The organism is Bradyrhizobium cedriense (assembly GCF_054602315.1).
The window spans coordinates 400,462-515,804 of record NZ_JBTSWB010000007.1; the positions used below are offsets into that span (position 1 = coordinate 400,462).

Genomic DNA, 115,343 nt, shown 5'->3' on the forward strand with positions numbered 1-115,343 from the left:
TCTATGCGCGGATCTCCGCCGATGCCGACCAGTTCCTGACCATGGCCAAATTCCGCGCGCTGAGGCTGCTGTGGGCACGCATCGAGCAGGCGTGCGGGCTCACGCCAAAGCCGCTGTTCATTGCCGCCGATACCGCCTGGCGCATGCTGACGCAGCGCGACCCTTACGTGAACATGCTGCGAGCAACCATCGCGACATTCGCCGCCGGGCTCGCCGGCGCGAACGCGATCACCGTGCTGCCGCACACGCTGGCGCTCGGCCTGCCCGATCCGTTCGCGCGGCGCGTGGCGCGCAACACCCAGCTTCTCTTGCTGGAAGAAAGCAACCTCGCCAAGGTCAGCGATCCCGCTGCCGGCGCTGGCGGCATCGAGACGCTGACGGCGCAGCTTTGCGACGCCGCCTGGGCGCTGTTCCAGGAGAGCGAGACATCCGGCGGCGCCTTCGCCGCGCTTCAGCAGGGCGTGTTCCAGAGCAAGGTCGCGGCCGCGCGAAAGGCGCGTGAGGCCAACATCGCAAGACGCCGCGACGTGCTGACCGGCGCCAGCGAGTTTCCGAACCTGCATGAAAGCGCAGCCACCGTCCTGGAAGCGACGCCGATCGCACTCGCTCCCTACGGTGAACCAAAATACAAGTTCGAGGCGCTGCCGCCGATCCGGCTGGCGGAACCGTTCGAGGCGCTGCGCGACAAATCCGATGCCGTGTTGAAGGCGCGCGGCGCCCGTCCAAAGGTGTTCCTGGCCAACCTCGGCACGCCCGCGGATTTCACGGCGCGCGCGACCTTTGCCAAGAGCTTTTTCGAGGCCGGCGGCATCCAGGCCATCGACAGCGAGGGCTTTGCTGATCCAGCCAAGCTCAGTGCCGCCTACCAGGACTCCGGCGCGGAGTTCGCCTGTCTTTGTTCCAGCGACAAGGTCTATGCGGAACATGCCGAAGCCGCGGCGCAGGCCCTGCAAACCGCAGGCGCGCGACATATCTATCTGGCAGGCCGCCCGACCGATGCCGAGGCGGCCCTGCGCGCGGCCGGCGTTACCGGTTTCATCTTCGCCGGAGGCGATGCGCTTGCGACGCTGCAAGACGCCTATCGACGGATGGAGCAGGCATGACCGAAACCAGCAAACCCGTTCTCACCGGCGGCTGCCAATGCGGCGCCGTGCGCTTTGCGGTAACGACCGCACCCACCCGCGTCTCGATCTGCCACTGCCGGATGTGCCAGAAGGCCGCCGGCGCGCCGTTTGCCTCCTTTGCCGACATCAACAAGACGGATTTTAGCTGGACCAAGGGCCAGCCATCCTTCTTTCGCTCCTCCACGATCGCCGAGCGCGGCTTCTGCGCCGCCTGCGGCACGCCGCTAAGCTTCGGCCGCATCGACGGCGACCGGATCGAGATCATGACCGGCACCTTCGACCGGCCCGACCGCATCGTGCCGACGCGGCAGTTCGGCACCGAGTCCCGCCTCGGCTGGGTGGTCGGCATCTCCAACCTGCCGAGCCAGACCACGCAACAGAATTACGGACCGGAGAAGATGGCGACCATCGTCAGCCATCAGCATCCGGATCACGATTGAGCGCCTATGATATGGTTGAAACCATGAGCCGCATTCCCAATTTCGCCGATGTTGCCTTCGAGCGCGTCGCCACCGCCGCACCAGCCCAGAGCGCCGAGCCGTGGCTGACGCCCGAGGGCATCCTGGTGAAGCCCGCCTATGGCGAGGCCGATCTCGCGGGGCTCGATTTCCTCGATACCTATCCGGGCATCGCGCCCTATCTGCGCGGCCCCTACCCGACCATGTATGTCAACCAGCCCTGGACGGTCAGGCAATATGCCGGCTTCTCCACGGCGGAGGATTCCAACGCGTTCTACCGCCGCAACCTGGCAGCGGGACAGAAGGGCCTCTCGGTCGCCTTCGATCTCGCCACCCACCGCGGCTATGACTCAGACCATCCGCGCGTCGGCGGCGACGTCGGCATGGCGGGCGTCGCCATCGATTCCATCTACGACATGCGCACGCTGTTCGCAGGGATCCCGCTCGACCAGATGAGCGTGTCCATGACCATGAACGGCGCGGTGCTGCCGATCCTCGCGCTCTACGTCGCCGCCGCCGAGGAACAGGGCGTGCCGCCGGAAAAGCTCTCAGGCACCATTCAGAACGACATTCTGAAAGAGTTCATGGTGCGCAACACCTACATCTATCCCCCCGCGCCCTCGATGCGGATCATCTCGGACATCTTCGCCTACACCTCGCAGAAGATGCCGAAATACAACTCCATTTCCATCTCCGGCTATCACATGCAGGAGGCCGGAGCGACGCAGGACCTCGAGCTCGCCTACACCCTCGCCGACGGCGTCGAATATTTGCGCGCAGGCCTTGCCGCCGGCCTCGATGTCGACCGCTTCGCGCCGCGGCTGTCGTTCTTCTGGGCGATCGGCATGAACTTCTTCATGGAGGTCGCCAAGCTGCGCGCCGCGCGCCTGCTCTGGGCGAAGCTGCTGAAGCCTTTCAATCCGAAGGACCCGCGCTCGCTGTCGCTGCGCACGCATAGCCAGACCTCGGGCTGGTCGCTGACCGCGCAGGACGTCTTCAACAACGTGATGCGCACCACGGTGGAGGCCATGGCGGCGACGCAAGGCCACACCCAGTCGCTGCACACTAACGCGCTCGACGAGGCGTTGGCGCTGCCGACCGATTTCTCGGCGCGGATCGCCCGCAACACCCAGCTCTTCCTGCAGCAGGAGAGCGGCACGACCCGCATCATCGATCCCTGGGGCGGCTCCTATTACGTCGAGCGTCTCACCCGTGATCTCGCGGCCAAGGCATGGAGCCACATCCAGGAGGTCGAGGAGCTCGGCGGCATGGCGAAGGCGATCGAGGCCGGCGTGCCGAAATTGCGCATCGAGGAGGCCTCGGCCAAGACGCAGGCCCGCATCGACGCCGGCAGGCAGGCGGTGATCGGGGTCAACAAGTACAAGCCGACGGACGAGGCGCCGATCGACATCCTCAAGGTCGACAACACCAATGTCCGGCGCTTGCAGATCGACAAGCTGAAGCGGCTGAAATCCGAGCGAAACCAGAAGGACGTCGACGCCGCGCTCGCCGCGCTGACGCGCTCGGCCGGCGAAGGCAACGGCAATCTGCTCGCGCTCGCCATCGAGGCGGCACGCGCGAAGGCAACCGTCGGCGAAATCTCTGACGCATTGGAGAAAGTGTTCGGCCGCCACCGCGCCGAAATCAAATCCATCACCGGCGTCTACAAGCGGGAGGCGTCCAGCATGGGCAACCAGGTCGAGAAGGTTCAGGCGCTGATCGACGCGTTCGAGGAGGCGGAAGGCCGCCGCCCGCGCATCCTGGTCGCCAAGATCGGCCAGGACGGCCACGATCGCGGCCAGAAGGTGATCGCGTCCGCGTTCGCCGACATCGGCTTCGACGTCGACATCGGCCCGCTGTTCGCCACAGCAGACGAAGCCGCGCGGCAGGCGGTCGAGAACGACGTACACATCCTCGGCGTCTCCTCCCTTGCCGCCGCCCATCTCACCGCCGTGCCCGATCTCAAGGCCGCGCTGAAGAAGCAGGGCCGCGACGACATCATGATCATCGTCGGCGGCGTGGTGCCGCCGCAGGATTACGACGCGCTCTACGCCGCCGGCGCTGAGGCCATCTTCCCTCCGGGCACCGTGATCGCAGACGCGGCGGAGGAGCTGATCCGCAAGCTGAACGCCCGGCTCGGGCATAGCGAGGCGGCGGAATAGCCGTCGCCTCGATCTTCCGACAACAAGGATCCTTGCGTCATGTTTCCCGCGCCAACATTCATGCGCGCGCTCGCTGCTTCCATCGTTTGCGGCGCCGTGTTCAGTCAGGCCTTTGCCGCCGACCCCAGGCCCGACGCCGTCATCAAGACCAAGAGCATCGAGGCGCGCTTGTTCCTCGATGACGGGATCAAAGCCAGTCCGGCACTGGCGGCGGATTGCCTGGCCGAGGGCAAGAAGTGGCTCGACAAGAACGCCGCCGAAGCTGCCGCCGCGCGCAAGCAGGACCCGGAGATCTTCAAGGAAGGGGGCTGGGATTTCGAGCGGAAATATGAAATCCGCTCCATCGTTGCCGATCGCTACATCAGCATCCTGCGCAACGACTACATCAACACAAGGGGCGCGCATCCCAATTCGGACGTGAACACGATCCTGTGGGACAAGGCCGGGAACAAGCGCATCTCCATCCGCCCGTTCTTCACCGAGACCGCCGACAACGGGGCCACCATGAAAGCGATGGTGAAGGCCGTGATTGCCTCGCTCAGGAGCGAAAAGAAGAAGCGCGGCGCCGGCGAGACCGCGACCGATGAATGGTTCAAGGAGCTGAAACCGAGCCTGCTCGGGATCGGCGCGGTAACGCTCGCGCCCTCAACCGAGGCCGGCAAGAGCTCCGGCCTCACCTTCCACTATCCGCCCTATGCTGTCGGCCCTTACGCTGAAGGCGAATATGTCGCCTTCGTGCCGTGGGAAACGCTGAAGCCCTATCTCACCGTGGAGGGCACCCGCATCTTCGGCGGCGCGCGGCCGAAGGACGACGCGGACGGGCAGTGAGCGACCGCTAACTGGATCGCGGGCGGATTCGAGCCAGCGTCCGAGCGAGCGACCCCGTCCAATCGGGAATCCAGGAGGCAAACAGGGCCCGCCAGCGGTCGGCGTCCGCAGGCTCCGTGTCGAGGGCGACCGACCATTCGATGAGGGTGCGGTCGCCTTCGATGATCGGGCGCAGATGCATCGTGCCTCGGTAGCGCGTCGGTGCTGGGCCCTGATCGGCGTCATCTTCCGGATATGGCAGCGCTTCGAGACCGGCATAGGTCAAGCTGTGCTGCCGGTCCGAGTGGTCGACCAGGCGCTGACGAATCCAGTTTCCGAAATAGCAGAAGCGCCTGATGGCGCCGACTTCATCGCCGGGCTTGTCGTCCTCGATCACGCTCTCGCTCACCCCGTCGATATAGGCGGGATAGTTGTTGAAATCGCGGATCAGCGACCAGACTTCGTCCAGAGGATGGTCCAGCACGGCGCTGTAATAGGCTTGGGTCATCGGAGGCTTGCCCTTTGGCTTTCGTTACGCGCGGAGGTTGGCGGCTTGCGCGGGCAAAACCCACCCGATTTCCGACTGTCCATCCGACGGCATCCAACTTTTCACGCAAGCCGCGGCAATCTCGTTGGTAGCGCTACCTTGCGGCGGCGCTGCAAAGCCGACTAGAATGCCGCCATTGACAAGAGCGCCCGACGTCACGGGCGCCGCTGGGAGGATTCATGTCCAAGATTACGCGCCGCACCTTTGCGGCCTCAACCGCCGCAGTCGCCGCATCCGCAGCCTTCGGCTTCAAGCCCGCGCTCGCACAAGCCTATCCGGCCCGGCCGGTCACGGTGATCGTGCCCTGGGGCGCCGGCGGCGGCACCGACGCGACCGCGCGCATCGTTGCGGCGCTGCTGGAGAAGGATCTCGGCCAGCCCTTCAACGTGGTCAACCGCACCGGCGGCTCCGGCGTGGTGGGCCATAGCACGATCGCGACCGCCCAGCCCGACGGCTACACCATCGGCATGCTCACGGTCGAAATCTCGATGATGCACTGGCAGGGCCTGACCGAGCTGACGCCGAAGAGCTACACGCCGCTGGCTCTGATGAATGAGGATCCGCCCGGCATCCAGGTCTCCTCCTCCTCGCCCTACAAAACGGTCAAGGAACTCGCCGACGCGATCAAGGCGGCGCCTCCCGGCAAGTTCAAGGCGTCGGGCACCGGCCAGGGCGGCATCTGGCACCTGGCGCTGGTCGGCTGGATGCAGGCCATGGGCCTGCCCGCCAACCAGGTCGCGTGGGTGCCGTCGAACGGCGCGGCCCCCGCGATGCAGGATCTCGCCGCCGGCGGCCTCGACCTCACCACCTGCTCGGTTCCGGAGGCGCGCGCCATCATCGAGGCGGGCAAGGCCAGGAGCCTCGCCATCATGGCGCCGGCCCGCAATCCGATCTTCAAGGACGTGCCGACGCTGAAGGAGGCGATGGGCATCGACTACGCGACGGGCGCCTGGCGCGGCATTGCCGGGCCAAAGAACCTTCCGCCGGAGATCGCAACGAAGCTCACCGCAGCCCTGAAGAAGGTTTACGATTCCGCCGAGTACAAGGACTTCATGAGCAATCGCGGCTTCGGCACCGTGTGGGGCGATGCCGCTCATTTCGCCAGCTTCATGGACAAGGGCGACGCCCAGATGGGCGAGGCGATGAAGGCGGCGGGCCTGTCGAAGGCGTGACGTTTCCCCTCTCCCCGCTTGCGGGGAGAGGGAGCGCACCTCCCGGAATTCTGACAGGACTCCCCATGCGTCTTCCCGACTCCGTCACGGGATCGTTTCTCGTCGCACTTGGCGCTGCGGCCGCCTATGGCGGCTGGATCTTGCCTCCGGTGCCCGGGCAGCCGGTCGGCCCCAACGTGTTTCCACTGGTGATCGGCTGCGGCCTTGCGCTATGCGGGCTGGCGATCGTGTTCGGCATCGGCCATTCCTTCGAGGAGGAGGAAGCGCTGGTCCCGCTGGAGGACGGCCAGGCAGCTGCTCCGCCACCGCAGGGCAAGCTCTACGGCCTACGTGCGCTGCTGCCGCCCGCACTGCTGCTGTTCTACGTCGTCGCGGCCGACCGCCTCGGCTTCATCATCACCGCGGCGATCATGGTCTACGTCACCTCGACGGCGCTGGGGGCCAAGTGGAAGCTGGCGCTGCCGCTCGCGGCGCTCTCGCCCTTCGCCATCCACCTCATCTTCGGCAAGCTATTGCGGGTGCCGCTGCCCGCCGGCCTGCTGCCGACGCCCTGGTAATCCCCCCATGCTCAAGACCCTGATCGATGCTTTCGCGCTGATCTCCACCTGGGAAGTCATCATCGCGATGTTCGCAGCGTCCGTGTACGGGCTCGTGATCGGCTCGCTGCCGGGCCTGTCGGCAACGATGGCAACCGCCCTGCTCGTCCCCGTGACCTTCTATCTCTCCCCGATCGCGGCAATCGCGACCATCGTCGCGGCCTCTTCGATGGCGATCTTCTCCGGCGACATTCCGGGCGCATTGCTGCGCATCCCCGGCACACCCGCCTCCGCGGCCTATGCGGACGAAGCCTACGCCATGACGCGCAAGGGCGAGGCCGAGCTCGCGTTAGGTGCCGGCGTCTGGTTTTCTGCCGTCGGCGGCATCGCCGGCGTGCTGTCGCTGATGATCCTGGCGCCGCCGCTCGCCGAGATCGCGCTGTCGTTCTCGACCTTCGAATATTTCTGGCTGGCCCTGCTCGGCCTGATGTGCGCCACGCTGGTCGCGCGTTCCTCGCCTGTGAAGGCGATCGCCGGCATGTTCATCGGCCTCCTGGTCGCCTGTATCGGCATCGAGAATCCCGGCGGGGTGCCGCGCTTCACCTTCGGCCTCACCGATCTGTTCGGCGGCATCGAGCCGATCCCGGCGCTGGTCGGCGTCTTCGCGGTGGCCCAGGTGATGCGCGCGATGCTGACGCCCGAGCCCCCGCCGCTGCCGCGCCGAAAATTCGGAAGCATCCTGGCCGGCCAATGGAAGCTGACGAAGCTGTATCGCTGGCAGATGACGCGTGGGAACATCGTTGGCATCATCATCGGCGTGCTGCCCGGTGCCGGCGCCGACATGGCCGCCTGGGTCTCCTACGCGATGTCGAAGCGCTTCTCGAAGGAGCCGGAGAAATTCGGCACCGGCCATGTCGAGGGGCTGGTCGAGGCCGGCGCCAGCAACAACGCCAGCATCGCCTCCGGCTGGGTGCCCTCGCTGCTGTTCGGCATCCCCGGCGACACCATCGCCGCGATCGCGATCGGCGTGCTCTACATGAAGGGTCTCAATCCCGGCCCGACGCTGTTCACCGAGAAGGCGTCGAGCATGTACGCCATCTATCTGATGTTCATCATCGCGAACATCATGATGATCCCGCTCGGCATCGTCATGATCCGGGTCGCGGCCTACATCCTGCTGGCGCCGCGCTCGGCCATCATGCCGGTCATCATGCTGTGCTGCGCGGTCGGCTCGTTCGCGATCGGCAACAACATGTTCGGCGTCGTCACCGTCGCCTGCTTCGGCGTGATCGGCTACGTGATGGAAACGAACGGCTATCCCGTCGCGGCCATGGTGCTCGGCATCGTGATGGGCACCATGGTCGAGCAGGCCTTCGTCACCTCGCTGATCAAGTCCGACGGCAGCATCCTGCCGTTCTTCGAGCGGCCGGTGGCGGCGATCCTCGCCGCCATGGCGATCGGCGCCCTGCTCTGGCCGGTGATGGTGTGGGTGTGGCGCAAGGTGAAACTGCCGCAAACGGCGGCGGCAACGGGCCGGTGATATCGGGCGGGCAGCTCTCGCCTGCCCAGGCCGGGCGTTGTAAAGCAGGGCATGACCGAGAAAAAGGCCTTCGACATCACATCCCTCGCCCGCGACTTGCGCGCCGGCAGTCGCGCGGCACTGGCGCGCGCGATCACGCTGGTGGAGAGCCGGCGCGCCGACCATCAGGCGCTTGCGCGCGAGCTGGTGCAGATGCTGCTGCCCGACACCGGCAAGGCGGTTCGTGTCGGCATCACGGGATCGCCGGGCGTCGGCAAATCCACCACGATCGACGCGCTCGGAACCCATCTGATCGAGCAGGGCCACAAGGTCGCGGTGCTCGCGGTCGACCCATCCTCGGCGCGCAGCGGCGGCTCGATCCTCGGCGACAAGACGCGGATGGCGCGACTCTCTGCATCGGACAATGCCTTCATCCGCCCCTCGCCGTCGTCAGGCACGCTCGGCGGCGTCGCGGCGAAAACGCGCGAGGCGATGCTGCTCTGCGAAGCCGCCGGCTTCGACGTCGTGCTGGTCGAGACCGTCGGCATCGGCCAGTCAGAGACTGCGGTGTGCGACATGACCGACTTCTTCCTCGCCCTCATGCTGCCGGGGGGGGGCGACGAGCTCCAAGGCATCAAGAAGGGCCTCGTCGAGCTGGCCGACATGATCGCGATCAACAAGGCGGACGGCGACAATCTCAAGCGCGCCAACATCACCGCCGCGGATTATCGCGGCGCGCTGCACATTCTCGCGCCGCGGTCCGAACATTGGCATCCGCCCGTCGTCACCTATTCGGCACTGGCGGGCACCGGCATCGCCGAGCTCTGGCAGAAGATCCTCGATCACCGCAAGGCGATGAATGCATCCGGCGACTTCGCGGCGCGGCGGCGCGACCAGCAGGTGAAGTGGATGTGGTCGATGCTGGAGCAGCGCATGCTGGCAAGGCTGCGCAGCGAAGCATCGGTGCGAACCAAGGTCCGGAAGATCGAAGTCGAAGTCGCCGACGGCCACCTCACGCCGGCGCTCGCCGCCGAGCGGATTCTGGAGTTGCTGCAATGAGCGGGCTCCGCATTCTCCTCACCGGCTTCGGGCCATTTCCCGGCGCGCCCTTTAATCCGACCCAGCCGCTGGTGGCCCGGCTGATGCAATTGCGCCGGCCGGCGCTCGACGATGTCGAGCTATCGAGCCACATCTTCCCGGTCACTTATGCTGCGGTCGACCGGCAATTGCCGGATGTGCTTGCGAAGGTGAAGCCCGATGCGCTCCTGATGTTCGGCCTCGCGGCGCGCACGCCCTATTTGCGGATCGAGACCCGCGCCCGCAACGCAGTCACCATGCTGTGGCCGGATGCCGCCAACACCCGCTCGAGCAAGCGCGGCATCGCCGGCGATGCTGACGCGATGACGTTCGGCCCGCACACGGCAAAACTGCTGCGCGCCGCGCGCATCACCGGCATTGACGCCCGTGCCTCGCGCGATGCCGGCGCCTATCTTTGCAATTATCTGAGCTGGCGCGCGATCGAGAAGGTCAGGTCGGGCGAGCCGAAGCTTGCGGCCTTCATCCACATTCCGCTGCTTGCGCGCGGCGGCGCCGTGCGGCGCAAGGGCGCAGCCCGGATCACGCTGGAGGAACTGGTCGATGCGGGCGAGGCCATGCTGATGGAGATGGTGGCGCTGGCAAGGAAGGCACGCGTTTCGTAAGTGCCGCGCGGTCGCATTTCCCACCCTTCGGCACCGTCTTGGCGTAAACATTTAACCCTACTGCCAACAATCCCGGCGTCACCGGCTGCCCTGCGCTACCTAATCTCCGCGGACATCCCCGCGTCCGCCGGAGGACGCGTCATGGACCTCAATCGCCGTCATCTCATCGGAGCTTCGACCGTAGGCATCGCCGGCGCGCTCGCCATGCCGGCCGACGCTGCGCGCGCGGCACCGCTGACGTCCCTGCTCGGGCGCGATGCCACGCAATACGGCGTGCGGCCAGGCAGCAGCGAGGATCAAACGCGAGCGCTGCAGCGCGCGATCGACGAGGCTGCGCGTGCGCAAATGCCGCTGGCGCTGCCGCCGGGCGTGTATCGCAGCGGATTGCTGCGGCTGCCGAACGGCTCGCAACTGATCGGCGTTCGCGGTGCGACCAAGCTCGTCTTCAGCGGCGGAGCCTCGGCGATCCAGAGCGACGGTTCCGATTCCGTCGGCCTCACCGGCATCACCTTCGACGGCGGCAACATTCCCTTGCCGACACGGCGCGGCCTGATCCACGTGCTCGGCGGCCGCGACGTCCGCATCGCCGATTGCGCGATCACCGGATCGGGGGGCAGCGGCATCTGGCTCGAGCAGGTCGCCGGCGACATCTCCGGCAACATCTTCACCAACATCGCCTTGACTGCGGTGGTCTCGTTCGACGCCACCGGGCTCAGCGTCTCGCGCAACACGATCATCGGCACCAACGACAACGGCATCGAGATCCTGCGCACTGCGCTCGGCGACGACGGCACGCTGGTCGCCGACAACCGCATCGAGGACATCAAGGCCGGCCCCGGCGGCTCGGGCCAGTACGGCAACGCCATCAACGCGTTTCGCGCGGGCAACGTGATCGTGCGCGGCAACCGCATCAGGAATTGCGATTATTCGGCGGTGCGCGGCAACTCCGCATCGAACATCCACATCACCGGCAACAGCGTCAGCGACGTGCGAGAGGTCGCGCTCTATTCGGAGTTTGCGTTCGAAGCCGCGGTGATCGCCAACAACACGGTGGATGGCGCAGCCGTCGGCGTCTCCGTCTGCAATTTCAACGAGGGCGGCCGCCTCGCGGTGGTCCAGGGCAACATCATTCGCAATCTGATCCCGAAGCGGCCGATCGGCACCGCGCCGGACGACGATGCCGGCGTCGGCATCTACATCGAGGCGGACTCATCGGTCACCGGCAATGTGATCGAGAACGCGCCGTCCTACGGCATCGTCGCCGGCTGGGGTAAATATCTGCGCGATGTTGCGATCACGGGGAACGTGATCCGCAAGGCGCTGGCCGGCGTCGGGGTCTCCGTGGTGCCGGGTGCCGGCACCGCGCTCGTCAACAACAACATGATCTCGGAGACCCCGCGCGGTGCCGTGGTCGGCCTCGATCACGCCCGTGCGGTGACGTCCGACCTGTCGGCCGAAGGGGCCCAACGGTTCGCTCAGGTGATGGTTGGCGGGAATGCGGTGCGGCGCTAGCCACGCGGCAGGCAGCCGGGCTGTGAATCCTTCGAGGCTCCCCACGCGAAGCGTCGCGCCACCTGTCTCGCGCGCCCCTCAGGATGATGGGTTGGAGGGACGCAAAACCCTTCCTAAACGTCCCTAGAAGGCGTTCCGCAGCAGCGGGTACTTCGCTTCCAGGCCGTCCAGGCTGAAGGTGAATTCGACGACGCGTTCGGGAGCTGCAACGATTTCGGCGGCGGGCGGAGCGAACTGCGGCAGAAGCGTTGCCATGGCGGCAGGCGTGGGGACCGGCGATCTCACGGCAGGCGGGCTTAGCGGCGCCCTCGCAGCGGGAGCCTTGAGCGGCGGCATCTCGGCGGGGGCGGTAAACGAAGCCACCGCGGCGGATGCCGTAGGCGGCGCCATTGCGACGGGCGGCAACACCGGTGCAATCGGTGCTTCCGTGATTTCGGCGAGCAGGTCCGGCTGGGGGTCGAGCCTGACCGCCACCGCGGTCTCTGGCGCGATGTGAACGGCCTTGGGTTGCACGGTCTGCGGCTTTCGGTCCGGCGATGCCGTGCGGGGCATCGCCGCCGGCGACCAGCCGAATGCGGGCGACACACTCGCAGCCGCCTCGGCGACGTCCCCCCCGGTTGCGAGCGCGCGCCAGGTCTGGACGGCTCGCTTGGCCTCCTGGATGTTTTCGAGGAATGCGATCTCGGAATGATAACGGCGCCAGCGGCCGGTCTCGAACATCTCGGAGAGATGTTGCAGGCGTTGCTCGGCGAGGGCGCACCAGCGCGCCGCGATCTCGCGGCTACCAGCCGCGCCGCGAACGAACTCTTGGCGATGTGTCATGAATCAGCCCGTCAGGAGAAGGTACGGACGCGACGCAACACACACGAATCAGTTTAGGCGCGATGTGAATATTTTGTGGAAAAGTTTTGACTTGTCCAGCAACGACGCGGCGTTCGTCGTCAAACACCGTAGTCGTGCGGAGATTTGCCGGGTTTTCGAGTCAAGCTTCGCACAAGCATGGCGGCGTTGCGGCACCTCGCGCGAGCGGGCCAGGAACGACCCGGCGGCCCTCGACCGCAAGCTGAATGAATGCGGAGCTTCAGAAGATCATACGCCCAAAAGAAAAGACCCGTCCGGGGGGACAACCGGACGGGTCGAGCCATATGGGCGCTTGGGGTGGATGGGCGCTCGCGCCTGATATGACTGATGGGGAGGGATGACCGCTCCCACATTATTTGGTCGTGGCAGCTGGCTGAACGTTCAATGCGGGGTTGGCCTTTTTGAGCCGGGACCTGCGCGCATCTTTGTCGCAGCCGTTTATCGCGTCGCCGGCCTATCCGCCTGAGAAATCGTGGAATTATCGTCCGCACTCGAGAGCGAGGGTTGCTCGATCGCGCGGCTGCCGGGCGCGTCGCGACGCTTGTCCGCATCTTCACGTTTTGTTGTACCGGAGGCAGCTGCGACCGGCGTCGCGCTGTCGGCGGGAACGGCCATGACTGCGGCAAACGCATCGGTCTGACCGTCGCCAAAAAGGTCGTCACGCCCGGGCGAGCCGAGGTCGCGCGCAGTCTTGGTCAGCGCCGTGCGCAGCGCTTCCGGCTTCAAGGTATGGTTGCGCTCGAGGAGCAGCGCCGCGACGCCGGAGACATAGGCAGCCGAAAACGAGGTGCCCGACGTGATCTGGTATTTGCCATCGGGCGCCGGCAGGAAGATGTCGACGCCGGGGGCCGCGACCGCGATGTAGTTGCCGCGGTTCGAGGCCGTGAACAGCCTGTCCTGCTGATCCGTCGCGCTGACCGCGATCACATTGGGATTGGCAGCCGGATAGAGCGGCGGCGATTTCGCACCGGCATTGCCGGCCGCCGCGATCAGTACGAGGCCACGCGCGGCGGTTGCCGCGATCGCACGCTCGATCACCGGGTCCTTCGGACCGGCAAAGCTCATATTGACGATCTGCGCGCCATGCTCGGCGGCGTAATTCAGCGACCGCAGGATAATATAGGACGAGCTCTCCGCGCCGCCGTTGGCGCCGCCGAAGGCGCGGATGGCGATGATGCGCGCCTCGGGCGCGCTGCCCATCAGACGGGCGTGCGCCACGATGGCACCGGCGATGCCGGTGCCATGGACGTGCGGCCCCTCTGCACTGCCGAGCGCGTCGAAATTATCGGCGACGGAATTGGCGAGTTCGGGATGCCTGGCGTCGATGCCGGAGTCGATCACGGCAACCGTAACGTTGGTTCCATGCGCCAGCGCATGCGCCTGCGGCAGGCGGAGTTTCGTCAGCGCATATTGCGCAGGATCGCCCTCCGTCTTTCCCGACGACCGCTGGTCCTGGAGCACGTATCGGAAGTTCGGCTGGAGCGAGCGCACGCTGCCGTCCGCAGCGAATTCGCGCCGCACCGTCTCGTATGGCCGGCCGTCAGTGATGCGGAACAGGCCAAAAGTGGCTCCGATCAGCGGAAAATTCTCGGAAGCGACGCGGGTCAGGCCGTGACGACGCGCCAGCTGGTCGGCCTCGGCCGACGACAGATTGCCGTCGATCTCGGCGACGAACTCGTTTGCGAAGCTGCGCAGGTTCACCGCGACCGGCGCGGTGTTGCCATTCCCCTTGCCCGCGCTTTTCTTGCCCGATTTTCCACCGCCCTGGCCGCCTGCGTTCGGCTGCGCCAGACATTCGCCGTCGGCACCGCGATAGGGCGCGGTGCAGGATGGATAAAGGTTCGGCGAATAGCGGGCATGGGGCAGCACCGGCGTCGGTCGTACGCGCGCCGTCGTAGTGTGGGGGATGGTCGCCGTCGTCCGCGCGCCGCGGTCGACGCTGACCGCGCGCGCAGCGATGTTGGGGCTGATCCGCGGGGCAATGTTCGGAGATATGGTCGGCGTGCGCGAGGGAACGCTGATCGTCGGCGTACGCATGATCGCCTGCGCCTGCGCAACCTCGAGGCCGAGACAGGAGGCAACCAGAAGCGCGGCCCCGATGGATGAAACGTAGGCCCCGGCGCGCACCCTGCTCTCGGACTTGCCCGTCATCGGCTCAGCGGCGCGCCTAGGGCGCCGCGACGGCGAGGTTGACGAACTTCTCGCGCTGCATCCTGCCGAGCAGCGAGGCGAGCTCGTCCTGGCTCATCGCCTTGTCGAACTGGAGGCGGAACATCCCACCCTTGGCGTCGCCGATGATCGAAGCCTGATAGCTGTCGAGCAGCGCGGTGATGTCGGCGACGCGAGCCTCGGGCGTGAATCGCACCAGCGCGCGTGCCGGCGCGGCCGTGCCACCAAGGTCGCGCGTGATGGGCGCGCCGGTCGAGAGCGAAGCCGTCTGGAAGGTCGCCGGCTGGTTCTTCATCAGCACGGCACCGATGATTCCGGCTTGCAGCACGAGCGCGATGGCGCCGAGGCTCGCCGACCACGCCAGCGTGCGCGGCGACAGGCTCGCGAAGAAGGTCGAGATGCGTGCCGACAGCGGCAGCGAGCCACTGGCCCTTGCCGGCTCGGCGTCGATCGCGGCGAACAGCTTCTGCATCGCGCGCGACGACGGAGCACCCAGGCTCTCGTTCAGATGGATGGTCCCTTCGTACTCGCCGCGGATCGCGGCGTATTGCCTGGCAAGCTCGGGATCGCGCGCCAGCGCTTCCTCGACGCGGCGCGCATCGCGCGCGTTCAGCGTGCCGGCCGCGTGCCAGGGCAGCAGCAGTTCAATCTCACTGGGCTCTTGCTCCAGCATCTTCTTGCTCAATGCCATCATGGCCAGCCTCGCTCAACGCCGGCTGCCTTCAGCAGTTCGGCCAGTTTCTTGCGCGCATAGAACAAGCGCGTCTTCACAGTGTTCTCCGGTATCCCGACGATTTCGGCCACCTCTTCCACGGACTTCTCGTGGTAGTAGACGAGATCGACGATTTCCCGGTGATCCGGCGAGAGGCCCGTCAGACACTCCCGCAACGCTGCACTGGTATCCTTCTTCTGCACCACCGTTTCCGGATCGTCGGACGTATCCTCGATCGCGTTCGCGGCTTCTTCGTCCAGTTCGAAATCCTTCCTGCGCCGAAGCGCAGACAGGGCCTTGAATCGGGTAATTGCCAGCAGCCAGGTAGAAACGGCGGATCGTCCTTCGAACTTGCCGGCTTGACGCCAGACGTCGAGAAACACCTCGCTGATGAGGTCTTCCGCCGCCTGCTCGTCCCGAACGAGCCTCAGTCCGAACCTGTAAACCCTGACATGGTGCCGCCCGTACAGCACCTGCATGGCGAGCCGGTCACCTTGAGCGATCCTGGCGATCAGGATCTCGTCCGAAGCCGCCTGTGTCGCGCTCAATGGCCGTCTCGCAAAGTTTGTCGGATCGATTCAGCGGCCGGTTCGACCGGGGGCGCAAAATTGTTCAACCTACCGCAGTCATACGGGGGCTGATGTGACCTACCCCACATAGAGGCCCTTTTCTTGTCCCACCCGCGGCGGTCAGCGGAATCAGTCCATATCGGTAACATAATACTGAGATATTCCCTGCGGAATGCCTGTCCGGCACAGACGACCCGGCCTAACCCGGTTCCATAGCAGCCCTGCACCACGTTTGTCGCGCCAAGCCCTGCTTTGGATCGACCGCATCGCACACGATAGCTGATCGCAGGTAAATCCTCGCGCGGGCCGATCACCTGTTCCGTGCTGCACGGGCCGGATTCGATTTCAAAGGATACCAAACCTAAAGGCTTGCCACGTAGCTTTTTGCGCTGACATCGACCATTGGCGGGACCATGAGCACGGCCGCGACGTCCTTTCCCGAGAGGAATGCCGCAGAGGTCGCGGATCTCGTCCTCGCGCCCGAGACGATGGCCCCCGAAGTGAGGGCGCGCCGGGCCCGGCAGCGCCGCCAGATGTATATGGGCCAGGTCGCGAGCTATTCGCTGGGCGCCTCGGTCCTGCTGCTCTATGCCTATGACGGCACGATCTCGATGGGCGTTCCGTCCCTGTTCTGGCTCGGCGGCGTCCTGATTATCGGTACGTTCACGGTGCTGTCCGAGGCCGGGTTCGGCGACCGGTTCGAGGACCATTACCTCACCGTCTTTCAGATCTCGGCGCATATGGCGCTGCAGCTGGTGTTCCTGCTCGCAGTGCCGACCGTCGGGGTCGCGTTCCTGGCCGTATTGTTTCTGATCTTCGCGTTCGGCACGCTGCGCATGACGTCGAGCCAGGCGATACTCACCTGGGGCCTCGCCACCTGCGGGCTCGCCATGGTGTTCCTGGGATCAGACCTGCCGATCGGACTGCCGGTCACGACGCGGCTGCAGCGAACCGCCTCGATGCTCTGCTTCGTGCTGGTGATCGGGCAGTGCGCCTTCCTCGGCCTGTTCGGCGCCACGCTGCGCAAGATCCTGTACCGGCGCAGCATCGAGCTGAAGGCCGCCTACCAGCGTATCGAGGAACTCGCCGAGCTCGACGAACTCACCGGTGCCTACAACCGCCGCTGCATCATGCGGCTTCTGGATGCCGAGATTGAAAAGTCGCGTCAGGCACCCTCGTCTTGCGCGATCGCGCTGATCGATATCGACTGGTTCAAGCGCATCAACGACGCCTATGGCCACCCCGTTGGCGACGAAGTGCTGCGCACCTTTGCCATCACCATTTTCGCCAACATCCGCCCGGCCGACAGTTTCGGCCGATACGGCGGCGAGGAATTCCTGCTACTGCTGCCGGGCATGTCGGGCGACGCTGCGCGGCGCATGCTCGAGCGGTTGCGCGGCATCGTTGCCGATCTCGACTGGAGCGCATTCTCTCCGGGCATGCGGGTGACCATTTCCGCGGGCGTCGCGACGCTGCGCGACATTGATACTGCCGACACGATTCTCGCGCGCGCCGACCGCGCGCTCTATTCCGCCAAGGCGCAAGGGCGCAACTCGATTGTAACGAGCTGACCAATCCATTTTCTTCCGGTGCGACAGAAGTCGTTGCCGGGAACGCTCCAGGACAGGGCCATGAGATCCAGAACCCCAAGATCATCCGAAAACCTGCTCGAGGAATTGCAGGCCTCCCTCGCGCACGGCACCGTTGCGCGCCGGGTCGAGACGCTGCGCCGCGTCACCGATCTCTTCGTGGGCAACGCGGTAGACTATTCCGACGACCACATCCGCGTGTTCGACGACGTGTTCCAGTGCCTGATCGGGCAGATCGAAACGTCGGCCCGGGCGCTGCTCGCCGAACGCCTCGCCCCGATCGCGGCTGCGCCGCCGAAGATCATCCGCACGCTCGCGCTCGACGAGACCATCGAGATCTCCGGCCCGGTGCTGTCGAAATCGGAACGGCTGGACGAGGCGACACTGATCGAGATCGCGCGCACCAGAAGCCAGGCGCATCTCAAGGCGATCTCGGTGCGGCGGGTGCTTTCGGAAGCTCTGAGCGACGTGCTGGTGACGCGCGGCAACGAGGACGTGGTGCAGTCGACGGTCAGCAATCCGGGCGCTCGGCTCTCAGAGGGAAGTCTCACCGACCTCGTCACCCGCGCCGAACGCGACGACGACCTCGCCAGCTGCATCGGCCTGCGGCCCGACCTGCCGCGCCATCACTATTTGAGGCTGGTCGCCAAGGCATCCTCGAGCGTGCGCAGGAAGCTTGCGGCCGCGCATCCCGGGTTCGCCGACGACGTTTCGAGCGTAATCGAGCAAGCGGCCCAACGGGTTCGCGCGGCCGCCATGACGAAGCAGACCGAGATGGCCCGCGCACTGGTGAAATCGCTGCACGACGACGGCCGCCTCAACGAGCTCCAGGTCGCCACCTTCGCCGAGCAGAGCAAGTTCGACGAGACCAATGCGGGGCTGGCTGCACTCGCGGGCGTCGCAGTCGAGACCGCCGAGACCATGATGATCGAGAGCCGCACCGAGGGCGTGATGATCCTCGCCAAGGTCGCTGGCATGCAATGGTCGAGCGTGCGCGCCATCATCGCCATGCGCGAGAAGCTCTCAGGTGGGTCGCAGATCGACATTCTGACGCTGCGCGACACCTACGAGGCCCTGCGGGCCTCGACTGCTCAGCAGGTGTTGCGCTTCCACCGCATGCAGCTGCACGCGACGCCGGCGGCGTGAAGCCGGCCGGGCTAGTAGCGCAGAACTTTGGATCCCGCCAGCGCGCCGATTGCGGTCACGACCGCGGTCGCGAGCGTGTACCAGGTCGCGACGAACAGCGGCGAGTCGTCGGTGCAGTGCGAGGCGTAGAGGGTCGCGGCGAGCCCGGCCGACACCAGGCCGGCGAGCGCTCCGGCGAGCGCGGGACGCGAGGGCGCGCCGTGGCGCAAGCCGAACAGCGCCCCCGCCAGCAGCGGCAGCGACATTGCAGGGATCGCGACCAGGCACACCCTGGAGTTCTTGCCCATCAGGCGCATCGTCATCGGCATGGCCGGCGCCATCATCGCCTCACCGCCGATCGCCACTGCGAGCAGCCCGACGGGCAGCAGCAGCAGCCAGCCCCAGCCGCGCAGCAGGGCTTCGGGACGCGATAGATGCAGGCTGACGATGATCGCGGGGATCGCGAGCGACAGGGTCACCGCGAACTTCATGTCGAAGAACGGGTTGCGCATGGCGCTCATCACGTCGGCACGCATGCCGAGGAACGTTGCAAAAATCAGGATCGACAAGGGTGCAGCCACCAGCAGCGCCATCGTCAGCACGGCGCCGACGCGCGGCGCGCGATGCGCGTTGTCGGCTGCGAGCGTGCGAATGAGTTGGTCGGTGTCCATGACTAATGGTCCCGCAGTTTGGCCGTCAGTGCCGCAAGTCCGCGATGCAGCGCGACCCGCACCGCGCCCTCGCTCATCGAAAACTTTGCCGCCGTATCCTTGATCGAGGCGGCCTCGACCGCGATCGACTGCAACACGTCGCGCTGGCGCTGCGGCAGCATGCCCAGTTGTGCGGCGACCTCGCCAGCCGAGGCGGTCTCCTGCGGCGCCTCGCCCGGCAGCGTCTCGGCGAAATCGTCGATGTTGACGAAGACGCGCCTGCCGCGGCGGCGGAGCGCGTCGATCAGCTTGTTCCGGCCGATCGCAAACAGCCAGGGCGCGAAGGGGGCTTCGCTGTCCCAAGTGTGCCGTTTCAGATGCACCGCCAATAGAATCTCCTGCACGATATCCTCGGCCTGGTCGGGAGGCTGGCCTGCCCGCGCCAGGCCGCGCCTCGCGGCGGCGCGCAGCACCGGCGTGACCTCCTTCAACAAGCGATGATACGCCGCGTCATCGCCAGCCATGGCCGACCGCATCAGGCCGGTCCATTCGTCCTCACGTCCGCGCACCCGCGCCCCTCACCATGCAATTCGGCCGCTCTTTCAATTTGTTACGCGAGCAGCCCCAAGATCACGAATTCGTGATCAACGGCCAAGCCGCGCGATCAATGCGGCCGCAAAGATATCCGACGGCTCATAACACCGATCGGCCCGTACCGCATCCGGCGGCAACAACGCAAAGCAATTTGCCCCGTTTTTGCCGGGTCTAGCCCGAAGATTCCCATTTTCTGCCCCGCTGTCGTCACGTCCCGGGGTCTCTGTTCGCTGCCGGGACGGGCGGAATTGGGGAGATCGTCAACATGATGCAAGCCAGCGCGCGCGCGGCCCTGATTGTCTTGGCCGGGCTTTTCTTGGTGTTCGGCAGCGTTGCACAGGCGGCGCCGATTTCGGCCGCCAGCAATAAGTCTGACAGTGCGGACAAGCAGGCCGACACGGCCAAGCAGCGGCGCCATGACTCGCGCCGCAACAGCAACGGCAAGTCCGCGCAGAAGTCCGACAAGAAGGACGCCGCGGCGAAGGCCGGCGAGGCCAAGAACGAGAACAAGGCCGACAACGAGGTGCCGGCGTCGAGCCAGATGCCGCCGGAGGTCGCCAACGCCAACGCGCAGCTCGCCGCCGATACGCCGCCTGCCGCTGCCGCCTCCGCCATGACGAATCGCGCCAGCGACAATGTCCAGGCAGCAGCAGACAATACCAGCGCGGCGCCCCCCGAAAGCCAGGTCGTCGCGCCCGATCAGCTCAACGACATCGATCGCGCCCTGCAGCAGGAGAGCCCGCCGGCGCAGAAGGCGGTGATTGCCGCAACCGAGGCGCAGCCACGTCCGGCGCCCGTGATGGCGAGCAGCCAGCAGAGCTCGGCCTGGGACCAGAGCTCCCTGGTCGGGAAGATCTTCATCGGCGTCGGCACGCTTCTGACCCTGGCGTCCGCCGCGCGGATGTTCATGGCGTGATTGCTGACCTGGCCTGACGGACCTCGTCCGGAACGCGCCTCTCGTCGCGTTCCGGCGGCCTTTAGCCCCTTGAAGCCCACCGCGCCAGCGGGCACATTGCCCGCTCAATCAAAAGCGTGGGTGGAGCATGAGCACGTTCGAACACATCATCGTCGAAAGCATCGGCGCTGTCGGCATCATCAAGCTGAACCGGCCGAAGATGCTCAACGCGCTCTCCTTCGGAGTCTTTCGCGAGATCGCCGCGGCCATCGACGATCTCGAGGCCGATGATGCCATCGGCTGCATCGTCGTGACCGGCAACGAGAAGGCCTTTGCCGCCGGCGCCGACATCAAGGAGATGCAGCCCAAGGCCTTCATCGACATGTTCTCCGAGGATTTTGCCGCGATCGGCGGCGACCGTGTCGCGCGTTGCCGCAAGCCAACAATCGCGGCGGTTGCCGGCTATGCGCTGGGTGGCGGCTGCGAGCTCGCCATGATGTGCGATTTCATCATCGCCGCCGACACCGCGAAGTTCGGCCAGCCCGAGATCACGCTCGGCACAATTCCCGGCATCGGCGGTACCCAGCGCCTGACGCGCGCGATCGGCAAGTCCAAGGCAATGGACCTCTGCCTCACCGGCCGGATGATGGATGCGGCGGAAGCCGAGCGCTCCGGCCTCGTCAGCCGCATCGTCCCCGCTGACAAGCTGATGGACGAAGTGATGGCGGCAGCCGAGAAGATCGCCGCGATGTCGCGCCCCGCAGCCGCGATGGCCAAGGAAGCGGTGAACCGCGCCTTCGAGACCACGCTTGCCGAGGGCATGAGCGTCGAGCGCAACCTGTTCCATGCGACCTTTGCGCTGGAAGACCGCTCCGAGGGCATGGCGGCATTCATCGAGAAGCGCAAGCCGGTGAACAAGAACCGGTAGCGCCAGCGACCGGTCAGGCGGATGTAAGGCTCTGGCGTTTCCCCCAAAGCGGCTGTGACGCCTCTGCAACAAGCACGGAATACATGGGGGTTTCCCCCGCGGCAGTTTGCCTGCGCGACCCCGGCTGGTTAAACAGTTAAGAGGCCATCGTCGGCGGGGGCAGACAGCCAGGGTTTTGCGGGATTACATGATAGGGCGTACCGCCAGAGCTGGTCGCGTGATGACGCGACGTCGATCGGGCGTGGGTCGCGTGCTTGCGACATGGACCATGCTGGTGCTTTCGTGCGCCCTGCCCTCCGCTGCATGGGCCGAAGCCCTGCCAGAGGCGCTCGCCAAGGCGTACCAGACCAATCCGCAGCTCAATGCCGAGCGCGCGCGCCAGCGCGCCACCGACGAGAACGTGCCGCAGGCGCTGGCCGGCTACCGGCCGCAGATCGTGGCGAGCCTCAGCGCCGGTCTGCAATCGGTCCGGAACCTTTTGCCGGACAACACCATTCAGACCGCAAACCTGAAGCCCTGGATCATCGGCGTCACCGTGACGCAGACACTGTTCAACGGCTTCCGTACCGCCAACAGCGTGCGCGCCGCCGAACTCCAGGTGCAGTCGGGCCGCGAGGCGCTGCGTAATGTCGGCCAGGGCGTGCTGCTCGATGCGGTCACCGCCTACACCAACGTGCTCGCCAACCAGTCGCTGGTCGAGGCACAGCGCTCCAACGTCGCCTTCCTGCGCGAGACACTCGCGGTCACCCAGCGCCGCCTCAACGCCGGCGACGTCACACCCACCGACTCTGCCCAGGCCGAGGCGCGTCTCAACCGCGGCCTTGCCGATCTCAATGCGGCGGAGGTCGCGCTCGCCGTCAGCCAGGCGACCTATGCGCAAGTAATCGGCAATGCGCCGTCGCAGCTTCGCGCGGCCGAGGCTGTCGACCGTTATCTGCCGAAGAGCCGCGAGGACGCCATGACGATGGCGATCCGCCAGCACCCGGCGGTGATGGCCGCCAGCTTCGACGTCGACGTTGCCTCCACCAACATCCGCATCGTGGAAGGCACGCTGCTGCCGAGCGCAACCATCCAGGGCAGCGCCAGCAAGAGTCGCAACAACGACCCGACGCTCGGCACCTTCGCCGAGGACCAGGCCTCGATCGTCGCCAATGTCACCGCGCCGATCTACGACGGCGGTCAGGCCGCGGCGCAGACCCGTCAGGCCAAGGAGATCACGGCGCAGAGCCGGCTCGTGCTCGACCAGGTGCGGAACCAGGCGCGCACGGCGGCCGTGAGTGCCTGGACTGCCAATGAAGGCGCGAAGATTGCGGTCTCGGCCTCGGAGTCCGAGGTGAAGGCCGCAACCGTGGCGCTCCAGGGCGTGCAGCGCGAAGCCGCCGGCGGACAACGCACCACGGTGGACGTGTTGAACTCGCAAGCCGATTTGATCCAGGCGAAGGCCCGCCTGATCGGCGCGCAACGCGACCGTGTCATCGCCTCCTACACGCTGCTCAGCGCCATCGGCCATCTCGACGTCAAGACGCTGAACCTGAACACGCCGGACTATCTGCCTGAGGTGCATTACCACCAGGTCCGCGACGCCTGGCACGGCCTGCGCACGCCGTCAGGGCAGTAAAGGGCGGAACTCTTCCTAGCTGGCCTGCAAGAGATCGCATTACCGGGTTGATGGTGGGCTTGCCAAAAGCCCCACCGAGCTTGCCAATGTGATATTCTCGGTTCGATAAAAACAACGAAGCAGAAGCAGGGAGAGAAACCATGCTCAGCCGTCGCGGCGTCCTGTTCGCCTCCCTTGCCGCCGGAGCAGCCATGACCAGCAAAGCCAACGCCCGCGCGGCACAGCCTGCGACGCCGGTCAATTTCGACGTCCCGGCCCATGCCTGCGACTGTCACACCCACATTCATGGCGATCCTGAAAAATTTCCGTTCTTCGCGGGGCGCGTCTATACGCCGGAGCCGGCGAGCCCCGAAGAAATGGCGGCGCTGCACAAGGCGCTGCATGTCGAGCGCGTGGTGATCGTGACGCCGAGCGTCTACGGCACCGACAATTCCTCGACCTTGTTCGGCATGAAGGCGCGCGGCGGGACCGCCCGCGGGGTCGCCGTGATCGACGACAAGACGACGGAGGGCGCACTCGATGCGATGCATCAAGACGGCTTCCGCGGCATCCGTCTCAATCTCGCGACCGGCGGCGTCAATGACCCCAATGTCGGGCGGCCGCGCTTCACCGCCGCTGTCGAGCGTATGAAAGCGCGCGGCTGGCACGTGCAGCTCTACACCTCGCTCGCGATGATCTCGGCGATCAAGGACCTCGTCGAGACTGCACCGGTACCCGTCGTGTTCGACCATTTCGGGGGTCTCGAGTCTTCGCTCGGCCTGGAGCAACCCGGATTTGCCGACCTGATCGCACTCGTCAAGTCCGGCAAGGCCTATGTGAAGATCTCCGGCGCCTATCGTTCGTCGAAGCTCGCGCCCGACTATCAGGACATGGCGCCCTATGCCCGCGCGCTGATCACGGCGAATCCGGACCGCATCATCTGGGGAACCGACTGGCCGCATCCGGATGCCAGCCGCGTCGAGGGACGCAAGCCCACCGACATCGCGCCACTCTACCAGATCGACGACGGCCGCCTGCTCAACCAGCTTCCGGTGTGGGCACCCCAAGCAGATGTGCGCAAGAAGATCCTAGTCGACAATCCGGCGCGGCTGTACGGATTCTGACGCTCAGCGCGCGCGGCGCGAGAAGAACGAGATCAGGACCGGCAGGGTCACGAGAATCACGACCGGCGCCAGCATCATGCCGGTAACGACGACGACGGCGAGCGGCTTCTGCACCTGCGAGCCGATGCCCTCCGACAGCGCCGCCGGCAACAGGCCGACGCCGGCGACGACGCAGGTCATCAGCACGGGGCGGAGCTGTAGCTCGCCGGTGCGGACCACCGCGCTCATGCGGTCCATGCCCTTCTCGATGAGCTGATTGAACTGCGACAGGATGATGATGCCGTCCATCACGGCGATGCCGAACAGCGCGATGAAGCCGATCGCCGCGGAGACGCTGAACGCCGTTCCGGAAATCAAGAGGCCCAGCACGCCGCCGAAGATCGCCATCGGAATCACGCTCATCGCGAGCAGCGTGTCGGTCATCGAGCCGAAATTGAACCAGAGCAGCAGGCCGATCAGCCCCAGCGAGATCGGCACCACGATCGACAGCCGCCGGATCGCGTTCTGGAGGTTGCCGAACTCGCCGACCCATTCCATGTGCGAGCCCGGCGGCAGCTGCACCTGCTCGGCGATCTTGTCCTGGGCCTCGCGGATCGCGCTACCGAGGTCGCGCTCGCGCACCGAGAACTTGATTGGCAGATAGCGCTCCTGCTGCTCGCGATAGATATAGGCCGCGCCCGAGACGAGGCTGACGGTGGCGACCTCGCTCAAGGGGATCTGCGTGACGGCACCGTTCGGCCCGGGCGCGCCGATCCGCAAGTTCTGGATCGCCTCCGCGCTCCTGCGGTATTCCGGCGCGAGGCGCACGATGATCGGGAAGTGACGGTCGCTGCCGGGCTCGTAGAGGTCGCCTGCGGTGTCGCCGCCGATCGCGACCTTGATCGTGGCATTGATGTCGCCCGGCGCCAGGCCGTAGCGCGCGGCCTTGGCGCGGTCGATGTCGATCTGGACGGTCGGTTGCCCGAGCGAGGTGAACACCGCCAGGTCGGTGACGCCCTGCACGGTCGCCAGCACCGACTTGATCTTGTTGGCGGTGTCGGTCAGCGCCTGAAGATCGCTGCCGAACAGCTTGATCGAGTTTTCGCCCTTCACGCCGGAGACCGCTTCGGAGACGTTGTCCTGGAGGTATTGCGAGAAGTTGAACTCGACGCCGGGAAAGCGGTCGTCGAGCTGCTTGAGCAGCTCGGCGGTCAGCTCTTCCTTGTCACGCGTCCCCGGCCACTGGCTCACGGGCTTGAGCGGCGCGAAGAACTCCGCGTTGAAGAAGCCGGCGGCATCGGTTCCGTCGTCGGGACGGCCGTGCTGCGACACGACGGATTCGACCTCGGGCCGGGCGCGGATCACCTTGCGCATCTCGTTGACGTAGCTGTTGCCTTCCTGGAGCGAGATGGTCGGCGGCAGCGTGGCGCGAATCCAGAGATTGCCCTCCTCCAGCTTCGGCAGGAATTCGAGGCCGAGCAGCCGGCTGAGCGCCACCGTCATCACCACGAGGCCGATCGCACCGCCGAGCACCATCTTTCGATTGGCGACCGCCCATTGCAGCAGCGGCGAGTACAACCGATGCAGGATCAGCATCACCTTCGTTTCGGTTTCCTCGACATGCGCGGGCAGGATGATCGCGGACAACGCCGGCGTGACGGTGAACGTCGCAAGAAGTCCGCCGGCCAGCGCGTAGGCGTAGGTGCGGGCCATCGGCCCGAAGATGTTGCCCTCGACGCCGGACAACGTGAACAGCGGCAGGAACGCCGCGATGATGATCGCCGCGGCGAAGAAGATCGAGCGCGAGACGTCGGCGGCTGCGCTGAGGATAGCGTGGCTCTTCATGCCGAACAGCGTCTCGGGCGACATATGCCCGGATTCCGAAATCGGCGTCGTCTGCGTCAGGCGGCGGAAGATCGCCTCCACCATGATGACGGTGGCATCGACGATCAGGCCGAAATCGATCGCGCCGACGGACAACAGGTTCGCCGATTCCCCGCGCAGCACCAGGATGATCACGGCGAAGAACAGCGCGAACGGAATCGTCGCGCCGACGATCAGCGCGCTTCGGAGATTACCGAGGAATATCCACTGCAAGAGCACGATCAGCAAGATGCCGACCACCATGTTGTGCAGCACGGTATGGGTCGTGAGCTCGATCAGGTCCCCGCGGTCGTAGATGCGCTCGATGCGCACGCCGGGCGGCAGGATACTGGAGTTGTTGATGGTCTGAACGAGTTGATGGACGCGCTTGATCGTCGGCGAGCTCTGTTCTCCGCGGCGCATCAGGACGATTCCCTGCACGATGTCGTCGGTGTCGTCGAGACCGGCGATGCCGAGACGCGGCTTCTGACCGATTGTGACGGTTGCGACGTCCTTGACCAGCACCGGATTGCCGCCGGTCTGGGCCACCATGGTGTTGGCGAGGTCGTCGATCGAGCGGATCAGGCCGACGCCGCGGACCACGGCCGATTGCTGGCCGATATCGACGGTGTTGCCGCCGACGTTGACGTTGGAATTTCCGACGGCCTGGAGCAGTTGCGGCAGCGTCAGGCCGTTGGCGACGAGCTTGTTGAAGTCGACCTGGAGCTCGTAGGTCTTGCTCTTGCCGCCCCAGCCGGTGACGTCGATGACGCCGGGTACGGCTCGGAAGCGGCGCTGAAGGATCCAGTCCTGGGTGGTCTTGAGGTCGAGCACGCTGTAGTTCGGCGGGCCGACCAGGCGATAGCGGAAGATCTCGCCGATCGGGCTGAGCGGGGAGATTTGCGGCTGCACGTTGCCTGGCAGCGGCGCGAGCTGCGCCAGCCGGTTCAAGACCTGCTGCAAGGCCTCGTCATAGGTGTAGGCGAAGGAGAACTGGAGCTTGACGTCGGAGAGGCCGTAGAGCGAGATGGTACGGATGGACGTGAGGTTCTTCAGACCCGCGACCTGCGTCTCGATCGGGATCGTGATGTAGCGCTCGATCTCCTCCGCCGACAGGCCCGGGCTTTGCGTGACGATGTCGACCATCGGCGGGGTCGGATCGGGATAGGCCTCGATGTTGAGCTGGTTGAACGCGATCAGGCCGCCGATCAGCACGGCGACGAACATGCCGACCATCAGGAAGCGCCGGTTGACGGCAAGGGCAACGAGACGATCCATTCAGGTCTTCAATTTTCCTGGGTCGTCGATCAACTGCCGGACGCCGCGCGGTCGATGAACAGGCTGCCCTTGGTGACGATCTGCTCGCCGGGCTTCAGATTGCTGGTGACCTCGACGAGGTTGCCGTTGATGAGGCCGGTCTTGATCTGGCGCAGTTCGACCGACTTGTCCTCCCGCGCGACCCAGAGTCGGACCTTGTCGGCTTCATAGATCAACGCCTGCTTCGGCACCGCCGGCGCGGCCCGGTCGCCCGCCGAATAAATCGTGACGTTCGCGAACATCTCCGGCTTGAGCAGGCCGTCCTTGTTGTCGATGGTCGCGCGGACCAGGAGGCGGCGGGTGTTGGGATCGATCGCGGCGGCGACGTAATTGATCCTGGCGGTGAACGGCCGGCCCGGCAGCGCCATCACGTTGACGGTGATGTCCTGCCCAATGCACACCGCGGCCGCATCGCTCTCGCGCACGAAGGCGGTGAGCCAGACCGTGGAGAGGTCGCCGACCACGAAGACCGGCTCGCTGGCGCCGGAACTGACGTATTGGCCGGGGCCGATCTTGCGTTGCACGACGGTGCCCGCGATCGGCGAGTAGATCGTGATTTCCGGATTGATGGCGCCCTTGTCCTGGAACGCCTTGATGGTCTCCTCGGTGAAGCCGAGGATGCGCAGCTTGTTGCGCGCGGCCTCCAGCGCCGTGCCCGAGGAGCGCATGTCGTTCTGCGCCTGGACCTGGCTCGCTTCCGCCTGCTGGTAATCCTTCAGCGGAATGGCATGGCCCTCATAAAGGTCCTTGGCGCGCTTGAACTGGATGTCGGAGAGTTCGAGCGCGGACTTCGCCTTGTTCTGGGAGGTCATCGCCGCGATGAAATCGTTCTGGGCCTGCACGGTGTCGGCGGCCTCGATCGTGAATAGCGGTTGACCCTGCTTCAGCCTCTCACCAGGCTTGGCGAGCAGCTTGGTGACCCGGCCCGCATAGGGCGAGAACACCGGCGTCGATCGGTCCTCGTCGACCGCGACCTTGCCCTCGGTGACGTATTCGGCCCTGAAGCTCCTGGCCTTGACCGGCTCGATCGTCAGCGTCGCCCATTCGGACGGTGTCGGCGTGAAGGTCTGCACATTCTTGCGCGACTGGCTCGAGATCTCGGAGTGCTTCTTTTCCTTGGCTCGCGAAGGCATCGAGCCGTAGGCTGCGGCACCGGCAACAGCCAGCAAAACCACGGAGGCGATCATCCGTCGTTTTGTAAACACCTGCGATCGCTTGGTCTTTTCAATCACCGCTGAGCCCAGTCGTGTCTGCGACGATCTCGGCAAATGACTGCCGCATCGGTCGCGCTAATAGTGCCGAATTGGGATTTCAAACAACCTAAAAAACGCCGGGTCCCTTGCGGTTTGCGTTAAAGTTTTGCGACGTGTCAGCTTCATGTCAGCTTCGCTCCGGCCACCGCGCCGGATGACTGCCGAGCGGCGTCGCCGGACGACTCCATCGCGCCGGCGTGGCCGACAGCAGCGCCGAATGGCGCACCGCTTTCAACATACCGAAGCCAGATGGCATGCTTTCGATGAACGTAGTATGTACGGCCTCACTCGTAAGATCCGGGGTATTCAGCCCGCCGTCCAGTCGGCCGAGATTCCACAGCCATCGCCCGGTCTGCGCCAGCGACACGCGCACGTGCCAGCTGCCGCCTTCGCGGGCCTGGCGCGCCTTGGCGATCATGGCGCCGAATGCCATCAGATAACCGGTGGCGTGGTCGAGCATCTGCGCCGGCAATTCCTTGGAACCGTCGATGCCGGCGGCCTTCCCTTCCGCATCGTTGAAGCCCGTCGTGGTCTGCACAAGCGAGTCGAAGCCACGCCGCTCCGCCCAAGGGCCGTCGTGGCCATAGGCTGACAGCGTCACATAGACGATGCCCGGATTGATTTTCGCGGCGTCCTCGGGCGCGAAGCCGAGAGCCGCGAGGGCGCGCGGACGATAGCCTTGCGAGAAGATGTCGGCATCGTTCAACAACGCGCGCAGCTGCGCCCTGCCCGCCGCGCTCTTCAGTTCGATGAAAGTGGCGAGCTTGCCGCGGCCGGTGTCGATAGTGAGCCAGTCAATCGCGGGCAGCTCCGGTCCTGACACCAGCAGCACATCGGCGCCATGCGCGGCGAGCGTGCGGCCGGCGACGGGCCCCGCGATGACGCGGGAGAGATCGAGCACGCGAAGGCCCGCGAGCGGACGATCGCCTGCTGGCCACGACTTCGGTGGCGCCTCACCGATCTTCTCGATCGAGATCAGCGGCAATTGCGCGAGCGCACGCGCTTGGGGCAATGCCGACCATTCGTCGTAAGAGCGCATCAGGGCAGCGACGCCGCCGGCCGCGTAAGCCGCAGTCTCGAAATCCTCGCCCTTCCATTGCATCAGCGCGGTCTGGACCTTCTCCCGCTCCGCCTCGCAGCCGAGCACCTTGCAGACGGCCTCACGGTGATGCGGAAAGTTGGTGTGGCAGCGCACGAAGCGGCCATCGCCGGTCCTGTAGACGCCGGCGATGGCGTCCCAGGCCGGCGGTGGCGGCTTGTCGTCGAGGCGCAAATAGCGCTCCGAGCGGCATTCGGCGACGGCATGGCGCATGTCGACCGAGACGTCCTGCGGCTCGCCGCTGCGCAGCCGCCAGATTTCAGCGGCCGCGAGGCCGGCGGCAGCGATCGTCGTCTGCCCGGCGACCGCGACGCGAAACGAGGAGGGGATCTGCGGCTCCTCGCCCGTCAGCCGGACGCGATCGAGGGCGGCCGGATCACCGCCGGCGGACGTCCAGATGTCCCTGAGAATGCCGGCGGGGCTTTGCATGGCCGCTTCTCTCCCTTTCGGATGAGCACGATACTCGGAAAACCCACACCAGACTTTTCCGGATCATGCTCTAATTTCAACATCCCACGATCGCAGAAAGGATTGCAATGGCCACCATCGATCCCCTCACCGCGGGCGCCGTGTTCGTCGCAACGGCGGCCACCGACGCGGTCTATGTGATGTTCACGTCGGCCGTGGTCGCGCGCAAGCGCGTGCCGGCCGCGACCTGGAGCGCGATCTGGTACACGCTCTCTTCTTACGCAGTGATCAGCTACACCGAGAACGGGTTCTACGTCGCCTTCGCCGCGATCGGCTCATGGGTCGGTGCCTACGCCTCGCTGACCTTCCTGCACCGTCCGCCCGGCGGCCCGCCGGTCGGTGCGGCGCCGGAGTGAGGCGCGCGCCAATTGCTCTGCGCGTCATTGCGAGGATCCTTGCGACGAGGCCATCCAGACCATTCCGGGGATGCATTTCTGGATGCTTCGCTGCGCTCGCAATTACGATGAGGAGGCTTCTGTGTTTCTCCTCAAGCGGATACACTCGCTGCGCTCAACAACAAGGAAACCCGGACAATGGATCTCGGTCTCAAAGGAAAGAACGCCATCGTGCTCGGCGGCACGCGCGGCATCGGGCGCGCGATTGCGGCGACGCTGGCCGGTGAAGGCGCCAATGTCGCGGTCTGCGCGCGCAACGCCGATCAGGTTGCGGCCACGGTCGCTGAATTGAAGGCGAGCGGCATCAAGGCCACCGGCAGCCCAACCGACGTGACCGACGGCGCGGCGCTGAAATCCTGGATCGAAACCGCTGCGAAGGAGCTCGGCGGCATCGACTTGCTGTTCTCCAATGCCGGCGCGATGGCACAGGGCGGCGATCCCGGATCGTGGGAGCAGAATTTTCGGCTCGACGTGCTCGGTGCCGTGCATGCCTTCGATGCCGCCCGGCCGTTTCTCGAAACCAGCGGCGCGAACCGCGGCGATGCGGCCTTCGTGATCATCTCGTCGATCTCCGCGGCGCAGGCGGATACGGCGAGCTCCTACGGCCCGATCAAGGCGGCGCTGATCCACATGGCCAAGGGACTGGCGCGGCAATATGCGAGGAAGAAGATCCGCGTCAACGTGGTCTCGCCCGGCACGGTCTATTTCAAGGGCGGCGTCTGGGAGATGATCGAGCAGAACATGCCCGAGCGCTACAAGGATGCGATGAGCCGCAACCCCACGGGACGCATGGCAACGCCCCAGGAAATCGCAAGCGCGGCAGTGTTTCTGGCAAGCCCGGTGTCGGGATTCACGACGGGATCCAATCTCGTCGTGGACGGGGCGATCTCGAACCGGGTGAATTTTTGAAGAGCGAACCTGGTTTGCGAGATTGTCCTCGCCGTCATGGCCGGGCTTGACCCGGCCATCCACGCGCACCGTTCTGCCGAAGGGCGTGGATGCCCGGGTCAAGCCCGGGCATGACGACCGCGATTACTTCGGTGACCTCTCGTTACGCTACACCTTCAATGAAAATCCCGGGACGGCGGCAGGATGCGGACGTTGCGGGGATGGCGGACTTTTTGCGCCGGCATGTCCGCAAGCGCGCGAGGGTCTTCGTTGAGCGGCTCGACGACGGTGGCGCCTGCCGGTACCGGATGCTTGCGGCTCAAGGCATCGTTGGCGAGGCCGATCAGATCGTGCGAGCGGTCGACCATGCGCTGGGCGATGAGATGCGTCACCTTCTCGGGGCTGCTCTGGATGTAGCCTTCGACCAGGATGAGACGTGCGCCCATCACCTCCTTGCGATACTGCTCCATGATCTTGGGCCAGACCACGACATTGGCGATGCCGGTCTCATCCTCCAGCGTCATGAACACGACGCCGCTGGCGCTGCCCGGCCGCTGCCGCACCAAGACCACGCCGGCGCAGCGGACGCGGCGCCGCTCGTTCTCGTGATTGATATCCCTGCAAGCCACCACGCGCTCGCGCGAAAACATCTCGCGCAAAAATTCCATCGGGTGGCCCTTCAGCGATAGCCGGATGGTCTGGTAGTCCGCAACCACCTGCTCGGCGCGCGGCATCACCGGCAATGGCTTTGCGCCTTCGTCCGGCTGCTCGCGGGCGGTCGCCGCCTCGAACAGCGGCAGCGGCACGTCGTCGGGCAGCCGCCGCACCTGCCACAGCGCTTCGCGGCGGTCGAGCCCGAGCGAGCGGAAAGCGTCGGCATCCGCCAGCAGGATCAGCGCCCGCTTGGGCAGGCCGGTGTCGCGGGCGAAGTCTTCTAGCGAGGTGAAGGGACGGCGGTTGCGCGCGGCAATGATGCGGTCGGCCCAGTCCTGGACTTTCTCCACGTCGTCATTCCGGGGCGATGCGTCAGCATCGAGCCCGGAATCCATTCCTCCAGGCGCGTGCGGCCCGATGGATTCCGGGCTCGCGCTACGCGCGCCGCGGAATGACAGCTGAGAGCATTTCAGCCTTTCCTCATCCTCATCGAGCCAATGAAAGCCGTCGATCTGACGAAAACCGAGGCGCACGGCGCAATATTTGCCACTCCCCTGCTCCAGCGTGTTCTGCGCGAAGCTGTAGGACACGTCGATGTCACGCACCTCGACACCGTTCTTGCGGGCATCGCCGACGATCTGCGCCGGCGCATAAAAGCCCATCGGCTGCGAATTCAAGAGGCCGCAGCAGAAGGCGTCGGGATGATAGTGCTTCAGCCACGACGAAATGTAGACCAGTTGCGCAAAGCTCGCGGCATGACTCTCAGGAAAACCGTAGGAGCCAAATCCCTTGATCTGGTCAAAGCAGCTTCTGGCGAAATTGGGGTCGTAGCCGCGCGCCACCATGTTGCCGATCAGCTTCTCCTCGTACTGGCCGATGGTGCCGACATTGCGGAAGGTCGCCATCGAGCGGCGCAGGCCGTTGGCTTCCTCGGACGTAAAATGTGCAGCCTCGATCGCAATGCGCATCGCCTGCTCCTGGAACAGCGGGACGCCGAGCGTCTTGTGCAGCACCTTGTAGAGTTCGTCCTTGTCGCCATGCTCGGGCGATGGCGAGGGATAGCTCACCTTCTCGAGCCCGTTCCGCCGCCGCAAATAGGGATGCACCATGTCGCCCTGGATCGGCCCCGGCCGCACGATCGCGACTTCGATGACGAGGTCGTAGAAGGTCCGCGGCTTCAGGCGCGGCAGCATGTTCATCTGGGCGCGGCTCTCGACCTGAAACACGCCGAGCGACTCTCCATCACACAGCATGTCGTAAACCCTGGGATCGTCCTGCGGGACACTCGCCAGCACCCAGCGCTCGCCCTTGTGGTCCGCAATCAGGTCAAAACATTTGCGGATGCAGGTCAGCATGCCGAGCGCCAGCACGTCGACCTTCATCATGCTGAGCGCATCGACGTCATCCTTGTCCCATTCGATGAAGGTGCGGTCGTCCATCGCAGCGTTGCCGATCGGCACATAGGTGTCGAGCCGGTCCTGCGTCAGCACGTAGCCGCCGACATGCTGGGAGAGATGGCGCGGGAATTCGATCAGCTCGGTCGCAAGCTCGACCGCGAGATTGATCATGGGATTTTTGGGATCGAGCCCGGCCTGCCTGACCTGCATGTCGTTGAGGCCCTTGCCCCAGCTGCCCCAGACGGTATCGGCGAGCGCGGCGGTGACATCCTCGGTCAGGCCCAGCGCCTTGCCGACGTCGCGGATGGCGCTGCGCGGACGGTAATGGATCACGGTGGCAATGATCGCGGCGCGGTGGCGGCCGTAGCGGCGATAGACATATTGCATCACCTCCTCACGCCGCGAATGCTCGAAATCGACGTCGATGTCCGGAGGCTCCAGCCGCTCCTTGGAGATGAAGCGCTCGAACAGGAGATCAACCTTGGTCGGATCGACCGAGGTGATGCCGAGCACGTAACACACGGCCGAATTCGCCGCCGAGCCACGGCCCTGGCACAGGATGTTCTGGCTGCGCGCGTAATGCACGATGTCGTGCACGGTGAGGAAATAGTGCGCGTATTTCAGCTCGGCGATCAGGGCGAGCTCCTTCTTCAGCGTCGCGCGCAGCTTGTCGTCGATCTTGCCGCCGAAATATTTGTCGACGCCGGCCCAGGTCAGATCCTCCAGATGTCCTTGCGCGGTCTTGCCCGGCGGCACCGGCTCGTCGGGATATTGGTATTTGAGCTGATCGAGCGAGAAGTCGATCCTGTCCGCAAAGCGCATGGTCTCCGCGATCGCTTCGGGGAAATCACGAAACAGCCGCGCCATTTCCCGCGAGGGCTTCAGGAACCGCTCGGCATTGGCCTCCAGCTTCCGTCCGATTGCATCGATCGTGGTCTTCTCCCGGATGCAGGTCAGCACGTCCTGGAGAGGACGGCGCGCGGGATGGTGATAGAGCACCTCGTTGGTCGCAAGCAGCGGCACTTGGACTTTTGTCGCGAGATCATCGAGTCGCGCCAGACGACGCCTGTCGTCGCCGCGATAGATCAGGCTCGCCGCCAGCCACACGCCTGCGGCGCGACTGTCCTTCAGCTTTGAAAGAACATTCAGCGCCTGCTCAGGCTCGAAGCGATGCGGCAACGTCAGGACCAGCAGCTGGCCTTCCGAGAACTCCAGGAGATCGGCGAAGGTGAGACGACAGTCACCCTTTTCGACCCGCATGCTGTCGTCGCCGCGCTTGCCCCGGGTGAGAAGCTGGCACAGCCGACCATAGGCGGCGCGGTCGCTCGGATAGACCAGGATGTCGGGCGTGCCGTCGACGAAGACGATGCGCGCGCCGATCAGCAGTTTCGGCTTGTGCAGCACTTCGGCATTGTCGAGCTCCTTGTAGGCGCGCACCACGCCGGCGAGCGTGTTGTGGTCGGCAATGCCGATCGCGGGGATCCCGAGGATGCTGGCCTGATGCACATAGGCGCGCGGATCCGAGCCACCGCGCAGGAAGGAGAAATTGGTGGTGATGCCGATCTCGGCATAGGCGGGCGCGCTCATGCGAAGAGACCGTGCACATACCAGTTGGGGGAAACAGGCTTGCCTTCGCCGTCGAACGTCTCCCCCTCGTAAAGACCGTCGCGAAAGATCCAGAAGCGCAGGCCTTCGGCATCCTCGATGCGGAAATAGTCCCGTGTCAATTGCTTGCCGTCCTGCCGCCACCATTCCATCGCGATGCGCTCGGGCCCCTCCACCCGCACCACCGCATGCAGCGCGCGGCGCCATGTGAATTGATGCGGCGGACCATCCGGCACGGTCGCGAACGGCACCTTGATCGGCTCCGGCTTGTCGAACAGCCGTAAGGGGCGCCGCGGCGGCTCGCTCTCGGTGCGCGCCGGCCATTCGGCCTGCATGGCGGCGGCGAGTTGATGTTGAGCGGGGACGGACAAAACCGCGCGTTCGGGGATATGGGTGTCCTGCGGCAGATGCACGACGACGCGCTTTCCTCCGATGCGCGCGGCGATGCGGTCGATCAGCGCAGCAATCTCGTCATTGTCGTGGACATGCGCATCGAGATCGCGCTGCTCCTGCACCACGATCTCGGTGCGGCTCGCCGACAGCCGCACCATGTCGAACCCGAAGCCGGGATCCAGCGGATCTGCGAGCGCATCGAGGCGTTCGCGGAACAGGCGGTCGATCACGGCGCTTCGCGTCACGGGGCGTCCGGTCTCGACCGCGATTGCGCGCACCACGCCGTCGGTACGGAAGAAGGCTGCATCGAGACGCCGCGCGCCTTTGCCCTGCTTCTCCATGGACGTAACAAGCGTCTCAGCCAGCCGCGACAGCGTCATCGCGATCATGGTGTCGGTCGCGACCGGCTCGGCAAAACGCTTCTCCACGATGTAATCCGGCAGCGGTTTGCGCGGATTGATCGGCGCATCGCCCTGTCCCAGCGCATGCGCGAGAAGCGTGGAGAACCGCGCGCCGAACCGTGCCGTGATTTCGCTCGGCGAGCGCGAGGCGACATCACCGATGGTCTTCAGACCGGCACGACGCAAGCCGGTGGTGATCACCTCGCCCGCCCCGAGCGCGGACACCGGAAGCCGGCTGATCGCCTCCGCCTCCCTGCCATCGGCCACGATGGTGCCCGTGGCCTGCCGCGTCAGCGTGCGGGCGCAGACCGAGGTGCTCGCGATCGCAGCGCTGACGGCAAAGCCCTGCCGGCCGAGCGCCCGAACCAGCATCTTCAGCAGCGCCGCCTCGCCGCCGAACAGATGCGCGCAGCCGGTGATGTCGAGGAACAGCCCGTACGGCGGATCGAGCGCCACCAGCGGCGTGAAGCGGTCGCACCAATCGGCGATATCGCTGAGCGTCTTGGCATCGGCAACAGTATCGGCATCGAACACCTTCAGGTCAGGACACATCGCCCGCGCATTGGCCAAGGGTTGGCCGATGTACAGGCCAAGGCGCTCGGCGGCCTCGTCCAGCGCATGGATCACCAGCGCATTGTTGTCCTTGATGACGACGATGCTCGGCTCATGATTGGCTTTACCCAGCCCGGCGCTGCTGAAAAACCGCTGGATCCTGTCGATGGGCAGGCGCGGCAGCCAGAGGCTGAGAATACGTCGACGGCTCACTGAACTGGCACTCATCACAATTCCATTCCATGATCCACCGGCCGCATGGGCCATGACGATTGCGCAAGAGCTCGGCATCGAACACCGGCGCGCCCCAGGCACTCCATACTGAACTCGGCGGCGAATGCGCTGCGCGCAGCATCCACCTGGTCTCCGCGGTCGACGGCAAAGGTTGCGCGCCCATGCGCAGCAGAAGCCCGGTGACACCGGAGCCTTGCGCGGCCAACGTCAGCTTGCGGCTCGCCACGAGATCGAACTGCCTGGTTTCGCCCCAGAGTTCGAGCACGACGGCGCCCAGCGCATCGCAGGCGAGCGCATCGGCCGAGGTGCGCAGCGCGCTCTCGACATCGGCGGCGCGCACCATCACCACGCGGCGCGGATCGAGGCCGAGCTCGGATAGCCCGCTCATCGACAGCGCGCCCGTCTCCATCTCCGAAAAATCCTGCCGCACCCACAGCAGCGGCCGACGCGCGCTCACGCGTCCGGCAAGACCCATGACAAACCCCGTTGCGGCAGCGCCCTGACGCCCTTCGCAAAACACCTCGTGGATCGCCGCGCGCGCGAGCCCGCCCTTCAGCGCGCAATCGGCCTCGCCGTGGCCGAGCGCGACGCGATCGCGCTGATGCACGACCTCCGCCGTCTCGATGCGCTCGATCTGGCCGCGCAAGATCGCAAGCGCGCTTCCACGTGCGGTGGCGCATGATCCGCCAAAGTGTGAGCGGTTTGGCGACAAGATCATGCGCCCTCTCAAAAAGAAGAGCGCGATCGGACGCAAAACCGGCGACCACTTTTGCTGATCGCGCTCTGCATGCTCGCCGCTCCTTCAGGGGTGATTGCCGTGGCTCTCCCAAAAGAGAACCAGCGGCTGGCTCATTTGTTCATGATATGTTCTAATATAAAGCTAACGGGGCCAGAAGAGTCAATTGAATTGGCGCTCAATCGGATTCGTGAGCTAAATCAAGGGGATTCCAGGATGGACGTACAACGCAAGCTGGAAATCCTGGCGGATGCCGCCAAGTACGACGCGTCCTGCGCCTCCAGCGGCACCGAGAAGCGGGATTCCAGCGACGGCAGGGGCATGGGCTCGACCGCGCCCGGCATGGGCATCTGCCATTCCTACGCGCCGGATGGACGCTGCATCTCGCTGCTCAAGGTGCTGCTGACCAACGCCTGCAATTACGATTGCCTCTATTGCGTCAACCGCGCCTCCTCCAACGTGCCGCGCGCCCGCTTCACCATCGACGAGATCGTCAAGCTCACGCTCGACTTCTACCGGCGCAACTACATCGAGGGCCTGTTTCTCTCCTCCGGCATCATCCGCAGCCCCGACTACACCATGGAGCAAGTGGTCAGTGTCGCGCGCAAGCTGCGCGAGGAGCATCATTTCCGCGGCTACATCCATCTAAAGACCATTCCGGAGGCCGATGATGCGCTGATCGCGGAGGCCGGCAAATATGCCGACCGTCTCTCCATCAACATCGAGATGCCTGAGGAGGGCAGCCTGCAGCAATTCGCGCCCGAGAAGGACGTGCGCGCGATCCGCCGCACCATGGGCCGGCTCCGGCTGAAGCTGGATGAGGCCGAGGACAGCCGCAGCGCAAAGTCAAAGGCCAAGCCGCAGCGCTTCGCGCCCGCCGGGCAAAGCACGCAGATGATCGTCGGCGCAGATAACGCCTCCGATCACACCATTCTCCACACCAGCGCCAATCTCTACGGCGCTTACCGGCTGCGGCGCGTCTACTATTCCGCGTTCAGCCCGATTCCCGACGCCAGCCGTGCGCTGCCCTTGCGCGCGCCGCCCTTGCTGCGCGAGCATCGGCTCTACCAGGCCGACTGGCTGATGCGGTTCTACGGATTCGACGTCGGCGAGATCGTCGACGACAGCGCGATGCTGCCGCTCGATATCGATCCAAAGCTCGCCTGGGCCTTGCGCCATCGCGACCGTTTCCCGCTCGACGTCAACCGCGCCAGCCGCGAGGAATTGCTGCGCGTACCGGGCTTCGGCACCAAGGCGGTCGAACGCATCATCGCGACGCGGCGCACCACGACGATTCGTCTTGCCGATCTCGCGCGGCTGCATGTCCCCAGGAACAAGGCACTGCCGTTCATCGTCCTAAGCGATCACCGCCCCTCGCCGCACCGCCTCGACGAAGCGCGGCTGATCGACCGGTTCAAGCCGAAGGCAACGCAACTGGGATTTGGCTTCTGATGCAGTATATCACCCTCGACAGCGAAACCGATTTCGATGGCTGGCGCAAAGCCGCGCGGACGCTCGTGCTTCATCACATGAAGCCAGCCGACGTCACCTGGGCCGTACAGGGTGGCGAAGCAGAGCTGTTCGCGCCACCCTCGCCCTCTCCGATCCTCGAGGTGAACGACGGCACCTTCAACGTACCCGCGAAATTCGTCGAGCTCGCCAAAGCCGCGATCCTTCATCGCGATCCCCAGCGCTTTGCAATCCTCTATCGCCTGCTGTTTCGGCTGAAGAACAACCACGATCTCATCGACGTCGCGACCGATCCTGACGTCGCGCAAGTCACGGCCATGGCAAAGGCGGTCTTTCGCGACGAGCACAAGATGCACGCCTTCGTCCGCTTCCGCGAGATCGGCCGGGAGCGCCAGGCGCATTACGTCTCCTGGTTCGAGCCGGAGCATCACATCGTCGAGCTTGCGGCGCCGTTCTTCGCCAAACGCTTCGCCGACATGCCCTGGTCGATCCTGACGCCGGACCTCTGCGCGCACTGGGATGGCCACGCACTGTCGTTCGCGCCTGGCGTCAGCAGGAGCGAAGCGCCGGGCGAAGACCGGCTGGAGGAAACCTGGCGGCGCTATTACGCCAGCATCTTCAATCCAGCCCGGCTCAAGGTGAAGGCGATGCAGGCCGAGATGCCGAAGAAATATTGGAGGAACCTGCCCGAGGCTTCGATCATTAAGCCCCTGATCGAGGACGCCGAACGGATGACCGGCGCCATGATCGCCAACGCCGCAACCGATCCGCACAAGCCTCAGAAGCGGCCGGAGGCCCCGATGAAACGCAAGCTTGCTGCCGACGATCTCGAAGCGCTGAGTGAGGAGGCCGCGCATTGCCGCGCCTGCCATCTCTACAAGGACGCGACCCAGACCGTGTTCGGCGAAGGCCCGAAGTCCGCCAACATCATGCTGGTCGGCGAACAGCCCGGCGACAAGGAAGACCTCGCCGGCCATCCCTTCGTCGGCCCCGCGGGGCAGATGCTCGACCGCGCGCTGGCGGAAGCTGGCGTCGATCGCAAGAAGGTCTATGTCACCAACGCGGTCAAGCACTTCAAATTCGTGCCGCGCGGAAAGATCCGCCTGCACCAGAAGCCGAACACACCCGAGATCCGGGCGTGCCGGCAATGGTATGAGCGGGAAGTTGCGGCAATCCAGCCCGATCTTATCGTGGCGATGGGCGCCACCGCCGCGCAGAGCGTGTTCGGTAAGATCACTCCCATTGGCAAGAACCGTGGCCGGCTCATCGACCTTCCCGACGGACGCAAAGCGCTCGTCACGGTGCATCCGTCCTATTTGCTGCGGCTGCCCGATCCGGAAGCCAAGGTGCTGGAGTATCGGCGTTTCGTCGAGGATCTGAAGATCGCCGCCGGCTTGCAGAAGAAGGCCGCACGGGCTGCCTGAATACTGGCAGGAAAAGGCATCGCGCCTTGGTCGTCCATCCGATCTCTCAAGAACAAAGAACCCGTGCAACACACGGGCCCCTTCACTTGTGCTTCGAGCTTGGCCTTACGACGCCGCGAGCTGCTCCTCGACCAGCTTGACCCAGTAGGACGTACCGTAGACAATCGCCTCGTCGTTGAAATTGTAGGCGGGGTGGTGCAGGCCGGCGCTGTCGCCGTTGCCGCAGAAAATGAAGGCGCCGGGCCGCGCTTCCAGCATGTAGGCGAAATCCTCGCCGCCCATCAGCGGCGCCATATCGTGCACATTGGCCTCGCCTGCGACCTGCTCCGCAATACGCCGCGCCACCTCGGTCTCCGCAGCGTGATTGTTCACCACCGGATAGTTGCGCTTGTAGTGCAGGTCGAGCTTGGCACCTGTGATCTGCGCCACGCCCGCCACCACTTCACGCACGCGCTTCTCGACCAGCTTGCGTACCTCCGGCGACAGCGTGCGGATGGTGCCCCTCAGCGTCGCGGTCTGCGGAATGACGTTGCGCGCGTGGCCGGCGTGGAATTCGCAGATCGAGATCACGGCCGATTCAAGTGGATCGACGCTGCGCGCGACGATCGACTGCAGTGCCGTGATCACCTGCGCACCTACCAGCACGGAATCGACGCATTTGTGCGGACGCGCGGCGTGGCCGCCGAGGCCCTCGATCAGGATATCGACCTCGTCGGTCGCCGCCATGATCGGACCCGGCCGGATCGCGAACGAGCCGACCGGGATGCCAGGCCCGTTGTGCATGCCGTAGACCTGCTCGATGCCGAACCGCTCCATCAGGCCGTCCTTGACCATGGCCGCGCCGCCGGCGCCACCCTCCTCGGCCGGTTGGAAAATCACGACGGCATCGCCGGCGAAGTTGCGGGTCTCGGCGAGATAGCGCGCCGCACCCAGCAGCATCGCGGTGTGGCCGTCATGACCGCAGGCGTGCATCTTGCCAGGGGTCTTGGAGGCGTAAGGCAGATTGGTCTGCTCCTCGACCGGCAGCGCGTCCATGTCGGCACGCATCCCGATCGCCTTGAGCCCGTCGCCGGCGGGCCTGTTGCCCTTGATCACGCCGACCACGCCGGTCCGGCCGAGGCCGGTCACGACCTCGTCGCAGCCGAACTCCCGCAGCCGGTCCGCCACGAATGCTGCGGTGCGGTGGACGTCGTATAGCAGCTCCGGATGCTGATGGATGTCCCGGCGCCAGGCCTGAATATCGGGCTGCAGGTCGGCGACGCGGTTCAAGATGGGCATGGATAGTCTCGAGCATTGATGGAAATCCAGGAGTGTCTACCATGCAAGCCCCGGTCCACCCAACCGCCGCGGATCGGGGTCGGGCCCTGCCCGTGCAGCATGGCCGGGCTTGTCCCGATCCGCTGCGTCTGCCTATTAGACGGAACGCAAAGTGACCATCCGGGTGGAAGCAGAATGCCAAGGCGGCTCGAAGGTGAGTTTGACTACATCGTTGTCGGGGCCGGCACGGCGGGCTGCATTCTCGCAAATCGACTCTCGGCCGACCCGAAGAACCGCGTCCTCATTCTCGAGGCCGGCGGCGACGACAACTGGATCTGGTTCCACATCCCTGTCGGCTATCTCTTCGCCATCGGCAATCCGCGGTCGGACTGGATGTTCAAGACCGAGGCCGAGCCCGGCCTGAACGGCCGCTCGCTGGCCTATCCCCGCGGCAAGGTGATCGGCGGCTGCTCGGCGATCAACGCCATGATCTCGATGCGAGGCCAGGCCGCCGACTACGACCACTGGCGCCAGCTCGGGCTGACCGGCTGGGGCTATGACGACGTGCTGCCGATGTTCAAGCGACTTGAGGATCACTTCCTCGGCGCGAGCGAACATCATGGCGCCGGCGGCGGCTGGCGCATCGAGGCGCCACGGCTGTCGTGGGCCATTCTTGATGCCGTGGGCGACGCCGCCGAGGAGATGGGCATCAAGCGCATCCCGGATTTCAATACCGGGGACAACGAAGGCACCAGCTATTTCCACGTCAACCAGAAGCGCGGCAGACGCTGGTCGTCGGCACGCGGCTTCCTCAAGCCTGCGCTGAACCGCCCCAATCTCCGGCTCGAAAAGCATGTGCTGGTCGACCGCCTGGTCATCGAACAAGGTCGCGCCGTCGGCGTGCGCTTCATCCGGAACGGCGAGATCATCGAGGCGCGGGCGAAGCGCGAGGTAATCCTTTCGGCCGGCTCGATCGGCTCGGTGCAGGTGCTGCATCGCTCCGGCATCGGCCCGGCCGACTGGCTGTCGCCGCTCGGCATCGACATCGTCATGGACAAGCCCGGCGTCGGGCGCAATCTTCAGGACCACCTCCAGCAGCGCGCGATCTACAAGGTCGAGGGCGTGCGCACGCTCAACGAGACCTATTACAACCTGGTCCGACGCGGCTTGATGGGCCTCGACTACGCCTTCCGCCGGCGCGGGCCGCTGACCATGGCGCCGTCGCAGCTCGGCATCTTCACGCGCTCGGATGCGACGCGCGCACGCGCCAACATCCAGTTCCACGTGCAGCCGCTGTCGCTCGACAAGTTCGGCGATCCTCTGCACCGCTTTCCTGCCATCACCGTCAGCGCCTGCAATCTCCAGCCGACCTCGCGCGGCACCGTGCGCCTCCGTTCCGCGACGCCGGAGGAAAAGCCGATCATCGCGCCGAATTACCTGTCGACCGATGACGACCGCCAGGTCGGCGCCGACGCCATCCGCACCACCCGCCGCCTGATGCAGCAGAAGGCGCTCGCGAAATATCGTCCCAGCGAATATCTGCCCGGCCCCTCCGTCGGCGACGACGACGTCTCGCTCGCAAAGGCCGCCGGCGACATCGGCACCACCATCTTCCATCCCGTCGGCACCGCGAAGATGGGCGCGGCGAACGATCCGATGGCGGTGGTCGACGAGCGGCTGCGCTTCTACGGCCTCGAAAGCTTGCGCATCGTCGACGCCTCGATCATGCCGACGATCACCTCCGGCAACACCAACACGCCGACTGCGATGATCGCCGAGAAAGGCGCGACGATGATCCTGGAGGATGCGAAGTAGCTCCCGCCACCATGATCAATCCGCACCGGTTTTCGATCGGCCCCGCCGACGCGCAAATTGCCATGCTGCAATGGGGCGAGCGCGGCAAGCCGCCCGCCCTCCTCGTGCACGGCACCGGCTTCGTCGCCGCCGTCTGGGACGAGGTCGCGCGGGAACTTGCATCGAGCTACACCGTCTATGCGTTCGACCGCCGCGGCCACGGCATCAGCCACAAGCCCGGAGCCTATCATTTCCTGGATTATGCCGAAGACGTCTGCCGGGTGATCGATGCACTTGAGCTGCGCGACGTCTACGGCATCGGCCACAGTGCGGGTGCGACCGACCTTCTGCTCGCGGCGAAACTTCGTCCCGGACGTTTCACGCGCCTGTTCGTGATGGAGCCGACCGCGATGGACCCGCGCGCGGCGCGCTCCGGAGGATTGAACGACGAATCCCTCGCCCGCGTCGACGGCACGCTGCGCCGGCGGGCGGAGTTCGACAGCGCCGACGCCGTGTTCGAGCGCTACCGTTCTGCGCCGGCGTTTGCAGATTGGACCGAGACCTCGCTCCGCGCCTATGTACAACACGGCTTCGTGCCACTCGACGATGGCCGGGTCCGACTCTGCTGCACGCCGGAGATCGAGTACGCGATACTGCGTCCGATCTATGAGGCGATGGAGCAGGTTTACGTTGGCGATGCCCGCGGCAATCCGTTTGTCGGACTCACCGAGATCGATTGCCCTGTCCGCGTCACGACTGCCGCAAAGTCGGGGCCGATCTACAAGGAGATGGCGTCGCGCGCCGTGTCACTGATTCCACGCGTCAGTGCGATGGTCTTTGACGGCGCCGGACACTGCGTGGCACAGGAAGTGCCGGCACGCGTGGTGGAGGCCGTGCTGGAATTCGCAAAATCCGGCCCGTAGCCAGATGGAGCGAAACGTAGTCCGGGGGCCGTAGAACCCTGAATCCCACATTCCGCTTCGCTCCATGCGGGCTACAACCACCCGCCAGCTGTCCGGACTGCGCCGCGGAATTTGCCGCACGGCGCGAGATGCAGCGCGTGCTCGCCGACACCAATCTGCGCTACACCGCGCCGGCAAGACTGCGAAGCCGTCTCGAAGCCTCGCTGCCTGGGCCGCAACGCCAGCAACCGACCCGCCCGCCCCGTGCTGCGCGGCCTTGCGATGGGCTCGGCGGTCTCCGCGCTCGCAGCCTCCGGCGTCGTCGCATTGGTGCTGCGCCAGGACGACCGGCAGCGAATCCTCTCGGAGGTTGTCTCCGTGCATCTCGATGTCGCCCCGCCCGTCCTCGATCTCACCGCGCAAGGTTTTGCGCTGGTCGGCGGCCGGCTCGACTATATCGACGCGCGCGCCATCGGCGCCGTCGTCTACCGGCGCCGGCAGCACGTGGTCAATCTGTTCGTGTCGCAGACGTCGAACGCGGAATATCGCGCGCCGGAGACCGAAACCATGCAGGGTTTCAACTGCCGCCGCTGGGGCAATCGCGGCCTGAACTTCTGGGCCGTCAGCGACATCGGCAACGACGAACTCGCCGAGTTCGTCGACAAGTTCGAGGCGGCGATGAAGGCGAATGTGGAGGGGTAATTCCGGCAATGTATCATGGAACGATACATTTCCCTTGCATATGTATCAGATTATGATACATTACCTGAGTGATCAGGACGTTTCGAGGCAAATCAACTGAAGCGGCTTTAACGGCGAAAGTCCCAAGGGCTTTCCGGCCGACCTCGTGAAGGTTGCTCGCCGGAAATTGCGCTATTTGCATGCTGCAGCCGAACTCGGCGACTTAAGGGCACCGCCCGGCAACCGCCTGGAGGCTCTTACGGGCGATCGTAAGGGCCAGCACTCGATCAGGGTCAACGATCAGTTCCGGATATGTTTCGTCTGGACGACGGATGGTCCGGCTGAGGTCGAGATCGTGGACTATCACTAGGAGAGCACGACGATGGCAAAAAAACTCAAGCCCATGCATCCTGGTGAGGTTCTGCGAGAGGAGTTTCTAGTCCCGCTGGACATGTCCGCTGGTGCGCTCGCCAAGACTTGCGGCCTGCCGCGCACGCGCATCGAGCGGATTGCGAGTGAGCAGACGGGGATCACCGCCGATACTGCACTTCGGCTTGCCAAGGCGCTCGGCACGACCGCCGAGCTTTGGCTTAATCTTCAGAACGATTACGACATCCAGATCGCCAGACGCGATCTCGGCAAGGCGCTCGACCGCATTGAGACCGTGAACAAGCCCAAGGCGGCCTGACCAGATCATTGGCCTGCACCAGCGAGCCTCAATTTTTGCTCCGCCACTCGGGTTCGACCGGGCACTGGCGATAGAAAAAGTACTGGGTTCGATCATCCGTCCTGCGAACGCCGAGCTCTGATGGGGAGACCACCTTGTACTTGGGGTCTCCGAGAATTGAGGATTTAGGGGTCCATTCTTCGTCTTCCGAGCATCGTCGGAGACCACAGAACCTTATCGTGTAGAGGTTCTCGGCCCCCGATCGATCTGGAGACAAAATCGCTCGTTGCAGTTTCTCTTCCACGTACCGGAAAGATCGCTTTGGGCCCGCGCGGCTTGGCTCTCAACGAAGACCGCAAGCACAAACATCAGCAGCAACTGAGGGGTTCCACCGTTCTCGCGACGCTTGCAACAAGCTGCATCGCGTGCCCGCACGACAAGCCTCTCAGGACCCGCCTACGCCGACCGTCGCACCGCGTTGTCCACCAGCGTCTTGCCGAGCGACCAGATTGCGCCGGGGACCTTGTGGCTGCCGGCGATGACGTCATCGAAGGCTCGTTCGATCCAGCCGCAGTCTTCATCGGTGATCGTGAGCGGAGGCAACAGCTTGATGGTGTGGCTGCCGTGACCGGCGACCTGGGTCAGGATTTTGTGATCCTTGAACAGCGGCACGGTGATGAGCTGGCAGAACAGGCCCTTGTTGGCGGTCTCCAGCACGTTCCAGGAGGCGCGAAGGCGCAGCGATTTCGGGGGGCCGAACTCGACGCCGATCATCAAGCCCTTGCCGCGCACTTCCTTCATCAGCTCGTAGCCGGGCACCATGCGCGTCAGCGCGAGGCGCAGCTCGGCGCCGCGCTTTGCGGCCGACTCGATCAGCTTCTCGGACTCTATGACGTCGAGCGTGGCGATGCCCGCAGCCATGGCGAGGTCGTTCTTGGAGAAGGTGGAGCCGTGCACGACCGCCCGGTCCATCTGGTTGAAGATCTTGTCGAAGATGCTCTTGCGCGTCAGCACCGCGCCGACGGGCACGTGGCCGCCCGACAGCGACTTCGACAGCAGCACCATGTCGGGCTCGACGTTCCAATGCTCGACGGCGAGGAAGCGGCCGGTGCGGCCCATGCCGGTCTGGATCTCGTCGGCGACGAACAGCGTGCCGTATTTCTTGCAGAGCGCGGCCGCGCCGGGCAGGAACTCGTCGGTGGGCATGTTGACGCCCTTGCCCTGGATCGGCTCGACGACGAAGGCCGCCACCTCGCGTGAGGCCAGCGCCTTTTCCAGCGCGGCCAGATCGTTGAACGGGATGGAGGTGCAGCCCGGCAGCAGTGGCTCGAAACCGGTGCGGAAATTCGAGTCGCCGGTCAGCGACAGCGCACCATAAGTCAGCCCGTGATAGCCGTGGGCGCAATAGACGATGCCTGGACGGCCTGTGGCCCCGCGCGCGAACTTGATCGCGGCTTCGACGCATTCGGCGCCGGAATTGGCGAAGAAGACCTTGTCGAGATAGGGAACGTATTTCAGCAGCCGTTCAGCGAGCACGCCCGCGAGCGTCGAGACATCGAACTGGACGAGGTTGGGCAGATCGGCATCGAGCACGCTCTTGAGCGCCTCGCGCATGACAGGATGATTACGCCCGATCGCAAACACGCCGAAGCCGGACAACAGGTCGAGATAGCGCGCGCCCTCGCGATCATAGAGGTACTGCCCCTGCCCCTTCTGGAAGCCGACATCGTAGCCGATGGTCTTGAGAACCCGAACGAACTGCTCGTTCAGATATCGGTTATGCAAGGTGCTGCGCTGGGCCTGACGGTCCGCGAATAGCTGAGACATGTCTGGATTTGGGCTGTGCATCCGCTACATACTTCGCTTGAGGGCCGTCTCGTCAACTGAAAACGGACCGTTACGGAAAACGGTCGGTGAGGCCTTTTGCCCTTTTTCGGACCATCTTCGCAAGCACAGCTTTTAGATCATGTTGCACTGCCAAGGAACCATCATGCGTTTGGCCCTTTACACCGGACTAATACTAGCTGGCGGTTACACCTGCCTGACACCCGCACTCGCTGCAGACCCGACCGGCGATTGGCGGGTCGCCGACGGCGTAGCCAACATTCGTGTCGCCCAATGCTATGGCAGCATGTGGGGCGCGGTCTCCTGGGAAAAGCAGCCCGGTGGGCGTGACGAGAACAATCCGGATGCCTCGAAAAAGACCAGGCCGACGCTGGGCATGGCGACCCTGATCGACATGAAGAAGAAGCCCGGCGTCGATCAGTGGGAGGGACAGGTCTACAACGCCAAGGATGGCCAGCTCTACAGCGCGACCATCACCCCGGCCGGGACCGATCAGCTCGAAATCAAGGGCTGCGTGATGGGCTTCCTCTGCGGCGGCGAAACCTGGACCCGGGTTGCTCCGCCGATCCCCTCGAGTCCTGCCAACGCCATGGCCAAGGGCGCGCCGAAATCCGGCGGCGCCGCGCCCAAGGCCCAGGGAGCCCAAGCGGCCCAAGCCGCGACATCCGCCACCGCAGCTGCGCCCGCAGCTCCGAAGGCCGCCGGCGCGGCCAAGCCCGGTCAGAAGAGCGCCGCCGACCCCGTCGGCGACATCTGCCTACTCCCTGAGATTGCGGGGTTTGCCCATTAGGGCCGGCTGGAACAGCAGCACGGCGGCGAGCGTCGTCACGAGCGAGAGTGCCAGCAGCTTGCCCATGCTGGACGTGCCGGGATGACTCGACAGCCACAGGCTGCCGAACGCGGTCGCCGTCGTCAGCGCACTGAAGAAGATCGCGCGTGTCAGGCTGGTCTGGAGCAGGTTTGTCCTGCCCGAGCGCCACGCCACGACATAATAGATCTTGAAAGCGACGCCGACGCCGAGCAGCAGCGGGAAGGCAACGATGTTGGCGAAGTTGAGCGGCAGGCCTATCAACACGCAGATCTCGAGCGTGACTGCGCCGGCAACCAGAAGCGGCACCAGCGTCATCAGCACGTCGACGAACCGGCGTAGCGTGATCCACAGCAAAAGCCCGATCACCAGCAGCGCATAGATGCCGGCGTGGATGAACGCCTTCACCACGGTGTCGCCGGATTTCAGGATCGAGACCGGTCCGCCGATGGCGGTCGGCTCGGCCTCCAGCACCGCCGCCGCGAATTTGCGCAGCGTGTCGTTGTCGTTTGGATCGCCCTTGGGCAGCGCCTCGACGCGGATGATGCCATCCTTGCTCTTCCAGCCGCTGACGAGATCGGGCGGCAGTGACTTCAGGGTGACCGGCTCGGCCTGCATGGCTTTCCTGAGCTGGTCGAACACGATCTTCATTGGCGTGACGAACACGTCCTGCGCCTTGTTGCGCGTGGCCTCGTCGCCATTGGCGAGCTTTTCGAGCGCGTCTGCAAGACGGCGCGAGGCGACGGCGCCGGGTCCCTTCGCGTCGCCCGCCGTCCGGCGCAGATTGTCGACCGAGGATTTCAGCGACTCGACATTCTCCTGATCCGACGGCGCCGCATCGATCTGGTCGGGGTTGAGCGCGGGATTCAGCACCTTGGCGCCCTGCGCGAGCAGCTTCAGCTTCGGCGGCTGGTCCTGCGGCACGAAGCTGTCGAGCGACATCACCCGCAGTACCTCAGGCACTTTCTCCAGCTTCGCCTCGACCTGCCTCGCCTGCTCCTCGGACGTGGTCATCACATTGATGGCGTTGGCGCCAGTGTTGGGATCCTTGCGCAAATCGAGGAAGGTCGCGATTGATTCCGCTTTCGGGTTGCGCAGGTTCATCGGGTTGAAGTCGAACTTCATGAAGTAGAGCAGCGGGAGGCCGCCGAGCGCGAGCAGCAGCGTGCCACCGACGATCAGCACGCGATGCTTCTCCAGGAAATGATCTAGCGGCGCCAGGAAGGCGTAGCCGACGGGCTCCGGCTCGCCGGGCGGGTTCAGAAGCTTGAGCAGCGCAGGCAGCACGGTGATGCTGGACACGAACGCCACCAGCATGCCGACACCGGCGATCTGGCCGAGCTCCGAGATGCCCTTGTAGTCGGTCGGCATGAAGCAGAGGAAGCCGGCCGCGGTGGCCATTGCGGCCAGCGACAGCGGCACCGCCGAACGCTTGGCAGCCAGCACCAGCGCACCCGCGAGGTCATCGTGCTTGTAGCGCTCGGAGCGATAGCGGACGCTGTACTGGATGCCGAAATCGACGCCGAGGCCGACGAACAGCACCGCGAACGCGATCGACAGCAGATTGAGCGAGCCGACCATCATCAGGCCGGCCGCTGTCGTGATCGCAAGGCCCACGAAGAGATTGACGAACACGGCGAAGATGATCTTCGCCGAATGCAGCGCCAGCCACAGGATCAGCAGCACGACCAGAACCGTGCCGATGCCGTTGACGACGGCGCCCTCCTGGACGGTCGCGTATTCCTCGTTGGCGATCGGGACCGGGCCGGTGAGCCGCACCCGCGCCTGGTATTTGGTGGGAAAATCGAGCTCGGCCGCGGCCTTGCGGATCGCGTCGGTGGCATCCTTGCCAGGCTCCAGCGCATTGTAGTCCAGGATCGGCTTGAACTCGATGAAGGTGCGCTTGTCCGAATCCTGCAGCGGCTCGTCGCTGACGAGCTCGCGCCAGGAGAAGCTCGCATTGCCCTTGTTGAGCACGGTCTCGACCGTCTGCGCGATCAGATTGAACGGACGCTCAGTGTTGTCGAGCTTGACCTGGCCGCGCTTGACGCCAGCAAGTCCCGTCTCCAGCGCGCCGGTGAGGCCCCGGATCGAGGGGTCGCCAGCCATGATCTCGATCAGGGGCGCGGCGGCTTCGAACTGACCGGTGATCTTGCCGACCTCCTCCGTCGGCAGGAACAACAAGCCGTTCTTCTCGAAGAAATCGCCGCTGCCGAGTTGCTGCATCGACAGGAAGTTGGTCTTGTCGTCCTTCAGCCTGGCATAGAGCGCGTTTGCCGCAGCGCTCGTCATCTCCGGCGTCCGGGCCTCGACCACGGCCAGGATCGTTTCGTTCTGATCGAACGCCTTGTCGAATTGCTGGTCGCGCTTGCGCCAGTCGAGATTCTGGGAAATCAGCGAATTGATGTCGGTGTTGATGGCGAAGTGGCGCGCGGCGTAATAGCCAGCTCCCACCGATAGCAGGAGCCCGAGAAGGACGACGAGGGAGGCAAACCGGGTGCAGGCCCTGACAATGGCAACGACTACGCTTTGCAGCACTTCTTTTCTTTCTGCGGTTAAACAGCTTGCCGGAAACGCCCGCTGTTTATCGGAGTTCCCGGGCGAAACCTATTGCTGTTTTGAGTGGTTCTCGCCGGCACAAGGTTCGAGGTAAACGGCGGAGACCGTGGCTAAAATGTTGCGGGGCGTCGGTATAGCCGGGGAGTTGAGGCGGGAAAGTGACGAAGGATGATGCACGAGTGTCGCGCACTGGGCACAAGGCCCGTATTACTATAATACCATCTAGACTGTCGATGAATGTTCCGCCCTTTCTTTGTTGCCGATTTTTTGACACAAAGTCTTGCGCCTCCATGCGCGGGGAGCCCACGAGGGTGGTAGGCTACCGTACGGCGAACCAATGGTGCGGATATTGCAACTCACTGGTCAGTATCGGGGTGCCGCCGGGGACTGACGAAAGCGGATTGGTGCAACTTGCGTGACGGGCGTCCAATGGAAGTTTATCTGGCGCAACCGCGCGGCTTCTGCGCGGGCGTGGTGCGTGCGATCGAAATCGTGGAACGGGCGCTGGAGAAGTACGGCCCGCCCGTCTACGTGCGCCATGAGATCGTGCATAACAAATACGTCGTCGAGAGCCTCAAGGCCAAAGGCGCCATCTTCGTCGAGGAACTCTCCGAGGTTCCGCCGAAGGCGGTGACGGTCTTCAGCGCCCACGGCGTTGCCCGCAGTGTCGAGGAAGAGGCTGCCGCCCGCGACCTTCCGGTGCTCAATGCCACCTGCCCCCTGGTCACGAAAGTTCACAATCAGGGGAAGCGCTACATCGGCAAGGGGCGGACACTGATTCTGATCGGCCATGCCGGCCACCCGGAGGTCGAGGGCACGATGGGCCAGGTCCCGGGGCCGGTGCAGCTTGTCCAGCGCGTCGAGGAGGTTAAGGCGCTCACATTGCCGGCGGATACGCCAGTGGCCTACATCACCCAGACCACCCTGTCCGTCGACGATACCAAGGACATCATCGCGGCCCTTCAGGCCCGCTTTACAGATATTCAAGGCCCGGATATCCGGGATATCTGCTATGCGACACAGAACCGCCAATCTGCTGTAAGGGACTTGAGCAAGCTGGTCGACGTGATCTTGGTGGTGGGCGCCGCCAACAGCTCGAACTCGAACCGGCTTCGCGAAATCGGCACTGAGGCCGGCGTCGCGAGTTATTTGATTGCCGACGGCAGCGAGCTCAATCCGGAATGGTTGAAGGATGCCAGGACCGTCGGCGTCACGGCCGGCGCTTCGGCGCCCGAGGTACTCGTGGATGACGTGATCGAAGCGATGCGGCGGATCGGACCGGTGAAGGTCTCGGTGCTGCCGGGCCGCGAGGAAAACATCGAATTCCGGCTTCCGGCCCAACTGGCTGCGAGCTGACCCACCCGAATTCAAAGCCCAGAAAGAAACTTGTAATGGCCATCCCGTTCTTCAAGGAAATGCGTATCGGCGGCTATTTGCTCAAGCAGAAACTGCTTGGCCGCAAACGCTATCCGCTCGTGCTGATGCTGGAGCCGCTGTTTCGCTGCAACCTCGCCTGCGTCGGCTGCGGCAAGATCGACTATCCCGACGCGATCCTCAATCGCCGCATGACGGCGCAGGAGTGCTGGGACGCGGCCGACGAGTGCGGCGCGCCCATGGTCGCCATTCCCGGCGGCGAGCCGCTGATCCACAAGGAGATCGGCGAGATCGTGCGCGGGCTCGTTGCGCGTAAGAAGTTTGTCTCGCTCTGCACCAACGCGCTGCTGCTGGAGAAGAAGCTCGATCTGTTCGAGCCTTCGCCCTACTTGTTCTTCTCGGTGCATCTGGACGGCCTGCGCGACCACCACGACAAGGCGGTGTCGCAGAAGGGCGTGTTCGACCGCGCCGTCTCCGCGATCAAGGCGGCCAAGGCGCGCGGCTTCACCGTCAACGTCAACGCCACCATCTTCGACGGCCATCCGGCCGAGGAGATCGCGAAGTTCCTCGACCTCACCGTCGAGCTCGGCGTCGGCGTGTCGATGTCGCCGGGCTACGCCTATGAGCGCGCGCCGGACCAGGAGCACTTCCTCAATCGCACCAAGACCAAGAAGCTGTTCCGCGACGTCTTCGCCATGGGCAAGGGCAAGAAGTGGAATTTCATGCATTCCGGCCTGTTCCTCGACTTCCTCGCCGGCAACCAGGAATACGAGTGCACGCCGTGGGGGATGCCCGCGCGCAACATCTTCGGTTGGCAGAAGCCCTGCTACCTGCTCGGCGAAGGCTACGCCAAGACCTTCAAGGAGCTGATGGAGACCACCGACTGGGAGAGCTACGGCACCGGCCGTTACGAAAAGTGCGCCGACTGCATGGCCCATTGCGGCTACGAGCCGACGGCTGCGACCGCAGCGCTCAACAACCCGCTGAAGGCGATGTGGGTGTCGCTGCGCGGCATCAGGACTTCTGGCCCGATGGCGCCGGAGATCGACATGAGCAAGCAGCGACCGGCGCAGTACATCTTCTCGGCGGAAGTGCAGAAGCGCCTGTCGGAGATCCGCAAGGACGAGGCGGCTGCCGCACAGGCGAAGGCGGCGCAGAAGGCTTCGACGGCGGCGTAAGCGCGCCAAAAGCAATTGCGAATGGAAAAGGCCCGGTCGCCAATCGCGACCGGGCCTTTTCTTTTCCTTCGTCTGCTCGAAGAAGCCGCTCAGGCCGCCTCGGAGACAAGCGCCTCGCTGCCGGCGAGCTCGGTGCCGGCGAGTTCAGTGCCGATCAGGAAGTCACGGCAGCCGCGCAAGGAGCGCAGTGCGCGGTTGAAGTCGAGGCCGGTGGAGACCAGCGCATGCAGCGTCGTCGGGTTGCGCGCGATGCCGCGCAGGACGGCCGGCAGGTCGATCTGGCCGTTCGGCTTGATGGCGGCGCGGGCGAGCGCCGGCAGCGCGCGATGGGCCGGATCGCTGATGACGCGGACCGCGGCGAACGGCAGGCCAGCCTCGGCGGCGTAGGCGGCCGCGATGTGGCTCTCCATGTCGACGGCGAATGCCCCGGTCTCCGAATGCAGTGCCGCCTTGCAGGACCGCCCGGTGACCACCTCCTCGGCGCCGGCGAGGCTGCCGCGCACCACGCGGCGACGGCCCGAAGTCAGGCGCTCGATCAGGTCGTCGCCGAGCGACAGCCCGGCGGCCCAGCGGGTATCCCCGGACAGCACCTCGGTCGCCAGCACGACGTCGCCGGACCGGAGCGTCGGATCGAGCCCGCCGGCAACGCCGAACGAGATCACGCCGCGAATCGTCTCAGGATCCACCACGGTCAGAAGCGCCCGCAACTGAGTCGGGCTGCTGGATGAACAGATGACTGCCATTCCGGGCCCAGCCGCGATGCGGGCCTCCTGAACCAGTCCGGTCACGATCAATATCGGCCGGGGATCGATGGCTTGAGCCCCGGTAACGCAGTCCCCCGTCCCCAAAGTCACATTCCGACCCCTACCACCCTGCTGTTGGTGTTCCGCAAGTTCCGATACCGCGCCAATGCCCACAGCGGGAAGAACTTTGGGTAACCATGATAACGTAGATAGAATACACGGGGAAAGCCCGTGGCGGTGTACCGCTGCTCGTCCCACAGCCCTTTTTTGTTTTGTGTTGCAATCAGGTACTCCACCCCGCGGGCGACGGCCGGGTGATCAACCTCGCCTGCCGCCATCAGGGCAAGCAAGGCCCATGCCGTTTGCGAGGCCGTCGAGGGGGCGGCCTCCCAGCCCTTGTAGTCCAGCCGGTAGCTGACGGCGTCCTCGCCCCAGCCGCCATCCTCGTTCTGGATCGAGGTCAGCCAAGCCGCGGCCCTGCGAATCATGGGGTCGTTGTGATCGACCCCGGCCATGTTGAGGGCACAGAGCACCGACCAGGTTCCGTAGATGAAGTTCATGCCCCAGCGGCCGTACCAGGACCCTTCCGGATGCTGGGTCTTCCGCAAATAGGCAACCCCGGCGGCGACGTGCTTGCTGGTCTCCTCGGTCTCGCCGAGCTGGGCCAGCATCGAGATGCAGCGCGCCGTGACGTCCTCGGTCGGCGGGTCGAGCAGCGCGCCGTGGTCGGAGAATGGGATGTTGTTCAGGTAATATTCGAGGTTGTTGACGTCGAAGGCGGCCCAGCCGCCATCGTCGCTCTGCATACCCTCGATCCACTCCCGGCCGCGGGCGATCGCGGCGTCGTAACCGGTTGCGCCGTGCTCCCGGCGCATGCGGTCCATCGACATCACCACGACGGCGGTGTCGTCGAGATCGGGATAATGCGCGTTGTTGTACTGGAAGGCCCAGCCGCCGGGGCGCACGTCGGGCCGCTTCACCGCCCAGTCGCCCTTCACCTCGAGCTCCTGCTTCGGGATCAGCCAGTCGAGTCCTTGCTTGGCCGCCGGCACCGCCTTGTCGCCGCCGGCTTCCAGCAGCGCATGCGCCGTCAGCGTCGTGTCCCACACCGGCGACACGCAGGGCTGGCAGTAGGCCTCGTCGTCTTTGATCACCAGCAGCTTGTCGATGCCCCGGCGCGTGATCGCACGCGGCGGATAATTCTCATCCTTGCCGAGAGCATCGTACATCATGACGATATTGGCCATCGGCGGATAGATCGCGCCCATGCCGTCCTCGCCGTTGAGGCGCTCCTCGGTGAAGGCGAGCGCGGCGTCGATGGCGCGCTTGCGCAGGCTCTTGGGAAACATCGGTTCGATCACGCGCAGGATCGCATCGAGCGAGCGGAACAGCAGGAACCAGGCCATGCTCTGGTGCGGCGCCTTGGCGGTCATGCCGATCGAGCGCGGGTCCTGGAGGAACAGCTCGTCGATGCCGACGCCCTTCGGATTCTTCGCGCGCGGCTTGAGCGCTGCGAGCACCATCAACGGCACCATGGTGGTGCGCGCCCAGTAGGAGATCTTGTTGAGGTGGAACGGCGACCAGAATGGCAGCAGCACGATCTCGATCGGCAGCACCGGCACCGCGCGCCAGGTCACGACGCCGAACATCGCCAGCATGAAGCGCGTGAAGACGTTGCTGTTGATGGCGCCGCCGCGTGCGTGGATCGCCTCGCGCGCGCGCACCATGTGCGGAGCGTCGACGGAATCGCCGATCATCTTCAGCGCAAAATAGGCCTTGACGCTGGCGCTCATGTCGAACTCGCCGTCATGTACCAGCGGCCAGCCGCCATGGGGGCCCTGGATGCGGCGAAGATAATTGCCGATCTTGGCTTCGAGCACGGCATCGACCGGCTCGGCGAGGTAATGGCGCAGCAGGACGTACTCGGCCGGGATCGTGCAGTCGGCCTCAAGCTCGAAGACCCAATGGCCGTCGGATTGCTGGAATCCCATGACGCCTTGCGTCGCTGACGCAATGCTCGATTCCAACACCTTCGATTCCAATTTCTTCGATTCCAGGGCTTCGCGGCTGGTCGCGTTCACGGCATCCATGTCGCTCGATTGCTCCGATAGTCGATTGAAATTGACCGGGACATTTGCCCGTCAGGGCCGCTGCGCGGCCAGCACCAGATCGGCGGCGCGATCGCCGGATCGGACCGATCCCTCGATCGTTGCAGGCAATCCCGTAGCAGTCCAGTCGCCGGCGAGAAACAGGTTTTTCAGCGCCGTGACCGGTCCCGGGCGCAGGGCATTCTGCGCCGGAGTCGCGGCAAAGGTGGCGCGGCGCTCGCGCACGATCTGCCAGGGGGGCAATTGCAACGGCAGCTCGCCGGGCAAGCCGGCGGCCTTGCAGACGTCGTTCCAGATCGCCTGCGCGAGTTCCTCACGCGGCATGTCGACCAGACGGTCCCCATTACTGATGGTGACGGAAAGCCGGTTCGGGAACGCGAACAGCCATTCCACCACGCCGCCGATCACGCCGAGGATCGGCGCCGAGCCCGGCGGCGGCTCAAATCGGAAATGCGCGTTCACGATGGCGCGGAATTCGGTCGGCGTCTTCAAGCCCGGCAGCAGGCTCGCGGCCGCACGCGGCGGCACCGCCATCACGACGGCATCGCCCTCGCCGATCTGGATCACATCCTCGCCGCCGAAATTCAGCGCGCCGACCTTGCCGTCGCTGGTCGCAAACGAGCGCAGCTCGTGGCCGAGCTGAACGGAATGGCCCCGCTCCTGCAGGAACTTCACCGCAGGCTCGATCAGAACGGCGCTGAGGCCGTCGCGCGCGATCAAGGGACGGCAGGCCTGCCCGCCCGCGAGCAGCGTTTCGCGCACGATCGCGCCGGCGAGCCCGGCCGAGCCCTCGGGCGGATCGACGTTGAGCGCGGCAAGCAGCAGCGGCTGCACCAGGCGCTGATAGAGCACGCCCTCGCAGGGAATGGACTTGCCGACCAGCGTGTCCTCCGACGCCCAGATCAGCGGCGCCAGCTTGAGATAGTCGGAGAGCCCGGTGTCTGGCACGCGGCGGCTCTCGTCGAGCACCCAGGTCGGCAGCCGGCCGGCGCCGAGATCGATCTGCCAGCGCTGCCCCGTCTTGATGTCGACGAAGGGAAACTGCGCGCTCTCGGGACCGACGAGACCCGCCTCGGTCCCGATCGCGCGCGCATAGGCGCGCGCATGGCTGTTGCCCGACAGCAGCAGATGATTGCCGTTGTCGATGGTGAGATTGGTGGCGCCGTCGAAATAGGACCGGCAGCGACCGCCGGCCTGGTGGGTCGCCTCATGCACGGCAACCTTGAAGCCGGCATTGGCGAGCCGCACGGCGGCGGAGAGGCCGGAAATTCCAGCGCCGATGATGTGAGCTGTCTTTTGCATCAGATGAAAGCGTAACGGAGCAGGATCAGGATGCGCGTGATCTTCGACACACGCACCGGCTCGCGCGGTGCGGTGAATCCGCGTGCGATCAGGAGATCCAGAATGGAATGATAATATCTCGACATGATCCGCGGCGCGCGCACCGCGCGGCGCTTGTTGCGGTTCATGATCTCGTCCGACTTCTCAAAATGAGATTGCGCGCGCTGCGCCAGCGGCAGGCAGACCTTCGGCAGCGCGCGCTCGGCGACCACGCGGTTCGGATCATTGGAGGTGATGCCGGCATGCATCAGCGCCTCCCGCGGCAGATAGAGCCGGCCGAGGCCGGCATCCTCGTCGAGGTCGCGCAGGATATTGGTGAGCTGCAGCGCGCGGCCGAGATGGTGCGCGAGCAGGATTCCGTCTTCCTCCGGCATGCCGAACACCCGCACCGACAAGCGTCCCACGGCGCTGGCGACACGATCGCAATAGAGATCGAGCGTCGCCATGTCGGGGGCGCGGATGTCCTGCGGCACGTCCATTTCCATGCCGTCGACGACCGCAAGAAAATCCTCGCGTTTCAGCCCGAAGGTCTTCACCGAGGAGACGTAGTCCTTCAGCCGCGGCGGCGGATGGCCCTGATAGAGCGCGTCGATGTCGTTGCGCCATTCCTGAAGCGCGGCGAGCCGCTGTTCGCGCGGCCCGTCGGAATCGGCGATGTCGTCGACCTGGCGGCAGAAGCTGTAGATCTGGAACATCGCCTCGCGCTGGTCGCGCGGCAGGATTCGCATCGCGGCATAGAATGAGCTGCCGGATGCGGTCGAGCCGTAATTGGCGCCGGGCGTGGTCGCCTCAAGCGTCATGTGCAGTCCCCGGTCTGGAAATGGCCTTGCGCCCGATCGCGCGGCGGCCGACCTCGCCGATCATCCCGGCGATGCTGAAGGCGAGCAGCTCGAATTTGTTCAGATGCACCCGCTCGCGCAGGGGATCGCGCACCTTGAGCAGACGCACGATACGATCGGCATAGGCCTGGATCACCGAGATGTCGACGCCGAGACGAAAATCCTTCACCTCCGCGCTGAGCGACTTGCTCTGGTTGAGCAGTGCCTCGTTGCGCGCGGCGAGCGCCTGAAGGCAGGTCAGCATTTCCGGCGGCGATTGGGCGAGGCCAAGCTGCTCGACCGAGGCGCCGCTCGCGGCCAGCGCATCGCGCGGCAGATAGACCCGGTTGAGCTCGCGGAAGTCCTTGCCGCAATCCTGGAGATGGTTGTTGATCTGAAGTGCTGCGCAGAGGGCGTCCGATGCCGCCCAGGTCGAGGTGCTCTCGCCATGGACGTCGAGCATGAAGCGGCCGACCGGCATCGCCGAATAGCGGCAATAATGGATGACCTCCTCCCAGGTCTCGTAGCGCAGCTTGGTCACGTCCATGCGGAACGCGACCAGCACGTCGAGCGCGTGGCGTGGCGCCATGCCGCGCTCGGCCAGCGCTCGGCGCAGAGTAACGGCCTCGGCCTGGGTGTCGCCCTTGCCGAGCAGTTCCGCCTCCAGCAGGTCGAGATAAGCGAGCTTCTGGTCAGGCGGCAGCTCCGCGTGGTCGGCGATGTCGTCGGCCGTGCGGACGAAATTGTAGTAGGCTAGGATCAGGGCGCGATGACGCGGATGAATGATCCAGGACGCGACGGGAAAATTCTCGTCGCGGTCACCCTTGCCGGATCGCAATTCGCTCGCAGAGGTCATCGAGGGCTGGTCTACAATCGTTTGGACTGGAAGGCTTTTTCGCTCGCGCGGGCTCATGCCCGGCAATGCCGCCGCGGCCCCATATAGGGGAATACGGCCGCAAAACCAATCCTGTCTGTCGATGGCTGCCCTTCCGGATCGACCCCGAAAAGGCGGCTGGGGGCCGCCTTTTGTGGGCCAATGGCCGAGCTTACTGGTTGTGGTTCTTCAGGACCTGGTCGCAGGCCTGCGAGATCTTGGGCCGGTTCTCCTTGAGGCAGGCCAGGATGGTGAAATCGCCCTGGTCGATGACCGGACGGCAGAACTTCTGCACATCCCGCGTGCAGGCCTTCTGCTCGGCGTCCGTGCCACGCCCTTGCTGGGCGAACGCCGCCGTGGAAAGGGATGCCGACAGCAGGGTGAGAGCGACGAGAAGCTTACGCATTGTATTCCTTCATTCTGACGGCAGAATCGCACCAATCCCGGACAGCACAGGGCGGACGACCGGAACGGATTGTTCTGATGGCAAGTCGCCGCGGGAAGCGGCCCGGAGAAGGCACAAGCACTGGCAAATGCGGCCAAATTGGCGCCACACCAACCAAACCGGGTCTTCCCTGCGCCTTCATTGGCAGATGTAAGAGGTTGATACTACGCCATAATTCAGGCCGCCCGCATTTTGCTGCATGCCTGTTGCAGAGCTGCATCTCTCGGCTCCTCCATTTCGGCCAGAAACACGCCGAAACACAAGGAATCGCAGCCGCCGGGCATGGCGCGAGGTGTCGTGAACCGCCATCTCTAGCGCCCAGGCTTTGAACCCTGACACTGGCTCGGAGCACTAAACTTTCGATGTGGCGAGACGTTCTCGATACTAGGCGAACGTCGTTCCAAAACGGGATATTTGCGATGAAATTCTTTGGGCGATCTGGACTGGCAATCACGGCGGCCGGCATCGGGGCGGCGCTGCTCTTCTCAGTTTCGGCGAGCCAGGCTCAGTCGTCCGGACCGTTTGCCGGCTTCGATGGCGCTTGGACCGGCACCGGCACCGTGTCGTTGTCCGACGGCTCCACCGAGCGCATCCGCTGCAAGGCGGACTACAAGGTTGCCGGCAGCGGCCTCAACCTGAAGCAGGCGCTGAACTGCGCGTCCGACAGCTACAAGTTCAACCTTACCAGCGACGTGACGAGCCAGGGCGAGCGCATCTCCGGCAATTGGAGCGAAGCGAGCCGCAACATCTTCGGCAATCTCCAGGGCACCGCCGGCGGCGGCCAGATCGACGTGTTCGTCGAGGCCAACGGCTTTGCCGCCAATCTGTCGCTGCGCACCAACGGCACGAAGCAGACCGTGCAGATCTCCTCCAAGGGCGAGATTCGCGGAGTTAACATCACGATGACGAAGAGCTGACGCCCTTCCCGCTTCGAAAGGACACAGCCTCCGGCTCTCGCGACCCGGGGGCTTTTTGCTGACAGCATTGCGGACATGGACCCAACTCGCAGACATCTGCTCAAGGCCATCGCGCTCTTGGCCGCCAGTCCCGCCTTCGCCAACGATCAACCGCGGGTCCGCGGACAGACGAACATGCGACCCTCGTCAGTGCAGCCGCGTCACGTGCTCTGCTTTCTCGGCAAGGACGAAAGCCTCCTGCATCCGCCGGAGGCGGCGGCCAAGACAATCGTCGATTTCAACTTCGAGATCGACCGCACCTATTCGCAGGCCAAACCCGATCCGCAGATGGAGCGATCGTTCGGCGTTTGCTGGGATCGGGTTTTCCCCAAAGCATGGTCCGCTGCGGACGAAGCGGCCGTGGTCAACCACAAGGCGGTCCTCTACGTGCTGGGCCCGCGCATGGAGCAGCAGAAGACGGTCGCCTGTTCGGCAGCCGCTTTGCGCATCGTCGAGGAGATGATCGAGGCCGGCGCGACCGCAGTGAAGGGCGAGAGCGCGGGCGTTGCTCATGGCCTCGCGCGCTGGCGCAGTCTCGCCGATCAGGCGCGCAAGGGCGCCAGCACCGGCCAGGGTCTTGCCGTGACCCCCGCTGTCGCCAAGGCATGCCGCCTCGCCTTCGCCAAGCGCCCGCTCGGCGGCGACACCTACAACGAAAGCGTCGGCTTCCATCTCGTCGGACTGCCGGAAATCTATGTCGCGAAGGCGCGCGGCAGCGACCGGAACGCGGTGAAGCTGATGGACGAGATCGCGGACGCAATGGCCGAGCGCGGGGTCGACGCGACGCTGCGCGGTCGCAAGCTCGCGCTGTCGCAGGAGCAGGACTATGCCGAGCGCGACTTCAAGTTCAATCCGTACGGGATCGTCCGTATCGAGGCGTGAAAGCGCCGGCAGCCTTCCCGCCCCGCCGTTCAGATCGCGGGCTTGTCCGAGCCCTGCAACTTCGCGTGCAGATTGATCAGCCACATCGCCGTCGGCCGCAGGATGAAGAGGTCGGCGACGAGGGCCATGACCATCGAGAAGGCGCTGAGCCAGCCGAACAGCCGCAGCGACGGCAGGTCGGAGAACACGGTGACGATAAGGCCGCAGGCCAGCACCACCGTGGTCAGGATCAGCGCCGGACCGACCAGCACGGTCGCCCGCTCGACCGCGAGCGCCGAGCCGACGCCGGGCTTGCTCTCGAGCCTGAGGCGATTGAGGAAGTGGATGGTGGCGCTCAAGCCCAGGCCGAACGAGACGGTGAGCGCGACGACGCTGGCGAATTGCAGCCCCTCGCCCATCGCCCACAGCACCGTTCCCGACATCACCACCGGGAAGATGCCCGGCAGGATGCAGGCCAACATCACCACCCATGAGCGGAACGCGAGGCCGATGAATATCGCGACCAGCGCGAATTCGATGGTGAGGCCGTGATTCAGCTTCTCGATCATGCTGGCCGAATTGCGCGCGGCGATGGCCGCAAGACCGGTCACCGCGATCTCGTAGCCGGGATGCTTCTTGCGGACGGCATCGAGCTCGGAATCGAGCTTGTCGACGATCGGCAGCAACTGGCTGGAATCCTTGTCCGGTACGCGGCCGGCCACGAGGACCGCGTCCTGCTCGGCGTCGATGAAGCGCCGCACCAGATGTTCGGGGATGACGTTGACATATTCCTTCAGCGTGGCGACGTCGCCGCTGCCGGCCTTCTCGGCCAGCCAGCGGCGCAGCGTCTCCAGCGACCAGACGTTGCCGACACCGGCCGCCTTCTCCACGGTCGAATGCACGTCAGCGATCGTCTGGAGCGTCTCCGGCGAATACAGCGATTCACCCTTGGGGAATGCGATCAGCACGTTGACGGGGTTGGCCCCGGTGAGCTTGGCGTCGAGCCGGTCGCTGGCGGCAACCGCCTGGCGCTTGTCCGGCACCTGGTCGGCGAGCCGGTAGCGCGGCTCCAGATTGGCGTAGATGACGCCGAGGCCGGCGACGAACAGCACCGCGATCAGGCTGAACAGGCCGGGCCGGCCGACCATGCGGACCGCAATCCAGTAGCAAAAATTACGCAGGGCCTGGACGCCGGCATCGGCGCTCTGGAACTTGACCGCGAACACCTTCTCGTTGCGCACGAGCAGCACGCCGAACACCGGCACCAGCGACAGCACCGCGACCAGCGCGATGATGGTGGCGGCGAGCCCCGCCTCGCCGAACTTGCGGATCAGGTCGGAGTCGGAGAATTGCAGCGCGATGAAGGAAATGCCCGCAGTGCCGTGCGTCAGCACGCAGGCCGGCCCCACCACCAGCACTGCGTTCTTGAACGCGGTGAACTTGTCCTGTCCTGCGATCAGCCGGTCGCGCGCGGCGAAGGTGAGCTGCATCGAGTCGGAAAAGCTGATGACCATGATGAGCGGCGTCATCACGTTCAGGAACATGTTGAGATTGAAATTGGCCCAGCCGAGCGCGCCGAGCGCCAGCAGGATGGCGATCATCGGCGGGAACGCCGCCGCAACCATGAACGAGATCTTGCGGAAGAAGATGATGGCGATGATGCAGCCGGCGAGGATGCCGAGGATGTTGTAGGTCAGCCCGTCGCGCTCGACCGCGTTGCGGATCTCCAGCTGCATCACCGGCACGCCGGAGAGCTGCACGTTGAGCCCGGTGTCGCCGAGATCCTCCTTCATCAGGGCGCGGATATCGCCGACGGTCTTGGTCAGCTTGTTGGAGCCGACCACTTCGGGATCGAGCGACAGGACGATCAGCGCCAGCGTGCCATCCTCCGACAACAGCTTGCCGCGGATGATCTCGTTGTTCTTGACGGTCTCGATGAACTTGTCATAGGCCGCGCCCTCCGGCAGCTCGGCCGGGAATAATGCCGCAGGCAGCTTGCCCGGCGCGGGCGCCTGGCGCGCCGAGAACAGGGAGACCAGCCCGCGCGTGCCTTCGACCAGTTGCAGGTCGGTGACGAAGTCACGCAGCTTCTCCAGGTTGTTCCGCGCCAGCAGGGTCTTGCCCTCGACCACGACGAGGACGTCGAACTCCTCCGCGGGGAATTTCTTCGTCACCTCTTCGTACTGGCGGAATTCGCGGGTGTCGGAGCGGAACAGCTGCGACAGCGAATCGTCGATCTTGATGCGGTAGATGCCGAACACGGCGCCGACGATCAGGGCGAGCAGAACGATGCAGGAGACGATCGGCGCCCGGACGGCGATCAGCCCGAGCCGCTCCAGCCCGAAGGCGATCGAGGACGTAGGTCCCTGCTCGACCTTGTCGACATGAACCTCATTCTCGCTGTGCTTTTCGAGCATGCCTTGTCCAGTTCCTAAATCGGCTCAATCATGAGAGCTTATTGCGCTCCGCGAACGGCTTGAAAACGCCATACCAATGGGAGGCTTGCCCTTTGAAAATGCGCGGAAATTCGCCGCGAGGGGTTTAGCAGGTCAACAGGTCTTTTCGCAAGCAGGCCAAGCCCGGCCGAATCGATCAAGAAGCGGCGATCCGGGTCCCGACCGCCTAGCATCCCGGCGACGCTGTGCCAATTCGACGCGGCGCCCGGTCCGCGCTCTCGTCCTTCAGAGCCACGCCGGTGGTCTCCCGGGCGAACCCCTCACGGACGAGCCAGGCGATTTTGAAGGCGGCCTCGTCGTAGCTCAACCCGGCGTGGTGGATGTTGGACACGCAATTGCGTTCGGCGTCGGTGCGGCCGGTTTTCGGGGCGAAGGTCAGATAGGCGCCGAGACTGTCGGGCGCGGACAGGCCGGGCCGTTCGCCGATCAGCATCACGACCATGCGCGCCCCGAGAATGGCGCCGATCTCGTCGCCGAGCGCGACACGCGCGCCCGATGCGGCAACGACATGGCCGATCGCGACGTCATCCGCTTGCGCAAGCAATGGCAGCAGGCGCCCCACCACGATCGCCGCATGGGCGTGAACCGCCGCCGCGGACAGGCCGTCTCCGATCACAAGCGCGAGCTGGCACGGCGCCGAGGCGCTTCTTGCCAGAAGTTGTGCCGAGCCGGATTCGAGCTGTCGCCCCAGATCCGGCCGCCGCAGATAATCGCTGCGATCGACCGCGCGGCTCCTCACTTCGGTCACGGCGAGTCCAAGCGCGCCGAGATCAGCGACCAGACGCGGCATATCGAAGGCGGCATGGACGGCATCGCGCGCGCGGGCGTGGTCCAGCGTGAAATCAAGCAGCGCCCTCGTCGGCATGCTCGGGCCGCTGCGCCCGAGCGCGACGCGCGCTGGCGTGAACGCCCGCAGATCGAGCGTGGAGCGGCGCGGCGCAGTCGGGTCAGACATGGCCCGTCATTCGGCGGGAACCGCGGCCTCGCGCAGGCGGATCGAGTAGTTCGAGGCGTTCTGCTTGCCGCTGGAGGCCGCGCGCGCAAACGTGATGAGGTGGTGCGCGATCAGCGTGCAGCCGATCAGGCCTTCGATGTCGCCGCGCTTGAGGCGCCCCAGCGCGAACTTCCAGAACACGCGCCTGTAGTCGCCGAGCACGCCGACCTGCCAGAAGATGTTGCGCAGCATGACGAGGCCGCGGCGGATGTTCGACCAGGTCTTCATCTCGTCCGGCACCGGCATCTTGAGGCGCTTCACATAGACCTGGTCGCATTGATGCTGGTAGCGCGCGTAAACCTTCTCGGGCGCGTAAGCGACCGCCATGGCGTGCTTCCAGGACGCGACGACCTCGTCATAGGGCAGCAGGAAATCGACGTTCGAATCCCGGCCGTCGTCGTGGACCAGGCGCCCCTCGCGCTCCAGCCGGTCCCACAGCGGCGTCTTCGGCAGCGCCTGGAGCAGATTGATCGTGAGCAACGGAATGCGTGATTCCTCGACGAAGGCGAGCAGCGCCTCCGAGGTGTTCGGCTTGTCGGTGTCGAGCCCCATGATGATGCCGGACACGACCTCCATGCCGTAGGAGTTGATGGTGCGCACGCCCTCCAGGATGGGGACCATCATGTTGTGGTCCTTCTGCATCGCCTTCAGCGCGTCCGGATCAGGCGTCTCGATGCCGCAGAAGATGGTGACGAAATAGGCTTCGCGCATCTTCTCGAGGATCTCGGGCCTCTTGGCGATGTTGAGCGTCGCCTCGCAGGCGAGCCGCACGACATAGCCGGTCTTCTTCTGCCATTCGATCAGATGCGGCAACAGGTCGAGCGCCGCCTTGCGATTGCCGATGAAGTTGTCGTCGACGAAATAGACCGTGTCCGTCATGCCGCATTCGCGCAGGCGATCGAGCTCGGCGATGATCTGCTGCGGCGCCTTGATGCGCGGGTTGCGGCCGTACAGGCCGGGGATGTCGCAGAACTCGCACTGGTAGGGACAGCCGCTGGAATACTGGATGCTGCCGAGAAAGTATTTCTTCACGTCGGCGAGCTCGTAGGCCGGGATCGGAAACTCCGTCATCGGCAGGCGGTCACTGGTGGTCAGCACTACCTGGGACTCCGGACGCGAGGTGTCGCGCGACAGGATCTCGATCAGCTGGTTGGTGGCGTCGCCGAGTTCGCCGACATGTAGATAGTCGAAGGACGGATAATAGTCGGGGCAGGCGCTGACGGAGGGGCCGCCGAGCGCGACTGGTAGATCGAATTCATGGGCGCGGCGGCAGATGTCGTTCATCTGCTGGCGCTGGATGTGCATTCCGCTGACGAAGACGGCTTCCGCCCATTCGAACTCCTCCTTCGTCGTGCGGCGCAGATTCTCGTCGACGAATTTGACCTGCCAATCCTGCGGCAGATAGGCGGAGATCAGCAACAATCCCTGCGGCGGCATGAAGGCGCGGACGCCATCGGTCAGGGGGTAGGAATGCTCGAACGTACCGAAGGACGAGGTGTAGCGCGGAAACACACACAGAATCCGCCGGGACGTTCCATTACTTTCAGCTCGCATCAAAGCTCCCCCGCCACACTCGACTGATGGTGCGGAAATTGCCAGCCAGACACACAACGTAATGCTGTCGCCGGAATTTCTCAATATTGTGGCATAAGCATAATTCCGGGAAGCGCAGATGGTTTCCTCCGACTGACGTTCGCACCTTACACCGCCTCACGCGATCAGCCGCGCCGCAAAATCCGGCAGCAGGCCTGCATCTCCGGCGAGCCGGAAATCAGTGCCCGTTATTCCCGAGTGCGCCAGCCAGTGGTCGAATTCCGGCGCGCGGCGCAAGCCGAAGACGTCCCGGACATAGAGCGCGTCGTGAAAGGACGTCGACTGGTAGTTCAGCATGACGTCGTCGGCCCCGGGGACACCCATGATGAAGGTGACGCCTGCGGCGGCGAGCAGCGTCAGCAGATTGTCCATGTCGTCCTGGTCCGCCTCGGCGTGGTTGGTGTAGCAGATATCGACCCCGAGCGGCAGGCCGAGCAGCTTGCCGCAGAAATGATCCTCCAGCCCGGCCCGGATGATTTCTTTGCCGTCATAGAGATATTCCGGGCCGATGAAGCCGACCACGCTGTTGACGAGCAGCGGAGAAAAGGCGCGGGCGACCGCATAGGCGCGCACCTCGCAGGTCTGCTGGTCGACCCCGTGATGGGCGCCCGCCGACAGCGCCGAGCCCTGCCCGGTCTCGAAATACATCACGTTTTGTCCGACCGTCCCGCGCGCCAGCGACAGCCCGGCCTGCTGCGCCTCTTTCAGGAGCGCGAGATCGATGCCGAAACTGCGGTTGGCGGCCTCGGTGCCGGCGACCGACTGGAACACGAGGTCCACCGGCACCCCCTGCCCGATCAGCGACAGCGTCGTCGTGACATGGGTCAGCACGCAGCCCTGCGTCGGGATCTTAAGTCGCGCGATGATCTCGTCGAGCAGCCGCAGCAATTGCGCGATCACCGCCGGATCGTCGCTCGCGGGATTGATGCCGATGCAGGCATCGCCGGCACCGAGCAGGATGCCGTCGAGGATCGAGGCGGTGATGCCCCTGGCATCGTCGAAGGGATGGTTGGGCTGGAGGCGCGTGCTCATCCGCCCCTTCAGGCCGATGGTGTTGCGGAAGGCGGTGGTGATCTCGCACTTCCGCGCCGCCAGGATCAGATCCTGGTTGCGCATCAGCTTTGATACTGCGGCCGCCATTTCAGGGGTAATCCCAGGTGCCAACAGGCGCAGGATCTCGGGCGTGGCGGCGTCCGATAGCAGCCAGTCGCGGAAGCCGCCGACCGTCAGCGAAGCCACCGGCGCGAAAGCCTTGGCGTCATGACCGTCGATGACGAGGCGGGTGACCTCGTCGGCCTCGTAGGGGATGACGGCTTCCTGCAAGAACCGTCCGAGCGGGACGTCGGCGAGCGCCATCCGTGCCGCGATCATCTGCTCGGCGCTGGCGGCTGCCACCCCGGCCAGCCGGTCGCCGGAGCGCGGCGGCGTCGCCTTGGCGAGGAGGTCGCGCAGGTCGGGAAACGTGTAGCTCGTGGCGTCGATGGTATGGCGGTAGACCAAGGGTCTCTCCGGGTTCGTCGGCCAGTGGCCGAGGTCAAGTCGATCCTGAAGGCGATCCCGGTGTCAGGGAATACGCGCTTTGGCGGCCGGCCCGCACGCCGATGTTCGGTCCTCCCGCCCTCGCGCCGGGGAGACAAGCCGCCGGAGACCCATGATGCGCCACCAACCGGCTGAAAACCATCGTATTTTCTCCGGCTGTGCAGCGCTCTGCCCAAGCCTGCGGCGTTAACGCCGCATCCACCTTCCTCCTGCAAAGCTTTGCATCAATTCCATACGATTCCGCTCACCGGCCGCTTCCGGCCATTCCGGGCCCCTGAACACCATGACATCCGACCAATCTGGGAATGCCATCAGGCTGGCAGGCCGCTTTACGCTTGCCGCCAGGCTCTACGCGATCTTCGCACTGTTCGCGATGCTCACGGCCGCGATCGCGATGTTGTCCGACTACAACAGCCGCCGCGGCGCCGACCTGGCCAGCGCGATCGAGACGGCGAATGCCGCCGCGCTGAACGTCGAGCGGGTCAACTCGCTGGTCTATGCGGTGGTTATGGAATCGCGCGGCGTCTACATGTCGACCGAGCCGGCCGTGGTGAAGAAGTACGGCGACGGGCTGCTCAAGTTCAACGCGCAGATCCTCGACGTCGTGAAGCGCTGGGAGACCATCGTCAAGGCCGACGATGCCGAGCAGTTCGCCACCTTCAAGAAGCGCATCGAGCAGTTCGTCGAGTTCCGCAAGGAGTTGGTGCGCCGCGGTGTCGAGATCAATGCAGCCGCGGGCCGCGAATGGGGCGACAACGACGCCAACCGCGCCGTGCGCTCGGCGCTGAACAAGGATCTCGAAGCACTCTCCAAGGTCTATGCCGAGCGCGCCAGGCAGATCGCGCAGCGGACCGAGACCAATCGCGAGCTGTCATTCGTGCTGACCTGCCTCGGCGGCGTGGCGCTCGCCCTCGTCGTGATCGGCATCGTCATCATCGCCCGCTCGATCGCCCGGCCGCTCGCCTCGATCACCGCCACCATCAAGCAGGTCGCGGACGGCGCCGAAAATGTCGTGGTGCCGCACTCCGACCGCGCCGACGAGATCGGCGCACTGGCCCGCGCAATCCAGGTCTTCCAGGATGCCATGGGCCGAAACCGCAACCTCGCCTCGCAAGTGTCGCACGACGCCGCCGCGCGCGAGGAGCGCGCTCGCCACATCGAACGATCCGTCGAGCAATTTCGCGAGGCGATCGGCGCGATCATGCGCGGCCTCAGCGACAACGCCTCGGTCATGCGCGAGACCGCGCAGACCATCACCCGTGTCACTGCGGATGCGAGCAGCCGCGCCGGCACCGCGGCGAACGCCACCGAGCAGGCCTCGCACAACGTCACGGCGGTCGCAGGGGCTGCCGAGGAACTGTCGGCCTCCGTGGTCGAGATCGGCCGCCAGGTGCGGCAGAGCGCCGGCGCGGTCGAGCAGACCGGCCAGCGCACCGAGAAGTCGATCTCCGAGATCGAGAGCCTCGCCGCGGCCACGCAACGCATCGATGGCGTGCTCAATCTGATCCAGGCGATCGCCGAGCAAACCAACCTGCTCGCGCTCAACGCCACGATCGAAGCAGCCCGCGCCGGCGATGCCGGCCGCGGCTTTGCCATCGTCGCCCACGAGGTGAAGGCGCTCGCGGGCCAGACCGCCAAGGCCACGGCCGAGATCGGCGAGAACGTCTCGATGATCCAGGCTTCCACCCGCAACGCGGTCGATGCCGTCCGCGAGATCGGCGGCGCGGTCCGCGAGATCAACGAGGTCACCGCGGCGATCGCCGGCGCCATCGGCCAGCAGGACGCCGCCACCCGCGAGATCTCCTCCAACGCGCAATCGGCCGCCCAGGGCAACGAGACCCTGGTCGCCAACATCACCTCGCTGCGCGATGCCATCGGTGAAACGGATACGGCCGCGGCGTCCGTGCTGACGGCGGCGAGCAGCCTGACCGCAACGGCGGACACGCTGTCGCGCGAGGTGGAGAAGTTCTTCCAGAACCTGCGCTCGGGATCGGCGGACGCCCGGATCGCCAGGGCGGGATGACGGCGCGGGCGCTGCCCGCGAAGCCCTCGCCGACACAAAACTGCGAAAACAACCCCATGCACAGTAGGCGGGGGCAACTGAATCAAAGGGTTAGCTGCCACCGCGAGAATATGCGGATTTTACGAATTCAATTTGACTCGTCGGGCAAAACACCGGCATGATGTCATCATGGGCGCTCCGCCCTTCCGTCGCCGTTGACGGGCGCAGCCGTTGTCCGGCGCGCGGGTGCAGAGCAGACCTGCTTCCAAGAATTGTCGCGTTCGCCCTGCGCTCAGTAGGCAGCCTGTGAGTCCACATGGTCGTTGGCGCCCTGCGGCCCTCCGGTCGATTCCACAGCGCCTGAGACCGAGATCGAACCCTTGATTCAGATCTGGTTCCTCCGGTCCGTTGATCCATCTCAACAGAGCCTTGGCCGACATCGTTCATGAATTCCGCAGGATATCCAGCCACAGAGCGATGTAGCCGAAAGCGAGAGATGACCGATGGCCAATAAGGAAGTCGTGATCTGTTCACCCGTGCGCACCGCCATCGGCACGTATGGCGGCACGCTGAAGGATTTGCCGGCTGTCGATCTCGGCGCCGTGGCGATCCGAGCAACGCTTGAGCGCGCGAAGCTGTCGCCCGGCGATGTCGGGACTATCGTCATGGGCAACGTGATCCAGGCCGGCAACAAGATGAATCCGGCCCGGCAAGCGGCTATCAATGGCGGCATTCCTGTCGCTGTTCCGGCACTGACGGTCAACCGCGTCTGTGGCTCGGGTGCGCAGGCGATTGCAAGTGCCGCCCAGGAGGTGATGCTCGGGTTCGTCGACAGTGCGGTTGCCGGCGGCATGGAGAACATGGACCGCGCGCCGTATCTCATGGGTTCCGGGCGCTGGGGCTATCGCATGGGCGATGCGAAAATCTTCGATGCGATGCTGATGGACGGTCTGAATGACGCCTTCTCCGGGCAACACTCCGGATGGCATACCGAGGATCTCGCAGCCTCGCATCAGATCACCCGCGAAGAGCAAGACCGTTGGGCCGAACGCTCGCAGAAGCGATTTTCCGCGGCCCAGGCCGCCGGCAAGTTCGCCGCGGAGATCGCTGCAGTCGAAATTGCCTCCCGCAAGGGACCAGCACATTTCGACAAGGATGAGCACAACCGGCCCGATACCACGATGGAAAGCCTCGGCAAGCTGAAGCCGGCCTTCCGCAAAGAAGGCACCATTACGGCCGGTAATGCGCCCGGGCTCAATACCGGCGCGTCGGCGATGATCGTCGCCGATCGCGCCTGGGCCGACAAGAAGGGCTTGCTGCCGATGGCGCGTCTGGTCGCCTACGGGATAGGCGCCGTCGAACCAGGCATGTTCGGCTTGGGGCCGGTGCCGGCAGTGAAGCAGGCGCTCGAACGGGCCGGCTGGAAGGCATCGGATGTCCAGCGCATCGAGATCAACGAAGCCTTCGCGGCGATCGCAATTGCGGTTGCGAAGGACCTGGGTCTCGACGCCAGCATCGTCAATGTGGAAGGCGGTGCGATCGCGCATGGTCATCCGATCGGAGCCAGCGGCGCGGTCTTGACCACTCGATTGCTGCATTCGATGAAACGCGACGGTATCAAAAAGGGTATCGTCACTCTCTGCATCGGCGGCGGTCAGGGAATTGCGCTTGCGCTTGAATCGATGAGCTGAGCCAGCCTTCGAAGAGAAGGCATGAGCCGCCTGGGCGCGCCGGTCTCCGGCACGCCAGCGTCAAGCCGATGAATCATCTCGAACGCAATGCTCGCGCGGGCATCTGACCGATCGGCAAATGTCGCGTGACTCTCTGCGACCGCAGGACAGCCTATGTTGCCCCACTTTCGTGCGCTGACAGCCCCGACCCCGTATCTGTTTTTTACCGGCAAGGGCGGTGTCGGCAAGACCTCCCTTGCGTGCGCCGCGGCCGTCAGCCTCGCCGACCGCGGACTGCGCGTCCTGATCGTCAGCACCGACCCTGCGTCGAACCTCGACGAGATGCTCGAGGTCACCTTGACCGATCGCCCTGCGCCGGTGCCAAACGCGCCCGGACTTTCGGCAATGAATATCGATCCCGAGGCTGCGGCCGACAATTATCGCAGTAAAGTGCTCGAACAGCTCGGACCGGAGGCTACCCCTGACGAGCGATCGACTGTGCGCGAGCAGCTCTCCGGCGCCTGCACCACCGAAATAGCTGCCTTTGACGAGTTCGTGGGACTGCTGGACGGCGATCTCGCGGGGTTCGATCACATCATATTCGACACCGCCCCGACCGGTCACACGTTGCGGCTCCTGAGCCTGCCAAAGGCATGGACCGGCTTTCTCAAGGACAACGATCGGGGGGCATCCTGCCTGGGGCCGCATTCAGGTCTGAAGATGCAGGAGGACCGCTTTCGCAAGGCGCTCCGAGCCTTGGGCGATTCCAGGCAGACCACCATCATTCTGGTCACCCGCGCCGACCGGGGTGCGATCCGCGAGGCGGCCAGAACGGCGGCCGAACTTGACGCGCTCAATCTCTCGAACCAGCTTCTCGTGGTGAATGGGCGCTTCCATGCCACGGACCAGACCGATGTCGTTGCAGTCGCCCTCGAGCGGGATCAGGACGAGGCCCTGGCCGCAATGCCAGCGGCGCTCACGAGACTGCAGCGCGACGAAATTCCTCTGCTCGGGTTCGACATCGTCGGCCTGATGGCTCTGCGGGCACTTTTATCTACCAATCAGCCATCGCTCGTATCCGCCGAGCCTGGCACTGAACCGGTCGACCTTCCGGGCCTGAATCGGCTGGTCGATGACATCGCTCGGGACAAGCACGGCCTCATCATGGTCATGGGTAAGGGGGGCGTCGGAAAGACGACGATCGCCGCGGCCATTGCCGCGGGATTGGCCAAGCGGGGTCATGCCGTTCATCTCAGCACGACCGATCCCGCAGCTCACGTCAGCTTCGTCGTCGACGGCGTCATGCCCGGTCTGACCGTGGACCGGATCGATCCCCGGGTTGAAACGGAGAGGTACGTCGCAAAGATAATGGCGGGCCGGGGCCGGGACCTGGACGAGCAGGCCAAAGCTCTGCTGCTCGAAGACCTCGCTTCGCCATGCACGGAAGAGGTCGCCGTGTTCCACGCCTTCTCACGCATCGTTGCGGAGGCCCGGAGCGCATTCGTGGTGCTCGATACGGCGCCGACGGGCCACACGCTCCTCCTGCTGGACGCGACCGGCGCCTATCACCGCCAGATGACGAACCAGATTGCACCGACCGCTGCAGGACGTATCGTTACCCCGTTGATGAGGCTGCAGGACCCGAACCACACGAAGATCATCCTCGTGGCGCTGCCGGAGACGACGCCGGTTTCCGAGGCCGCTTCCCTTCAGGACGACTTGCGGCGTGCCGGCGTCGAACCATACGGCTGGGTCATCAACAAGAGCCTCGCCGCCTCGGAAACTCGCGATCCCCTGCTGCGGCTTCGGCTCGATAAAGAGCGAATGCAGATCGCTCGCGTTCAGAACGGGCTCGCAAAACGCGCCTTCATTGTCGGGTGGCGAGTAAAGCCGCCAATCGGCGTGGAAGAGCTGCGTAGTCTGTCATGAACGTTGTGCGACGGTGTGATGTCTGCTCCGGGCCACAAGTCGGACGAACTCGACCGCTAGGCGCGTAGATGCTGGGACGTTGCCTGGATTGAAAGTGTGGCGCGGCTCTCCTCGAGGAGAACGACATCGCAGTGCGGCTGCTCATGATCGATGAATCCGCGAGAGATTTTCTGCGAGGGCGACTTCCAGATTGTACTTCTGCAGTGGGGATCGCCAGACCAAGTGGGCACATCTATGGCGGACTACGCTTTGCTCGATGCGCTACGATGCCGCGCGGTCGGATGGAATCTGACAGGCGCGCTACCCTAATGTAAATTTGTCGGTCCTATTGACTCGCTTCGCGAATGGGCAAATCCTTCCCACAACGCAATTGCCATCGTCAATTTCAGCACTACGAACTTGGGCGCGCTGGCTTTTATCGGCGCCATCAGAGCAAATCATTCTGAACAGAAACGGAGGGGCCGATGCGCGCGCTCGCCTTCAGAACCGTCTCTCTTCTCACTCTCGCTACCCTGGGCTCGATCTCCGCCACGCCCGCCGCACACGCGGAGGACGGAACCGACGAGCAGTTTGGCAAGGTTCACTTCCAGACCTCCTGCAACGAGGTGGCGCAGCGCCGCTTTGACCGCGGGATGCGCTATCAGCACTCGTTCTGGTACCGGCCAGCGAAAGAGATTTTCGAGGAGACGTTGCAGGCCGATCCGGGATGCGCGATCGCCTACTGGGGCATTGCCTTGAGCCTGCTGTACAACCCGCATTTTCCCGCGCCGAAGGAAAACCTCACTGAGGGCGTCGCCGCGCTACAGAAGGCCAAGGCGCTCGGCGCCAGGAGCGAACGCGAACGCGACTATATCGACGCACTGCTGGCCTTCTATTCGGGAGACGAAAAGACGACGTTTGGCCAACGCGCGCAGGCCTATCTCAAGGCGACCGAAGCCGTCGCCGCGCGTTATCCCGATGATGACGAGGCGCAGATCGCCTACGCCATCACTCTGAACGTCACGGCATCGCCAAACGACAAGACCTATGCAAACCAGCTCAAGGGCGCTGCCATCCTGGAGCCGATCTTCAAACGGCAGCCGCGGCACCCCGGCGTCGCACATTACTTGATCCACCTCTACGACTATCCGGCGATCGCAGAAAAAGGTCTGGACGCTGCAAAGCGCTATTCCGAGATCGCGCCGGCAGCGCCGCACGCTTTGCATATGCCATCGCACATCTTCACGCGCGTCGGCTACTGGAACGAATCCATCGAAGCCAATAGCCGTTCCGCCAAGGCTGCCAAGGAGGGCAAGGACGCCAGCGAGCAGCTGCACGCCGACGACTATAAGGTCTACGCCCTGCTCCAGCTTGCGCAGGACAGCCGAGCCCGCGACGTCATCGCGGACATGCTGGCGACCAAGGGCTACGCGCCGGCCGTCCGCGCCGGCCCCTACGCGATTGCGGCCAGCCAGGCGCGCTATATGGTCGAGCGCGGCGATTGGCAGGGCGCGGCCGCGCTGAAGGTCGAACCGAGCCGGTTTGCCTATGTCGATGCGATCACCTATTTTGCTCGCGCTCTTGGCGCCGCGCGCTCCGGCAATGCAGACGCAGCAACGGCGGACATCGTCAAGCTGGCGGAGCTGCGGGACAAGCTGCAGCAGGACAAGGACGCCTATTGGGCCGAGATCGTCGACATCCAGCGACAGGTGGCCACAGCTTGGCAGCTCAATGCCCAGGGAAAACAGGCGGACGCGTTGGAAGCGATGCGCCTGGCCGCCGATGCTGAAGACAAGACCGAAAAATCCATTGTGACGCCGGGACCGCTCGCCCCGGCACGCGAGCTTTACGGCACCATGCTGCTCGAGCGCGGCATGGCCGCGGAGGCACTGGCTGCGTTCGAAAGCACCATGCGCAAGGAGCCGAACCGCTTTGGTGCGACGATCGGAGCCGCACACGCCGCCGAGAAAGCGGGTGACGCCGTGAAGGCATGCCAGTACTACCGGAAAATCGTGGACATGGCGCGCGATGGCGACCCCGCGCGAGCGGACCTCGCGGCCGCGCGAAACTTCATGGCTCAGAACTAGCAAAAGTGCCGCGGTGGCTCCCATGCGCCTGACAAGCAAATTCGTTGCGATCAGCGCAGCAACCGCCCTGCTCTGCGCAGCCGCTGCGGTCTGGCTATTGCGATCCGGTGAACCGGCACGTGCAACAGCGGCATCCGGCGAGGTGCGCCCGGTGTGGACGGAAACCGACTGGCCTTTCGGTGCAGATCCCTGGGGAAAAGGAAAGGCGTTCCGCTGCAAGGCCGACGATTGCGGAGACGAGGTGCGGCTCTATGTTCGCGCCAAGCTCGGGTTTTGCAATTGCGCCACCGGCGTCGCCGACGACGGCGACCTCGAGCAAATGGGCGACCTGGCGCTGATTGGAAAGGCAACGCCGATCAATGCCGGCCGAGAGATCATCGTCGGTCCGATGCGCGGCCGCAGCCGGGCCTACCGCCTCGAGGGAAACCGCAGCACCGCACTCTCGCTCGCCTTCAATCAGCGCTGCGACATGGTGGCCGCGACCGCCTTGGTTGGACCGGGCGCGCCCGCATCACTGGAGCCGGCGGTGCTGGCGTTGCTCAATAGCGACCGCATGTTGAAATGGGCCGAGGTCGCGCTTGGGTTGTGACTCAGGTTCAAAATTGGAGGCCATTTCGGCACATTTCACACGCGCAGACGATATCATTAGGCGGGTTTAGAAGATCAGATATGCCGTGCAAATCGTCCGCTCGCCAGGACTTCTGATTTCCGGCGTGGCCATTGCATGACTTTGAAAGGGGACTCGAGGGCCTCTTATGCCCGTCACCGCAGCGATGAATACGGCCGCGGCCCAGCCTGCCTTGCGCGATTGTCCCATAGCCGCAGTTGTTGGGCCTTAGCATGCGCTAAGGCTCATGGTGGCGGCACCAGCTTGAATGACAAATCGCGGAATGGAACGAACCCTCCAGCGGACGGTTGTTTCCCGCCAAGCTATCGAATGGGTATCGAAAGTGAATGCAGGCAGGACACTGGATACCGACACCAGCCCCCTTTCGAAAGCTCCCGTCCTCCTCGTCGAGGACGACGTTCTGGTCCGCACCATGGTCTCGGACGAGCTGAGAGAGAACAAGATTTCCGTGATCGAGTGCGGCGACGCAGATGAAGCACTGGAGATTCTTCAATCGAGAACCCGGGTTTCGCTCGTGGTCACAGATATACAGATGCCGGGATCGATGGACGGGGTCGGTCTCGCGGACATCATCAAGCGTGATTATCCCGGGCTAAAAGTAATACTGACATCATCCGAACTGCCGCCCCATGACGCCAAGTTCGATCATTTCGTCGCGAAGCCGTGGGACATTCCCAACGTTATCCGGCACATCAAATCGATCGTCGGCGCGTAGGAACAGAGGCGACCGCTTGTCGGTTGTTGGGCATGCAGATCAATCGAACCAACGGTTCCCGCACGATCGTACTCGCCGAACAGGACGTCCTGGTGCGCATGTCGCTCGCCGATTATCTGCGAGGATGCGGGTACAAGGTGCTGGAGGCGCGATCCGCCGACGAAGCGATCCGGTTGCTTGAAGACGGCAGCATCCCGGCACATGTCGTCATCAGCAGTGTCGAGCTCGCTGGCGACGGCTTCGGAATCGCGAAATGGCTCAGGGATCATCGGCCTGATCTGGAATTGCGTCTCACCGGAAGCACCAAACGAGCCGTCGACGTAGCGGCATCGCTTTGCGAGGGAGGCCCGCTTCCGGCGCCGTACAATCCTCAAATCCTCCATCGCCGAATACTGCGACTGATGGGCGGGCGGCGGTCGCGCCCGCAGGAAGGACACCGGACGATGGCGAAAGCATGAGAGGGACACCCGGCTAGAGAGACCCTCTTGACCGCCAAGGAACGTGCCGCTCCTCGTCGATCTCGCAATATCCTACCCCATCGCCCCGCCCTGCCTGATAAGTTCCTTGCCCAGCGCCGCCAGATGCACCTGGTCCGGACCGTCGCCGATGCGGATGAAGCGGGCGTAGACGTAGGCGCGCGCGAGGAACGTATCCTGCGAGACGCCGGCGGCGCCATGGATCTGGATGGCGCGGTCGATGACACGTGCGGCCATGCTGGGCACCACGATCTTGGCGGCGGCGATCAGATCGCGGGCCGCCTTGTTACCTTCGCGGTCCATCTTGTCGGCAGCTTGCAACGTCAGGAGCCGCGCCTGCGCGATCTCGCAGAAGGAGTGTGCGATGTCCTCGCGCACCGAGCCCTGCTCGGCCAGCGCCTTGCCGAAGGCTGTGCGCGAGACCGCGCGCTGGCACATCAATTCCAGCGCGCGCTGGGCGCAGCCGATCAACCGCATGCAATGATGGATGCGACCGGGCCCGAGCCTGCCTTGCGCGATCTCGAAGCCGCGGCCTTCGCCGAGCAAAATGTTCTCTGCGGGAACGCGGACATTCTCGTAGACGATCTCGGGATGGCCGACAGGGGCATCGTCGTAACCATAAGTGAGCATGTCGCGGACGATGCGCACGCCGGGGGTATTCTTCGGCACCAGGATCATGGATTGCTGGCGATGGCGGTCGGGATGATCCGGCGCGGTCTTTCCCATCACGATCAGGATCTCGCAATCCTCGTTCATCGCGCCTGAGGTGAACCACTTCCGGCCGTTGATGACGTAATCGTCGCCATCGCGCTTGATCGCGCACTGGATGTTGGTGGCATCGCTGGAGGCGACCTGCGGCTCCGTCATCGAGAAGCCGGAGCGGATGCGGCCCTCCAGGAGCGGCTTCAGCCAGCGTTCCTGCTGCGCCGGCGTGCCGTAATTCGCCAGCACCTCCATGTTGCCGACGTCGGGGGCCGAGCAATTGAAGACCTCGGGCGCCCAGAGGATGCGGCCCATGATCTCCTTCACAGGCGCATAGTCGAGATTGGTCAGGCCAATGTTGTTACGGTCCTGGCCATGCTCGCCGGACAGGAAAAGATTCCAGAGTCCCTGCTCCCGCGCCAGCCGCTTCAGGTCCTGCAGGACGGGCGGCGTCCTGTAGCGCGACGCTTCCGGCTTCACTTGCTCGTAATAGAGCTCCTCCACCGGTTCGACGTGCGCCCGCATGAACTGGCGGACGCGGTCCTGGAGCTCCAGCGAACGGGGAGAGTGTTGAAAGTCCATGGGAGTCTCCTCTTCCCTTCTCCCCTTGTGGGAGAAGGTGGCGCGAAGCGCCGGATGAGGGGTCTCTCTCCTTGCATCCAAATGAGAGTTGGACTCGCGGAGAGAGACCCTTCACCCGGCTGCGCTTCGCGCATCCACCCTCTCCCACAGGGGGAGAGGGTGCACCGTCTTTGCCGCCGCGTATCTCACGTCCCGCGCAGCAGCTCGCTCGCCACGACCCAGTCGTTGCCGTCGAACTGGAGCATGTAGCCGTCCTTGATCGGGCGGAAGTCCTGCGGCGTTGTGTTGAGGGTGATGCCGGGCATCAGCAGCGACAGCGGCACGTTCTTCATATTGGCGGCTTGGGCCATGATGTTTTCGCGCGTGAGATTGTCCTTGCATTGCTTCAGCAACACCACCAGCGCTTCGGCGACGGTGTAGCCGTAGAGCCCGGCGACGTTGTTGACGTCGGCATTGGGCAGGCGCTTCTTCATGAAATCGATATAGGCCGTCATCGCCGGATCGTTCTTCGGCGCCTCGACGAACGGCTTGAGCGCGCCGAGCGACAGCACGCCCTTTCCGGCATCGAGGCCCGCGGGCACCATCACGGTGGCCTTGTTGGCGCAGCCGCTCGCGATGAAGCGCATCGCTTGCCAGCCGACCTCATGCGCCTTGCGAATGGCTTGCGCGCAGGCGCGCGGCGTCACCGAATAGATCAGAAAGACGTCGGCCTTCGTATTCGCCAGCGTCAGCACCTGGGAATCGACGGTGGGGTCGGCGACCTCGAAGCTCGAGGCCATCGCGATCGCCTTGTCGGCGTCAGCACCGAGCGCCTCCTTGACACCGCGCAGATATTCCTTGCCGGCGTCGTCGTTCTGATAGAGCACCGCAAACCGCGCATTCGGGTTCTTGGCGCGGGCATAGGCGACGTCGATCGCGGCCTCGCTGGTGTAGTTCGGGGCCCACGGCAACGCCATCGACCAGGGCATGTTGGCGGGATCGTTCCACTTCGAGGCCGAGCTGATCAGAAAGAGCTGCGGCACCTTGTTGCTGTTCAGATACTTTGCGATCGCCGAACTCGGCGCCGTACCCATGGTCGCGAAGATGAAGGCGACGCCGTCACCCTCGACCAGTCGCCGCGCCGCCTCCATGGTCTTGGGCGGGGAGAAGGCATCGTCCAGCGAAATCAGATTGAGCTTGCGGCCGTTGACCCCGCCCTTCTCGTTGACCTCGTCGAAATAGGCGGAGATCACCCTGCCCGTGATGCTGAGCGGCGAGGCCGGGCCGCTATAGGGCATGGTGTTGCCGATCTTGATCTCGGTGTCGCTGACGCCGGGACCGTAGGATTTCTGCGCGGCGGCGGGCGTGGACAGGCAGGCGGCAGCCAGCGTTGCGGCCAGCACCAATGCGGCTTTCATGATTTCTCCCCGATGATGGTCGCCGCGACGCCATGAGGCGGTCGCGCGGCGCGCTGCTTTTTGTCAGCGCGTCAGATCAACGGAGTTGCGTCGCACGGTCTTGCGTCGAGTTGCTGATGACCCGGCGCGTTCAACGACGCCGCTTCAGACCGAGGCCCAGACTGATCCATCCGGCCCCCGCCATGATGAGGTCGATGCCGAGGAACAGGCCGAGAATGTAGACGCTGTTGACCGGCCAGCGCGCAACGATCAAGAGGCCAAGCAGCAGCGTGATGGCGCCCGAGACCGCCACCCACACCCACGGCGTCTCACGCTTCATGTTGAAGGCGAGGAACAACCTGATGGCGCCGGAGGCAATCAGCGAGGCTCCCAGAAAGAGCGTCAACAGCACTGCCGCGAGCAACGGGTTCTGGAAGGTCACGAAGCCCGCGATGACGTAGAGCACGCCGAGCAAGGCCCAGATCAGGAACTTGCCCCAGCTCTTCAACTGGAATGCGCCGATGATCTCGGCGAGACCGGCGACGATCATCATGGCGCCGACCACGACCACGCTCGCGATCGTCGCCATCGCCACGCTGCCGAGCGCGACGAAGCCGGCGATCAGATAGACGACACCGAGCGCGACGATCCAGCCCCATTTGGCATGCAGCGCCGCGATGCCCGAGCCCAGACTCGCATGGGGAGACGTATCCGAAGCACTTGTCATGACGGCCACTCCTGCTGCGAGGCCCCGAGCCACAATTCAAGATAGCACGAACAGTCCCGGGACAACAGCCAGCAGAACACTGCCGGCCGTCAGCAACATTGATGCAAGTCAAGATCGAATGCCGCGAATACGTCTGCTCTCGCCTTCGGATGTCAGGCGCGCTCGGCCGCCTTGCGAACGTCGAGCACGGCCCGCGCCCATTCGGCGGGCCGCTCCTGCGGCAGATTATGGCCGGCGCCCGCGAACACGCGCCGCTCGAAGAATCCCTCGAACTTGGGCGCGTGGTGGGCGGTGCCGGGATTGACGCCGTCGCTGTCGCCGTCGATGGCGATGGTCGGGACGCGGATCGGCGGCTGGGCAGCCAGCCTCGCCTCGATCGCGGCATAGGCGGGGTCGCCCTCAACCAGCGCATAGCGGTGGCGGTAGGAGTGGATCACGACGTCGACGAAATCGGGATTGTCGAAAGATGCAGCGCTGCGCTCGAAGGTGGCGTCGTCGAACGCCCATTTGGGCGACCACATCGCCCAGAGCTGGCGGGCGAAGCCGCGGCGGTTGCGCTCCAGCGCGCGGCGGCCACGCTCATTGTGGAACAGATATTGATACCAGAGCGCCGCCTCCTCCGGTGGCGAAGCCGGCTCCATGGCGCGGGCGATGTTCTGGATGTTGTAGGAATTGCCGGAGACGAGCCCGACCACGCGCTCCGGATAGAGCGCCGAGACCACGCAGGCCGCACGCCCGCCCCAGTCGTAGCCGCCGACGGCTGCGCGCGGAATCCCGAGCGCATCCATGAAGGCCAGCAGATCGGCGCCAAGCGCTGCCTGCTCGCCGGACCGCAGCGTTTGCGCGGAACGAAACCGCGTCGGGCCATAGCCGCGCAACCAGGGCACCAGAACGCGTGCGCCCGCCTCCGCGATGATCGGCGCGGTCTCGGCGTAGGCGTTCACGTCATAGGGGAAGCCGTGACCCATGATGCAGGGCCAGCCATCCGGCGCCCCGTAGTCGAGATAGGCGATGTCGAGGACGTCGGTGGTGATGGTCTTCTGTTGCATGATCTGCTCACCGATTGGCCCGGCGTCGAAGTGCGTGTGGAGTGAAGCGGAATACGGGATTCACGGATGCAACGATCGCTGCATTCCGCTGCGCTCCATGCCGGCTACGAGAGCCAGGCCTATTTCTGCGGACCGGACAGCGAGATGTCGCGTTCGGCGCGAAAGACGTTGCTGTAGAGGTTGGCGATCCATTGCCGGCCGATCTCGGTCTTGTTGAGATAACCGATCTCGGTCTGGATGTGCGGTGCGACGCTGTTCCAGTAGAATTGCGGGTAGCGGTTGACGATGTCGGCCGGCGAGTCGTAGCCGAGCTGACGGTTGATCCCGACTTCCTCGAACTCGTAGTAGAGTGCATTGGCCTTGCGCAGATAGTTGGGATCGCCAAGCTGGCCGATGAAGTCGGCCGCGCGCAGGATCGAGGCTTCGTCGTCATATTCCTGCCCTTCACGGGCGGGAAAGCGCGTCCCCTCGATGGCGCGGGCGACGCGGTCCGGGTCCACACCGGGAATGTGCCGGAGCCGCCGCGTCACATAAAGCTTCGACCGGTCGACGTGATACATCATCAAGCTCGCATCCGACGCACCGCGCGGCAATGAGATCTTGGCCTCGGTCGCATCGATCACGAAGCCGTCGGCGTCGTCCTCCTCGAACAGCCCGCGCACATAGCCGATGTCGTGGGCGAGGCAGGCAACCAGGACATGGACGTAATCCTCGGCCGACAGATGCGTATGGAGGCTTCGGCCGCTGAGGATCGCCTGGGCCGCCAGCGTCACCAGCATCGTATGCTCGATGTTGTGGTAGAGCGCATCGCTGTTGCCGATGCATTCCATCGCGGTGCGGGTCGCGCTCTCGACGATACTCGCAGAAGTCTCATCGTACCGGCGCCGCATGAACTTACCGAGCAATTGCTCCAGAGATTCGGCCGCCAGTCTCGGTAAGGTCATCATGGATGCAGCCCCGTCCGCCGCTGGTGTCCCATGCCATCTCCCGACGTCTCGTTCTTGTCCTCGATACAGCGGGGAGCATAGCCCATCTTGGGCCGGGTAACCAAACTCCAGAGCAAAATTACGTAAATATCTTGACGTCCCGCTGCGCAATATCGCGGTTGCCGTCCCAGTACACCACAACCCAGGGACCGGAAAGCCAGGGCCGACTGCGCATCAAGGTGCGGCCAGCATGGCGGCGCCTTCGGCCGAGCGCGAAAGGCTTCTGGCCAGATAGAACAGCTCGACCAGCTTGCCGCGCTTGCCGGCCAGCGAGAAGATGTATTCGGGCGACTCCGCCTCGATTTCCGCGATCGCCACCTTCGCGATCCGATCGATGCGGCTCGAACCGTGCTCCCAAACGAAGCCGACGCCAAGCCGATTGGCAACGGCCTCCAGCATCCCCTCGCGCGTATTGACGATGATCGCCGGACTGGCGCGCAGGTTGACGGCGCGAAATGCCCTGTCCACGGCGCGCTGGGTCGCGGAATCCCGGGTTCGAAAGACCAGCGGATATTGCGCGAGGCCGGCGATCGACACGCGCGATTCCCGGCTGAGCTCGTGAACGGGATGGCAGATCGCAACGACGCGCTGCTGGACGCAGGACTCGCGCCGGAAGCGGTTGTCCTGCGGCACCTCCGGCAAGACGGCGACGTCGACACGCTGGTCGACCACCGCGGCCATGATCGCCGACCAGCTGCCGATCTCGATGTTGATCTGGATCTTCGGGTACAGATTGCGGAACGCCGCGATCAGCGCCATGCCGGGCATGGCATTGCCAAGCCCGATGCGAAGCTCGCCCCCCGTGAGCTCATCGCGCTGCTGCAGGATGGCCAGTGCATCCGCCTCGATCGCTTGCATGCGGTTCGTCGCAGCATAGAGCCGCCGGCACAGCGGCGTCGCGATCAGCGTCTGGCCATGCCGGTCGAACAGCGCAACCGCGAACTCGGCCTCCAGATCGCGCACGAGCTGGGCAACTGCCGGCTGCGACACCCCCAGCCGCCTTGCTGCGGCCGCGAAGCTGCCGGTCTCGAACACCGCATTGACGGCCCGGACGCGCGAGGACGTCAACGCCACGACAGGAACCCCACGATCGATACCCCAAAAGCAAAACCTGGGATGACCATAAGGACAGCCATTGACCGTTATGTGAATGTCAGATGCGCCCCCTACTCCTCGTGCGCCGCAACAAGCCCAGAGGGGACCAGCGCGCATGGCGCAAATCGAACTTTCCGCAATCCGCAAATCCTTTGACGGCACCGACGTCCTGAAGGGCATCGATTTCCGGGTCGAGGACGGCGAGTTCATCTCGCTGGTCGGGCCTTCCGGCTGCGGCAAGTCGACCCTGCTCCGCATCATAGCGGGGCTGGAGCCCCAGAATTCCGGCCAGGTCCGCATCGACGGCCGTCCCGTGGACGCCATTCGCCCGAGCGCACGCAACCTCGCGATGGTCTTCCAGTCCTACGCGCTCTACCCACATCTGAGTACCTTCGACAACATTGCAGTGCCGTTGCGGATGCGGCGCCTCTCGGCGATCGAACGGCTGCCGCTGCTCGGCACGCTGTTGCCGGGCCGGCGCGCCAAGGAACGGCACATTCGCGCCGACGTCGAAAGGATCGCCGAGCAACTCGACATCGCTCCATTGCTGCGGCGCAAGCCTGGGCAATTGTCCGGCGGACAGCGGCAGCGCGTCGCGGTCGGGCGCGCCATGGTGCGCGAGCCGCTGGCCTTCCTGTTCGATGAGCCGCTCTCCAATCTCGACGCAAAGCTGCGCGTCCACATGCGCGCAGAGCTCGCCGAGCTGCATCGCCGCCTCAAGGCCACGTTCGTCTACGTCACGCACGACCAGGCCGAGGCGATGACCATGTCGAGCCGGATCGCCGTCATGATGGGCGGGGAATTGATTCAGGCGGGAACGCCCGCGGAGATCTACAACGACCCCGGCGATATCCGTGTCGCCGAATTCATCGGCAGCCCCAAGATCAACGTCCTTCCCGGCCGGATCCGGAAGGACGGCGGCGTCGATGTGCTGGGGACAGGTCTGAAGCTTTCGTGCAGCGCCGCGGCCGGCGATTGCCGTGTCGCCGTCCGCCCGGAGCGGATCGACCTCGGCACCGGACCTTTCACCGGAACCGTCATCCATCTGGAGAATCTCGGTGCCGAGGCATTCGTGCATCTTGCGATCGCAGGCGCCGGGCTGCGCCTGATCGCGCGGCTCGCGGACGTCAGGCATTTGCCTGCAATGGCCAGCTCCGTCGCCTTCGGCTTCGCGCCCGACGCGGTGCGGATCTTCGATCCGGCCGGGAAGCGGATCGAACTCAAAGTGGAGCAGCCCGAGCGTGCCCGCGAGCCCGCCCATGTCTGACGGCTCCATGACGATCGCGGCCATCGCTCCCGCAGGCGTGACGCGGCGCACGGTGCCGGCCCACGGCAGCCGGCGGACATACTCCGCCTACGCCCTGGTGACGCCGGCCGCGGCGCTGATGCTGATCATGCTGCTTGGTCCGCTCGCCGGCGTGATCGGCCTCTCCTTCACCGACTATCAGCTCGGCGCGCCGCATTTCTCCTGGATCGGCCTCGCCAATTACCAGGACCTGTTCGCCGACAAGGTGTTCTGGACCGCGCTGCGCAACACGCTGGCTTACGTCGTGATCGTGGTCCCCGGCGCCGTGATCGCAGGCCTTGCGATCGCGCTTCTGATCCAGAGCGGCACCAGCCTGCGCAGCCTCTACCGGACGATCTATTTCCTACCCGTCATGGCGACCCTGATCGCGATGGCAGTCGTGTGGGAGTTCATGCTGCATCCGCAGTTCGGCCTGGTGAACGGGATGTTGCGCGGCGCGGGCCTGCCGGCCTTTGCCTGGCTGCAGGACCGCAGCACCGCCCTCTATGCGCTGTGCGCGATCGGCATCTGGCAGGCGGTCGGCTTCAACATGGTGCTGTTTCTCGCCGGCCTCGTCTCCATTCCCAAGCAACTCTACGAGGCGGCCGAGATCGACGGCGCGTCGAGCGGCTGGGCTCGCTTCCGCCTCGTGACCTGGCCGATGCTGGGACCGGTCACGACCTTCGTCGTCGTGATCTCCGGCATTCGCTCCTTCCAGGTGTTCGACACCGTGCACGTCTTGACCAAGGGCGGCCCGTCGAAATCCACCGAGGTCCTGATCCACACCATGTACACGGAAGGATTCGAGTTCTTCCGCTCGGGCTACGCCGCGGCGATCACCGTCGTTTTCCTGGTCTTCGTTCTCCTGCTCACTCTGATCAAATCGAGGCTCGCCGATCGCGGGGTGCACTACACATGAGCTACGCGCATCCCATCCCGTTCCGGGCGATCTTCCGCCACGTGCTCCTGATCGCGGGCGCCGCGCTCATGCTGGCCCCCTTCATCTGGATGATCTCGACCGCGTCCAAGCCGCAGACGGAGATCTTTTCGAGCGAGCTGCACCTGATCCCGCACCAGTTCGCGCTGGCGGAGAACCTGCGCGAGGCATTCGCCAAGGCCAATCTCCTGCGGTTCCTGCTCAATGGCGTCATCGTCACCGTCTCGATCTTCGTGCTGCAGGTCATGGTGGCGCTGCCGGCGGCCTACGCGCTCGCGAAACTTCGCTTCCTCGGCCGCGAGACGCTGTTTGCGCTCGTGCTGTTCGGGATCCTGATTCCCCCGCAGGCGACCGCGGTCCCCGTCTTCCTGATGCTGCACAAGGCCGGCCTGCTCGACAGCTATGCCGCGCTCGTCCTGCCCTTCACGATCTCGGTCTTCGGCATCTTCCTGATGCGCCAGTTCTTCAAGACGGTGCCCGACGATCTCGTCGATGCCGCGCGCATGGACGGCATCTCCGAATTCGGCATCGTCTGGCGGGTGATGCTGCCGGCCGCGATCCCGGCCGTCACCGCCTTCGGCATCTTCTCCGTCGTCGCGCACTGGAACGACTACTTCTGGCCGCTGATCGTGCTCAACAGCGAGCAACTGCGTACGCCGCCGCTTGCGGTCGCGCATTTCCGCAACAGCGAGGCCGGCACTAGCTACGGCCCGCTGATGGCCGCGGCAATGGTGATCATCGCGCCGCTCGTCATCGCTTTCCTCTTTGCCCAGCGCCGTTTCATCGAGGGCATCACCCTCACCGGGATCAAGTAACCACCTCACCTCAAACAGGAGTCTATCCATGCTGAAGTCCATCATCGCCGCGGCGGCCCTGTCGCTTGCGGCCGGATCTGCGCTCGCGCAGAGCCAGACCGAGATCGTGATGCAGTATCCCTATCCGGAGCTGTTCACGGAGACGCACAAGCGCATCGCCGAGGAGTTCGCGAAGGTGCACCCGGAGATCAAGGTCACCATGCGGGCGCCTTACGAATCCTACGAGGACGCCACCCAGAAGGTGCTGCGCGAAGCCGTCACCAACCAGATGCCCGACGTGTCCTTCCAGGGCCTGAACCGCATCCGCGTCCTGGTCGACAAGAACATCCCGGCCGCGCTCGACGGCTACATCGCCGCCGAGAAGGATTTCGACAAGCAGGGCTTCCACCAGGCGATGTATGACATCGGCACCGCCGGCGGCAAGGTCTACGCCCTTCCCTTTGCGATCTCCCTGCCCATCGTCTACGTCAATCTCGACCTGGTGAAGCAGGCCGGCGGCGACGTGAACCACCTGCCGAAGAGCTGGGACGAGCTGATCGCGCTCGCCAAGAAGGTCAAGGCGCTCGGCAACGACACCAACGGCGTCACCTATGCCTGGGACATCACCGGCAACTGGCTGTGGCAGGCGCCGGTCTTCGCGCGCGGCGGCACCATGCTCAATGCCGACGAGACCAAGGTCGCGTTCGACGGGGCGGAAGGTAAGTTCGCGATCAACATGATTGCGCGACTGGTCAACGAGGCCGGCATGCCCAATCTCGACCAGCCGTCGATGCGCGCGGCGTTCGCTGCCGGCAAGACCGGCTTCCACATCACCTCGACCTCGGACCTCAACAAGGTCACGCAGATGACCGGCGGCAAGTTCGCGTTGAAGACGATTCCGTTCCCGGACGTCGTCTCTCCGAGCGGCAGGCTGCCGGCCGGCGGCAACGTCGTGCTGATCCTCGCCAAGGACAAGGCCAAGCGCGACGCCGCCTGGGAAGCGGTGAAGTTCTGGACCGGTGCCAAGGGCGCCGCGATCATGGCGGAGACCACCGGCTACATGCCGCCGAACAAGATCGCCAACGACGTCTATCTGAAGGACTTCTACGTCAAGAACCCCAACAACTACACCGCGGTCAGCCAGCTCGCGCTGCTCACCAAATGGTACGCCTTCCCCGGCGACAACGGCCTGAAGATCACCGACGTGATCAAGGATCATCTCAACTCGATCATCTCAGGCGCCCGCGCGAAGGAGCCCGAGGCCGTCCTCGCCGACATGACCGCGGACGTGCAGAAGCTGCTGCCGAAGACCACCGGCGCGGCACGCTGAGTTTTCTCGGATGCACTGGCACGGGGCGCTCCGGCGCCCCGTGCCGCAATGATTGGAGATGGCGATGAAACTGCTTCATCTGAGCGACATTCACCTGACCGCGCCCGGCTCGACCATCGGCGGCCGCGATCCGCGGGCCAATTTCGAGCGGGCGCTCGCGCATGCCCTGAAGGATCATCACGACGCTGAACTGACGGTGATCACCGGCGATCTCTCGGACTGGGGCGATCTCGCCGACTATCAATGGCTCAAGCAGCGCATCGACGAATATCCGCTGCCGATCCGGCTGTGCATCGGCAACCACGACCGGCGCGCCGCCTTCCTGAGCGTCTTCCCCGACCTTGCCGACGAGAACGGCTTCGTCCAGGGCATGCACGATACGGCAGCCGGCCGCTGCCTGTTCCTCGACACCGCCCATCCGGACACGCATGCCGGCCGCTATTGCGAAGATCGTCTCGGCTGGCTCGAGGCACGGCTTGCCGAGCATGACGGGCCGTTCCTGCTCTTCATGCACCATAATCCCATGCCGGTGCATCTCGGTCCTCTCGACCAGATCCGCCTGCTTGACGAAGCGCCGTTTCGGCGTCTCGTTGGCCGCCATCGGGCGAAGATCCGCCACGTCTTCTTCGGGCATTGTCACTTGCCTCTTGCCGGTTCTGTCGCAGGCGTTCCAGTCTCGTCGCTGCGCGGCACCAACCATGCGAGCTATCCTTTGTTCTCCGAGACCAGGCTTCTGAGCGCGTCCGACCTGCCGCAATCGTACGGCGTGGTGTTTTTCGGAGAAGACTATGTAACCGTGCACATGGTGGAATACGGCTACGAGGGTCCCATCCGCATCGAAGGCTCGCCCGACTATCAGGCCTGGGATCGCGAGACCATGGTGCGGTGAACTCAAGGGAGCGCCGACCTTTTCCAGGGTGCCCTCATAAACCCGCGCCGCACTCCTTGTAGAGTCCGCTCCCCTCTATAGCGGCGCGTTGTCGTCCCTCACCCTAGGTCGGAGATCGGCCAGAAGCGGCTATCAGGCGACCTGCTTGGTCGTCAGATGCACGCCGGTTACCACGCGTAGCGAACGGCGCCCTTCCGGCGTAGGAATAGTCTAACCCGGAAAATGGCAGGCAACACGGTGATCGTCGCCCGCGGAGCGAGGCTGCGGATGCGTCTGCGCACAGACCGGCTGAGCGATCGGACAGCGTGTGTGAAACCGGCAACCGCTTGGCGGATTTCTCGCGCTTGGCATGTCGCCACCGAGGATCGCCGGACTTTGGCCCTCTCTACGCTGCCGGCGCGGCATCGCGGCCAGCAGAGCCCTCGTATAGGGATGTCGCGGGCTCTCATAGACGTCCTTGCATGGCCCGATTTCCGCGATCTCGCCGAGATACATCACCGCGACCCGATCGGATACGTGGCGTACGACCCGTAGATCGTGCGAAACGAACAGATAGGTCAGTCCGAAATCCCGTTGCAAGTCCATCAGCAGGTTGACGACCTGGCCCTGGATCGACACATCCAGCGCCGAGACTGGCTCGTCGCACACGACGAATTTCGGATCCGACACGAGCGCACGTGCGATACCGATGCGCTGGCGCTGGCCGCCGGAGAACTCGTGGGGAAAGCGGTCGGCCATGTTGCGATCGATGCCCACGCTCTGCAGCAGCGACAGCACCTTGTCCTTCCGCTCGGTAGCGGGCCGGCCCATGATCCTGAGCGGCTCATCGACGATGTCCGAGATCCGCATGCGCGGATTGAAGGCGCTGCCGGAGTCCTGGAAGATCAGCTGAAAACTCGGCCGCGCCCGACGGAGGGTTTCGCCGGACATGGCGGCGAGATCGCGTCCATCGAATCCGATCGATCCCGACGTCGGTTCGATCAGGCGCAGCAGCAGCCGCCCTAGGGTGGACTTGCCGCAACCAGACTCGCCTACGAGGGCAAGCGTCTCGCCACGCCGGATGTCGAAGGACACGTCCGCAACGGCCTGAACTACGTTCGTGCTCTTGCCCCAGGCATTGGCGGCGCCCGGAAAGTTCTTCTTGAGACCGCGGACCTCGATCAGCGGACCGGTATCGTCCATCTCAAAGCTCCCGGTTGTTGCAATCGTGGACCGGATGGAAGCAGGCGACCTGCCGCCGGCTCGCCGCGTCGGTCGCCGCAAGGCCTGGAACCGCCCGCTCGCATTGCGCGCCTTTTCGCTCGCAGCGGGGAAGGAACCAGCAACCGGGCATCGCTGTGCGCGGATTCGGGACGTTGCCGGGAATCGTCAGCAACCGCTCACCGTCGGCGTCGATATCGGGAATGCTGGCGAGCAGACCCTGCGTATAGGGATGCCGCGGATCCGCGAGCACCTCCTCGACCGTGCCGCTCTCGACGACGCGGCCCGCATACATGACGATCACCTCGTCGGCGAACTCGGAAACGACACCGAGATCGTGCGTGATGATGATGACCGACATGCCCGTGCGCCGCTGGATCCCGCGCAAGAGCTCGATGATCTGCGCCTGAATAGTGACATCGAGCGCGGTTGTCGGTTCGTCGGCGATTAGGATGTCGGGCTCGCAGCTCAGCGCCATGGCAATCATGACGCGCTGGCGCATCCCGCCGGACAACTGGTGCGGATAGCTGCGCATGACCTGTTCGGCGGCGGGAATTCCTACCAGTTCGAGCAGTTCGATCGCGCGCTGCCGCGTCGCTGCGCGATCGAGCGCGAGATGATACCGGATCGGCTCGCTGAGCTGATAGCCGATCGTCAGCAGCGGATTCAGGGACGTCATCGGCTCCTGAAAGATCATCGCCATCTGCTTGCCGCGGACTTCGTTCATCTCGGCTTCGGCCAGCGCGCCGATGTCCGCATCCCCGAACAGTATCTGCCCTTCGATGCGGGCCGACCGGCGCGGCAGCAACTGCATCAGCGACATGGCGGTCGCGCTCTTGCCACATCCGGATTCACCGACGATGGCCAGCACCTTTCCTCGCGCAAGGTCGAAGTCGACGCCCTTGACCGCGAGTGCGGCGCCGTGGCGGGACAGGAACGTGACCTTGAGGTCGCGCACCGACAGCAGGCGGTCGTTACCAATGCCGCCGCCTTCCAGGCGAGCTCGCGTCATCAGCTCTTGGGATCCAGCCATTCTCGCAGTCCGTTGCCAAGGATGTTGATGGTGAGAACCAGCGTGACGGTGGCGATGCCGGCGGAATTGGCGATCCAGGGAGCGAGGAACAGCCGGTCCCGTCCCTCCGCCAGGATGTTTCCCCAGGTTGCCGCCGGCGGAGGGACGCCGAGCCCGAGGAAGGACAGCGCGGTCTCCTGCAGGATCATCTGCCCGACCTGCAGGGTCGCGACCACTGTCAGCACCGGCACGAGTTGCGGCAGGATGTGACGTAGCATGATGTATCCGCTGCGCCCGCCGAAAGAGACCGCGGCTTCGACGAATGGACGCTCGCGCAGGCTGCGTGTCAGCCCGAACATGATGCGCGCATAGACCATCCAGCCCGAGATCCCGAGCACCACGATCAGATTGAGAAAACTCCCCCCGAGCGCGGCGACGAACAGGATGGCGAGCAGGACGTCCGGAAACGCCGTCTGCGCGTCGACGGTCCGCATGATGACCTCCTCGGTCTTACCTCCGACATACCCGGCGAGCACGCCGGCGGTCGTTCCGATCAGCATCGAGAGTACGACGGAAGCGACCCCGACCAGGATCGAGAGGCGCGATCCGAAGATCAGGCGGGACAGGATATCGCGGCCGTAGCTGTCGGTTCCGAGCGGGAAGCGCCACGAGCCACCCGTCATCCATATCGGCGGCTTGAGCCGGAAGACCACCTGCTGCTGGTAGGGATCATGCGGCGCGACCAGCGGCGCGAAGATCGCAGCCAGGACGATGACCAGGATGACCGTGGTTCCGATCGCGATCTTTGCTTTCGACGCAGTCATGGATCAGGCCTCGCGAATGCGGGGGTCGAGCAGCGAGAGTGCGATGTCGACCAGGAGATTGGCGAGCACGATCGCGATGCACATTATGCAGATCGCGGCGATCACCACCGGGATATCCCGCTGAAAGATGCTGGAGACCATCAGACGGCCGATGCCCGGCCAGGCAAAGATGCTCTCGGTAATGATCGAGCCGCCGATCAGCTTGCCGAGTTGCAAGCCGAGGAAGCTCAGGATGGGATTGAGCGTGTTCGGCAGCACATGCACCAGCAGCACGCGCACCGGCGGAATCCCCTTGGCCCGCGCGGTCACCACGAACTGCTCATTGCAGGTCTCGATCACGCCGGTGCGCGTGATAAGGATAAAGTTCGGGATCAGATAGGCGGCCAAGGTCAGCGCCGGCAGCACGATATGGGCCAAGCCGCTTTGCCCCGACGTTGGCAGCCAGCCGAGCCGGAGCGCGAAGAGCTGGATCAGCAGGATGCCGAGCCAGAAGCTCGGCATCGACTGGCCAAGCACGGCCAGAAAGGAAATCAGCAGATCGGCCGGCCTGTCGCGGCGGAGCGCTGCGACCGCGCCGCCGACGATGCCGAGGACCACCGCCAACCCGAGCGCGACCGCGACCAGTTGGAGCGTGTTGCCGAGGCGATCAATCACCACTTCGAGCGCGGGAACGCCGAACTGCAGGGACTCTCCGAAATCGCCCTTGACGACGTCGCGAAGGTAGATTCCGAACTGCACGATCAGGGGCCGGTCGAGGTGGAGCTTTTGCGTCAACGCCTCGACCTGCTCCGGTGTCCGGTTCATGTCGAGATAGATGTCGATGGGATTGCCGGTCAACCGCATCACGCTGAAGGTGACGAACAGCACCAGCAGCAGTGACACCGGAAGATAGCGAAGTCGCCGCCACAGATATCCGAACATCGAAGGCTCCGCTATGCTAGGCTTTTCGTCAGTTCAGCTTGGCCTTGCCGAGCCTGAGCACGCGATCGGCGGGCGCCTCGAAACCGGTCAGCTTCTTGCTGACGCCGTAGATGGTGGGGACGCCGAACAGGAACATCGACGGATTTTCCGCATGCATGATCTCGTCCATGCGCGCGTAGGCCGCCTTACGTGCCGCGGCATCGTTAGTGGAGCGCGCGGCCACGAACAGCTTGTCGAACTCCGCGTTGCTCCAGGCCGTGCGGCGGTTGTTGCCGGTGTACCAGGTGAGAGCGAAATCGGCATCGCCGAAGGAATACCAGCCTATCATGTAGATCGGGCCGAGGTCGCGCGCCGGCGAGCCGAGATTCTTCAGGAAGATGCCTGGCTCCATGATGTTGATGCTGACCTTGACGCCGACATCGTTCAGCATGCCGGAGACCGCGTTGGCGATGTCGACGTCAGAGAGGTAACGGCCGGACATGGTCGAGATAGTGGTCGAGAACCCGTTGGGATAGCCAGCCTCCGCCAGCAGCTGCTTGGCCTTCGCTGGGTCGAACGGCCGCGCCTTGAGGGCAGGGTTATGACCGAACGTGTTCGAGGTGAGCAGCTGCCCCTGCAGGACTTCGCCCTTGCCTTTGAGGATCTCTTTGAGGATCAGCTCCTTGTCCACGGCATAGTCGAGCGCCTCGCGAACCCTGGGATTGTCGAACGGCGCCTTGGTCACGTCGTAGGTGAGCACCAGGCCGACGCTGGTGTTGACGCTGTCGACCTTGAGGCCGGCGCTGCCCTCCACCTGCTGGACGAGATCGACGGGGAGCTCTTCGACGATCTGCGTCTCTCCTGCGAGGAGAGAGGATATCCGCGTTGCGGCCTCGGGAATTGAGCGGAGCGTGACGCTGTCGATCGATGGCTTGCCGCCGAAATAGCCGGGATTGGCCTTGAGCTCGATGCGATCGCCTGGCGTGTAGCGGCTGAACTCGAACGGACCGGTCCCGACCGGCTTGCGGCGCTGGCCTTCGACGCCGACCTTCTCCGCATAGGCCTTCGGCTCGATCAGGATGTCGGCAAGCGCGACGGGAAGCGTGGGGAATGGCTTTGCCGTCACAATGTCGACGGTCGCGGGATCGACGATCTTGACGTCGGTGATTGCGCTGATGCGCCCGGCCATGCCGTAGGCGCTCTTAGGATCGAGCGCATGGTCGAGCGTATATTTGACGTCCTCGGCCGAGAATGCCGAACCGTCGTGGAATTTGACGCCCGAGCGCAGGTGGAAGCGGGTCGTGGTGTCGTCGATCGTCTCCCACGTCTCGGCGAGGTTCGGGACGATCTTGCCGGCATTATCGCGAGCGGTCAGGCCGTCCATCATCTGCCGGTTCACGTTCAACGACACGTTGGTCGACAGCCCGGGCTGAAGCGATTCCGGAAAACTGGCAAGACCGACCGACAAGGTCTCGGCCTGCACTGATGCGGCCACACAACCGATCGCGGCCGAAGCAAGTAACGCTTTCAAAGGCGCCCACATGACAACTCTCCCCGTTGACTGAGGGGAACGTGACAGAGGGACGGAAAATCGTCAAGAATATTTGATGATCTTACGCGTAAATTACATGCAAATTATAGATATGGAGCGCGCGGCCGCTTCCCGGCAAGTCGTCGGCCGGGCCTTCGCGCGACAGCGCGCCTTCTTATCCGAGGTCGATTTCCTCGCCGACGTTCAGCGATGATGCGTTCCGCGCGGCCTGCTCATAGATGCCGGAAATGGTCCTGAGCACGCTGGCGAGGCGGTCGAGATCGAGGTCGTCGGCCGACAGCATCGCGACGGCGTCGAGCAGGAAATTCGAGCGGACGGCCGCATAGCGCTTGTAGAGATCCCGCCCTCCGGAGGTCAGCTGAAACAGCGTCTCCTTACCGAGACGCTGGCTGTCGACGAGATGGGCGGTCGCAAGTTTTTTAAGCGCGTATTGGACGGTGTAGGTGTCCTCGATCTTCAACGCGAAGGCGATGTCGGCGGCGCGGACCCGCTGGTCGCGCGAGTTCAGAAAGCCGATGATGAGCAGGTCGAACGAGGAGAAGCGGCCGGCCCCCACCGCGGCGCCGCAACGGACCGTCCATTGCGAAAACGCGTTGTGCACGACCACGAGCGCAAGCTCGAACTGGGTCATCGATCTTGCTCTCGGATCGACGGGCATGTCGGAGGCCTTGCCTGGCTGTGTGGTCTTGTTTGATCCCTGCTTCGCTCGCGCCAACTCGGCATCTCCCCTTGCATCAGGAAGTGCCTGTATAGCGGCTTCGTTCGCCTCGGCAACCGGCGAAGCAGGGATGGTTTTGATCGAGGCCGCCGCCTACATGGCGATGGGCTCTCCGATCACCGGGATCTGCTTCGGCGCAAAGCCCATCGTGAGGAGGCGCGGACCGTTGGCGGTGACCACGAACAGGTCCTCCAGATGATAGGTCTCGCCGGCGGAATCGGTGATCAACGGCTCGATATTGATGACCATGCCCTCTTCGAGCTTGCGTTTCTCGCCGGGCCGCAGCAGGGGACTCTCGTGCAGTTCGACGCCCAGGCTGTGCCCGATATGCGGCATCGTGAATTTCAGCCCGGCCTGTTCGAAGCGCTGCTTGCAGTAATGGAAGGGCTCTTCGGCCGTCATGCCGGGGCGCACCATGGCGATGGTGGCCGTTTGAATGTCCCATAGCGCCGCGTAGGTGTCGGATTGCTGCGCCGTGGGTTTGCCTGTGGAATAGGTTCGCGCCAAGTCGCTGCACCAGGCGCCGTAGGTTCCGGCGACGTCGAGTCGGATGATCTCGCTCAGCTGCGTGACCTTCTCGCTGGCGAGCGCATGGGTTTGCGACGACCGCTTGCCGGTGCCGAACACCAGGAAGCGGATGCCGTCGGCGCCGTTGTTGATGATGCCGGTCGCGATCCGGTTGGCCATCGTGCGCTCGGTCTCGCCCAGCTTCGAGGCGGCCATGGCGTGAAGGACGGCGTGGTGGGTCTGTTTGGTTGTCTTCTCGAGATAGGCGACTTCATCGCCCGACTTGATCGCGCGTACGGTCGAGATCGTCGGATGCGTGTCGACCAGTTCGATCTCCGGCAGCAGGCTGCGCAGCCGCAGGAACGAATTAACCGGCAGATAGTCGAGATCAATCCCGACCTTGCCTGAGGCAATGCCCATGTCCTTCAGCAGCGCGACAAGCGCGTCGGCCGGCTCGTCGACGAACTCGGTGTAGACCCTGATTTCCTGGATCCAGCTCTCGATCTGCATCTGCTGGCGCTCAATGCTGCAGACCAGCACAGCCGGCTCGCCCTTTGCTGGCAGCACGGCAAAAGCCTGGCGCGGCCGGATGTCGCGCACGGTCATGATGTAGGCCCCTGTCGCGTAAGCGAAGTTCTCGGGGCTCATCGCAACGACCGCTTCGAGGCCTCTTGCCGCCGCTAGCCGTTTCAGAGAGCTCAAATTTGGGAGGGGATAGGGCGATGCTTCGTCGAAAGACATCAGTTAGTTTCCTTATGTTTTTTATATATTTCATATGTAATTTATCAATATTTCATTGTCAACGTAACGTATATGCCAGGCCGGACAGCGGCCTCGACCCCGGGGCGATCTCCTGTTTGATGGGCCTTTGACGTTGCCGGCGCCGTCGCTTCTGCCCCTGGTAACGTCGGACCGATGACGATGGCTTGTCTGATGGAGAATATCCTGAAAGCTGCTGGAGCCAGGTCAGCACAAATACAACGTCTGCTTCGGCTCACAACCTGCCGATCACATTCTAGATGGCGGACTTCCGCTTTGCGTTGGTAAGCCGACGATTATGAGTACACGCCCTACTCCACAAGCAGCACGTCGACGGCGACGCCGAGCTTCTGCTTGTGCGAGCCGACGATGATGCCGTCGACCGGCGAGACGTCGGAGAAATCGCGGCCGACGGCAAGCACGATGTGATCGTTGCCGATGAGGACATCGTTGGTCGGGTCGAGATCGATCCACCCAAGCTCAGCCCCGCACCACAGCGACACCCAGGCATGGGTGGCGTCGGCGCCCTGCAAACGGGGCTGACCCGGCGGAGGAATGGTGCGCAGATAGCCGCTGACATAGGCCGCCGGCAGCCCGAGCCCGCGCAGCCCCGCGATCATCACATGGGCAAAATCCTGACAGACGCCGTGACGCTTGTCGAAGACCTCGTCGAGCGGCGTCGAGATCACCGTCGCCTTGGGATCGTAACGAAACTGGTTGCGGATGCGGTGCATCAGATCGACCGCGCCTTCGAGGATACCCACGCCCGGCGCAAAGCTCTCCGCCGCGTAAGCGCTGACCGGGCGGAGCACCGGCACCAGGGGGCTTGCGAAGACGTAACCGACGGGCGAGGCCGGTCCGAGGCTCGTCGCCTCGAAGGCCAGGTCGCGAATGCTCTCCCAGGGCGGGCTGAGCGCATCACGTGCCGGCGGCTGGCGCGACACCGAGACACGTGAACGCGAGTCGATGCGCAGATTGCGATGCGCGGCTTCGATCACGACGCTCTCGGTCAGCGCGCCGAAGAAATCGCGCCGCACGGTGCGCTCGGCCGGGCGTGGATGGATCTCGACATCGTGCGAGATCAGCTCCTGGCCGTCGCCGCTCCGGGGCTCCAGCCGCAGCGTGCAGCGGGCGAAGCTGACGGGATTCTCGTACTCGTAGGTGGTGACGTGACGGATGTCGTAGATCACGCCAGCCCCGTCAGCTTTTCCGGCCGGCTGGCATTGGGACCGTGCGGGAAATAGTGCTGCCCGATCGCCTCGGCGAGGCTGAGCAGATCCTGCTCCAGTGCGAACAGGGTCTTGACCTCGAGCCTCTCGGCCTCCGCGGTCGCGAGCATCGCCTGCATCGCCACCGCGAGACGTTGCGGCTTCTCGATCAGCCCGTGCTCCTTCAGGCTCGGCAGCGCGGCAATGTGCTCGTTCAGCGTCGTCACCTGGAACGCCACCGATCGCGGATTGTAGCCGTCGAGCACGGCGAGGTCGCGCACCGGGGCCAGGATCGGCGCCAGCAGATAACGCGAGCGGTAGGTGATCTGGCAATCCACCAGCGTCAGCAGGATGTCGAGATCCTCGTCGCCGGCCTCGTCATAGGCGAATTGGCGCGCGAAGCGCGTGGTGTTGATGGCGCGTTCCGTGCGGCGTCCGATGTCGAGGAAACGCCAGCCGGCGGCGCGATTCATGTTCTCCTGCGCGAGGCCTGCGAAGCTCGCAAGCTCCTGCAGGGTCAGCTCGGCTGCGCTCAGCACACCGTCGTCGTCCTCCACTTCGTTGGCCAGCCGCTCGGCCATCTCGGTGATGACCTGCCAGGCATCGGGCGACAGCCGCTCGCGCAAGGAGGTGGCGGTGCGCTGGGCCGCGCGCACCAGCGACAATGCCGAGCCGAAGCGCTCCGCGCTCTGCAACGCTTCGGCCGCGATGCGGCCGGGAGCCGCCCGCGACGTCTGCGAGATCGCGCCCCAGGCCACCAGCAGCCGCTGGATGCGTTCGGCCGATTGCACCGAAGCCGCGGTGCCCTTGTTGGGCCCGCTCGGCGAGCCCAGCGCGCGCACCAGCCGCAGCGTCGCCTCGGCGCGTTCGAGGTAGCGGCCGAGCCAGAACAGATTGTCGGCGGCACGGCTCGGCAGCACGCCGGCGATGCGGCGGATGCGCACCTTGTCGGTCGCCGGCAGCAGCGTGGCGGTCGAGACCTGCTTGTCCGAGACCACCCAGACGTCGGCGGCGCGGGCACCGTCGCCCATCGACACCGCGCGGGCGTCCGGCTGCTCGGCGATCCGGCAGAAGCCGCCGGGCATGATGGCCCAGCCGTCGGGCGTGGCGGCCGCGAACACGCGCAGCACGAAGGGGCGCGGCGTGAGCTGTCCCTTCTCCCACACCGGCATGGTGGAGAGCCGCACCACTTCCTGGCCGACATAGTCCATGCCGCGCGCGGTGATGGCGTCGATCAGGCGCTGGCGGTCGGCGGCCTTCAGCTCGCTCGCGAGCACGGGACCATTGCTGTCGAAACCGGGAACGTCCCGCCGGTAGGCACCTTCGATCGCGACGTCGTCGAGCCGCGCCAGCACCTCGTCGCGCGCCGCACGCTGGCCGCACCACCAGGTCGCGATGTGCGGCATCTTCAAATCTTCGCCGAGCAGGCGGCGGCTGAGCGCCGGCAGAAAGCCGAGCAGCGCCCGCGCCTCCAGGACGCCCGAGCCCGGCATGTTGGCGACGACGACACCGTCCTTGCGCAGCACGTCGATCAGACCGGGGACCCCGAGCCGCGAGGAGGCATCGAGCTCGAGCGGATCGAGCGAGTTGGAATCGACCCGGCGCAAGAGCACGTCGAGCCGCTTGAGGCCGGCGACGGTGCGGATGTGGACGCGGTTGTCGCTGACGGCGAGATCGTCGCCCTCGACCAGCAGGAAACCGAGATAGCGCGCCAGCGTCGCATGCTCGAAATAGGTCTCGCTGAAGCTGCCGGGGGTGAGAACGCCGATCCTGGGCTCGTCGCGGTCGGCGCGCGCGCGAAGGCTGTCGCGGAACGCCTCGAAGAACGGCGCGACGCGGGGCACGTTCATCGACTTGTAGAGATCGGAAAAGGCGCGCGACAGCACCAGGCGGTTCTCCAGCGCGTAGCCCGCGCCCGATGGCGCCTGGGTGCGATCGCCGAGCACCCACCAGCGTCCGTCCGGCCCGCGGCCGACGTCGGCGGCATAGATGGAGAGATAGCGCCCGCCCGGCGGCGGCACGCCGCAGACGGGACGGAGATATTCGGGGCTGCCGGCGACCGCGGCCGCCGGCAGCGCGCCTTCGGCAACGAGCCGGCCCTCGCCATAGATGTCGCGCAGCACGTGCTCCAGCAGCTCGGCGCGCTGGGTGATGCCGGCGCAAAGCTGCCGCCAGTCGGCCTCATCGATCAGAAGCGGCAGATGGCTGATCGACCACGGCCGGTCGGCGCCGTCGCCGGGCGCGCGGTAGGTGACGCCGGCCTCGCGCAGGTGGCGGTCGGCCATGCCGAAGCGCCGCTCGATCTCGTCGGGCGCCAGCGCGCCGAAGGCGTCGAAGAAGCGGCTCCAGACCGCGCGAGGGGTGCCGTCCGACGCCAGGAACTCGTCGGGAATGCCGGGCAGCCGGCTATAGTCGCGGACCCATTGCGCGAGGCGGCGCTGGGCTTCACGCCGATCCTGCGCCTTCCCCGCCTTGTCGTCCTGTTCGGCTGCGCCCTCGCCCATGCGCGTCTCCCTGCCCAAGCGCCATACTCATTGCAGGAGCGGGGTCCGCAAGTCGAGGGTCAGCGGAAACTCATTTGTGCGTTCCTCGGGCGGCGGCTGCATCGGTCCCGGGGTGTGGCCGTGATCCTGGAAGCGCGCCAGCCGTCGCGCCTCGGCCTCATAGGTGTTGACCGGCTTGGTGTCGTAGCTGCGCCCACCGGGATGAGCGACGTGGTAGACGCAGCCGCCGAGCGAGCGGCCGTTCCAGGTGTCGATCAGATCAAAGGTCAGGGGCGCGTGAACGGGGATGGTCGGGTGCAGGCCGGACGCCGGCTGCCAGGCCTTGAAACGGACGCCGGCCACGGCCTCTGCCGAGCGTCCGGTGGCGGTCATCGGCAGGCGGCGGCCGTTGCAGGTGACGATGTGACGGCCCTCGACGAAGCCCTCCGCCTTGACCTGGAGCCGCTCGACCGACGAATCGACGTAGCGCACAGTGCCCCCGGCCGAGCCCTCCTCGCCGAGCACGTGCCAGGGCTCCAGCGCCTGGCGCAGCTCCAGCGTCACGCCGCCATGATGAATGCGGCCGAAGGCGGGGAAGCGGAATTCGAGCTGGGCCAGATACCATTCCGGCTCGAACGGGTAGCCGAACTGCTTCAGCTCCGTGAGCACGTCCTGAAAATCTTCCCAGATGAAATGCGGCAGCATGAAGCGGTCGTGCAGCGCGGTGCCCCAGCGCACGAACTTGCCGGCCAGCGGCTCGCGCCAGAACTTTGCGATCAGTGCGCGGATCAGGAGTTGCTGCGCCAGCGACATGCGCGGATCCGGCGGCATCTCGAGTGCGCGGAATTCGACGAGTCCGAGCCGACCCGTCGGCCCTTCCGGCGAGTAGAGCTTGTCGATGCAGATCTCGGCGCGGTGGGTGTTGCCGGTGATGTCGACCAGCAGATGCCGGAACAGCCTGTCCACCAGCCACAGCGGCGTCTGGGTGCCCGGCGGCGGCACGTGCGAGAGCGCAATCTCGAGCTCGTAGATGCTGTCGTGCCGTGCTTCGTCGATCCGCGGCGCCTGGCTGGTCGGGCCGATGAACAGACCGGAGAAGAAATAGGACAGCGACGGATGCCGCTGCCAGTACAGCACGAGGCTCTTCAAGAGATCGGGACGGCGCAGGAAGGGCGAGTCCTGCGGGCTCGAGCCGCCGACCACGACGTGATTGCCGCCGCCGGTGCCGGTGTGACGGCCGTCGACCAGGAAGCGGTTTGCGCCGAGTCGCACCTTCGCCGCGTCCTCGTAGAGGCCGGAGGTGATCTCGACCGCGTCGCGCCAGCTCTTCGCCGGCTGGATGTTGATCTCGATGACGCCAGGGTCGGGGGTCACCTTGATGACCTCGATGCGCGGATCGAACGGCGGCGGATAGCCCTCGACATGGACCTGTAGCTGCATCTCCTCCGCGGTGGCTTCGAGCGCGGCGACCAGTTCGAGATAGTCCTCGATGCGTTCGACCGGCGGCATGAAGGCGCAGAGCACGCCGTCGCGGACTTCGACCGACATCGCGGTGCGCACCGGGACGGAGGTGTTGAGCTGCTCGGGCGCGGCCCGCGGCGGAGGCTCCGGACGCGCGGCGAGCGTGAACACCGGCAGCTTGTCCCGAGCCTCCATCTGGTCCTGCTCGACGATGTAGGGATATTGATCGGGCGGGACGTAACCGAGCGACCCGATCGGCAGGCGCAGGCCGAGCGGAGAATCGCCCGGCATCAGAAACAGATGATTGCGCCGGAGTTGCCATCGCTCGCTGCGCCAGCGCGGCGGCGCGTTCCAGCGCTGCACAGGCAGCACGAAGCCGCGCGGTGTGTTGAGGCCCTCGTCGAACACGCGCGCCATCCGCGCACGCGCTTCCGGATCCGAAAGCTTGGAGTCGGAGGGATCGACGTTGAAGGGAAGCTCGGCCTCCTTCTGGAGCCAGTACGCGGTGTCCTCATAGGCCGGGATGATGTAGCCGGGATCGAGGCCGAGCCGGGCCGCCGTGCCTTCCATGAAGGCCTCGGCGTCCTTCACCTCGGCCCGGCGCGGATTCTCGATTTTGGCAATGAGATCGGCGTTCTTCCAGATCGGTGCGCCGTCCTTGCGCCAGTACAGGCCAAAGGCCCAGCGCGGCAGGCTCTCGCCCGGATACCATTTGCCCTGGCCGTAATGCAAAAGGCCGCCCGGCGCAAAGCGCGTGCGCAAGCGGCGGATCAGATCGTCGCCGAGCGCGCGTTTGGTCGGGCCGACGGCTTCCGTATTCCACTCGCCCGCCTCGAGATCATCGACCGAGACGAAAGTCGGCTCGCCGCCCATGGTGAGGCGCACGTCCGCGCTCGCGAGGTCGCCGTCGACCTGCTCGCCGAGATCGTTGAGCCGCGCCCAGGATTCGTCGGAGAACGGCTTCGTGATGCGCGGCGCCTCGCGGATGCGCTTCACGCTCATGTCGAACGCAAACTCGACCTCGGCAAAACCCGCGCCACCGGAGATCGGAGCGGCCGAGCTATAGTGCGGCGTCGCGGCAACCGGGATGTGTCCCTCGCCGGCGAGCATGCCGGACGTCGCATCGAATCCGATCCAGCCCGCACCCGGAAGATAGACCTCGGCCCAGGCGTGCAGATCGGTGAAATCGTTCTCGACTTCCGGCGGTCCCTCGATCGGGTCGATGTCGGGACGGATCTGGATCAGATAGCCGGAGACGAAGCGGGCAGCGAGACCGAGATGGCGCATGGTCTGGATCAGGAGCCAGGCAGAGTCGCGGCATGAGCCTGCGCAGGAGGAAAGCGTCTCCTCCGGAGTCTGCACGCCCGGCTCCATGCGGATGATGTAGCGGACCTTCTTCTGGAGCTCGCGATTGAGATCGACCAGGAAATTGACGGTGTTCGGAGCTTCATGCGGGATCGTATCGAGAAACTTGGCGAACAGGCGATCGGGCTTGACGGTCTCGAGATAGGGCGCCAGCTCCGTCTTCAGGTCCTTCGGATATTCGAACGGAAAGCTGTCGGCATAAGGCTCGACGAAGAAATCGAACGGGTTGACCACGGTCATCTGGGCCGTGAAGTCGACCTCGAACTTCAGCTCGGTGGTCTTCTCCGGAAAGACGTAGCGGGCGAGCCAGTTGCCTTGCGGGTCCTGCTGCCAGTTCACGAAATGATTGGATGGCGTGACCTTGAGCGAATAGCTCAGGATCGGCGTGCGGGTATGCGGCGCCGGCCGCAGGCGGATGGTCTGCGGGCCAAGGTCGATCGGACGGTCGTATTTGTAGTGCGTGACGTGGTGTAGCGCGACGTAGATCGACACGGGGTGCGGTGCTCCAGCAGCTTTTTTGAGCAGAACACCTGAGGTCGGCGCGATCAAGCACTAACAACGGGCAGGCCGTGCCTATGAAGTATCCCGGTCGTCCCCTGGAGCGACCGCATACGACGTCAGAGTTGGCGCTCCAAAGCTTCTATGGCGTCATGGCCGGGCTTGTCCCGGCCATCCACGACCTTCTCTCGCGGTTCCCAAGAACGCGGATGCCCGGGACAAGCCCCGGGCATGACGAACTCTGGCGGGCAACGTCAGGCCGCCGAGGTCAGTCGCTGCAGAAACTGCGTCACCTCGCGCCGGAGCGTCTCGACCTCGCCATGGACGCGCTCGGAGGCGCTGTTGACGCGGCTTGCCACACGGCCGGTGTCGGCGGCGGCTTCGCTGATGCCGGTGACGTTGGAGGACACCTGCGTGGTGCTGGCCGAGGCCTCCTGGACGTTGCGGGCGATCTCGCGGGTGGCGAGGCCCTGCTGGTCGATGGAGGTTGCGATCGCGGCGGTGATCTCGTCGATCTCGGCGATGGTCTGCGCGATCGCCTCGACCGCCGCGACCGAGTTGGTGGTCGACTGCTGCATCTCGCCGACCTTGGCGCTGATCTCCTCGGTCGCCTTCGCGGTCTGGTTGGCGAGGCTCTTGACCTCGGAGGCCACCACCGCGAAGCCGCGGCCGGCTTCCCCTGCCCGCGCCGCCTCGATGGTGGCATTGAGCGCCAGGAGGTTGGTCTGCTCGGCGATCTCGCTGATCAGCCTGACGACGTCGCCGATCCGCAGCGCCGCGTCGGCGAGCGAGCGGATCTCGCTGCCGGCGCGATTGGCCTCGTTGACCGCCCGCCCCGTGCTCGCGGTCGAGCCGGCCACCTGACGGCCGATCTCTGCGATCGATGACGCCAGCTCCTCCGCCGCGCTCGCCACCGTCGCGACGTTGCTGGAGGCTTGATCGGACGCGCTGCGCACGCCGGAGGTCTGACGGCTCGTCGTCTCGGCCGCCGCGGCCATCTGGCCGGCGTCGGATTCGAGATCGGTCGCGGCGCTCATCAGGCCGCCGGCGACCTCATCGAGGTGTGTACCGAACTGCTTTGCGAGCTCCGCGATCTCGACGACGCGCCGGCCGAGGCTGTCGGTGCCCGAATTGATCACGGTGGCGGAACGGCGGAACGAGCCCGGCAGCCCGCGCGCCAGGATCTTGCGAAAATGCTTGCCGCGGCTGGCATAGTCCATCGACGCCGAGGCTTCGCGCACGAAGGCGTCGGTGATGTCGAGCATGTCGTTGACCGATTTCTGGATCATTCCGATGCGGCCGGGCTGCCGATCGCTGAACACACGCGCTTCCAGATCGCCATGGGCGGCCTTGCGGCACACCTCAGCGGCTTCATCGATCGCAGCCAGCGAACGGCGCTGATTCCAGAGCGTGTAGCCGAGCAGCGCCACGATGAAGCCAAGCAGCACGCTGGCAGGGACCGCGGTCAAGGCGCCGGCCACCGACAATGCGAGGGCCGCGGCGGCGAGCAGGCAGGCAAGGCCCGCAGCGGCTTGCGCCTTAGAGAGAGAGCACAAATTCATCGTAGGCGACACCGTTTTGCTTGAGCAGGCCGACCATCATCTCGAAGCTCGCGCGCATGCCGTCCTTGGCGTTGGCGTGGCGCGCCTCTTCGGCGCACAGCGCCTTGTAGATCGGCTTGATGCGCTCGATCTGCGCCGGATCGGGTTTGCGGCGGTTGGAGTGATAGCCGACGATGTCGCCGCGATCGTCGAGCGTCGGGGTGACGTGAGCGAGCACCCAATAATGGCTGCCGTCCTTGGCGAGGTTGACGACGTAGGCGAAGATCTCCTGCTTGGCCGCGAGCGTGTCCCACAACAGCTTGAAGACACAGCGCGGCATGTCCGGATGGCGGATCACGCTGTGGGGCGCGCCCAGCAGCTCCGTCCAGGAGAATTTCGCCATGCGGATGAAGACGTCGTTGGCGTAGGTGATGCGGCCCTTGAGATCTGTCTTCGATACGATCAGTTCTTCCTCACCGAGGAGATTTTCCACCCCAGTGGGACGTATCGCTTGCATCTGTTCGAATCCTCGGACGAAGACCGGCCCGCAACGTTGCGGAGCCGCATCACTGCCTGTCTACGACAACAGTGTTAACCAGATGTAATCCCGGGAACCCCTGCGCGACCTCCTGCCTCCGTATCACTACTGACCGAACGATCGTTGCACCTTGCAACATCACTCGCGTCGCGGATGTCACCGACGCCTCTGTCTGAGCGGCCCTTGATTGCGCTCGCGCGACGGCGTTCGCCCAACGCGACTTACATCGTCGCGCCGAGCACCCAGGGCGCGAACTCGGCGCCGCCGAAATCGAAGCTCTCGCTCTTTGTCGGCTGTCCCGAGGCGGTCTTGAGGATGAGATCGAAGATGCGCTGGCCGCATTGCTCGACGCTCTCCTCGCCTTCGAGGATGGTGCCGCAATTGACGTCCATGTCCTCTTCCATGCGCATGTACATTGGCGTGTTGGTGGCGAGCTTGATCGAAGGCGCCGGCTTGCAGCCGAACACGCTGCCACGCCCCGTGGTGAAGCAAACGAGATTGGCGCCGCCGGCAACCTGTCCGGTCGCAGCGACGGGATCGTAGCCCGGCGTGTCCATGAAGACGAAACCCTTCTTGGTGACGGGCTCGGCGTAGCGCAGCACCTCGACGAGATTTGTGGTGCCGGCCTTCGCCATCGCGCCGAGCGATTTCTCCAGAATAGTGGTGAGGCCGCCCGCCTTGTTGCCGGGGCTCGGATTGGCGTTCATCTCGGCGCCTTCCCGCTCGGTGTATTCGTCCCACCAGCGCATGAGATCCACCAGCTTCTCGCCGACCTCGCGGCTGACGGCGCGGCGCGTGAGCAGATGCTCCGCGCCGTAGGTCTCCGGGGTCTCCGACAGGATCACGGTACCGCCATGGCGCACGATGAGATCGCTGGCCGCACCCAGCGCCGGATTGGCGGACACGCCGGAATAGCCGTCAGAGCCGCCGCATTGCAGCGCCACGGTCAGCTCGCTCACCGGCACGGTTTCGCGCTTGACGCTGTTGGCGTCGGCCAGCGCCTCGCGCACGAAAGCAATGCCGGCCTCCACCGTCTTGCGGGTGCCGCCGACCTCCTGGATGTCCATCGCGCGCAGGCGGCCGGCGAGCTTCTGCTCTTCCATCAGCCCGCCGATCTGGTTCACCTCGCAACCGAGGCCGAGCACGATGACGTGAGAGAAATTGACGTGCCGCGCATAGCCGCCGAGCGTGCGGCGAAGCAGCGCCAGCGGCTCGTTCTGCGTCATGCCGCAGCCGGTCTTGTGGGTCAGCGCGACCACGCCGTCGACATTGGGGAAGTCGGCCAGCGGGTTGTCGCCGGTGAAGGGATTCTTCTTGAAGACATCGGCGACGAGGCTCGCGACGTGCGCGCTGCAATTCACCGAGGTGAGGATGCCGATATAGTTGCGCGTGGCGACGCGGCCGTCCGGACGGCGGATACCCTCGAAGGTCGCCGGCAGGTCGAAGTTCGGCGTCGGCTTCACGTCGACGCAGAAGGCATAGTCCTTGGCGAAATCGCCCATGCCGCAGTTCTGCACGTGCACGTGCTGGCCCGCCGCGATCGGCACCGTGGCAAAGCCGATGATCTGGCCGTAGCGCTTGATTGGTTCGCCCACCGCGATCGGCTTGATCGCGACCTTGTGGCCGGAGGGAATGCGATCGACCGCCGTCACGCCGTCGGCGACCACCGTTCCCGGCGGCAGGCTCGCGCGCGCGATCACCACACCATCATCGGGATGCAGGCGAATGACGGGGCTGATGGTCATGGGAGTCTCCTTCGGAGGCGAATGGTGAGTAGCGAATGGAAAAGGGAGCGGCGCTATTCGCCACTCCCTATTCGCCATTCGCCCGGAGCTCAGGCCTTGCCGCCTGAATCCTTGCGGGTGGCGTTCACCTGCATCTTGGCGTAGGTCGTCATCAGGCCGACCTCGTTCGACAAGGTCACCAGCTTGAAGCCCATGTTGATGGCGCGCGCCGCGCCCTCCGCGCCGCTGCAGTGGATGCCGGGATTGAGGCCGCGCTTGCCGCACTCCTTGATGATCTTTTCGTAGATCGCGAGGATCTCCGGCTCGCTGCGGTCGAGCTTCGGTTCGAGGCCATAGGAGAAGCCGAGATCGGACGGGCCGATATAGACGCCGTCGATGCCTTCGACGTCGAGGATCGCTTCCATGTTCTCGACCGCGGTCCTGGTCTCCATCATCGGCAGCAGCACGATCTCGTCGTTGGCCGTCTTCTGGTAGGAGCCCGCGGTACCGTACATGCCGGCGCGGATCGGGCCGTTGGAGCGGACGCCCTTGGGCGGGTACTTCGAATACGAGACGAGGTTCCGGGCTTCCTGCGGCGTGTTGACCATCGGGCAGATCACGCCATAGGCGCCGCCGTCCAGCACCTTGCCGATGATGCCGGGCTCGTTCCAGGGCACGCGGACCATCGGGGTGATCGGGTGCTTGTCCATGGCCTGGAAGCACTGCACCATCGACAGGTAGTCCTGCACGCCGTGCTGCATGTCGACCGTGACGCTGTCAAAGCCGCATTGCGCGATCATCTCGGCCGAGAAGCCGGAGGGTATCGCCAGCCACGCGTTGACCACGGCCTTGCCCGACTTCCAGATCTCTTTGACTTTGTTCGCCACGTTGCCTTCCTTCTTTGTTGATCTCACTCACTGTCATAGCGAGCCCACCGGGTCCGCGCAAAGCGCGGCCAGATGACAGGGCCGCGCAAAGCAATCCAGAACCTCTTCGAGATGACACTCTGGATTGCTCCGTCACCGGCGCACCTCGCAATGACGAATCCCTCTAAGCCGTCGCCCTCTGGATGCTGACTTCGCTGACGCCGACCTCGCGGGCGGTGTTCACTATTGCCGCCCAGGTGTCATCCGGCAAGGGGATGCCGTTTTGGGTCCGCTCAGCGCGGGTGCTCCGCTCGGGATCGCCCGGAATCAGCACCTGATCGACCCCGGCCATCGGCTTGGTGGCGCGGATGAAATCGACATAGCGAGAGACTTCGGCGTCGAAAATGTTCGAGGTGTCGACCACCTTCGGATCGACATAGAACGCCAGCATGCCATTGGCAAAGCGTCGCCCGCCCGAGGTGGCGCCGGTACCGGTCAGCGCCCCGCCCAAGAGTTCGCACATGAAGGCTAGGCCCGATCCCTTGTGCTCGCCAAAGGCGCGGATCGCACCCGTTCCCCTGGTGTGGTCGCGCGGCCCGTCCGGCGTGTAGGGACCGTAGAGCACGCCCGGATCCTCGCTCAAGGTCCCGTCGGAATCCACCAGCGCGCCTTTGGGCAGCTTCTTGCCGCCGCGGCTCGCAACCAGCACCTTGCCCTCGGCGACGACCGAGGTCGCAAAATCCAGCACGATCGGATCCTGCCCCTCGCGCGGGATGCCGACGCAATAGGGCGCGGTCGACAGCCGCTTCTCGACGCCGCCGAACGGAGCGACCAGCAGCGAGCCTGCGGCATTGACGAAATGCACCGAGACGAGACCTTCGGCCGCGGCCATCTCGGCCCAGTCGCCGACGCGGCCGATATGGCCGGCGTTGCGCAGCGCGACCGCGGCAAGCCCAGCCTTCCTGCATTTCTCGATGCCGATCCGGACTGCCTGAGGCGTGACGGTCTGGCCGTAGCCGAACTTGCCATCGACCACCGCGAGCGAGGGCGTGTCGAGCACGACCTCCGCGTTCTGATTTGGGACGACCGAGCCGGTCTTCTGCCATCGGATATAGACGGGAACGCGGATCACGCCATGACTATCATGGCCGGTCAGGTTCGCCGTGGTCAGATAGGTGGCGATACGCCGGGCTTCCTCCGGAGAGGACTGCGCATGCGCAAACACTTCGGTGACGAAGTCGATCAGCTTCTGGACCTGAATGGTGACCATGACGGCCTGCTTGCCTCTCCACGACGCCGATTTTGCAGCGATCGGCTTGGGCGGCACTTGAGCGAAAAAACGCGACGATGTCCATGGCCGTCGCCGCATGGGAGCGCATATCTGCTGTCACTCCTCGGCACTTGCCTCTTCACCACCGCCGAGCCCCGCAAGAGTCCGTTCGAGCTCGCCGAGCATCTCCTGCAGTTCGGCAAGCTTGCGTGCACCAAACCGCCGCGTGATCTCCGCGTAGATCGCTTCGGACGTCGGCGCCACGGAGGCCATCAGCTTCACGCCCTCTTTCGAGATCGAGACCATGCTGCGGCGTTGATCCGCCTTGGCGGTCTTGCGCTCGATCAGGTTGCGCGCCTCCAAATCGCGCAGAATGCGCGACAGGCTCGGGCCCAGCAGGAACGCCGTGCGCGCGAGTTCCGTAACCTCGACCGCGTCGATGGCAGCGAGCGCGCGCAGGATGCGCCATTGCTGCTCGGTCAAGCCGTGCTCGCGCAGCGAGGGACGAAACTGCCGCATCACCGCTTCGCGCGCCCGCAGCAGCGACATCGGCAGCGAGCGCGAGAAATCGCGCATCGGCACCTGCCTTGCGGCAGGTCCTGCGGCCGGCGCGCCTGCGTTGGCGAGATCAGCGGGTTTCTTGGTCATGACGCCCCTTCAAGCCACACGACGTTTGCAGTGCAGCAAGCCCGAATTGTGTTTGACGCATTCACTTAACATGTTAAGTATCTCCGGGCACCACGATTTGTCAGATCACAGATGGCGCTTTCCAACGACGATATCCAAGCTTGCGCGAGGCGTCTGCACCAGGCGGAGAAGACCCGCACGCAGATCCGGCAGCTGTCGCAGGATTTTCCTGACATCACCATTGCCGATGCGTACGCGATTCAAAAGGCCTGGGTCGAGGTCAAGATTGCCGAAGGGCGCATCGTCAAGGGTCACAAGATCGGCCTGACCTCGAAGGCGATGCAGAGCGCGCTCAATATCGACGAGCCCGATTCCGGCGTGCTGCTCGACGACATGTTCTTTGCCGATGGCGGGATCGTTCCGACCGAGCGCTTCATCGCGACGCGCGTCGAGGCCGAGCTCGCCTTCGTCATGAGCAAGCGCCTCTCAGGTCCCAGTTGCACGATGTTCGACGTACTCAACGCCACCGATTTCGTGGTCCCGGCCCTGGAAATTCTGGACACGCGCATCGAGCGCGTGGATCCCAAGACCAAGGCGACGCGAAAGATATTCGACACCATCGCCGACAATGCGGCGAATGCCGGCATCGTGCTCGGGGGACGACCGATCCGCCCGCTGGACGCGGACCTGCGCTGGATCGGCGCGCTGTGTTTCAAGAACGGCCAGATCGAGGAAACCGGACTTGCCGCCGGCGTGCTCAATCATCCCGCCACGGCCGTGGCCTGGCTCGCCAACAAGATCGCGCCGCTCGGCCTTGCGCTGGAGCCCGGACAGGTCGTGCTGGCCGGCTCCTTCATCCGTCCGATCGAGACCCGCAAGGGCGACACAATTCAGGCCGATTATGGCACTTACGGCTCGGTGAGTTGCTACTTCGCCTAAGTCAACAAGAAGACAGGGAGTGAAACGGCGATGCCGCATTTCACGATCGAATATTCGGCCAATCTCGATGGCCGTCTCGACATTGGCGCGGTGTGCGAACTCGTGCGCAAGGCAGCCAGCGAGACCGGCATCTTCCCGCTCGGCGGCATCCGGGTTCGCGCCGTCAGGTGCGACAATTATGCGATCGCGGACGCCCGCCAGGATTACGGCTTTCTCGACATGGTGCTGCGCATCGGCGAGGGCCGCGATCTCGAAACGCGCCAGAAGGCCGGCGAGCAAATCTTCCAGGCGCTCTCGGAACATCTCGATCCCGTCTTCGCCGCCAGCAAGTTTGCCCTGTCGTTCGACATGCAGATCAACGACAAGGACACCAGCTGGAAGCGCAACAACATTCACGACGCCCTGAAAGCGGAGGCCGCCCATGGATAAGCCCACGCCGAAAGCCGATGTGTTCCAGGCCAATCGCGACCGCGTCGCGCCGCTCTTGAAGACGCTGCGCGCCGACGGCATCGGACACATGATCGACGGCAAGATCGTGCCATCGATATCAGGCGAGACGTTTGAGACGAAATCGCCGGTCGATGGCGCGACGCTGGCAAGCGTCGCCCGCGGCAATGCCGAGGACATCGACGCTGCGGCAACCGCGGCTGCGCTCGCCTTCAAGTCCTGGCGCGACATGGGACCGGCGATGCGGCGCAAGCTGCTGCATCGGGTTGCCGATGCGATCGAGGACAATGCCGAAGACATCGCAGTGCTCGAATGCATCGACACCGGCCAGGCCTATCGTTTCATGGCCAAGGCCGCGATCCGCGCCGCCGAGAATTTCCGCTTCTTCGCCGACAAATGCGCGGAGGCGCGCGACGGCCTCAACACGCCGAGCGGCGAGCACTGGAACGTCTCCACCCGCGTGCCGATCGGCCCGGTTGGCGTGATCACGCCGTGGAACACGCCGTTCATGCTCTCGACCTGGAAGATCGCCCCTGCCCTCGCTGCGGGCTGCACCGTCGTGCACAAGCCGGCCGAATGGTCGCCGGTGACGGCGTCCATTCTGGCGAAGCTCGTGAAGGAAGCCGGAGTGCCCGATGGCGTTCTCAACACCGTGCACGGGTTCGGTGAAGAGGCCGGCAAGGCGCTGACCGAGCATCCCGCCATCAAGGCGATCGGCTTCGTCGGCGAGAGCGCGACGGGCTCGGCGATCATGGTTCAGGGCGCACCCACCCTGAAGCGCGTGCATTTCGAGCTCGGCGGCAAGAACCCCGTCATCGTGTTCGACGACGCCGATCTCGACCGCGCGCTCGATGCCGTCGTGTTCATGATCTACTCGCTCAACGGCGAGCGCTGCACCTCGTCCAGCCGCCTGCTGATCCAGCAGGGCATCGCCGATACATTCGTGGAGAAGCTGACCGCGCGCGTGAAGGCGTTGAAGGTCGGCCACCCCCTCGATCCCGCAACCGAGATCGGACCGCTGATCCACGAGCGGCACCTCGCAAAAGTCTGCTCCTATTTCGACGTGGCGCGTCAGGACGGCGCGACGATCGCGGTGGGCGGCAAGGCCTATGACGGCCCCGGCGGCGGACATTATGTCGAGCCGACCTTGGTGACCGGCGCGCACGGCAAGATGCGGGTGGCACAGGAAGAGGTGTTCGGCCCCTTCCTCACCGTGCTGCCCTTCAGGGACGAAGCCGACGCGATCGAGATCGCCAACGACATCCGCTATGGTCTCACCGGGTATGTCTGGACCAACGACATCGGCCGGGCGCTGCGCGTCGCGGATGCGTTGGAGGCCGGGATGATCTGGCTGAACTCGGAGAACGTCCGCCATCTGCCGACGCCGTTCGGCGGCATGAAGGCCTCAGGCATCGGCCGCGACGGCGGCGACTACTCGTTCGACTTCTACATGGAAACCAAGCACGTCTCGCTGGCGCGGGGCACGCATAAAATTCAGAAGTTGGGAATGTGATCGTCATTCCGGGGCGTGCGTAGCACGAACCCGGAATCCATTCATCCACCAACACTGCTGCGCGACGGATTCCGGGCTCGGCTCTGCGAGCCGCCCCGGAATGACAAAATCGAGGGGAAACGCACATGCCCGTACCGCAACACGTCTTCGAGCCGCCGTTCAACATCATCCGCTCCAGTCACGTCGTGCTCGACGTCACCGATCTGAAGCTGAGCCGCGAGTTCTACGAAACCACCGTCGGCCTGCATGTCGAGGATGCCGACGACACCGTCGTTTATTTGCGCGCGGCCGAGGAGCACCAGCATCACTCGCTGGTGCTGCGGAAAGCCGCAGTGCCGGCTTGCGCCCGGCTCGGCTTCAAGGTCGGCAACGACGGGGATCTCGACAAGGCCGCCGCGTTCCTGTCCGAGAACGGCCTCGGATACGCCTTCGTCGATCAGCCCTTCCAGGGCCGTACCCTGCAATTCACCGATCCCTTCGGCTTCCAGATCGAGCTCTACGCGTCGATGGACCGGCGGCCCCATCTGCTCCGCCGTTACGACCTCTACCGAGGCTGCCATCCGCAGCGGCTCGATCATTTCAACGTCTTCGCCGCCGAGGTGCAGGACACGGTCGAGTTTTACGCGCGTCTCGGCTTCCGTCTCACCGAATACGCCGAAGAGGACGGGCCGAACGGCCGCATCGCCGCCGCCTGGATGCATCGCAAGGGCAACGTCCACGATTTCGCCATCACCAACGGCAAGGGCCCGCGCCTGCACCATTTCGCCTACTGGACGCCGACGGCGATGAACATCATCCATCTCTGCGACGTCATGGCCTCGCAAGGCTTTGTGAAGAACATCGAGCGCGGCCCCGGACGCCACGGCATCTCGAATGCGTTCTTCCTTTATGTGCGCGACCCCGACGGGCATCGCCTTGAGCTCTACACCAGCGACTATTTCACCGGGGATCACGACCACGAGCCGCTGCGCTGGTCGTTGCGCGATCCCCGCCGCCAGACGCTGTGGGGCGCCCCTGCCCCGCGCTCCTGGTTCGAGCAGGGCTCGCCCTTCACGGGCCAGGCCGTGCGGGAGCCGAAATTCGTGGCCGACGTGCTGGTGGCGGACTGATGACCCTGCCTCGCCTCGCCACCTATTCCGTCAACGGCGCAAGCCGCTACGGCGCCGTCGTCGATGGCGGCCTCGTCGATCTCTCCACGCGTCATGGCAAGGACTATCCGACCCTGCGCGAGGTGATCGCGGCCGGGAAGCTCTTGAGCCTTGCCGAAGAGGCTGCCGGCCGCGCACCCGATCATGCGCTCAGCGAAATCACCTGGCTGCCGTCGGTACCCGCGCCGGAGAAAATCATCTGCATCGGCGTCAACTATCCTGATCGTAACGCCGAGTATAAGGACGGTCAGGACGCGCCGAAATACCCGAGCATGTTCATGCGCTCACCGCGCTCCTTCGTCGGGCATGACACGCCACTGGTGCGCCCGCGCGCGTCCGCGCAGCTCGACTATGAAGGTGAGATCGTGCTCGTGATCGGCAAGCAAGGCCGGCACATTCCGGAAAGCGCCGCGCTCGATCACATCGCCGCACTCGCGCTCTGCAACGAGGGCTCGGTGCGCGACTGGCTGCGCCACGCCAAGTTCAACGTCACCCAGGGCAAGAACTTTGACTCCAGCGGCAGCCTTGGGCCCTGGCTCGTGCCCTACACGGTTGAATCGCAGATCGCGGACATTCGCCTCACCACGCATGTCAACGGCGAACTCAGGCAGGATGATCGCACCAGCCGGCTGATGTTTCCGTTCCGCTATCTCGTGAACTATATCTCGACCTTCGCAACCCTCGTCCCCGGCGACATCATCGTCACGGGCACGCCGACCGGCGCCGGTGCGCGG

Annotated in this window: 93 protein-coding genes and 2 pseudogenes (2 of these 95 only partly in view); 47 read left to right on the plus strand and 48 right to left on the minus strand. The window is 64.8% G+C overall.

Going from position 1 to position 115,343, the window contains the following annotated elements:
- The 4 genes in view from ACYCVF_RS27300 to ACYCVF_RS27315 are tightly spaced (at most 60 nt apart) and all read left to right on the plus strand, a layout consistent with a single transcriptional unit that may run on beyond the window.
- A protein-coding gene (locus ACYCVF_RS27300) for a methylmalonyl-CoA mutase family protein (protein WP_459601566.1) crosses the window boundary here: on the plus strand, positions 1-1,103 show its 3' portion. 769 nt of this gene lie to the left of the window's left edge; the window shows 1,103 of its 1,872 coding nt (coding positions 770-1,872); the start codon falls outside the window, past its left edge; its stop codon occupies positions 1,101-1,103.
- Entirely contained in the window at positions 1,100-1,564 is a 465-nt protein-coding gene (locus ACYCVF_RS27305) for a GFA family protein (protein ID WP_459601568.1), read from the plus strand. Before ACYCVF_RS27300 ends, ACYCVF_RS27305 begins: the two co-directional genes overlap by 4 nt.
- 23 nt (positions 1,565-1,587) lie before the next feature.
- Positions 1,588-3,744, plus strand: coding sequence for a methylmalonyl-CoA mutase (gene scpA / locus ACYCVF_RS27310; RefSeq protein WP_459601570.1), 2,157 nt, complete (start codon positions 1,588-1,590; stop codon positions 3,742-3,744).
- 60 nt (positions 3,745-3,804) lie between these two features.
- Positions 3,805-4,572, plus strand: coding sequence for an RsiV family protein (locus ACYCVF_RS27315; protein ID WP_459601817.1), 768 nt, complete (start codon positions 3,805-3,807; stop codon positions 4,570-4,572).
- Between the two features lie 7 nt (positions 4,573-4,579).
- Here the strand turns inward: ACYCVF_RS27315 and ACYCVF_RS27320 are convergent, their stop codons facing one another.
- A complete protein-coding gene (locus ACYCVF_RS27320) occupies positions 4,580-5,059 on the minus strand; it encodes an SRPBCC family protein (RefSeq protein ID WP_459601572.1) in 480 nt (159 codons plus the stop codon).
- A 218-nt stretch (positions 5,060-5,277) separates the two neighbouring features.
- Here ACYCVF_RS27320 and ACYCVF_RS27325 point away from each other — a divergent pair, with 218 nt between their 5' ends.
- The 6 genes from ACYCVF_RS27325 (at position 5,278) to ACYCVF_RS27350 (ending at position 11,537) form a co-directional block, all read left to right on the plus strand.
- On the plus strand, positions 5,278-6,270 hold the full coding sequence (locus tag ACYCVF_RS27325; protein ID WP_459606686.1) for a tripartite tricarboxylate transporter substrate binding protein: 993 nt from the start codon (positions 5,278-5,280) through the stop codon (positions 6,268-6,270).
- Positions 6,271-6,335: 65 nt separating this feature from the next.
- Entirely contained in the window at positions 6,336-6,827 is a 492-nt protein-coding gene (locus tag ACYCVF_RS27330) for a tripartite tricarboxylate transporter TctB family protein (RefSeq protein ID WP_459601575.1), read from the plus strand.
- Positions 6,828-6,834: 7 nt separating this feature from the next.
- A complete protein-coding gene (locus ACYCVF_RS27335) occupies positions 6,835-8,346 on the plus strand; it encodes a tripartite tricarboxylate transporter permease (RefSeq protein WP_459601577.1) in 1,512 nt (503 codons plus the stop codon).
- A gap of 51 nt (positions 8,347-8,397) precedes the next feature.
- A complete protein-coding gene (gene meaB, locus ACYCVF_RS27340; protein WP_459601579.1) occupies positions 8,398-9,384 on the plus strand; it encodes a methylmalonyl Co-A mutase-associated GTPase MeaB in 987 nt (328 codons plus the stop codon).
- Positions 9,381-10,025 (plus strand): pyroglutamyl-peptidase I, encoded by a 645-nt coding sequence (locus ACYCVF_RS27345; protein ID WP_459601581.1) that lies wholly within the window; start codon positions 9,381-9,383, stop codon positions 10,023-10,025. Before meaB ends, ACYCVF_RS27345 begins: the two co-directional genes overlap by 4 nt.
- 141 nt (positions 10,026-10,166) lie before the next feature.
- Positions 10,167-11,537, plus strand: coding sequence for a TIGR03808 family TAT-translocated repetitive protein (locus ACYCVF_RS27350; RefSeq protein WP_459601583.1), 1,371 nt, complete (start codon positions 10,167-10,169; stop codon positions 11,535-11,537).
- Positions 11,538-11,660: 123 nt separating this feature from the next.
- Here the strand turns inward: ACYCVF_RS27350 and ACYCVF_RS27355 are convergent, their stop codons facing one another.
- The 4 genes from ACYCVF_RS27355 to ACYCVF_RS27370 all read right to left on the minus strand — a co-directional run bounded on the left by ACYCVF_RS27355 (position 11,661) and on the right by ACYCVF_RS27370 (position 15,827).
- Positions 11,661-12,359: a TIGR03809 family protein gene (locus tag ACYCVF_RS27355; protein WP_459601585.1), complete on the minus strand. Its 699-nt coding sequence runs from the start codon at positions 12,357-12,359 to the stop codon at positions 11,661-11,663.
- Between the two features lie 477 nt (positions 12,360-12,836).
- A complete protein-coding gene (locus ACYCVF_RS27360) occupies positions 12,837-14,549 on the minus strand; it encodes a S8 family serine peptidase (protein WP_459601587.1) in 1,713 nt (570 codons plus the stop codon).
- Between the two features lie 16 nt (positions 14,550-14,565).
- On the minus strand, positions 14,566-15,261 hold the full coding sequence (locus tag ACYCVF_RS27365; RefSeq protein WP_459601589.1) for a hypothetical protein: 696 nt from the start codon (positions 15,259-15,261) through the stop codon (positions 14,566-14,568).
- On the minus strand, positions 15,258-15,827 hold the full coding sequence (locus tag ACYCVF_RS27370) for a sigma-70 family RNA polymerase sigma factor (RefSeq protein WP_197960810.1): 570 nt from the start codon (positions 15,825-15,827) through the stop codon (positions 15,258-15,260). Before ACYCVF_RS27370 ends, ACYCVF_RS27365 begins: the two co-directional genes overlap by 4 nt.
- Before the next feature lie 434 nt (positions 15,828-16,261).
- Here ACYCVF_RS27370 and ACYCVF_RS27375 point away from each other — a divergent pair, with 434 nt between their 5' ends.
- On the plus strand, positions 16,262-17,419 hold the full coding sequence (locus tag ACYCVF_RS27375) for a GGDEF domain-containing protein (protein ID WP_459601591.1): 1,158 nt from the start codon (positions 16,262-16,264) through the stop codon (positions 17,417-17,419).
- Between the two features lie 60 nt (positions 17,420-17,479).
- Entirely contained in the window at positions 17,480-18,583 is a 1,104-nt protein-coding gene (locus tag ACYCVF_RS27380; protein WP_459601593.1) for a DUF2336 domain-containing protein, read from the plus strand.
- 11 nt (positions 18,584-18,594) lie between these two features.
- Here ACYCVF_RS27380 and ACYCVF_RS27385 read toward each other — a convergent pair whose 3' ends face one another.
- Both ACYCVF_RS27385 and ACYCVF_RS27390 read right to left on the minus strand, forming a co-directional pair.
- Positions 18,595-19,233, minus strand: coding sequence for an NrsF family protein (locus ACYCVF_RS27385; protein WP_459601595.1), 639 nt, complete (start codon positions 19,231-19,233; stop codon positions 18,595-18,597).
- Positions 19,234-19,235: 2 nt separating this feature from the next.
- Positions 19,236-19,781 carry a sigma-70 family RNA polymerase sigma factor gene (locus tag ACYCVF_RS27390; RefSeq protein WP_459601597.1) on the minus strand — a complete coding sequence of 182 codons (546 nt, stop codon included), beginning with the start codon at positions 19,779-19,781 and terminating at the stop codon, positions 19,236-19,238.
- A gap of 290 nt (positions 19,782-20,071) precedes the next feature.
- Between ACYCVF_RS27390 and ACYCVF_RS27395 the strand changes: the two genes are divergently transcribed.
- From ACYCVF_RS27395 to ACYCVF_RS27410, 4 genes are all read left to right on the plus strand, one after another.
- Complete coding sequence (locus ACYCVF_RS27395) at positions 20,072-20,722, plus strand: hypothetical protein (RefSeq protein ID WP_459601599.1); 651 nt, start codon at positions 20,072-20,074, stop codon at positions 20,720-20,722.
- 127 nt (positions 20,723-20,849) lie between these two features.
- A complete protein-coding gene (locus ACYCVF_RS27400) occupies positions 20,850-21,629 on the plus strand; it encodes an enoyl-CoA hydratase (protein WP_459601601.1) in 780 nt (259 codons plus the stop codon).
- Positions 21,630-21,849: 220 nt separating this feature from the next.
- Entirely contained in the window at positions 21,850-23,247 is a 1,398-nt protein-coding gene (locus tag ACYCVF_RS27405) for a TolC family outer membrane protein (protein WP_459601603.1), read from the plus strand.
- Positions 23,248-23,387: 140 nt separating this feature from the next.
- Positions 23,388-24,350: an amidohydrolase family protein gene (locus tag ACYCVF_RS27410; protein WP_459601605.1), complete on the plus strand. Its 963-nt coding sequence runs from the start codon at positions 23,388-23,390 to the stop codon at positions 24,348-24,350.
- Between the two features lie 3 nt (positions 24,351-24,353).
- On the opposite strand, the gene ACYCVF_RS27415 is transcribed toward ACYCVF_RS27410, so the two are convergent.
- The 3 genes from ACYCVF_RS27415 to ACYCVF_RS27425 all read right to left on the minus strand — a co-directional run bounded on the left by ACYCVF_RS27415 (position 24,354) and on the right by ACYCVF_RS27425 (position 30,290).
- Positions 24,354-27,470 (minus strand): efflux RND transporter permease subunit, encoded by a 3,117-nt coding sequence (locus tag ACYCVF_RS27415; protein ID WP_459606687.1) that lies wholly within the window; start codon positions 27,468-27,470, stop codon positions 24,354-24,356.
- A gap of 29 nt (positions 27,471-27,499) precedes the next feature.
- Positions 27,500-28,696: an efflux RND transporter periplasmic adaptor subunit gene (locus tag ACYCVF_RS27420; RefSeq protein WP_459601609.1), complete on the minus strand. Its 1,197-nt coding sequence runs from the start codon at positions 28,694-28,696 to the stop codon at positions 27,500-27,502.
- A gap of 193 nt (positions 28,697-28,889) precedes the next feature.
- On the minus strand, positions 28,890-30,290 hold the full coding sequence (locus tag ACYCVF_RS27425; RefSeq protein ID WP_459601611.1) for a CoA transferase: 1,401 nt from the start codon (positions 30,288-30,290) through the stop codon (positions 28,890-28,892).
- A 107-nt stretch (positions 30,291-30,397) separates the two neighbouring features.
- Here ACYCVF_RS27425 and ACYCVF_RS27430 point away from each other — a divergent pair, with 107 nt between their 5' ends.
- Together ACYCVF_RS27430 and ACYCVF_RS27435 are read left to right on the plus strand one after the other, a co-directional pair.
- Positions 30,398-30,685 (plus strand): hypothetical protein, encoded by a 288-nt coding sequence (locus ACYCVF_RS27430; protein ID WP_459601613.1) that lies wholly within the window; start codon positions 30,398-30,400, stop codon positions 30,683-30,685.
- 177 nt (positions 30,686-30,862) lie between these two features.
- Positions 30,863-31,633, plus strand: coding sequence for an SDR family NAD(P)-dependent oxidoreductase (locus tag ACYCVF_RS27435; protein WP_459601615.1), 771 nt, complete (start codon positions 30,863-30,865; stop codon positions 31,631-31,633).
- A gap of 155 nt (positions 31,634-31,788) precedes the next feature.
- Here the strand turns inward: ACYCVF_RS27435 and ACYCVF_RS27440 are convergent, their stop codons facing one another.
- Genes ACYCVF_RS27440 through ACYCVF_RS27450 form a run of 3 tightly spaced genes read right to left on the minus strand, consistent with a single transcriptional unit; the run spans position 31,789 to position 37,566 of the window.
- Positions 31,789-35,250 carry an error-prone DNA polymerase gene (locus tag ACYCVF_RS27440; RefSeq protein WP_459601617.1) on the minus strand — a complete coding sequence of 1,154 codons (3,462 nt, stop codon included), beginning with the start codon at positions 35,248-35,250 and terminating at the stop codon, positions 31,789-31,791.
- The gene (locus ACYCVF_RS27445; RefSeq protein ID WP_459601619.1) at positions 35,247-36,842 is read right to left on the minus strand and encodes a Y-family DNA polymerase; all 1,596 of its coding nucleotides are present in this window, start codon (positions 36,840-36,842) and stop codon (positions 35,247-35,249) included. Before ACYCVF_RS27445 ends, ACYCVF_RS27440 begins: the two co-directional genes overlap by 4 nt.
- The gene (locus ACYCVF_RS27450; RefSeq protein WP_459601621.1) at positions 36,739-37,566 is read right to left on the minus strand and encodes an ImuA family protein; all 828 of its coding nucleotides are present in this window, start codon (positions 37,564-37,566) and stop codon (positions 36,739-36,741) included. Before ACYCVF_RS27450 ends, ACYCVF_RS27445 begins: the two co-directional genes overlap by 104 nt.
- 234 nt (positions 37,567-37,800) lie before the next feature.
- Between ACYCVF_RS27450 and ACYCVF_RS27455 the strand changes: the two genes are divergently transcribed.
- Both ACYCVF_RS27455 and ACYCVF_RS27460 read left to right on the plus strand, forming a co-directional pair.
- Entirely contained in the window at positions 37,801-39,036 is a 1,236-nt protein-coding gene (locus ACYCVF_RS27455) for a putative DNA modification/repair radical SAM protein (protein ID WP_459601623.1), read from the plus strand.
- On the plus strand, positions 39,036-40,478 hold the full coding sequence (locus ACYCVF_RS27460; protein ID WP_459601625.1) for a UdgX family uracil-DNA binding protein: 1,443 nt from the start codon (positions 39,036-39,038) through the stop codon (positions 40,476-40,478). The genes ACYCVF_RS27455 and ACYCVF_RS27460 overlap by 1 nt, the downstream gene beginning before the upstream one ends.
- A 105-nt stretch (positions 40,479-40,583) precedes the next feature.
- On the opposite strand, the gene ACYCVF_RS27465 is transcribed toward ACYCVF_RS27460, so the two are convergent.
- Positions 40,584-41,756, minus strand: coding sequence for a M20 aminoacylase family protein (locus ACYCVF_RS27465; protein WP_459601627.1), 1,173 nt, complete (start codon positions 41,754-41,756; stop codon positions 40,584-40,586).
- Positions 41,757-41,930: 174 nt separating this feature from the next.
- On the opposite strand from ACYCVF_RS27465, the gene ACYCVF_RS27470 reads away from it, so the two are divergent.
- From ACYCVF_RS27470 to ACYCVF_RS27490, 5 genes and pseudogenes are all read left to right on the plus strand, one after another.
- Positions 41,931-43,550, plus strand: a complete 1,620-nt coding sequence (locus tag ACYCVF_RS27470; protein WP_459601629.1) for a GMC family oxidoreductase — start codon at positions 41,931-41,933, stop codon at positions 43,548-43,550.
- Between the two features lie 11 nt (positions 43,551-43,561).
- The gene (locus tag ACYCVF_RS27475) at positions 43,562-44,452 is read left to right on the plus strand and encodes an alpha/beta fold hydrolase (RefSeq protein ID WP_459601631.1); all 891 of its coding nucleotides are present in this window, start codon (positions 43,562-43,564) and stop codon (positions 44,450-44,452) included.
- Positions 44,453-44,535: 83 nt separating this feature from the next.
- Positions 44,536-45,133: pseudogene (locus ACYCVF_RS27480) on the plus strand (anti-sigma factor family protein); the annotation flags it as partial.
- A 68-nt stretch (positions 45,134-45,201) separates the two neighbouring features.
- Positions 45,202-45,482 (plus strand): annotated as a pseudogene (locus tag ACYCVF_RS27485) (type II toxin-antitoxin system RelE/ParE family toxin).
- Positions 45,483-45,494: 12 nt separating this feature from the next.
- Positions 45,495-45,800, plus strand: a complete 306-nt coding sequence (locus tag ACYCVF_RS27490; protein ID WP_459601633.1) for a HigA family addiction module antitoxin — start codon at positions 45,495-45,497, stop codon at positions 45,798-45,800.
- 435 nt (positions 45,801-46,235) lie between these two features.
- Here the strand turns inward: ACYCVF_RS27490 and hpnO are convergent, their stop codons facing one another.
- Positions 46,236-47,627, minus strand: a complete 1,392-nt coding sequence (gene hpnO / locus ACYCVF_RS27495; RefSeq protein WP_459601635.1) for an aminobacteriohopanetriol synthase HpnO — start codon at positions 47,625-47,627, stop codon at positions 46,236-46,238.
- 142 nt (positions 47,628-47,769) lie between these two features.
- On the opposite strand from hpnO, the gene ACYCVF_RS27500 reads away from it, so the two are divergent.
- On the plus strand, positions 47,770-48,414 hold the full coding sequence (locus ACYCVF_RS27500; RefSeq protein ID WP_459601637.1) for a DUF2147 domain-containing protein: 645 nt from the start codon (positions 47,770-47,772) through the stop codon (positions 48,412-48,414).
- Here the strand turns inward: ACYCVF_RS27500 and hpnN are convergent.
- Positions 48,382-50,970 (minus strand): hopanoid transporter HpnN, encoded by a 2,589-nt coding sequence (hpnN, locus tag ACYCVF_RS27505; protein ID WP_459601639.1) that lies wholly within the window; start codon positions 50,968-50,970, stop codon positions 48,382-48,384. The two genes, ACYCVF_RS27500 and hpnN, sit on opposite strands and share 33 nt — an antisense overlap.
- Positions 50,971-51,420: 450 nt before the next feature.
- On the opposite strand from hpnN, the gene ispH reads away from it, so the two are divergent.
- Together ispH and hpnH are read left to right on the plus strand one after the other, a co-directional pair.
- On the plus strand, positions 51,421-52,347 hold the full coding sequence (ispH, locus tag ACYCVF_RS27510; RefSeq protein WP_459601819.1) for a 4-hydroxy-3-methylbut-2-enyl diphosphate reductase: 927 nt from the start codon (positions 51,421-51,423) through the stop codon (positions 52,345-52,347).
- 35 nt (positions 52,348-52,382) lie between these two features.
- Positions 52,383-53,543: an adenosyl-hopene transferase HpnH gene (gene hpnH, locus ACYCVF_RS27515; protein WP_459601641.1), complete on the plus strand. Its 1,161-nt coding sequence runs from the start codon at positions 52,383-52,385 to the stop codon at positions 53,541-53,543.
- Between the two features lie 89 nt (positions 53,544-53,632).
- Here hpnH and ACYCVF_RS27520 read toward each other — a convergent pair whose 3' ends face one another.
- The 6 genes from ACYCVF_RS27520 to ACYCVF_RS27545 form a co-directional block, all read right to left on the minus strand.
- Positions 53,633-54,397, minus strand: coding sequence for a phosphorylase (locus tag ACYCVF_RS27520; protein WP_459601643.1), 765 nt, complete (start codon positions 54,395-54,397; stop codon positions 53,633-53,635).
- Complete coding sequence (gene shc / locus ACYCVF_RS27525; protein WP_459601645.1) at positions 54,394-56,376, minus strand: squalene--hopene cyclase; 1,983 nt, start codon at positions 56,374-56,376, stop codon at positions 54,394-54,396. Before shc ends, ACYCVF_RS27520 begins: the two co-directional genes overlap by 4 nt.
- Positions 56,377-56,427: 51 nt before the next feature.
- On the minus strand, positions 56,428-57,696 hold the full coding sequence (gene hpnE / locus ACYCVF_RS27530; RefSeq protein ID WP_459601647.1) for a hydroxysqualene dehydroxylase HpnE: 1,269 nt from the start codon (positions 57,694-57,696) through the stop codon (positions 56,428-56,430).
- The gene (hpnD, locus tag ACYCVF_RS27535) at positions 57,696-58,535 is read right to left on the minus strand and encodes a presqualene diphosphate synthase HpnD (protein WP_459601649.1); all 840 of its coding nucleotides are present in this window, start codon (positions 58,533-58,535) and stop codon (positions 57,696-57,698) included. The genes hpnE and hpnD overlap by 1 nt, the downstream gene beginning before the upstream one ends.
- Positions 58,525-59,409 carry a squalene synthase HpnC gene (gene hpnC, locus ACYCVF_RS27540; protein WP_459601651.1) on the minus strand — a complete coding sequence of 295 codons (885 nt, stop codon included), beginning with the start codon at positions 59,407-59,409 and terminating at the stop codon, positions 58,525-58,527. The genes hpnD and hpnC overlap by 11 nt, the downstream gene beginning before the upstream one ends.
- A 190-nt stretch (positions 59,410-59,599) precedes the next feature.
- Positions 59,600-59,833 carry a hypothetical protein gene (locus tag ACYCVF_RS27545; RefSeq protein WP_459601653.1) on the minus strand — a complete coding sequence of 78 codons (234 nt, stop codon included), beginning with the start codon at positions 59,831-59,833 and terminating at the stop codon, positions 59,600-59,602.
- Between the two features lie 458 nt (positions 59,834-60,291).
- Between ACYCVF_RS27545 and ACYCVF_RS27550 the strand changes: the two genes are divergently transcribed.
- Positions 60,292-60,789: a hypothetical protein gene (locus ACYCVF_RS27550; protein ID WP_459601655.1), complete on the plus strand. Its 498-nt coding sequence runs from the start codon at positions 60,292-60,294 to the stop codon at positions 60,787-60,789.
- A 75-nt stretch (positions 60,790-60,864) separates the two neighbouring features.
- On the plus strand, positions 60,865-61,710 hold the full coding sequence (locus ACYCVF_RS27555; RefSeq protein WP_459601657.1) for a hypothetical protein: 846 nt from the start codon (positions 60,865-60,867) through the stop codon (positions 61,708-61,710).
- Between the two features lie 29 nt (positions 61,711-61,739).
- Here the strand turns inward: ACYCVF_RS27555 and ACYCVF_RS27560 are convergent, their stop codons facing one another.
- The 4 genes from ACYCVF_RS27560 to ACYCVF_RS27575 form a co-directional block, all read right to left on the minus strand.
- Entirely contained in the window at positions 61,740-64,106 is a 2,367-nt protein-coding gene (locus ACYCVF_RS27560) for an efflux RND transporter permease subunit (protein WP_459601659.1), read from the minus strand.
- Positions 64,107-64,311: 205 nt separating this feature from the next.
- Positions 64,312-65,100 carry an ethanolamine ammonia-lyase subunit EutC gene (eutC, locus tag ACYCVF_RS27565; protein WP_459601661.1) on the minus strand — a complete coding sequence of 263 codons (789 nt, stop codon included), beginning with the start codon at positions 65,098-65,100 and terminating at the stop codon, positions 64,312-64,314.
- Between the two features lie 6 nt (positions 65,101-65,106).
- Positions 65,107-66,693: a B12-binding domain-containing radical SAM protein gene (locus ACYCVF_RS27570; protein WP_459601663.1), complete on the minus strand. Its 1,587-nt coding sequence runs from the start codon at positions 66,691-66,693 to the stop codon at positions 65,107-65,109.
- Positions 66,694-66,849: 156 nt separating this feature from the next.
- Positions 66,850-68,232: an ethanolamine ammonia-lyase subunit EutB gene (locus ACYCVF_RS27575; protein ID WP_459601665.1), complete on the minus strand. Its 1,383-nt coding sequence runs from the start codon at positions 68,230-68,232 to the stop codon at positions 66,850-66,852.
- A 322-nt stretch (positions 68,233-68,554) separates the two neighbouring features.
- On the opposite strand from ACYCVF_RS27575, the gene ACYCVF_RS27580 reads away from it, so the two are divergent.
- The 7 genes from ACYCVF_RS27580 to ACYCVF_RS27610 all read left to right on the plus strand — a co-directional run bounded on the left by ACYCVF_RS27580 (position 68,555) and on the right by ACYCVF_RS27610 (position 77,739).
- Positions 68,555-70,294, plus strand: coding sequence for a methyl-accepting chemotaxis protein (locus tag ACYCVF_RS27580; protein ID WP_459601667.1), 1,740 nt, complete (start codon positions 68,555-68,557; stop codon positions 70,292-70,294).
- Between the two features lie 482 nt (positions 70,295-70,776).
- Positions 70,777-71,964, plus strand: a complete 1,188-nt coding sequence (locus tag ACYCVF_RS27585; RefSeq protein ID WP_459601669.1) for an acetyl-CoA C-acyltransferase — start codon at positions 70,777-70,779, stop codon at positions 71,962-71,964.
- 153 nt (positions 71,965-72,117) lie between these two features.
- On the plus strand, positions 72,118-73,872 hold the full coding sequence (gene arsA / locus ACYCVF_RS27590) for an arsenical pump-driving ATPase (RefSeq protein WP_459601671.1): 1,755 nt from the start codon (positions 72,118-72,120) through the stop codon (positions 73,870-73,872).
- Positions 73,873-74,336: 464 nt separating this feature from the next.
- Positions 74,337-75,938 carry a tetratricopeptide repeat protein gene (locus tag ACYCVF_RS27595; protein WP_459601673.1) on the plus strand — a complete coding sequence of 534 codons (1,602 nt, stop codon included), beginning with the start codon at positions 74,337-74,339 and terminating at the stop codon, positions 75,936-75,938.
- Positions 75,939-75,960: 22 nt separating this feature from the next.
- On the plus strand, positions 75,961-76,527 hold the full coding sequence (locus tag ACYCVF_RS27600; protein ID WP_459601675.1) for a hypothetical protein: 567 nt from the start codon (positions 75,961-75,963) through the stop codon (positions 76,525-76,527).
- A gap of 301 nt (positions 76,528-76,828) precedes the next feature.
- On the plus strand, positions 76,829-77,281 hold the full coding sequence (locus ACYCVF_RS27605; protein WP_459601677.1) for a response regulator: 453 nt from the start codon (positions 76,829-76,831) through the stop codon (positions 77,279-77,281).
- A 32-nt stretch (positions 77,282-77,313) separates the two neighbouring features.
- Positions 77,314-77,739: a response regulator gene (locus tag ACYCVF_RS27610; protein ID WP_459601679.1), complete on the plus strand. Its 426-nt coding sequence runs from the start codon at positions 77,314-77,316 to the stop codon at positions 77,737-77,739.
- 72 nt (positions 77,740-77,811) lie between these two features.
- Here ACYCVF_RS27610 and ACYCVF_RS27615 read toward each other — a convergent pair whose 3' ends face one another.
- The 6 genes from ACYCVF_RS27615 to ACYCVF_RS27640 all read right to left on the minus strand — a co-directional run bounded on the left by ACYCVF_RS27615 (position 77,812) and on the right by ACYCVF_RS27640 (position 84,253).
- The gene (locus ACYCVF_RS27615; RefSeq protein WP_459601681.1) at positions 77,812-79,041 is read right to left on the minus strand and encodes an acyl-CoA dehydrogenase family protein; all 1,230 of its coding nucleotides are present in this window, start codon (positions 79,039-79,041) and stop codon (positions 77,812-77,814) included.
- A gap of 185 nt (positions 79,042-79,226) precedes the next feature.
- Positions 79,227-80,438, minus strand: a complete 1,212-nt coding sequence (locus ACYCVF_RS27620) for an ABC transporter substrate-binding protein (protein WP_459601683.1) — start codon at positions 80,436-80,438, stop codon at positions 79,227-79,229.
- 130 nt (positions 80,439-80,568) lie between these two features.
- Entirely contained in the window at positions 80,569-81,144 is a 576-nt protein-coding gene (locus tag ACYCVF_RS27625; RefSeq protein ID WP_459601685.1) for an HdeD family acid-resistance protein, read from the minus strand.
- A 152-nt stretch (positions 81,145-81,296) separates the two neighbouring features.
- Complete coding sequence (locus tag ACYCVF_RS27630) at positions 81,297-82,193, minus strand: alpha/beta fold hydrolase (protein ID WP_459601687.1); 897 nt, start codon at positions 82,191-82,193, stop codon at positions 81,297-81,299.
- Between the two features lie 119 nt (positions 82,194-82,312).
- Positions 82,313-83,140 (minus strand): metal-dependent phosphohydrolase, encoded by an 828-nt coding sequence (locus ACYCVF_RS27635; protein ID WP_459601689.1) that lies wholly within the window; start codon positions 83,138-83,140, stop codon positions 82,313-82,315.
- 213 nt (positions 83,141-83,353) lie between these two features.
- Positions 83,354-84,253 carry a LysR family transcriptional regulator gene (locus ACYCVF_RS27640; protein ID WP_459601691.1) on the minus strand — a complete coding sequence of 300 codons (900 nt, stop codon included), beginning with the start codon at positions 84,251-84,253 and terminating at the stop codon, positions 83,354-83,356.
- Positions 84,254-84,389: 136 nt separating this feature from the next.
- Between ACYCVF_RS27640 and ACYCVF_RS27645 the strand changes: the two genes are divergently transcribed.
- The 5 genes from ACYCVF_RS27645 (at position 84,390) to ACYCVF_RS27665 (ending at position 89,509) form a co-directional block, all read left to right on the plus strand.
- Positions 84,390-85,541 (plus strand): ABC transporter ATP-binding protein, encoded by a 1,152-nt coding sequence (locus tag ACYCVF_RS27645; RefSeq protein WP_459601693.1) that lies wholly within the window; start codon positions 84,390-84,392, stop codon positions 85,539-85,541.
- Positions 85,534-86,478: a carbohydrate ABC transporter permease gene (locus tag ACYCVF_RS27650; protein WP_459601695.1), complete on the plus strand. Its 945-nt coding sequence runs from the start codon at positions 85,534-85,536 to the stop codon at positions 86,476-86,478. Before ACYCVF_RS27645 ends, ACYCVF_RS27650 begins: the two co-directional genes overlap by 8 nt.
- Positions 86,475-87,311 carry a carbohydrate ABC transporter permease gene (locus ACYCVF_RS27655; protein WP_459601697.1) on the plus strand — a complete coding sequence of 279 codons (837 nt, stop codon included), beginning with the start codon at positions 86,475-86,477 and terminating at the stop codon, positions 87,309-87,311. The genes ACYCVF_RS27650 and ACYCVF_RS27655 overlap by 4 nt, the downstream gene beginning before the upstream one ends.
- A 28-nt stretch (positions 87,312-87,339) precedes the next feature.
- On the plus strand, positions 87,340-88,620 hold the full coding sequence (locus tag ACYCVF_RS27660) for an ABC transporter substrate-binding protein (protein ID WP_459601699.1): 1,281 nt from the start codon (positions 87,340-87,342) through the stop codon (positions 88,618-88,620).
- A gap of 64 nt (positions 88,621-88,684) precedes the next feature.
- Complete coding sequence (locus ACYCVF_RS27665) at positions 88,685-89,509, plus strand: phosphodiesterase (protein WP_459601701.1); 825 nt, start codon at positions 88,685-88,687, stop codon at positions 89,507-89,509.
- Between the two features lie 210 nt (positions 89,510-89,719).
- Here the strand turns inward: ACYCVF_RS27665 and ACYCVF_RS27670 are convergent, their stop codons facing one another.
- The 16 genes from ACYCVF_RS27670 to hpaR all read right to left on the minus strand — a co-directional run bounded on the left by ACYCVF_RS27670 (position 89,720) and on the right by hpaR (position 110,583).
- Positions 89,720-90,691: an ABC transporter ATP-binding protein gene (locus ACYCVF_RS27670; RefSeq protein WP_459601703.1), complete on the minus strand. Its 972-nt coding sequence runs from the start codon at positions 90,689-90,691 to the stop codon at positions 89,720-89,722.
- A gap of 1 nt (position 90,692) precedes the next feature.
- Complete coding sequence (locus ACYCVF_RS27675) at positions 90,693-91,742, minus strand: ABC transporter ATP-binding protein (protein WP_459601705.1); 1,050 nt, start codon at positions 91,740-91,742, stop codon at positions 90,693-90,695.
- Positions 91,721-92,545, minus strand: coding sequence for an ABC transporter permease (locus ACYCVF_RS27680; protein ID WP_459601707.1), 825 nt, complete (start codon positions 92,543-92,545; stop codon positions 91,721-91,723). The genes ACYCVF_RS27675 and ACYCVF_RS27680 overlap by 22 nt, the downstream gene beginning before the upstream one ends.
- 3 nt (positions 92,546-92,548) lie before the next feature.
- Positions 92,549-93,466 (minus strand): ABC transporter permease, encoded by a 918-nt coding sequence (locus ACYCVF_RS27685; RefSeq protein WP_459601709.1) that lies wholly within the window; start codon positions 93,464-93,466, stop codon positions 92,549-92,551.
- A 28-nt stretch (positions 93,467-93,494) separates the two neighbouring features.
- Positions 93,495-94,988, minus strand: coding sequence for an ABC transporter substrate-binding protein (locus tag ACYCVF_RS27690; protein ID WP_459606688.1), 1,494 nt, complete (start codon positions 94,986-94,988; stop codon positions 93,495-93,497).
- A gap of 163 nt (positions 94,989-95,151) precedes the next feature.
- Positions 95,152-95,628, minus strand: a complete 477-nt coding sequence (locus ACYCVF_RS27695; RefSeq protein WP_459601713.1) for a winged helix DNA-binding protein — start codon at positions 95,626-95,628, stop codon at positions 95,152-95,154.
- 180 nt (positions 95,629-95,808) lie between these two features.
- The gene (locus ACYCVF_RS27700; RefSeq protein ID WP_459601715.1) at positions 95,809-96,963 is read right to left on the minus strand and encodes a M24 family metallopeptidase; all 1,155 of its coding nucleotides are present in this window, start codon (positions 96,961-96,963) and stop codon (positions 95,809-95,811) included.
- Between the two features lie 329 nt (positions 96,964-97,292).
- On the minus strand, positions 97,293-98,171 hold the full coding sequence (locus tag ACYCVF_RS27705) for a transglutaminase family protein (RefSeq protein WP_459601717.1): 879 nt from the start codon (positions 98,169-98,171) through the stop codon (positions 97,293-97,295).
- A complete protein-coding gene (locus ACYCVF_RS27710) occupies positions 98,168-100,693 on the minus strand; it encodes a circularly permuted type 2 ATP-grasp protein (RefSeq protein WP_459601719.1) in 2,526 nt (841 codons plus the stop codon). Before ACYCVF_RS27710 ends, ACYCVF_RS27705 begins: the two co-directional genes overlap by 4 nt.
- A 27-nt stretch (positions 100,694-100,720) precedes the next feature.
- A complete protein-coding gene (locus ACYCVF_RS27715; protein WP_459601721.1) occupies positions 100,721-103,990 on the minus strand; it encodes a transglutaminase family protein in 3,270 nt (1,089 codons plus the stop codon).
- A 260-nt stretch (positions 103,991-104,250) separates the two neighbouring features.
- On the minus strand, positions 104,251-105,558 hold the full coding sequence (locus tag ACYCVF_RS27720; protein WP_459601723.1) for a methyl-accepting chemotaxis protein: 1,308 nt from the start codon (positions 105,556-105,558) through the stop codon (positions 104,251-104,253).
- Positions 105,536-106,054, minus strand: a complete 519-nt coding sequence (locus tag ACYCVF_RS27725) for a PAS domain-containing protein (RefSeq protein WP_459601725.1) — start codon at positions 106,052-106,054, stop codon at positions 105,536-105,538. The genes ACYCVF_RS27720 and ACYCVF_RS27725 overlap by 23 nt, the downstream gene beginning before the upstream one ends.
- A 242-nt stretch (positions 106,055-106,296) precedes the next feature.
- Complete coding sequence (locus tag ACYCVF_RS27730; RefSeq protein ID WP_459601727.1) at positions 106,297-107,820, minus strand: UxaA family hydrolase; 1,524 nt, start codon at positions 107,818-107,820, stop codon at positions 106,297-106,299.
- 89 nt (positions 107,821-107,909) lie between these two features.
- Positions 107,910-108,686, minus strand: coding sequence for an HpcH/HpaI aldolase family protein (locus ACYCVF_RS27735; RefSeq protein WP_061020197.1), 777 nt, complete (start codon positions 108,684-108,686; stop codon positions 107,910-107,912).
- Between the two features lie 163 nt (positions 108,687-108,849).
- Positions 108,850-109,935 carry a malate/lactate/ureidoglycolate dehydrogenase gene (locus ACYCVF_RS27740; RefSeq protein WP_459601729.1) on the minus strand — a complete coding sequence of 362 codons (1,086 nt, stop codon included), beginning with the start codon at positions 109,933-109,935 and terminating at the stop codon, positions 108,850-108,852.
- A gap of 117 nt (positions 109,936-110,052) precedes the next feature.
- A complete protein-coding gene (hpaR, locus tag ACYCVF_RS27745) occupies positions 110,053-110,583 on the minus strand; it encodes a homoprotocatechuate degradation operon regulator HpaR (RefSeq protein ID WP_459601731.1) in 531 nt (176 codons plus the stop codon).
- Between the two features lie 111 nt (positions 110,584-110,694).
- On the opposite strand from hpaR, the gene hpaH reads away from it, so the two are divergent.
- The 5 genes from hpaH to ACYCVF_RS27770 all read left to right on the plus strand — a co-directional run.
- On the plus strand, positions 110,695-111,501 hold the full coding sequence (hpaH, locus tag ACYCVF_RS27750; protein ID WP_459601733.1) for a 2-oxo-hept-4-ene-1,7-dioate hydratase: 807 nt from the start codon (positions 110,695-110,697) through the stop codon (positions 111,499-111,501).
- Positions 111,502-111,531: 30 nt separating this feature from the next.
- Entirely contained in the window at positions 111,532-111,930 is a 399-nt protein-coding gene (locus ACYCVF_RS27755; RefSeq protein ID WP_459601735.1) for a 5-carboxymethyl-2-hydroxymuconate isomerase, read from the plus strand.
- Positions 111,923-113,461: a 5-carboxymethyl-2-hydroxymuconate semialdehyde dehydrogenase gene (hpaE, locus tag ACYCVF_RS27760; RefSeq protein ID WP_459601737.1), complete on the plus strand. Its 1,539-nt coding sequence runs from the start codon at positions 111,923-111,925 to the stop codon at positions 113,459-113,461. The genes ACYCVF_RS27755 and hpaE overlap by 8 nt, the downstream gene beginning before the upstream one ends.
- Before the next feature lie 125 nt (positions 113,462-113,586).
- Positions 113,587-114,570, plus strand: coding sequence for a 3,4-dihydroxyphenylacetate 2,3-dioxygenase (gene hpaD / locus ACYCVF_RS27765; RefSeq protein ID WP_459601739.1), 984 nt, complete (start codon positions 113,587-113,589; stop codon positions 114,568-114,570).
- Positions 114,570-115,343: the 5' portion of a fumarylacetoacetate hydrolase family protein gene (locus tag ACYCVF_RS27770; RefSeq protein WP_459601741.1), read on the plus strand. 96 nt of this gene lie beyond the right edge of the window; 774 of the gene's 870 nt are visible here — the first part of the coding sequence; its start codon is at positions 114,570-114,572; its stop codon lies off the right edge, out of view. Before hpaD ends, ACYCVF_RS27770 begins: the two co-directional genes overlap by 1 nt.

Bases quoted from the DNA above. Each gene is read 5' to 3' on its own strand.
- ACYCVF_RS27305 (WP_459601568.1), top strand. From the start codon at position 1,100: ATGACCGAAACCAGCAAACCCGTTCTCACCGGCGGCTGCCAATGCGGC.
- scpA (WP_459601570.1), top strand. From the start codon at position 1,588: ATGAGCCGCATTCCCAATTTCGCCGATGTTGCCTTCGAGCGCGTCGCC.
- ACYCVF_RS27315 (WP_459601817.1), top strand. From the start codon at position 3,805: ATGCGCGCGCTCGCTGCTTCCATCGTTTGCGGCGCCGTGTTCAGTCAG.
- ACYCVF_RS27320 (WP_459601572.1), bottom strand. From the start codon at position 5,059: ATGACCCAAGCCTATTACAGCGCCGTGCTGGACCATCCTCTGGACGAA.
- ACYCVF_RS27325 (WP_459606686.1), top strand. From the start codon at position 5,278: ATGTCCAAGATTACGCGCCGCACCTTTGCGGCCTCAACCGCCGCAGTC.
- ACYCVF_RS27330 (WP_459601575.1), top strand. From the start codon at position 6,336: ATGCGTCTTCCCGACTCCGTCACGGGATCGTTTCTCGTCGCACTTGGC.
- ACYCVF_RS27335 (WP_459601577.1), top strand. From the start codon at position 6,835: ATGCTCAAGACCCTGATCGATGCTTTCGCGCTGATCTCCACCTGGGAA.
- meaB (WP_459601579.1), top strand. From the start codon at position 8,398: ATGACCGAGAAAAAGGCCTTCGACATCACATCCCTCGCCCGCGACTTG.
- ACYCVF_RS27345 (WP_459601581.1), top strand. From the start codon at position 9,381: ATGAGCGGGCTCCGCATTCTCCTCACCGGCTTCGGGCCATTTCCCGGC.
- ACYCVF_RS27350 (WP_459601583.1), top strand. From the start codon at position 10,167: ATGGACCTCAATCGCCGTCATCTCATCGGAGCTTCGACCGTAGGCATC.
- ACYCVF_RS27355 (WP_459601585.1), bottom strand. From the start codon at position 12,359: ATGACACATCGCCAAGAGTTCGTTCGCGGCGCGGCTGGTAGCCGCGAG.
- ACYCVF_RS27360 (WP_459601587.1), bottom strand. From the start codon at position 14,549: ATGACGGGCAAGTCCGAGAGCAGGGTGCGCGCCGGGGCCTACGTTTCA.
- ACYCVF_RS27365 (WP_459601589.1), bottom strand. From the start codon at position 15,261: ATGATGGCATTGAGCAAGAAGATGCTGGAGCAAGAGCCCAGTGAGATT.
- ACYCVF_RS27375 (WP_459601591.1), top strand. From the start codon at position 16,262: ATGAGCACGGCCGCGACGTCCTTTCCCGAGAGGAATGCCGCAGAGGTC.
- ACYCVF_RS27380 (WP_459601593.1), top strand. From the start codon at position 17,480: ATGAGATCCAGAACCCCAAGATCATCCGAAAACCTGCTCGAGGAATTG.
- ACYCVF_RS27385 (WP_459601595.1), bottom strand. From the start codon at position 19,233: ATGGACACCGACCAACTCATTCGCACGCTCGCAGCCGACAACGCGCAT.
- ACYCVF_RS27395 (WP_459601599.1), top strand. From the start codon at position 20,072: ATGATGCAAGCCAGCGCGCGCGCGGCCCTGATTGTCTTGGCCGGGCTT.
- ACYCVF_RS27400 (WP_459601601.1), top strand. From the start codon at position 20,850: ATGAGCACGTTCGAACACATCATCGTCGAAAGCATCGGCGCTGTCGGC.
- ACYCVF_RS27405 (WP_459601603.1), top strand. From the start codon at position 21,850: ATGACGCGACGTCGATCGGGCGTGGGTCGCGTGCTTGCGACATGGACC.
- ACYCVF_RS27410 (WP_459601605.1), top strand. From the start codon at position 23,388: ATGCTCAGCCGTCGCGGCGTCCTGTTCGCCTCCCTTGCCGCCGGAGCA.
- ACYCVF_RS27415 (WP_459606687.1), bottom strand. From the start codon at position 27,470: ATGGATCGTCTCGTTGCCCTTGCCGTCAACCGGCGCTTCCTGATGGTC.
- ACYCVF_RS27420 (WP_459601609.1), bottom strand. From the start codon at position 28,696: ATGATCGCCTCCGTGGTTTTGCTGGCTGTTGCCGGTGCCGCAGCCTAC.
- ACYCVF_RS27425 (WP_459601611.1), bottom strand. From the start codon at position 30,290: ATGCAAAGCCCCGCCGGCATTCTCAGGGACATCTGGACGTCCGCCGGC.
- ACYCVF_RS27430 (WP_459601613.1), top strand. From the start codon at position 30,398: ATGGCCACCATCGATCCCCTCACCGCGGGCGCCGTGTTCGTCGCAACG.
- ACYCVF_RS27435 (WP_459601615.1), top strand. From the start codon at position 30,863: ATGGATCTCGGTCTCAAAGGAAAGAACGCCATCGTGCTCGGCGGCACG.
- ACYCVF_RS27440 (WP_459601617.1), bottom strand. From the start codon at position 35,250: ATGAGCGCGCCCGCCTATGCCGAGATCGGCATCACCACCAATTTCTCC.
- ACYCVF_RS27445 (WP_459601619.1), bottom strand. From the start codon at position 36,842: ATGAGTGCCAGTTCAGTGAGCCGTCGACGTATTCTCAGCCTCTGGCTG.
- ACYCVF_RS27450 (WP_459601621.1), bottom strand. From the start codon at position 37,566: ATGATCTTGTCGCCAAACCGCTCACACTTTGGCGGATCATGCGCCACC.
- ACYCVF_RS27455 (WP_459601623.1), top strand. From the start codon at position 37,801: ATGGACGTACAACGCAAGCTGGAAATCCTGGCGGATGCCGCCAAGTAC.
- ACYCVF_RS27460 (WP_459601625.1), top strand. From the start codon at position 39,036: ATGCAGTATATCACCCTCGACAGCGAAACCGATTTCGATGGCTGGCGC.
- ACYCVF_RS27465 (WP_459601627.1), bottom strand. From the start codon at position 41,756: ATGCCCATCTTGAACCGCGTCGCCGACCTGCAGCCCGATATTCAGGCC.
- ACYCVF_RS27470 (WP_459601629.1), top strand. From the start codon at position 41,931: ATGCCAAGGCGGCTCGAAGGTGAGTTTGACTACATCGTTGTCGGGGCC.
- ACYCVF_RS27475 (WP_459601631.1), top strand. From the start codon at position 43,562: ATGATCAATCCGCACCGGTTTTCGATCGGCCCCGCCGACGCGCAAATT.
- ACYCVF_RS27490 (WP_459601633.1), top strand. From the start codon at position 45,495: ATGGCAAAAAAACTCAAGCCCATGCATCCTGGTGAGGTTCTGCGAGAG.
- hpnO (WP_459601635.1), bottom strand. From the start codon at position 47,627: ATGCACAGCCCAAATCCAGACATGTCTCAGCTATTCGCGGACCGTCAG.
- ACYCVF_RS27500 (WP_459601637.1), top strand. From the start codon at position 47,770: ATGCGTTTGGCCCTTTACACCGGACTAATACTAGCTGGCGGTTACACC.
- ispH (WP_459601819.1), top strand. From the start codon at position 51,421: ATGGAAGTTTATCTGGCGCAACCGCGCGGCTTCTGCGCGGGCGTGGTG.
- hpnH (WP_459601641.1), top strand. From the start codon at position 52,383: ATGGCCATCCCGTTCTTCAAGGAAATGCGTATCGGCGGCTATTTGCTC.
- shc (WP_459601645.1), bottom strand. From the start codon at position 56,376: ATGGATGCCGTGAACGCGACCAGCCGCGAAGCCCTGGAATCGAAGAAA.
- hpnE (WP_459601647.1), bottom strand. From the start codon at position 57,696: ATGCAAAAGACAGCTCACATCATCGGCGCTGGAATTTCCGGCCTCTCC.
- hpnD (WP_459601649.1), bottom strand. From the start codon at position 58,535: ATGACGCTTGAGGCGACCACGCCCGGCGCCAATTACGGCTCGACCGCA.
- hpnC (WP_459601651.1), bottom strand. From the start codon at position 59,409: ATGACCTCTGCGAGCGAATTGCGATCCGGCAAGGGTGACCGCGACGAG.
- ACYCVF_RS27545 (WP_459601653.1), bottom strand. From the start codon at position 59,833: ATGCGTAAGCTTCTCGTCGCTCTCACCCTGCTGTCGGCATCCCTTTCC.
- ACYCVF_RS27550 (WP_459601655.1), top strand. From the start codon at position 60,292: ATGAAATTCTTTGGGCGATCTGGACTGGCAATCACGGCGGCCGGCATC.
- ACYCVF_RS27555 (WP_459601657.1), top strand. From the start codon at position 60,865: ATGGACCCAACTCGCAGACATCTGCTCAAGGCCATCGCGCTCTTGGCC.
- ACYCVF_RS27560 (WP_459601659.1), bottom strand. From the start codon at position 64,106: ATGCTCGAAAAGCACAGCGAGAATGAGGTTCATGTCGACAAGGTCGAG.
- eutC (WP_459601661.1), bottom strand. From the start codon at position 65,100: ATGTCTGACCCGACTGCGCCGCGCCGCTCCACGCTCGATCTGCGGGCG.
- ACYCVF_RS27570 (WP_459601663.1), bottom strand. From the start codon at position 66,693: ATGCGAGCTGAAAGTAATGGAACGTCCCGGCGGATTCTGTGTGTGTTT.
- ACYCVF_RS27580 (WP_459601667.1), top strand. From the start codon at position 68,555: ATGACATCCGACCAATCTGGGAATGCCATCAGGCTGGCAGGCCGCTTT.
- ACYCVF_RS27585 (WP_459601669.1), top strand. From the start codon at position 70,777: ATGGCCAATAAGGAAGTCGTGATCTGTTCACCCGTGCGCACCGCCATC.
- arsA (WP_459601671.1), top strand. From the start codon at position 72,118: ATGTTGCCCCACTTTCGTGCGCTGACAGCCCCGACCCCGTATCTGTTT.
- ACYCVF_RS27595 (WP_459601673.1), top strand. From the start codon at position 74,337: ATGCGCGCGCTCGCCTTCAGAACCGTCTCTCTTCTCACTCTCGCTACC.
- ACYCVF_RS27600 (WP_459601675.1), top strand. From the start codon at position 75,961: ATGCGCCTGACAAGCAAATTCGTTGCGATCAGCGCAGCAACCGCCCTG.
- ACYCVF_RS27605 (WP_459601677.1), top strand. From the start codon at position 76,829: ATGGAACGAACCCTCCAGCGGACGGTTGTTTCCCGCCAAGCTATCGAA.
- ACYCVF_RS27610 (WP_459601679.1), top strand. From the start codon at position 77,314: ATGCAGATCAATCGAACCAACGGTTCCCGCACGATCGTACTCGCCGAA.
- ACYCVF_RS27615 (WP_459601681.1), bottom strand. From the start codon at position 79,041: ATGGACTTTCAACACTCTCCCCGTTCGCTGGAGCTCCAGGACCGCGTC.
- ACYCVF_RS27620 (WP_459601683.1), bottom strand. From the start codon at position 80,438: ATGAAAGCCGCATTGGTGCTGGCCGCAACGCTGGCTGCCGCCTGCCTG.
- ACYCVF_RS27625 (WP_459601685.1), bottom strand. From the start codon at position 81,144: ATGACAAGTGCTTCGGATACGTCTCCCCATGCGAGTCTGGGCTCGGGC.
- ACYCVF_RS27630 (WP_459601687.1), bottom strand. From the start codon at position 82,193: ATGCAACAGAAGACCATCACCACCGACGTCCTCGACATCGCCTATCTC.
- ACYCVF_RS27635 (WP_459601689.1), bottom strand. From the start codon at position 83,140: ATGATGACCTTACCGAGACTGGCGGCCGAATCTCTGGAGCAATTGCTC.
- ACYCVF_RS27645 (WP_459601693.1), top strand. From the start codon at position 84,390: ATGGCGCAAATCGAACTTTCCGCAATCCGCAAATCCTTTGACGGCACC.
- ACYCVF_RS27650 (WP_459601695.1), top strand. From the start codon at position 85,534: ATGTCTGACGGCTCCATGACGATCGCGGCCATCGCTCCCGCAGGCGTG.
- ACYCVF_RS27655 (WP_459601697.1), top strand. From the start codon at position 86,475: ATGAGCTACGCGCATCCCATCCCGTTCCGGGCGATCTTCCGCCACGTG.
- ACYCVF_RS27660 (WP_459601699.1), top strand. From the start codon at position 87,340: ATGCTGAAGTCCATCATCGCCGCGGCGGCCCTGTCGCTTGCGGCCGGA.
- ACYCVF_RS27665 (WP_459601701.1), top strand. From the start codon at position 88,685: ATGAAACTGCTTCATCTGAGCGACATTCACCTGACCGCGCCCGGCTCG.
- ACYCVF_RS27670 (WP_459601703.1), bottom strand. From the start codon at position 90,691: ATGGACGATACCGGTCCGCTGATCGAGGTCCGCGGTCTCAAGAAGAAC.
- ACYCVF_RS27675 (WP_459601705.1), bottom strand. From the start codon at position 91,742: ATGGCTGGATCCCAAGAGCTGATGACGCGAGCTCGCCTGGAAGGCGGC.
- ACYCVF_RS27680 (WP_459601707.1), bottom strand. From the start codon at position 92,545: ATGACTGCGTCGAAAGCAAAGATCGCGATCGGAACCACGGTCATCCTG.
- ACYCVF_RS27685 (WP_459601709.1), bottom strand. From the start codon at position 93,466: ATGTTCGGATATCTGTGGCGGCGACTTCGCTATCTTCCGGTGTCACTG.
- ACYCVF_RS27690 (WP_459606688.1), bottom strand. From the start codon at position 94,988: ATGTGGGCGCCTTTGAAAGCGTTACTTGCTTCGGCCGCGATCGGTTGT.
- ACYCVF_RS27695 (WP_459601713.1), bottom strand. From the start codon at position 95,628: ATGACCCAGTTCGAGCTTGCGCTCGTGGTCGTGCACAACGCGTTTTCG.
- ACYCVF_RS27700 (WP_459601715.1), bottom strand. From the start codon at position 96,963: ATGTCTTTCGACGAAGCATCGCCCTATCCCCTCCCAAATTTGAGCTCT.
- ACYCVF_RS27710 (WP_459601719.1), bottom strand. From the start codon at position 100,693: ATGGGCGAGGGCGCAGCCGAACAGGACGACAAGGCGGGGAAGGCGCAG.
- ACYCVF_RS27720 (WP_459601723.1), bottom strand. From the start codon at position 105,558: ATGAATTTGTGCTCTCTCTCTAAGGCGCAAGCCGCTGCGGGCCTTGCC.
- ACYCVF_RS27725 (WP_459601725.1), bottom strand. From the start codon at position 106,054: ATGCAAGCGATACGTCCCACTGGGGTGGAAAATCTCCTCGGTGAGGAA.
- ACYCVF_RS27730 (WP_459601727.1), bottom strand. From the start codon at position 107,820: ATGACCATCAGCCCCGTCATTCGCCTGCATCCCGATGATGGTGTGGTG.
- ACYCVF_RS27740 (WP_459601729.1), bottom strand. From the start codon at position 109,935: ATGGTCACCATTCAGGTCCAGAAGCTGATCGACTTCGTCACCGAAGTG.
- hpaR (WP_459601731.1), bottom strand. From the start codon at position 110,583: ATGACCAAGAAACCCGCTGATCTCGCCAACGCAGGCGCGCCGGCCGCA.
- hpaH (WP_459601733.1), top strand. From the start codon at position 110,695: ATGGCGCTTTCCAACGACGATATCCAAGCTTGCGCGAGGCGTCTGCAC.
- ACYCVF_RS27755 (WP_459601735.1), top strand. From the start codon at position 111,532: ATGCCGCATTTCACGATCGAATATTCGGCCAATCTCGATGGCCGTCTC.
- hpaE (WP_459601737.1), top strand. From the start codon at position 111,923: ATGGATAAGCCCACGCCGAAAGCCGATGTGTTCCAGGCCAATCGCGAC.
- hpaD (WP_459601739.1), top strand. From the start codon at position 113,587: ATGCCCGTACCGCAACACGTCTTCGAGCCGCCGTTCAACATCATCCGC.